General features: G+C 27.1%; 105 protein-coding genes and 1 pseudogene (2 of these 106 cut by a window edge). 56 read left to right on the top strand and 50 right to left on the bottom strand.

Translation table 11 applies throughout. The features are described 5' to 3' along the window. From BT997_RS04895 to BT997_RS04870, 6 genes are all read left to right on the top strand, one after another. Positions 1-155, top strand: part of the annotated coding region (locus BT997_RS04895; RefSeq protein ID WP_072680326.1) for a serine hydroxymethyltransferase (this coding region is incomplete at its 5' end). The annotated region extends 733 nt beyond the left edge of the window; 155 of its 888 annotated nt are in view. 99 nt (positions 156-254) lie between these two features. Further along, the gene (locus tag BT997_RS04890; protein WP_072680325.1) at positions 255-1,103 is read left to right on the top strand and encodes a bifunctional transcriptional activator/DNA repair enzyme AdaA; all 849 of its coding nucleotides are present in this window, start codon (positions 255-257) and stop codon (positions 1,101-1,103) included. 43 nt (positions 1,104-1,146) lie between these two features. After that, positions 1,147-1,782 (top strand): LysE family translocator, encoded by a 636-nt coding sequence (locus tag BT997_RS04885; protein ID WP_072680324.1) that lies wholly within the window; start codon positions 1,147-1,149, stop codon positions 1,780-1,782. Positions 1,783-1,859: 77 nt separating this feature from the next. Next, positions 1,860-3,089: a DUF711 family protein gene (locus BT997_RS04880; protein ID WP_072680323.1), complete on the top strand. Its 1,230-nt coding sequence runs from the start codon at positions 1,860-1,862 to the stop codon at positions 3,087-3,089. 76 nt (positions 3,090-3,165) lie between these two features. Next, a complete protein-coding gene (locus BT997_RS04875) occupies positions 3,166-3,807 on the top strand; it encodes a thioredoxin domain-containing protein (protein ID WP_072680322.1) in 642 nt (213 codons plus the stop codon). 185 nt (positions 3,808-3,992) lie between these two features. Further along, a complete protein-coding gene (locus BT997_RS04870; RefSeq protein ID WP_072680321.1) occupies positions 3,993-4,211 on the top strand; it encodes a VF530 family DNA-binding protein in 219 nt (72 codons plus the stop codon). 8 nt (positions 4,212-4,219) lie between these two features. On the opposite strand, the gene BT997_RS04865 is transcribed toward BT997_RS04870, so the two are convergent. The 3 genes from BT997_RS04865 to BT997_RS04855 are packed head-to-tail and all read right to left on the bottom strand — an operon-like array spanning position 4,220 to position 7,239. After that, positions 4,220-5,839 (bottom strand): UvrD-helicase domain-containing protein, encoded by a 1,620-nt coding sequence (locus tag BT997_RS04865; protein WP_072680320.1) that lies wholly within the window; start codon positions 5,837-5,839, stop codon positions 4,220-4,222. Between the two features lie 46 nt (positions 5,840-5,885). Beyond that, positions 5,886-6,767 carry a DMT family transporter gene (locus BT997_RS04860; protein ID WP_072680319.1) on the bottom strand — a complete coding sequence of 294 codons (882 nt, stop codon included), beginning with the start codon at positions 6,765-6,767 and terminating at the stop codon, positions 5,886-5,888. 25 nt (positions 6,768-6,792) lie between these two features. Beyond that, entirely contained in the window at positions 6,793-7,239 is a 447-nt protein-coding gene (locus tag BT997_RS04855) for a hypothetical protein (protein ID WP_072680318.1), read from the bottom strand. Between the two features lie 92 nt (positions 7,240-7,331). Between BT997_RS04855 and BT997_RS04850 the strand changes: the two genes are divergently transcribed. The 9 genes from BT997_RS04850 to mog all read left to right on the top strand — a co-directional run bounded on the left by BT997_RS04850 (position 7,332) and on the right by mog (position 15,329). After that, positions 7,332-7,658, top strand: a complete 327-nt coding sequence (locus BT997_RS04850; protein WP_072680317.1) for a DUF6172 family protein — start codon at positions 7,332-7,334, stop codon at positions 7,656-7,658. 7 nt (positions 7,659-7,665) lie between these two features. Then, positions 7,666-8,019 (top strand): RidA family protein, encoded by a 354-nt coding sequence (locus BT997_RS04845; protein ID WP_072680316.1) that lies wholly within the window; start codon positions 7,666-7,668, stop codon positions 8,017-8,019. Between the two features lie 80 nt (positions 8,020-8,099). Further along, positions 8,100-8,450: a hypothetical protein gene (locus tag BT997_RS04840; RefSeq protein WP_072680315.1), complete on the top strand. Its 351-nt coding sequence runs from the start codon at positions 8,100-8,102 to the stop codon at positions 8,448-8,450. 215 nt (positions 8,451-8,665) lie between these two features. Then, entirely contained in the window at positions 8,666-9,700 is a 1,035-nt protein-coding gene (gene aroB / locus BT997_RS04835; protein WP_072680314.1) for a 3-dehydroquinate synthase, read from the top strand. A 7-nt stretch (positions 9,701-9,707) separates the two neighbouring features. Beyond that, positions 9,708-11,558 (top strand): mechanosensitive ion channel family protein, encoded by a 1,851-nt coding sequence (locus BT997_RS04830; protein WP_083568470.1) that lies wholly within the window; start codon positions 9,708-9,710, stop codon positions 11,556-11,558. 17 nt (positions 11,559-11,575) lie between these two features. After that, positions 11,576-12,844, top strand: a complete 1,269-nt coding sequence (mtaB, locus tag BT997_RS04825; RefSeq protein ID WP_072680313.1) for a tRNA (N(6)-L-threonylcarbamoyladenosine(37)-C(2))-methylthiotransferase MtaB — start codon at positions 11,576-11,578, stop codon at positions 12,842-12,844. After that, on the top strand, positions 12,825-14,291 hold the full coding sequence (locus tag BT997_RS04820) for an AAA family ATPase (RefSeq protein ID WP_072680337.1): 1,467 nt from the start codon (positions 12,825-12,827) through the stop codon (positions 14,289-14,291). The genes mtaB and BT997_RS04820 overlap by 20 nt, the downstream gene beginning before the upstream one ends. Further along, a complete protein-coding gene (gene bioV, locus BT997_RS04815) occupies positions 14,281-14,793 on the top strand; it encodes a pimelyl-ACP methyl ester esterase BioV (RefSeq protein WP_072680312.1) in 513 nt (170 codons plus the stop codon). The genes BT997_RS04820 and bioV overlap by 11 nt, the downstream gene beginning before the upstream one ends. Further along, a complete protein-coding gene (mog, locus tag BT997_RS04810) occupies positions 14,790-15,329 on the top strand; it encodes a molybdopterin adenylyltransferase (RefSeq protein WP_072680311.1) in 540 nt (179 codons plus the stop codon). The genes bioV and mog overlap by 4 nt, the downstream gene beginning before the upstream one ends. A gap of 45 nt (positions 15,330-15,374) precedes the next feature. On the opposite strand, the gene BT997_RS04805 is transcribed toward mog, so the two are convergent. Together BT997_RS04805 and BT997_RS04800 are read right to left on the bottom strand one after the other, a co-directional pair. Beyond that, positions 15,375-16,631, bottom strand: coding sequence for a methyl-accepting chemotaxis protein (locus tag BT997_RS04805; protein ID WP_072680310.1), 1,257 nt, complete (start codon positions 16,629-16,631; stop codon positions 15,375-15,377). A 9-nt stretch (positions 16,632-16,640) separates the two neighbouring features. After that, positions 16,641-17,024: a PAS domain-containing protein gene (locus tag BT997_RS04800; RefSeq protein WP_072680309.1), complete on the bottom strand. Its 384-nt coding sequence runs from the start codon at positions 17,022-17,024 to the stop codon at positions 16,641-16,643. A 155-nt stretch (positions 17,025-17,179) separates the two neighbouring features. Here BT997_RS04800 and BT997_RS04795 point away from each other — a divergent pair, with 155 nt between their 5' ends. Further along, a complete protein-coding gene (locus BT997_RS04795; RefSeq protein ID WP_072680308.1) occupies positions 17,180-19,381 on the top strand; it encodes an endonuclease MutS2 in 2,202 nt (733 codons plus the stop codon). A 14-nt stretch (positions 19,382-19,395) separates the two neighbouring features. On the opposite strand, the gene BT997_RS04790 is transcribed toward BT997_RS04795, so the two are convergent. The 3 genes from BT997_RS04790 to BT997_RS04780 form a co-directional block, all read right to left on the bottom strand. Next, on the bottom strand, positions 19,396-19,782 hold the full coding sequence (locus tag BT997_RS04790; RefSeq protein ID WP_072680307.1) for a DUF6858 family protein: 387 nt from the start codon (positions 19,780-19,782) through the stop codon (positions 19,396-19,398). Between the two features lies 1 nt (position 19,783). Next, positions 19,784-20,332, bottom strand: a complete 549-nt coding sequence (locus BT997_RS04785; RefSeq protein WP_072680306.1) for a hypothetical protein — start codon at positions 20,330-20,332, stop codon at positions 19,784-19,786. Positions 20,333-20,443: 111 nt separating this feature from the next. Further along, entirely contained in the window at positions 20,444-23,944 is a 3,501-nt protein-coding gene (locus tag BT997_RS04780) for a DUF748 domain-containing protein (RefSeq protein ID WP_072680305.1), read from the bottom strand. Between the two features lie 131 nt (positions 23,945-24,075). Between BT997_RS04780 and dapE the strand changes: the two genes are divergently transcribed. Then, positions 24,076-25,176: a succinyl-diaminopimelate desuccinylase gene (dapE, locus tag BT997_RS04775; protein ID WP_072680304.1), complete on the top strand. Its 1,101-nt coding sequence runs from the start codon at positions 24,076-24,078 to the stop codon at positions 25,174-25,176. A gap of 35 nt (positions 25,177-25,211) precedes the next feature. On the opposite strand, the gene BT997_RS04770 is transcribed toward dapE, so the two are convergent. Next, on the bottom strand, positions 25,212-25,742 hold the full coding sequence (locus BT997_RS04770) for a dienelactone hydrolase family protein (protein WP_072680303.1): 531 nt from the start codon (positions 25,740-25,742) through the stop codon (positions 25,212-25,214). An 87-nt stretch (positions 25,743-25,829) separates the two neighbouring features. Here BT997_RS04770 and BT997_RS04765 point away from each other — a divergent pair, with 87 nt between their 5' ends. The 4 genes from BT997_RS04765 (at position 25,830) to BT997_RS04750 (ending at position 28,451) form a co-directional block, all read left to right on the top strand. Continuing rightward, complete coding sequence (locus tag BT997_RS04765; protein WP_072680302.1) at positions 25,830-26,462, top strand: hypothetical protein; 633 nt, start codon at positions 25,830-25,832, stop codon at positions 26,460-26,462. A gap of 9 nt (positions 26,463-26,471) precedes the next feature. Beyond that, positions 26,472-27,317 (top strand): AraC family transcriptional regulator, encoded by an 846-nt coding sequence (locus tag BT997_RS04760; RefSeq protein ID WP_072680301.1) that lies wholly within the window; start codon positions 26,472-26,474, stop codon positions 27,315-27,317. Positions 27,318-27,388: 71 nt separating this feature from the next. After that, positions 27,389-28,246, top strand: a complete 858-nt coding sequence (locus tag BT997_RS04755) for a YncE family protein (RefSeq protein ID WP_072680300.1) — start codon at positions 27,389-27,391, stop codon at positions 28,244-28,246. A gap of 4 nt (positions 28,247-28,250) precedes the next feature. After that, a complete protein-coding gene (locus tag BT997_RS04750) occupies positions 28,251-28,451 on the top strand; it encodes a tautomerase family protein (protein ID WP_072680299.1) in 201 nt (66 codons plus the stop codon). A gap of 32 nt (positions 28,452-28,483) precedes the next feature. Here BT997_RS04750 and BT997_RS04745 read toward each other — a convergent pair whose 3' ends face one another. Both BT997_RS04745 and BT997_RS04740 read right to left on the bottom strand, forming a co-directional pair. Next, positions 28,484-28,912 carry a DUF3995 domain-containing protein gene (locus BT997_RS04745; RefSeq protein WP_072680298.1) on the bottom strand — a complete coding sequence of 143 codons (429 nt, stop codon included), beginning with the start codon at positions 28,910-28,912 and terminating at the stop codon, positions 28,484-28,486. Continuing rightward, a complete protein-coding gene (locus tag BT997_RS04740; protein ID WP_072680297.1) occupies positions 28,909-29,454 on the bottom strand; it encodes a TetR/AcrR family transcriptional regulator in 546 nt (181 codons plus the stop codon). Before BT997_RS04740 ends, BT997_RS04745 begins: the two co-directional genes overlap by 4 nt. Positions 29,455-29,553: 99 nt before the next feature. On the opposite strand from BT997_RS04740, the gene BT997_RS04735 reads away from it, so the two are divergent. The 3 genes from BT997_RS04735 to BT997_RS04725 all read left to right on the top strand — a co-directional run bounded on the left by BT997_RS04735 (position 29,554) and on the right by BT997_RS04725 (position 31,216). Beyond that, a complete protein-coding gene (locus BT997_RS04735; protein WP_072680296.1) occupies positions 29,554-30,312 on the top strand; it encodes an N-acetyltransferase in 759 nt (252 codons plus the stop codon). Positions 30,313-30,374: 62 nt separating this feature from the next. Next, positions 30,375-30,722, top strand: coding sequence for a zinc ribbon domain-containing protein YjdM (locus BT997_RS04730; RefSeq protein ID WP_072680295.1), 348 nt, complete (start codon positions 30,375-30,377; stop codon positions 30,720-30,722). A 50-nt stretch (positions 30,723-30,772) separates the two neighbouring features. Continuing rightward, a complete protein-coding gene (locus tag BT997_RS04725) occupies positions 30,773-31,216 on the top strand; it encodes a GyrI-like domain-containing protein (protein WP_072680294.1) in 444 nt (147 codons plus the stop codon). A gap of 104 nt (positions 31,217-31,320) precedes the next feature. Here the strand turns inward: BT997_RS04725 and BT997_RS04720 are convergent, their stop codons facing one another. Then, positions 31,321-32,535 (bottom strand): GGDEF domain-containing protein, encoded by a 1,215-nt coding sequence (locus BT997_RS04720; RefSeq protein WP_072680293.1) that lies wholly within the window; start codon positions 32,533-32,535, stop codon positions 31,321-31,323. Between the two features lie 321 nt (positions 32,536-32,856). Between BT997_RS04720 and BT997_RS04715 the strand changes: the two genes are divergently transcribed. Then, positions 32,857-34,113: a response regulator gene (locus BT997_RS04715; protein WP_072680292.1), complete on the top strand. Its 1,257-nt coding sequence runs from the start codon at positions 32,857-32,859 to the stop codon at positions 34,111-34,113. On the opposite strand, the gene BT997_RS04710 is transcribed toward BT997_RS04715, so the two are convergent. The 3 genes from BT997_RS04710 to BT997_RS04700 are packed head-to-tail and all read right to left on the bottom strand — an operon-like array spanning position 34,102 to position 37,890. Continuing rightward, on the bottom strand, positions 34,102-35,223 hold the full coding sequence (locus tag BT997_RS04710) for a sensor histidine kinase (protein WP_072680291.1): 1,122 nt from the start codon (positions 35,221-35,223) through the stop codon (positions 34,102-34,104). The two genes, BT997_RS04715 and BT997_RS04710, sit on opposite strands and share 12 nt — an antisense overlap. Then, positions 35,210-37,093 carry a HAMP domain-containing sensor histidine kinase gene (locus tag BT997_RS04705; protein ID WP_072680290.1) on the bottom strand — a complete coding sequence of 628 codons (1,884 nt, stop codon included), beginning with the start codon at positions 37,091-37,093 and terminating at the stop codon, positions 35,210-35,212. The genes BT997_RS04710 and BT997_RS04705 overlap by 14 nt, the downstream gene beginning before the upstream one ends. Before the next feature lie 8 nt (positions 37,094-37,101). Then, the gene (locus tag BT997_RS04700; protein ID WP_072680289.1) at positions 37,102-37,890 is read right to left on the bottom strand and encodes a phosphate/phosphite/phosphonate ABC transporter substrate-binding protein; all 789 of its coding nucleotides are present in this window, start codon (positions 37,888-37,890) and stop codon (positions 37,102-37,104) included. 129 nt (positions 37,891-38,019) lie between these two features. Between BT997_RS04700 and BT997_RS04695 the strand changes: the two genes are divergently transcribed. Both BT997_RS04695 and BT997_RS04690 read left to right on the top strand, forming a co-directional pair. Beyond that, complete coding sequence (locus BT997_RS04695; RefSeq protein WP_072680288.1) at positions 38,020-38,403, top strand: hypothetical protein; 384 nt, start codon at positions 38,020-38,022, stop codon at positions 38,401-38,403. Further along, the gene (locus BT997_RS04690; RefSeq protein WP_072680287.1) at positions 38,387-38,767 is read left to right on the top strand and encodes a VOC family protein; all 381 of its coding nucleotides are present in this window, start codon (positions 38,387-38,389) and stop codon (positions 38,765-38,767) included. The genes BT997_RS04695 and BT997_RS04690 overlap by 17 nt, the downstream gene beginning before the upstream one ends. A gap of 57 nt (positions 38,768-38,824) precedes the next feature. Here the strand turns inward: BT997_RS04690 and BT997_RS04685 are convergent, their stop codons facing one another. After that, positions 38,825-39,553 (bottom strand): thioredoxin fold domain-containing protein, encoded by a 729-nt coding sequence (locus BT997_RS04685; RefSeq protein WP_072680336.1) that lies wholly within the window; start codon positions 39,551-39,553, stop codon positions 38,825-38,827. 78 nt (positions 39,554-39,631) lie between these two features. Beyond that, on the bottom strand, positions 39,632-40,006 hold the full coding sequence (locus BT997_RS04680; protein WP_072680286.1) for a helix-turn-helix domain-containing protein: 375 nt from the start codon (positions 40,004-40,006) through the stop codon (positions 39,632-39,634). Between the two features lie 125 nt (positions 40,007-40,131). On the opposite strand from BT997_RS04680, the gene BT997_RS04675 reads away from it, so the two are divergent. From BT997_RS04675 to BT997_RS04640, 8 genes are all read left to right on the top strand, one after another. Continuing rightward, a complete protein-coding gene (locus BT997_RS04675; RefSeq protein ID WP_072680285.1) occupies positions 40,132-40,965 on the top strand; it encodes a PhzF family phenazine biosynthesis protein in 834 nt (277 codons plus the stop codon). Positions 40,966-40,973: 8 nt separating this feature from the next. Next, entirely contained in the window at positions 40,974-41,567 is a 594-nt protein-coding gene (locus BT997_RS04670) for an NAD(P)H-dependent oxidoreductase (protein WP_072680284.1), read from the top strand. Positions 41,568-41,595: 28 nt separating this feature from the next. Continuing rightward, positions 41,596-42,225, top strand: a complete 630-nt coding sequence (locus BT997_RS04665) for an NAD(P)H-dependent oxidoreductase (RefSeq protein ID WP_072680283.1) — start codon at positions 41,596-41,598, stop codon at positions 42,223-42,225. A gap of 138 nt (positions 42,226-42,363) precedes the next feature. After that, the gene (locus tag BT997_RS04660; protein ID WP_072680282.1) at positions 42,364-42,789 is read left to right on the top strand and encodes a bacteriohemerythrin; all 426 of its coding nucleotides are present in this window, start codon (positions 42,364-42,366) and stop codon (positions 42,787-42,789) included. Positions 42,790-42,870: 81 nt separating this feature from the next. Next, entirely contained in the window at positions 42,871-44,331 is a 1,461-nt protein-coding gene (thiI, locus tag BT997_RS04655) for a tRNA uracil 4-sulfurtransferase ThiI (protein ID WP_072680281.1), read from the top strand. 72 nt (positions 44,332-44,403) lie between these two features. Continuing rightward, a complete protein-coding gene (locus tag BT997_RS04650; RefSeq protein ID WP_072680280.1) occupies positions 44,404-45,492 on the top strand; it encodes a MotA/TolQ/ExbB proton channel family protein in 1,089 nt (362 codons plus the stop codon). Further along, on the top strand, positions 45,464-46,807 hold the full coding sequence (locus tag BT997_RS04645) for an OmpA family protein (protein WP_072680279.1): 1,344 nt from the start codon (positions 45,464-45,466) through the stop codon (positions 46,805-46,807). The genes BT997_RS04650 and BT997_RS04645 overlap by 29 nt, the downstream gene beginning before the upstream one ends. Before the next feature lie 117 nt (positions 46,808-46,924). Beyond that, on the top strand, positions 46,925-48,514 hold the full coding sequence (locus tag BT997_RS04640) for an ABC-F family ATP-binding cassette domain-containing protein (protein ID WP_072680278.1): 1,590 nt from the start codon (positions 46,925-46,927) through the stop codon (positions 48,512-48,514). Positions 48,515-48,609: 95 nt separating this feature from the next. On the opposite strand, the gene BT997_RS04635 is transcribed toward BT997_RS04640, so the two are convergent. Further along, positions 48,610-49,083 carry an acyl-CoA thioesterase gene (locus tag BT997_RS04635; protein WP_072680277.1) on the bottom strand — a complete coding sequence of 158 codons (474 nt, stop codon included), beginning with the start codon at positions 49,081-49,083 and terminating at the stop codon, positions 48,610-48,612. Between the two features lie 134 nt (positions 49,084-49,217). Beyond that, the gene (gene ligA, locus BT997_RS04630) at positions 49,218-51,164 is read right to left on the bottom strand and encodes an NAD-dependent DNA ligase LigA (protein WP_072680276.1); all 1,947 of its coding nucleotides are present in this window, start codon (positions 51,162-51,164) and stop codon (positions 49,218-49,220) included. Positions 51,165-51,277: 113 nt separating this feature from the next. Here ligA and BT997_RS04625 point away from each other — a divergent pair, with 113 nt between their 5' ends. Both BT997_RS04625 and BT997_RS04620 read left to right on the top strand, forming a co-directional pair. After that, positions 51,278-53,107: a HAMP domain-containing sensor histidine kinase gene (locus BT997_RS04625; RefSeq protein ID WP_072680275.1), complete on the top strand. Its 1,830-nt coding sequence runs from the start codon at positions 51,278-51,280 to the stop codon at positions 53,105-53,107. After that, positions 53,100-54,224: a sensor histidine kinase gene (locus BT997_RS04620; protein WP_072680274.1), complete on the top strand. Its 1,125-nt coding sequence runs from the start codon at positions 53,100-53,102 to the stop codon at positions 54,222-54,224. The genes BT997_RS04625 and BT997_RS04620 overlap by 8 nt, the downstream gene beginning before the upstream one ends. Here the strand turns inward: BT997_RS04620 and BT997_RS04615 are convergent. Together BT997_RS04615 and BT997_RS04610 are read right to left on the bottom strand one after the other, a co-directional pair. Further along, entirely contained in the window at positions 54,210-55,448 is a 1,239-nt protein-coding gene (locus BT997_RS04615; protein ID WP_072680273.1) for a response regulator, read from the bottom strand. The genes BT997_RS04620 and BT997_RS04615 overlap by 15 nt on opposite strands. Positions 55,449-55,496: 48 nt before the next feature. After that, positions 55,497-56,198 (bottom strand): class I SAM-dependent methyltransferase, encoded by a 702-nt coding sequence (locus BT997_RS04610; protein WP_258239424.1) that lies wholly within the window; start codon positions 56,196-56,198, stop codon positions 55,497-55,499. Between the two features lie 91 nt (positions 56,199-56,289). Between BT997_RS04610 and BT997_RS04605 the strand changes: the two genes are divergently transcribed. The 3 genes and pseudogenes from BT997_RS04605 to BT997_RS04595 form a co-directional block, all read left to right on the top strand. Next, positions 56,290-56,640, top strand: a complete 351-nt coding sequence (locus BT997_RS04605; RefSeq protein ID WP_072680271.1) for a hypothetical protein — start codon at positions 56,290-56,292, stop codon at positions 56,638-56,640. Between the two features lie 4 nt (positions 56,641-56,644). Then, entirely contained in the window at positions 56,645-57,463 is an 819-nt protein-coding gene (locus tag BT997_RS04600) for a DUF1853 family protein (protein ID WP_072680270.1), read from the top strand. 74 nt (positions 57,464-57,537) lie between these two features. Next, positions 57,538-59,931, top strand: a pseudogene (locus BT997_RS04595) (methyl-accepting chemotaxis protein); the annotation flags it as partial. Positions 59,932-60,547: 616 nt separating this feature from the next. On the opposite strand, the gene fumC reads toward BT997_RS04595, so the two are convergent. The 8 genes from fumC to BT997_RS04555 all read right to left on the bottom strand — a co-directional run bounded on the left by fumC (position 60,548) and on the right by BT997_RS04555 (position 70,351). Then, the gene (fumC, locus tag BT997_RS04590; RefSeq protein WP_072680268.1) at positions 60,548-61,945 is read right to left on the bottom strand and encodes a class II fumarate hydratase; all 1,398 of its coding nucleotides are present in this window, start codon (positions 61,943-61,945) and stop codon (positions 60,548-60,550) included. 121 nt (positions 61,946-62,066) lie between these two features. After that, on the bottom strand, positions 62,067-63,557 hold the full coding sequence (locus tag BT997_RS04585) for a fumarate hydratase (RefSeq protein WP_072680267.1): 1,491 nt from the start codon (positions 63,555-63,557) through the stop codon (positions 62,067-62,069). 127 nt (positions 63,558-63,684) lie between these two features. Continuing rightward, positions 63,685-65,595, bottom strand: coding sequence for a cache domain-containing protein (locus BT997_RS04580; RefSeq protein WP_072680266.1), 1,911 nt, complete (start codon positions 65,593-65,595; stop codon positions 63,685-63,687). Positions 65,596-65,666: 71 nt separating this feature from the next. Next, positions 65,667-66,290 (bottom strand): ABC-type transport auxiliary lipoprotein family protein, encoded by a 624-nt coding sequence (locus tag BT997_RS04575; RefSeq protein WP_072680265.1) that lies wholly within the window; start codon positions 66,288-66,290, stop codon positions 65,667-65,669. Beyond that, positions 66,283-67,236 (bottom strand): MlaD family protein, encoded by a 954-nt coding sequence (locus BT997_RS04570; protein WP_072680264.1) that lies wholly within the window; start codon positions 67,234-67,236, stop codon positions 66,283-66,285. Before BT997_RS04570 ends, BT997_RS04575 begins: the two co-directional genes overlap by 8 nt. Beyond that, positions 67,226-67,969 (bottom strand): ABC transporter ATP-binding protein, encoded by a 744-nt coding sequence (locus BT997_RS04565; protein WP_072680263.1) that lies wholly within the window; start codon positions 67,967-67,969, stop codon positions 67,226-67,228. The genes BT997_RS04570 and BT997_RS04565 overlap by 11 nt, the downstream gene beginning before the upstream one ends. Position 67,970: 1 nt before the next feature. Beyond that, positions 67,971-69,053, bottom strand: a complete 1,083-nt coding sequence (locus BT997_RS04560; protein ID WP_072680262.1) for an MlaE family lipid ABC transporter permease subunit — start codon at positions 69,051-69,053, stop codon at positions 67,971-67,973. An 8-nt stretch (positions 69,054-69,061) separates the two neighbouring features. After that, the gene (locus BT997_RS04555) at positions 69,062-70,351 is read right to left on the bottom strand and encodes a M20/M25/M40 family metallo-hydrolase (protein WP_072680261.1); all 1,290 of its coding nucleotides are present in this window, start codon (positions 70,349-70,351) and stop codon (positions 69,062-69,064) included. 137 nt (positions 70,352-70,488) lie between these two features. Between BT997_RS04555 and BT997_RS04550 the strand changes: the two genes are divergently transcribed. After that, the gene (locus BT997_RS04550) at positions 70,489-71,052 is read left to right on the top strand and encodes a flavin reductase family protein (RefSeq protein WP_072680260.1); all 564 of its coding nucleotides are present in this window, start codon (positions 70,489-70,491) and stop codon (positions 71,050-71,052) included. 36 nt (positions 71,053-71,088) lie between these two features. Here BT997_RS04550 and BT997_RS04545 read toward each other — a convergent pair whose 3' ends face one another. The 6 genes from BT997_RS04545 to BT997_RS04520 all read right to left on the bottom strand — a co-directional run bounded on the left by BT997_RS04545 (position 71,089) and on the right by BT997_RS04520 (position 80,547). After that, positions 71,089-73,536 (bottom strand): methyl-accepting chemotaxis protein, encoded by a 2,448-nt coding sequence (locus BT997_RS04545; RefSeq protein ID WP_072680259.1) that lies wholly within the window; start codon positions 73,534-73,536, stop codon positions 71,089-71,091. A 136-nt stretch (positions 73,537-73,672) separates the two neighbouring features. Next, positions 73,673-74,521 carry a DUF5718 family protein gene (locus tag BT997_RS04540; protein ID WP_258239423.1) on the bottom strand — a complete coding sequence of 283 codons (849 nt, stop codon included), beginning with the start codon at positions 74,519-74,521 and terminating at the stop codon, positions 73,673-73,675. 270 nt (positions 74,522-74,791) lie between these two features. Next, a complete protein-coding gene (locus BT997_RS04535; protein ID WP_072680258.1) occupies positions 74,792-75,775 on the bottom strand; it encodes a CoA ester lyase in 984 nt (327 codons plus the stop codon). Positions 75,776-75,808: 33 nt separating this feature from the next. Then, positions 75,809-76,867, bottom strand: a complete 1,059-nt coding sequence (locus BT997_RS04530) for a MaoC family dehydratase (protein ID WP_072680257.1) — start codon at positions 76,865-76,867, stop codon at positions 75,809-75,811. Positions 76,868-76,876: 9 nt separating this feature from the next. Beyond that, on the bottom strand, positions 76,877-79,396 hold the full coding sequence (locus BT997_RS04525; protein ID WP_072680256.1) for an aldolase/citrate lyase family protein: 2,520 nt from the start codon (positions 79,394-79,396) through the stop codon (positions 76,877-76,879). Positions 79,397-79,413: 17 nt separating this feature from the next. Next, positions 79,414-80,547, bottom strand: coding sequence for a CoA ester lyase (locus tag BT997_RS04520; RefSeq protein ID WP_072680255.1), 1,134 nt, complete (start codon positions 80,545-80,547; stop codon positions 79,414-79,416). 400 nt (positions 80,548-80,947) lie between these two features. On the opposite strand from BT997_RS04520, the gene BT997_RS04515 reads away from it, so the two are divergent. Continuing rightward, entirely contained in the window at positions 80,948-81,676 is a 729-nt protein-coding gene (locus BT997_RS04515; protein ID WP_072680334.1) for an IclR family transcriptional regulator, read from the top strand. 18 nt (positions 81,677-81,694) lie between these two features. On the opposite strand, the gene lipA is transcribed toward BT997_RS04515, so the two are convergent. Beyond that, positions 81,695-82,585, bottom strand: a complete 891-nt coding sequence (lipA, locus tag BT997_RS04510) for a lipoyl synthase (RefSeq protein WP_258239422.1) — start codon at positions 82,583-82,585, stop codon at positions 81,695-81,697. Then, a complete protein-coding gene (locus tag BT997_RS04505; protein WP_258239421.1) occupies positions 82,566-83,303 on the bottom strand; it encodes a biotin/lipoate A/B protein ligase family protein in 738 nt (245 codons plus the stop codon). Before BT997_RS04505 ends, lipA begins: the two co-directional genes overlap by 20 nt. A gap of 300 nt (positions 83,304-83,603) precedes the next feature. Between BT997_RS04505 and aceE the strand changes: the two genes are divergently transcribed. The 6 genes from aceE (at position 83,604) to BT997_RS04475 (ending at position 93,151) form a co-directional block, all read left to right on the top strand. Beyond that, on the top strand, positions 83,604-86,276 hold the full coding sequence (gene aceE, locus BT997_RS04500) for a pyruvate dehydrogenase (acetyl-transferring), homodimeric type (protein ID WP_072680254.1): 2,673 nt from the start codon (positions 83,604-83,606) through the stop codon (positions 86,274-86,276). A gap of 10 nt (positions 86,277-86,286) precedes the next feature. Then, a complete protein-coding gene (gene aceF, locus BT997_RS04495) occupies positions 86,287-88,014 on the top strand; it encodes a dihydrolipoyllysine-residue acetyltransferase (protein WP_072680253.1) in 1,728 nt (575 codons plus the stop codon). Between the two features lie 10 nt (positions 88,015-88,024). Then, a complete protein-coding gene (gene lpdA, locus BT997_RS04490; RefSeq protein WP_072680252.1) occupies positions 88,025-89,797 on the top strand; it encodes a dihydrolipoyl dehydrogenase in 1,773 nt (590 codons plus the stop codon). 134 nt (positions 89,798-89,931) lie between these two features. Further along, a complete protein-coding gene (locus BT997_RS04485) occupies positions 89,932-90,219 on the top strand; it encodes a helix-turn-helix transcriptional regulator (RefSeq protein WP_072680251.1) in 288 nt (95 codons plus the stop codon). Positions 90,220-90,274: 55 nt separating this feature from the next. Continuing rightward, a complete protein-coding gene (locus tag BT997_RS04480; RefSeq protein WP_072680250.1) occupies positions 90,275-91,240 on the top strand; it encodes an MBL fold metallo-hydrolase in 966 nt (321 codons plus the stop codon). Between the two features lie 81 nt (positions 91,241-91,321). Then, positions 91,322-93,151 (top strand): ABC-F family ATP-binding cassette domain-containing protein, encoded by a 1,830-nt coding sequence (locus tag BT997_RS04475; protein ID WP_072680249.1) that lies wholly within the window; start codon positions 91,322-91,324, stop codon positions 93,149-93,151. A gap of 4 nt (positions 93,152-93,155) precedes the next feature. On the opposite strand, the gene BT997_RS04470 is transcribed toward BT997_RS04475, so the two are convergent. From BT997_RS04470 to BT997_RS04455, 4 genes are all read right to left on the bottom strand, one after another. Continuing rightward, the gene (locus tag BT997_RS04470) at positions 93,156-93,509 is read right to left on the bottom strand and encodes a DUF1566 domain-containing protein (protein WP_072680248.1); all 354 of its coding nucleotides are present in this window, start codon (positions 93,507-93,509) and stop codon (positions 93,156-93,158) included. After that, positions 93,510-93,983, bottom strand: coding sequence for a thioredoxin fold domain-containing protein (locus BT997_RS04465; protein ID WP_072680247.1), 474 nt, complete (start codon positions 93,981-93,983; stop codon positions 93,510-93,512). Beyond that, positions 93,983-94,663 (bottom strand): thioredoxin fold domain-containing protein, encoded by a 681-nt coding sequence (locus tag BT997_RS04460; protein ID WP_072680246.1) that lies wholly within the window; start codon positions 94,661-94,663, stop codon positions 93,983-93,985. The genes BT997_RS04465 and BT997_RS04460 overlap by 1 nt, the downstream gene beginning before the upstream one ends. A gap of 123 nt (positions 94,664-94,786) precedes the next feature. After that, positions 94,787-97,153, bottom strand: coding sequence for a cytochrome C (locus BT997_RS04455; RefSeq protein WP_258239420.1), 2,367 nt, complete (start codon positions 97,151-97,153; stop codon positions 94,787-94,789). 206 nt (positions 97,154-97,359) lie between these two features. Between BT997_RS04455 and BT997_RS04450 the strand changes: the two genes are divergently transcribed. The 4 genes from BT997_RS04450 to BT997_RS04435 are packed head-to-tail and all read left to right on the top strand — an operon-like array spanning position 97,360 to position 100,670. Then, entirely contained in the window at positions 97,360-97,848 is a 489-nt protein-coding gene (locus BT997_RS04450; RefSeq protein ID WP_072680245.1) for a thioredoxin family protein, read from the top strand. After that, positions 97,845-98,213, top strand: a complete 369-nt coding sequence (locus BT997_RS04445) for a cytochrome c (protein ID WP_072680244.1) — start codon at positions 97,845-97,847, stop codon at positions 98,211-98,213. Before BT997_RS04450 ends, BT997_RS04445 begins: the two co-directional genes overlap by 4 nt. A 17-nt stretch (positions 98,214-98,230) precedes the next feature. Beyond that, positions 98,231-98,881, top strand: coding sequence for a response regulator transcription factor (locus BT997_RS04440; RefSeq protein ID WP_072680243.1), 651 nt, complete (start codon positions 98,231-98,233; stop codon positions 98,879-98,881). Further along, positions 98,874-100,670, top strand: a complete 1,797-nt coding sequence (locus BT997_RS04435) for a sensor histidine kinase (protein ID WP_072680242.1) — start codon at positions 98,874-98,876, stop codon at positions 100,668-100,670. Before BT997_RS04440 ends, BT997_RS04435 begins: the two co-directional genes overlap by 8 nt. Here BT997_RS04435 and BT997_RS04430 read toward each other — a convergent pair. The 4 genes from BT997_RS04430 to ccsA form a co-directional block, all read right to left on the bottom strand. Beyond that, positions 100,645-101,637: a GGDEF domain-containing response regulator gene (locus tag BT997_RS04430; RefSeq protein WP_072680241.1), complete on the bottom strand. Its 993-nt coding sequence runs from the start codon at positions 101,635-101,637 to the stop codon at positions 100,645-100,647. The genes BT997_RS04435 and BT997_RS04430 overlap by 26 nt on opposite strands. After that, positions 101,630-104,473 carry a transporter substrate-binding domain-containing protein gene (locus BT997_RS04425; protein WP_072680240.1) on the bottom strand — a complete coding sequence of 948 codons (2,844 nt, stop codon included), beginning with the start codon at positions 104,471-104,473 and terminating at the stop codon, positions 101,630-101,632. Before BT997_RS04425 ends, BT997_RS04430 begins: the two co-directional genes overlap by 8 nt. 71 nt (positions 104,474-104,544) lie before the next feature. Beyond that, a complete protein-coding gene (locus BT997_RS04420) occupies positions 104,545-105,282 on the bottom strand; it encodes a response regulator transcription factor (RefSeq protein ID WP_072680239.1) in 738 nt (245 codons plus the stop codon). Between the two features lie 148 nt (positions 105,283-105,430). After that, positions 105,431-108,181: a cytochrome c biogenesis protein CcsA gene (ccsA, locus tag BT997_RS04415; protein ID WP_072680238.1), complete on the bottom strand. Its 2,751-nt coding sequence runs from the start codon at positions 108,179-108,181 to the stop codon at positions 105,431-105,433. 188 nt (positions 108,182-108,369) lie between these two features. Between ccsA and cmoB the strand changes: the two genes are divergently transcribed. Then, complete coding sequence (cmoB, locus tag BT997_RS04410; RefSeq protein ID WP_072680237.1) at positions 108,370-109,284, top strand: tRNA 5-methoxyuridine(34)/uridine 5-oxyacetic acid(34) synthase CmoB; 915 nt, start codon at positions 108,370-108,372, stop codon at positions 109,282-109,284. Between the two features lies 1 nt (position 109,285). On the opposite strand, the gene BT997_RS04405 is transcribed toward cmoB, so the two are convergent. The 3 genes from BT997_RS04405 to BT997_RS04395 are packed head-to-tail and all read right to left on the bottom strand — an operon-like array spanning position 109,286 to position 111,779. After that, positions 109,286-110,260, bottom strand: coding sequence for a GGDEF domain-containing protein (locus BT997_RS04405; RefSeq protein WP_072680236.1), 975 nt, complete (start codon positions 110,258-110,260; stop codon positions 109,286-109,288). Between the two features lie 8 nt (positions 110,261-110,268). Next, entirely contained in the window at positions 110,269-111,177 is a 909-nt protein-coding gene (locus tag BT997_RS04400; RefSeq protein WP_072680235.1) for a GGDEF domain-containing protein, read from the bottom strand. An 8-nt stretch (positions 111,178-111,185) separates the two neighbouring features. Further along, a complete protein-coding gene (locus BT997_RS04395; RefSeq protein ID WP_072680234.1) occupies positions 111,186-111,779 on the bottom strand; it encodes an MBL fold metallo-hydrolase in 594 nt (197 codons plus the stop codon). 66 nt (positions 111,780-111,845) lie between these two features. Between BT997_RS04395 and BT997_RS04390 the strand changes: the two genes are divergently transcribed. Together BT997_RS04390 and BT997_RS04385 are read left to right on the top strand one after the other, a co-directional pair. After that, entirely contained in the window at positions 111,846-112,664 is an 819-nt protein-coding gene (locus BT997_RS04390) for a ferritin-like domain-containing protein (RefSeq protein ID WP_072680233.1), read from the top strand. Between the two features lie 58 nt (positions 112,665-112,722). Continuing rightward, positions 112,723-113,382 carry a hypothetical protein gene (locus tag BT997_RS04385; protein ID WP_072680232.1) on the top strand — a complete coding sequence of 220 codons (660 nt, stop codon included), beginning with the start codon at positions 112,723-112,725 and terminating at the stop codon, positions 113,380-113,382. Positions 113,383-113,405: 23 nt separating this feature from the next. Here BT997_RS04385 and trpB read toward each other — a convergent pair whose 3' ends face one another. Both trpB and BT997_RS04375 read right to left on the bottom strand, forming a co-directional pair. Then, positions 113,406-114,620: a tryptophan synthase subunit beta gene (gene trpB, locus BT997_RS04380; protein ID WP_072680231.1), complete on the bottom strand. Its 1,215-nt coding sequence runs from the start codon at positions 114,618-114,620 to the stop codon at positions 113,406-113,408. Then, complete coding sequence (locus BT997_RS04375; RefSeq protein ID WP_072680230.1) at positions 114,620-115,069, bottom strand: hypothetical protein; 450 nt, start codon at positions 115,067-115,069, stop codon at positions 114,620-114,622. The genes trpB and BT997_RS04375 overlap by 1 nt, the downstream gene beginning before the upstream one ends. A gap of 170 nt (positions 115,070-115,239) precedes the next feature. Between BT997_RS04375 and BT997_RS04370 the strand changes: the two genes are divergently transcribed. Beyond that, positions 115,240-115,343, top strand: the beginning of a protein-coding gene (locus tag BT997_RS04370; protein WP_072680229.1) for a phenylacetate--CoA ligase family protein. The gene runs 1,192 nt beyond the window's last position; the window shows 104 of its 1,296 coding nt (coding positions 1-104); the start codon lies at positions 115,240-115,242; its stop codon lies beyond the right edge, outside the window.

Raw genomic sequence — 115,343 nt, 5'->3', positions numbered from 1 at the left:
CAAGAGGAATGAAAGAGAAAGAGTTTGAGATTATTGCAAACAAAATGTGTGATGTATTAGATGATATTGAAAATACTCAATTACAATCTTCTATTAAAGAAGAGTTAAAAGCTTTAGCTCGTAATTTTGTTATTTACAATCATTCGACTTATTAGGATGATTTAATAAGTAAATATTAATAAGTTAAAAGTTTAAGTGGTATACAATGCCACTTAGATTTTAAAATGAATTTTACCTTTTCATTAGGATATTTTATGAATGATAACTTACAAATAGAAAATGAAAACTATAAAAAAATAGAAAAAGTCATAAAATATATTGACGAAAATTTTAAAGAACAGCCTACGGTTGATACTATTGCTGAATATATTGGTATGAGTAAGTATCATTTCATAAGAGTATTTAAAGAGTATGTAGGTGTAACACCTATTCAATTTCTCCAATCAATTACATTAAATTATGCAAAAGAGCATTTAAAGGAATCAAAATCTATTTTAGATAGTTCTTTAGATATTGGATTATCTAGTTCAAGTAGACTTCATGATTTATTTGTAAATATTATTGGTGTAACTCCAAAAGAGTATAAAGAACTAGGTAAGAATGTAGAAATAACCTATGGTTATGGTGCTACTCCCTTTGGTATGGCTTTAATAGGTTTTACAAAAAGAGGAGTTAGTTATCTAGGATTTGTAGATAGTACTGATGAAAATAAAGAAGCACTTTTTAATAGATTTAAAGAAATTTGGGCAAAAGCAAATTTAATAGAAGATAATATTAAAGCTCAAGAATATTTAAATAAGATTTTTATTGATAAAGAGAAGTTTGATCTATTTGTAAAAGGAACAAACTTTCAAATAAATATATGGAAAGCTTTATTAAATATTCCTAATGGTTCAATAACTACATATCAAGATATTGCAAATAAAATCAATAAACCAAAAGCTGTGAGGGCAGTTGCCTCTGCAATTGGTTCAAATCATATTGGATACTTAATCCCTTGTCATAGAGTTTTAGCAAAATCAGGAGCTATGAGTGGTTATAGATGGGGCATAGAACGAAAGAAGATTTTAGTTGCTTATGAGGCAATTAAGAATAAAGAATAAGCCAAATTATTTTTTAATAAAATAAATATACAAGGATACTTAGATGAATACAGATATAATATTAGTATATTCTCTAGTTGCATTTTTTTATATTATTAGTCCTGGTCCTGCAATTTTTTTAGCTTTAACTAATGGTATTTTATACGATATGAAAATGGTAATGACCTCTTCTTTTGGAAATATATTGGGACTTTTTATATTATCAGCTATTTCAATTTCAGGGTTAGGTGTTATTTTAGTAACTTCATCAACTTTATTTATGATTGTAAAAGTCGTTGGAGCGGTTTATTTAATATATTTAGGGATAAAACAATTTCGAAGTGCTTCTTCTTTAAAACTTAATAAGAAAGAGAAGAAAAAATATCAAAAAAGTTTAAAAAAAGGATTTTTTGAATCTTTTTTTCTAGCAGTAACAAATCCTAAACCAATAATTTTTTTTATTGCACTTTTTCCACAATTTTTAAGTTTAGAAAATGATTTAATACCTCAGTTTTTTATAATGACCGGTATCTTTATGTTTTTTTCATTTATAAGTTTATGTATTTATGGATTTATTGCAAAATCAACTAAAGAGTGGTTTAAAAAAGAAAATACAATGATCTGGTTCCATAGAGTTACAGGAGGACTTTTTATAGGATTAGGTTTTTCTTTATTTAAATTAAAAAATATCCAAAACTAATAATTTATAGCAATATTTGGCTTGTTAAAACCAAATAGCTCTAGTATAATTCATATAAATTTGTAAAAAGGATTAATATGAATTACACTAATAAAAACCTATGTAAAATAAGAACAATTACAACTTTTTTAACACTTACAAAAGATAAATCAAAATGGAAAGAAGAGATATTAAAAGCTTGTACCTTTTGTAATGAATTAACTCAAAAATTTAATAAAAATGATTATGAAGTACAATCAATAAGAATAGTAACCAATGCTTTTGGAGAGTATTTAAATACTTCTTCTTTAAAAAAAGCAAAAGGTGACTTAAAAATATTAAGTAATCTTCTAAACTCTTTTGCAGGTGATAATTTAAGAATTAGATTTGCAATTGGAGAAGCTAAGACTTTAAATGAAATAGAATTAGTTCCTGAGCTAATAAAAGATTTTGGCGATCTTTGTAATATATGTGTAAATGTTCCTATTGATGAATACAATATCTTAGATAATGAACTTATCACACACTGTTCTAATGTAGTTCGAAAAATATCTCAAATCACACCAAGAGGAGAGGGTAATTTTAATTTTACTGTAAATTTTAATTGTAAACCATATATTCCTTATTTCCCAGCTTCGTACCATGATAGTAATTTAGAGAACTCTTATGTAGTTGGTTTTGAGACACCAGATTTGTTAATTCATGTTCTTAAAGAATTTAATAAAAACAAAAATATTACTAATCATCAGGAATTATTCAATAATTATTATGAAATAATGAGTAAAGCATTACAATATCATGTTGATAATGTAAAAGAGATTCTATGTTCATATAAAAATAATGATTTCAAGTTTATAGGAATAGATAGTTCTGCTGCACCTTCTAAAAACTGTTCTTCTATGGTTAGTGTATATGAACAATTAGGAGTTCCTTATTTTGGAGCAAGTGGTAGTGTTGAGGCTTCTTCTTTATTGACAAAAGTATTTAAAGGTGTAAAAAATATGCCTTTAGTTGGCTTCTCTGGTCTTATGTTAGCAGTTATTGAAGATTTAGGATTGTCTCAAGGAACGGTAGATAAAAACTATGATATAAGGTCTTTATTAACTTATAGTTCTGTTTGTGGAATTGGTTTAGATACTGTTCCTATTGCAGGAGATACATCTATAGATAAAATATCTGCTCTTATGAGAGATACTGGAACAATGGCTTTTAGGTTAAATAAGCCACTTACAGTTAGACTTTTCCCTTATCCTGATAAAAAAGCAGGTGAATTAACTGAATATGAAAGTGATGATTTATGTAACTGTGTAATTCTAGATGTTCCATAGTACAAATACTTCTCTCCATACTAACTACACATTTATTATGATAGAATATTTGCCTTAAAAAACTGGAGTTTATAATATGCAAAATAAAAAAGTTGTTTTGATTTCGATTGTTGTATTAATTGCAATATTTTTAGGTGGAGGGTATGCTTATAAAAATGCTCAATTAGAAAAGTCAATAGCTATGTCAAAAGAGGAAGCTCTCTTGTTCCAAAGACCTCATTCTGTTGTTGTTGGAAATGAAAATGCAAAAGTTCAATTGGTTGAATTTTTTGATCCAGCTTGTGAAACATGTGCTCAATTTCATCCTTATGTAAAAGATTTATTAAAGAAAAATGATGGAAAAGTAAAATTAGTTTTAAGATATGCACCATTTCATCAAGGTTCAAACTATGCTGTAAAGATGTTAGAAGGAGCAAAAGAGCAAGGTAAGTTTATGGAAACTTTAGAATTTATGTTTGCTACTCAAAGATATTGGATTGAACATCATGTAGTAAATCCTAGAACTTTATGGAATATGTTACCTAAAGTAGAGGGTTTAGATATGGAAAAATTAGGTAAGTTTATGAATGACCCTAAAGCAGATGCTATTATAAAACAAGATTTAGAAGATGCCCAAAAACTAGGTGTTACAAAAACTCCAGGTTATATTGTAAATGGAAAACCATTACAAACATTTGGTCTTAAAAATTTAATTGAGCTAGTTAATTCTGAATTATAAAATTTTAATGAAAGTGTGATTTATTTAATATCACACTTTCCAAATCTACATTTTAAAAATCTAATTACAAGATAGATAAAATAAACTACAATTAATACTTCAAATACTTTATATATAATTTCCACTTAATACTCTTTTTTAGATATAATTTTTTCTAAATAATTATACAAGGAAATATTAAATTAATGCATAAAGAACAATCAAATAATCCTCTCCATGGAATGACTTTAGAAAAAATCTTAAATAGTTTAGTTGATAATTATGGTTGGGAAGAATTAGGAAGACGTATAAATATTAGATGCTTTAATTATGACCCTTCAATTAAATCAAGTCTTAAATTTTTAAGAAAAACACCTTGGGCTAGAGCAAAAGTAGAAAAACTTTTTTTAGAAAGATTAGATTAATCTAAATATTAAAATATTGCTTTTTTTATTCTATTCTTTTTCAACCACTCTTCTTGTAAGTTTTTCATTTGTTTATTAGAGCTTTTTTTCTTATATTTATATGATATTGTTTCAGTGTTATTATCTGCTTTATATTTATAATCTAAATGCATAGAAGACATGTCAATAGCTTTTTTAGCTCTAGTTGCTGCCACATAATAGATATTTAATTCTTCAATTATTTGAGTAAAAGACATTTTGTTTTTTTTATTTGTAATCTCTTTTTTTGAAATAAAATCATTTGCCATTATAACTTGGTCATATTCTAAACCTTTTGACTTATGTGTCGTTGTAAATATAATATCTGCTTCATCTTTTTTTGTAGTAAGTTTTTCTTTTATTTTTTTATTTATTTCAAATATATTATCACCGTAAGTATTTATAAATTTAATTACATTTAAAAAGTCTTGATTTTTTGTTTCTTTTGAAAATTGTTCAAGTTCATATATTGATTCAAACTCCTTTATTTCATTCATTGTTATCTTATTGAATTTTTTTTCTTTTAAATAAAAAATAGAGTAAACAGTTTGATTCATAAATGAATAAGAGCCATAACCACCTTCAAAATAGATTTTTTTGTTATCATGTATTAAATGTACAATTTCTTGAATCAATCCAAAAGTTGACCTCGCAATTACACAAAATTGTTTATCCAAATCTATGGAGTTTCTACCAATTTTAGTTTCATTGTCAGTACCTGATATTTTTAAAAGTTTATTTGTATTTATTTTATATAACTCATTTAGACTATCTTGTAAAACTTTTGCATAAGTATTAGCAAATCTAAAACTTTTTGATAGCTTATATTCTGGTAAGTCTATCTTAGATAAAGCATTTGTTGCATATCTAAATGAATAAATCTGTTGAAATGAATCACCAATATAAATACGTCTACAGTTTTGTGACTCAACTATACCAATCATAACATCTGAAATATCTTGGGCTTCATCTACAAGTATTAAATCATAGTTTAAACTTCTACAAGTTTTTTTATTTAGATAAAACATTTTTAAATAAAAATCATGAATTACATCTATTTTTTTGTTTTTCATAGAAGAGAGAATATATTTTAAATGATTTAATACTCTTAATGGATCTTTTTCTAAAAGTTTAATGGTATTTGGTCCTAAATCACATTGCGATTTATATTTTTCTAATAGGATATCATCTAAGGAAATTAGGGAAGAATTACAGTAAAAGTTTACTAAATCTTTTATAAGTGCAATATATTCTGCTATTGGAAAATAGTTTGTTCTTTGATTTTCATTTCTTTCATAATCACATAAACAAGTTTCTATAACTTGTATTTTTAAATCATTACACAAGTTATATTGAAAGGCTTCTGTTTTACTATATGCAAGTGCATGAATTGTACTTATTTTCATATGTGAGAGATTGTATTCTTTCAATTTCTCTTGAATAGATATTTGTAAAGATTTATTATATGCTAGGTATAAAATTTTAAGATGAGTATTGTTTTTTGCATATTCTAAGAGTGTAGTAGTTTTGCCACTACCTGCTACAGCATTTATTTTAAATGATTCTTCTTTTGCATTAATAATATCTATTTGTTCTTTAGTCAAATTCATGGGCGGAATTTTAGCTTAAAATATTTAAACTAAGGAAAAAGAAATATTACTTTTCAAGTTTTTTGATAAATAATCCTAGTAAAACTAAAAACAAGGCTATCCAAGCTGTTTGTTTTGGTAAGTCATCAAAGAATAACCATGCCCAAACAATTGCAAAAATTGGAATTAAATATGCAACTTGTGACATAAACTGTACACCAACTTTTTGAACCATTCTTACTCTAATAAGTGATGCAATAGCAGTTGGAAATACTGCTAGATAAATTATTGGTAAAAAGTAATAGTTTGATATCTGTAAGTTAGATAAAGGTGCTAAAAGTATAAAAGGAAGTAATGAAATACTTGAAACAATTAACATACTTGTAGAGCATACAAGAATTGGTATATGGGAGACTCTTCTAAGTAATAAACCTGAACTTATATAACCCATTGTTGCACAAAGCATAGCAAGTTTACCATAAAGACTGTCATGCTTTTGATTTAAAAAGTCATCACCTAATAATATAAAAACACCAAAAAAACCTAATATAACACCTATAAGTTTCAAAAAAGTGAATTTTTCATCGTGTGTTATAAAATGAGATAGAATTAAAGTTATAAAAGGGCCAACTGCTAACATGATTGATGCAGTACTAGGGCTTATATATTGTTGTCCCCATGAAATTAAATAAAAAGGTATAGAGTTATTTAGAATTCCTACAAAAAATAGTATAGTTAAAGTTCTAATATCTTTTGGAAAAGATAGTTTTTTTAATAAAACAAAAAATAACAAAAATGCACCTGCAAAAGTAACTCTTCCAAATGCTATAGTCAATGGGTCATATTGATTTAAGGCATATACCATGGCAATAAAAGAACTACCCCAAATTGCAGATAGTAGTATAAGTCCAAAAAAATCAATAAATGTGGGTTTTTTTATAGTTTCCAATGTTTTATAAAATGTAACTTTTAGGTTAAAATCTTAAACTATTAAAATCTTCATACTCATCAACTTCATAATGATATGCTTTTTCTATAGCAATAATATGTGATTTAAATTCTTTATTTGTAATATTGTCTTCAATATCACCATTGTCATATAATTTTATTTCATTGTTTTTAAAGTTTATAGATACATAGTCATTTGATTCATCATCTTCATACTTAAAGTGTGCACCATCAATTTTATTACTAACAATATCAACTCTATGTTCACCTACAATGAGTTTATATGGATTAATTATATGACTTTTAATATCATCCAAAGATGTTCTATTTTCAAAATCTGCAACACAATATATACTATCACATAATTCATCTTTATCAATTTTATAAATTATTCCATCGTCATCAACTGCAATTGTATCTGATAGTCTGAATACATCAATATTATCTAATGTTTCTCCAATTTTTTCAAGCATATATATCCTTTTTTTGATAAAAAGAATTATACATAAGAAAAACTTCATGTTTTCTACATTAAATTTGTGTATAATCCAAAAAAAGGAAAATAATGAAGAAAACTTTTAAATTAAATGAAGAAAATAAAAATCCAGATAGATTATTAGAAGCAATAAAATATGAGATTAGAAAATATATAAAAAGAGAAAAAAGAAAGCCTTTACCTGAAGATGTTGATTTTTGGGATTTGAAATGTAAATTTGCGAAAAATGATGAGAAACCAGAAATTATTGATTTTGTTGATATTACAAAATGTATTAATGAAGCATCAAATGAAAAATGTGATAGTTTTTATATGGAAATAATTTCCCAAAAAGGTTATCGAGTTAAAGATGTTATTAAAAAAGATGAACTAGAAATAGATTCTGAAGAAAGGTAGAAGTATTATGATTGTAAGAAAACAAGTAAATGAGAGAATGAGTAGAATTGTTGAACATAATAATACCATTTATCTTGCTGGAATTGTATCTGATGATAAAACTTTAGATATAAAAGGACAAGCTAAAAGAGTATTTGAAATTGCAGAAACTAGACTTGAAGAAGCAGGTTCAAATAAGCATAATATACTAAGAGCAGAGATTTTTGTAAAAGACATCTATAGAGACTTTTCAGATTTTAATGAAATTTGGGATAGCTGGGTTTCAAAAGAAAACCCGCCTGCACGTGCCTGTGTGGAAGCAAATATGGCAAGTGAAGGAACACTTGTTGAGATAATTTTTACAGCTGCTAAAATAGATTAAAAATAAAAAACTAATTTAAAATCTAATTTTCCTTTTTATTTTTATAGATATACTTCATTTATAAAACAAAAAGGAATTAGATGAAGATATTATTGCCAATTTTTTTATTTGTAAGTATTATATTTGCAGATGAAGGATTTGAAATAGACTCTGAGTATATATGTTTTAATACCCATACTATGAAACAAGGTCAAAAGTACACAGTAAAAAAAGAGGATTCTGTAAATAGTCCTTTTGTTTTTGCTCTTAAAGAAAATCAATTAATAACAGAGAACAAAGTTATATTTGATTTTAAAATGCAAAAAGAAGATATGGCTTCTTATTCAAATGATGGATATATGTTATTATTACTTAAAAATAAAGAATTAGGACTTGTACCTAAAAAGGCTAGAGGTCAAGTTCAATATTACTTTCAATGTAAATTAAAATAGTAAGATATAACATCTTACTATTTTTAATACTCTTACATCTTTTATGAATTTATCTATAATTCTAAATGAAAATTCTATATTTTATTTATTTTGAAATAAAATGTAAAAAAATTATAACAAAAAATTAATTTAACCTCTTACTAAAGCCCAGAGTTCAGGTCATTTTTAGGTAATTTTAGATAATATCAAACTAATTTATAAACTATGGATTTTTTATGATTGTAAATATTACCCTTCCAAATAATACATCTTACGATATTACTATTGATACTTTAAACAAAATATATTTTGATAGAAAAGTTGTTGTTGTTACAAACCCTACTATTAGTAGTTTGCATATTGACTATTTAAAAGAAAGAATTTCCGCAAAAGACTTCTCTGTTGTTACTATTCCTGATGGTGAAGAGTATAAAAATATGCAAACAATTGAAAGCATACTTGAACATTGTTTTGAACATAAACTAAATAGAAGCTCTTTGCTTGTTGCTTTTGGTGGTGGAGTTATTGGAGATATGACAGGTTTCGCTGCTTCAGTTTATCAAAGAGGAATCGATTTTGTGCAAATCCCAACAACATTACTTTCTCAAGTAGATGCAAGTGTTGGTGGTAAAACAGGTATAAATAATAGGTTTGGTAAAAACCTAGTTGGTGCCTTTCATCAGCCAATAGCAGTACATATAGATCCTTTCTTTTTAAGTACTTTACCAAAAAGAGAAATCGGGGCAGGAATAGCTGAAATTGTGAAAATGGCAGTAACTTTTAATAGTGATTTCTTCGAATGGTTAGAAGAAAATGATTTAAATGATAGTGAAAATATAAAAATAGCTATTGCTAAATCTGTTGAGACTAAAGCATGGGTTGTATCACAAGATGAAAAAGAAAAAGGTATTAGAGCAGCATTGAATTATGGACATACTTTTGGACATGTAATCGAAAATGAAACAAATTATGATACATTTTTACATGGAGAAGCTGTAGGTATTGGTATGGTTATGGCAAATGCTTTAGCTGTTCGAATTGGAAATATGAGTGAGCAAGAAGCTTTAAGAGTTAAAAGGCTACTTGAAAAGTATGATATTCCTACTGATTATAAAATAAAAGATGTTGAGGATTTTTATCAACATTTCTTTTTAGATAAAAAATCTTTAGATGATAAAATAAAGTTTATTCTGCCAAAAGGTATTGGTGATTGTGAAATTACTGATAAAATTGAAAAAAATGATGTTATAGAAATATTAAAAGGTTTTTAAATTGAATATGTTTTTTAAAAGTATACTTCTTTCAGCACTATTTATAACTTCTACTTTTGCACAAGAAGCAGTATCAAAAGAAAAGACTGCACAAGAGATCAAAGAAGTAGTAGTAAATAAATTAGAAGATATTGAAGCAATAGAAAAAAAGAGAAAAGAATTAGTTAAAAAAGAGAAAGCACGTTTAGCTAAAATTGAAAAAGCAAAAAAAATTAAAGAAGAAAAAGCAAAAGCTGAAATGTTAGCTCTTGAAAAAGAAAAGAAAGAGATTGAAGAAGCTAAACAAAAAATAGAAGAAGAGAAGAGGCTAGAAGAGGAAAAGGAAAAACAAACACTAGCTAAAATTGAAGAACTAAAAAAAAGAATAGAGTCAATTGATATTAAATTAAAAGATAATATATTATTAAAAAGATATAGCAATTATGATGCATATAGAAAAATATCTGCTGAATTAACTGAATTAAAAAAGAATATTAAAAAAGTTAAAAATAAAACAGAAGACCAAGTTTATCACTTAAACAACAAAGTTAGAATTAAAGAAAATGAGTTAGAGTTAATTTCTGAATATAAAGGTTCACCTATTGGGGCTTTAATAAATCCACCTGAAATAGAAAACTATGAAGAGATAACTAATCCTTTTGGAATTATTAATGCTTTATCATATATTAAAAAATTAGAAAACAATAAGAAACAATTCTCTTCTGTTGAAGAGAGGATATCTGAATTAACTAATCTTTTAGATGAAAAACTATTTGTATATCTTGAACTATATAATTTAGATACTAAACCTGAATATAAAGATGAAGTTACATTTTTAGATAAAGAGAAAAAAGACTTTAATATGGTTTTAGAAATTGTTTCTACGACTGAAGAAGTTTATACAAGAAAAATAGAACAAGTTATTTTAGAAACAAAATCTCAAATTTCAAATCAAGTAGAAAAAATATTTAATATTGCTTTGATTATTATTGTTTTATTTGTAATTACATTTTTAATTAAACTAGCACTTAAAAAGTATTTCTCTCAAAACGAAAACTATTATATGACAAATAAAGTAATTAACTTTATAGTTGTATTTTTTATTCTTATGGTAATACTTTTTTCATATATTGATAATGTTTCATATTTAGTAACAATCTTAGGATTTGCATCTGCTGGTATTGCGATTGCTTTAAAAGATTGGTTTATGTCTATTTTTGGATGGATGGTTATTGTAACATCTGGTTCAATCCATGTTGGTGATAGAATTAAAGTAAATAGAGGTGGTGTTGAAGCAGTTGGTGATGTTCTTGATATTTCTTTATTTAAAATTACAATTAGAGAAGATATTACTTATACATCTTATGTTACTAATAGAAGAACAGGTAGAATTTTCTTTATTCCAAATAACTATGTTTTCTCTGAAATGATTGCAAACTATACTCACTCAGGCCTTAGAACTGTATGGGATGGTATTGATATTACTATTACTTTTGATTCAAATCATAAAAAAGCACAACATATAGCTAAAGAGATTTTAAAACATTATTCAAAAGGTTATACAGATATAACTAGAAAACAACTTTCTAAAATGAGAAGTAAGTATCAGTTAAGAGCAACGGGAGTTGAACCTAGAGTTTATACTTTTGTTGAACCTCATGGTATTGTAATTTCAGCTTGGTATTTAACAAATTCATATTCAGCTTTAGTACTTAGAAGTACTATGTCTCCTGAGATATTAGAAGCATTTATGAAAGAAGATGATATTCATATTGCTTACCCAACTCAACAAATCAATATCAATAAAACTGATGAACATTATGGACCATCTCGTAGACCTAAGCCTAAAGACTTAGAAGATGAAATTATTCAAAGATAAGCTGGAGAATTGATTTAATGAATTTTTCGGCAACAAAGCAAAAAGTATACTTTAAAACTTTTGGATGTAGAACAAATGTTTTTGATACTCAAGTTATGATGAGTAATTTAAAAGATTTTGAAGTAACTGTAGATGAGAAAGAAGCAGATATTGTAGTTATAAACTCTTGTACTGTTACAAATAGTGCAGATAGTACAGCAAGAGGCTATATAAACTCATTAAATAAATTTAAGAAACCTCCAAGAGTTGTATTTACTGGGTGTGGAGTTTGGACAAAAGGTGAAAGTCTTTTTAAAGAAGATAAAGTAGATTCACTATTTGGTCATTCTGAAAAAGAGAAAATAAATGAACTCTTACAACAAGAAGAGAGATTTTTTGATGCTGGTGATTTAGAGCATATTGATGATACTATTGTTGAAGAGTTTATTGGAAAAAGTAGGGCATTTATCAAGATCCAAGAAGGTTGTGATTTTAGATGTTCATATTGTATTATTCCTTATGTAAGAGGTGATGCAAGATCTTATTCGGAAGATAAGATTTTAGAACAAGTTACTACTTTAGCTTCAAATGGCTTTGGGGAGTTTATATTAACTGGAACAAATGTAGGTTCATATGGAAAAAAACAGCATACTTCTTTAGCTAAGCTTCTTAAAAAAATGTCTAGGATAAAAGGTGTTAGAAGAATTAGACTAGGTTCAGTTGAACCTATTCAAATCGATGATGAATTTAAAGAGATTATCAACGAACCTTTTATGGCTAAACATCTTCATATCGCGCTACAGCACACTTCAAAAGAGATGTTGAAAATAATGAATAGAAGAAATAAAGTATTATCTGATTTAGAGCTATTTGAGTTTTTAAGAGATAAGGGTTATGCTTTAGGAACAGATTTTATTGTTGGACATCCTGGTGAAACAGATGAATTATGGAAAGAGGCAATAGAAAATTTACATAAATTTCCTTTAACACATGTTCATGCTTTCACTTATTCAAAACGTGATGGTACACCAAGTGCAACTATGAAAGGTGATATTCGTGGTGATATTGCAAAAATAAGATATAATGAATTAACAAAAATTATTGAAGAAAAAAACTATCAGTTTAGAAAAAATAATACAAAACCATTAGAAGTATTGATTGAATCACAGAAAAATGGTAAATATATAGGTTTAGATCAACATTTTAATCAAATCGAGATTGAAAGTAGTGTTGATTTAGTTGGTGATTGGATTTTTATAGAAGATTATAAAGCGGAGCTTGGAAAAAATGTCGCAACATTCAAATAAGAACAGTTTAGATAAAAATGTAAAGTTTATGGGGATTTCTGCCATTATTCTTATAGTGTTATTTGTTTATACACTTTATAAAAGTAGTGATTATATTGAAGCTGGTTCATATTATTTTGGAATAATATTTTTATTAGTTTTATTAGTCTTTGCAATAGTCGTACGATTTAATCAAGAAAAAATTCAAAAGTTTTTAAATAAAAATAAAAATACAAATAGTAATTTCTCTAAAGAACTTTCAAGTGTACAAGATAATAAGCAAGAAGAATTACCTTCAAATATAACTGCTGTAAATTCAAATATTACATTTAAAGATATTGCAGGAATATCTGAAGTAAAAGGTGAACTTGTTGAGATAGTTGACTTTTTAAATAAACCAAGCAAATATTTACAACATGGTGTAAAATTACCTAAAGGTGTTCTTCTAGTTGGCCCTCCAGGTGTTGGAAAAACGCTTATTGCAAGGGCAGTTGCAGGGGAAGCTGATGTTCCATTTTTTTATCAAAGTGGTGCAAGCTTTGTTCAAATATATGTAGGAATGGGTGCAAAAAGAGTTCGTGAATTGTTTATGAAAGCAAAGGCTAGTGCTCCTGCTATTGTATTTATTGATGAAATAGATGCAATTGGTAAAAAAAGAGGTGGTAAGGTAAATGATGAAAGAGAGTCTACTTTAAATGAACTTTTAACACAAATGGATGGATTTGATGGTGATTCAGGTGTTATTGTAGTTGCTGCTACAAATAAAATAGAAGTACTTGATGATGCACTTTTGAGAGCAGGAAGATTTGATAGACGAGTATTTATAAATCTACCAAATATTGAAGATAGAAAAAAAATATTAGAGTTGTACTTAGATTCAAAACATTATGAATTTGATATAGATAAATTATCACAAGAGACCTCAGGATTTAGTTCTGCTGCTCTTGCAACTTTAATAAATGAAGCTTTATTAAGTATGATAAAAAGAGATTCTAAAATATTAGAATTACAAGATATAGAACTCGCAAAGAATAAATTAGAATTTGGTAAAAAAGAGAATCTTTTATTGAATGAAGAACAAAAAGAAATTCTAGCTGTTTACCAAGCAAGTAAGGCATTTATAACAAAAAGTAAAGTAGCTTTATTTGATGAGAGTGTTAAGAAAATAGATTCTGTATATCCATCATATAATGAACTTTTAGAAAATATTAGAAGGTATTTAGCTGGTTCTATAGGTGTTGAAATTATAAAAAAACAAAAATATGCTATTAATAGTAATGATTTGAATAAAGCACATGAATTAGCTCAAGATATAGTATCAAATTATAAAATGGCTAAAAATGCAGATGTTTTAATTGAAGATATTAGTAATAACTTACGCTCTGAGCTTTCTCATAATGCCACAGATATTAATAGATTAAAAAATATTATGATAAAAAATGAGGTGATTACTTCTGATGATATCTAAATATTTTTCTGGTTTTTCTTTAGAAAATGAAGAAGAACTATTTTCAAAATACATAATTGAAAATGATTTTACAATATCTGGTTTTTCATATGGTGCTATTAAAGCTTTTGAGTATGTATTAGAAACTCAAAAAAGAGTAGACACTTTACAGTTATTTTCTCCCGCATTTTTTCAAATTGAGGACGAAAAATTTAAACGAATGCAATTGATGTTTTTTAAAAAAGATACAAAATCATATTGCGATAACTTTTTAAAGAATATCACTTATTCTGAAACTATAAATACAAGTAATTATTTTACACAAGGTACTTTAGAAGAACTTGATGAGCTTTTAAATTATACATGGGATGATGAAAAATTAAATGAAATTATAGATAGAGGAATAAAAATAGAAATCTATTTAGGTGGAAAAGACAAAATTATAAATTCAAATGCTGCAAAAGAATTTTTTAAAAATTATGGAACAGTTTATTTTATTAAAGAAAAAGGACATATTTTATGAGTGATAATATCGCTAAAATTGGAATAATTACAGCTTCTGATAGGGCAAGTAAAGGTATATATGAAGATTTATCAGGTAAAGCAATTATTGATACTATGAATGATTATTTAACATCTCCTTGGCAAGAGGTTTATAGATGCATTGAAGATGACCAAAAAACTATTGAAGAGACTATGAAAGATTTAGTTGACAATGAAGGTTGTTGTTTAGTTGTAACAACAGGTGGAACAGGTCCAGCTGCAAGAGATGTTACTCCTGAAGCTACAGAAGCAGTATGTGATAGAATGATGCCTGGTTTTGGTGAATTAATGCGTGCAGAGTCTTTAAAGTTTGTACCAACAGCTATTCTTTCTCGACAAACAGCAGGTTTAAGAGGAAGTTCTTTAATTGTAAATCTTCCAGGTAAACCAAAATCTATTAGAGAATGTTTAGATGCAGTTTTCCCTGCTATTCCATATTGTATTGATTTAATGGAAGGTCCATTTTTAGAATGTAATGAAGAGGTTATCAAACCTTTTAGACCAAAGAAAAAATAATCAAAAAACTATAATGGCTAAAATATAACTAGCCATTATTTTTTATTAAGTTCCTTGAAGTTTATTTTTTCCTTCAAATTGTGATTTACTTATTTCTTCTACATTTGCGTTAGCAATAGTATTCATTTGCATTGAGATTGTTTTTACATTTTCTGCTACCATCGCATTTTGTTGTGTTAGAGTATCTATTTGAGAAACACTAGTGTTTATTAATGATATTCCATTCTCTTGCTCTTTTGAAGCTTTTACAACTTTTGATATGAGTTCTGTTGTTTCTGATATGTTGTTATTTAAAATTTCATATCCAGATATCATATTATCAGCAATACCTTTTCCTTCATTAGCTTTTAATGTTGCATTTTCAACAATACTTTTAATCTCTTTTGCTGCATCAGCACTTCTTGAGGCTAAGTTTCTTACTTCTTGTGCAACTACTGCAAAACCTTTTCCAGCTTCTCCTGCAGTTGCGGCTTCTACAGCGGCATTAAGAGACAGAATATTTGTTTGAAAAGCAATTTGATCAATCATATCAAGTGCTTGATGTACCTCTTTTGTAGAATCATTAATTTCATTCATTGCTTTTACTGTTTCTGACGCAAGTTGCATACCATTTTTAATAGCAACTTTTACTTCCTCACCATATTTTGACATTTGTGTTGCTGTAACTGTATTATTAGAAATTGTATTTGTAATTTCTTCAATAGCTACAGAAGCTTCTTCTAAAGAAGCTGCTTGAGTTGCTGTAGAATTTGAAAGATTACTTGAATTATCTAAAAGAGTAGTTGATTCTTTTTGCATAGTTAAACTAGTTTCATAAGTTGAAAGTAAATTTTTTGTAATTTCATTTTTTAGATAATTAATTCCAGTAGAAAGTTTTTTTAAATCTCCACCTCGAAACATTTCTGTATCAATAGTATTTAAAAAATTATGTTCAGAATATTCAGATAGAACATTTTGAATATTCGATAAAGATGTTTCTATCTTATCAGACATCACATTAATAGATTTTGCAATATAGTTTAGCTTTTCATTTGATGTTTTCTTAGTAATCCTATCGCTTGTAAATCCATCTGATAGTTTTTCAGTTGAAAGCATAATTTCACCATAAACTGTCATATCTTCTCTTTGTTTTGTTTCCATCAAGTTCGAGATATCTAATATTTTATCCATAATAATTTTATTATCACCAGTACAATTATTAGATTCTATTTGAATTTTATTGATATCATTTTTAATAAATGCTTCAATTTTATTTAATGCATCAATTATTTCATGTGTATTTTTTGTATTGTTAAAAAACATATCAGTCCCTTATTTTAGCGTTTTATATAGCTCTTTAGCATTTTTAATTTCTTCATCTGTTGGTTTTACTCTAACTGAGATATATCTTGTATTTCCTTGACTATCTTTAGATTGAAAAGCAGTAGCATTTACCCAATAAAACCCTCCATTTTGGGTTTTGTTTTTTACAATGCCATTCCATATTTTTCCAGATTGAACAGTATCCCATAAGTCTTTGAATGCAGCTTTTGGCATATCGAAATGTCTTACAATATTATGTGGATTGTTTATTAACTCATCTTTTGTATATCCTGCGATTTTACAAAAATCTGCATTTGCATAAAGGATAATACCATCTTTGTCAGTTTCTGATACAATCATAGTATCTCTATTTAATTTTACTTCTTGACTCATAATAACTCCTTTAATATAATTAATATCTATATTTATTATAACATAAGAGTGACATAATTGTGACAAAAAAATGAAAAAAAAATTTATAGAGAGAAATATGAAGCAAAAAATAGTCCTTTATAGGAGGTTTATCCTCTTTAAGATATAATTCGCGAATGCAAGATATATTTAAAAAATTAGACTTATTAGATTATATAGATTCTTTTTCAAAACTTTTATCAAGAGAAAAATCAATTATTTTAGAAGGTGATATTAATATTCACCATAGATTGATAAAAGAACTATCAAATTATCAGATAAAAGAACCACCAAAGTTAGAAAATCTTGATTCTGCATTGATTCATATCCAGAAACAAGGTATTTTAAAAGTTTATGAGATTTATGAGTTTGTTAAAATCATCAAATATTTTTCTTATTTAAAAAAGTTTAACTTTGATGGAAAACTGCAAGAATGGATTGATAAAATTATAATACCAAATGAAATAATAAATATTTCTTCTTATTTTGATGAGAAATCAAATTTAAGACAGGGTATAAATGAAGACTATGATGCAATAAAAGGTGCAATTTATCAAAATAAGCAAGAAATAAAACAGAGTCTTTATAAGATAATAAACTCAACAAAACTACGAAGCTATTTAGTTGATTCTCAGGTACATTACATAAATGGTGAAGAGTGTATTTTAGTTCGTGGTGGTTTTAATCATATATTAAAAGCTTCGGTAATAAATAGGTCAAATTCAGGTTTCTTCTATGTTCTTCCTCATAGTGTTAGTGCTTTAAAACAAAAACAGAGTGATTTACTAAATAAACAAGAAGAGATACTATTAAAAGTGTGTAAAGAGATTAGTTCTTTATTTGAAAAAAATCTAATGTTTTTAAAATTTATAAACAAAGAGTTTGATAGATTTGATCACTATCAAGCAAGAATCTTTTTTGCAAAAATAGGAGATAAGAATTTTATTCTTCCCTCAAAAAAAGGTTTAAATAAACTAGTTGATTTTAAACATCCAGCGTTACATGAGCCTAAACCAATTACTATTGATTTTTCTAAATCAGTTGTTATGATTACAGGTGTAAATGCAGGGGGTAAAACGATGATGCTTAAATCTATTTTATCAGCAGTGCTACTTTCAAAGTATCTACTTCCATACAACGCACATAAAGATACAGTTATTGGGACATTTAAAGAGATAAATGCAGTATTAGATGACCCTCAAAGTGTTAAAAATGATATTTCTACTTTTGCAGGACGTATGGTAGAGTTTTCAAAGCTTTTTGGAGCTAAAAATGCAATTGTTGGTGTAGATGAAATAGAACTTGGAACAGATTCTGATGAAGCTGCAAGTTTATTTAAAGTTGTTATTGAAGAGTTAATTCAAAAAGATATTAAAATTATAATTACAACTCACCACAAAAGATTAGCTGCACTTATGGCTGCAAATCCTAATGTAGAGTTAATAGCAGCTCTTTATGATGAGGAGAATCGTAAACCAACATATGAGTTTTTACAAGGAACAATTGGAAAATCGTATGCTTTTGAAACAGCTTCAAGATATGGAATTCCACATAATGTAATCAAAAAGGCAAAAGAAGTTTATGGTGAAGATAAAGATAGGTTAAATGAACTTATCGAAAGAAGTAGTGCTTTAGAAATTGAATATAAGCAAAAGATTGCAAAATTAGACGATGAAATTGCAGAACATGAGAGATTAAATAGAAATCTAAAAGAGACAAAAGAGAATTTAGATGATCATATTTATATGGAAAAATCTAAACTTCATAAAGAATATAAAGATGCAAGAGACGAAGCTAAAAAAGCAATAAAAGCAAAAGTTGCAAAAGGTCATCAACATTTAAATATTGCACATGATAAAGCACAGTCAATAAAAACTGAAAAGGTTCAAGAAGTAGTTGCAGATTTAAAAGTAGGGGATAGAGTAAAATATAGAAGTACAAAAGGTGTATTAATTTCAATAAAAGGTAAAAAAGCATTTATTGAAAATGATATGGGAATGAAAGTACAAGTATTACTTGCTGATTTACAAAGAAGTGGAAATCCTCCCAAAGTAAAGGCTAAACCTAAAACAACTGTTACTGTTCAAAAACCTGATTCAGGACATGTGAAACTTGACTTACATGGACAACGTTCTGATGAGGCAATAGAGAACTTAGATAAATTTTTATCTGATGCTCTTATAGCTGGTTTTGATGAAATATTAGTTTACCATGGAATTGGTACTGGAAAATTATCTTATGCGGTAAAAAAGTTTTTAGATTCTCATCCTAAAGTTAAATCTTACACAGATGCACATCCTTCTCAAGGTGGTTTTGGAGCTAAAGTAATAACACTTTAAAAGTAAGGTAACCCTTACTTTTTAAGAGATTTAATCATATCTTCCATAGAGGCATTTGCCATTTCATTTGGAGCTTCTAAGAAGTTTACTACAAAAGAATCTTCAAGTTCTACTACCCCAATACTTCTTGGACGAACAGCTAATACTTCTGGAGTTGGAATCTCTTTTCCAAAACAAAATACTATATTTTTGGCATCTTTTATTGTAGGACTAATTTCACCTTTTATTTTCTTTGTATGTGAAAACTGGTCAAAAGTAGCAATATATGCAATTATTTCATTCTCATCTATTTTATTTTTTAATGTATTTATGATTTCATTGACACTTGAAAATTCAATCTCTGTTTTATCAAACTCTATTTCAAATATATGATATTTATCTTTAAATATTTTTTGTTTCATTTTATTTTCCTTTTAATGTAATAAATGATTTTAGAATACAATCCATTCGATTAGAAATATCACTTGCATCTAGTTTCATATAGTCTGTTTGTATTTTATATATAAGCTTATCTTGTAGTCTAAATTCAAATAATAGATAACCTGCATAAAGCTTTGATTTTTTACCTTTTTTACCACTATCTTCTTTATCATTTTCATATATATAGTATTTTATTTGAAGTTTATTTTTTGATTTTTTTGATTTTTTTATGTAATTTTCTATCTGCTCTTTTAATAAATTATCTGCTTTTTCTTTTGTCATATAATTTACAAGTTCAGATTTCATAAATTTTGAATATTCCATATGTGAGTTGATAAAATAGTTATTTGACTCAAATAAAGTAATAGCAGCATCTTTTAAGTTAGTATTTGGAATCTTTTCAAATGTAATTGTTTCTTTTTGGCAAGAAATTCTTTTTTCTTTTTTAGAAGGTTTATTTGCTTCAGAAATAATTCCATAAGCGAAAAACAAAACGATGGAGATTAGTATTAGGTATATTAGTTTACTCATAGTTATCCTATCAATATTATTTATAATTATAATAAATTTTAGGAATATTACTGAAACTATTATTATAAGTAAATTAAATAGATAAACTATAAGTTTATATTATAATTATATCTATTTTTTTACTGATACATCTAAATTAAATACTACCCATTTTGAATCTTCTGTTTCTTGAATAATAATGTCCTCTTCAACTACTACAGCAGAAGCAGAGATTTTTTTAACTTTTGTTAAATAGTCTATTACATTTTTAGCTCTTTTTTTAGCAAGAAGTTTAAGTTCATTCTCTTCAACTTTTTGTTTTGAGGCTAAAGTTTTTCTTAAATATTCTACATATGCAGTTGTATCGAATTCTTCTTTTTTATCTTTATTTAATTTTGTAAATTGTTTTTCTATATCATCTAAATCTTTAGCTTCTTTTATATCTTCATATAAATCTTCTAAAGCTTCTTTATATTCATCTCCACGTACAATCTTTTTCATTTTCTTTTCTAAAAATTTCTCAAATTTGATATCTTGCATTGCAATTTTATCTTTTTGTTTGTGGTACGCTTGTTTTATTTTGATAGCTAGTTTAGGCTTCTTTGATAATATTTTAGCAATATTATCAAGTGATTCTTTTTCTGAAGCGATTATTTCATCTTTACCAAATTCAAATTCTAAACTTTTGATATCTTCTTCACTTAATCCAAATACCGAAGCTAATAGTCTAAAAGGCGATGTTATAGCTTTAACAATCAAGTTTGTAAATACTTTCCATACTATAGGAGCAATTGAAAACTGTGGATCATCAACATTCCCAGCTACGGGTAAATTTAAATCTATTACACCATCAGTGTCTTCTAACAGCGCTATTGCTAACTCTAATGGTAAATTAACCGCATCAGGACTTTCTACATTTTTACCAAGTTTTATATCACTTATTACAATAGAGTTTTGAGCATTTAAGTTAGATCTTTTAATATTATACTTCAAGTCTAAATTTAGTTTTCCACTTTCTATCTCTCTTCCTACAAATTTTCCAGAGTAAGGAGTGAAGTTCTTAATAGCAATATTTTTAAACAATAAGTTTGTATCTGTTAAGAGTTTTATATCATTTATATCAACTGTACCAGTTATTTTTGTATATCCATATTTATCAACAGCACCTTCTAGTTTTAGCTTAGTTGGTTTTGAACTACTTGAGTTTAATCTTGAAAATTCACCATTTAATTTTGTCATGTCAGTTTTAAATGGAATAGGTAAGTTCTTGTCTTCAAAAGTCATTTTTGCATTTTTAATTTTAAAAGGACCTATGTCAAAAGAAAAAGAAGACTTTTTCTTTTTAGTTTTTTTCTTAACAACTTTTTTTACTTTTTCTTCAGTTTTATTATTTGTTGTAGTTTCTGGTTTTTTATCTTGTTTACCTAGAGTGATAGATATATATGGCTTATTTAAACTTGAACGTAATATCTTAAGTCTATTGTTTTTATGAGATATTTTTTGTACATTTAAGTATAGATTTTTGGCAAGAATATCAGTTTTGTTATTTTTATCTTTAAATGTTAAATTAGGCTCATATAAATTGATTTTTGAAATATTTAACGCATTTTTATAGTTAGTTATATTGTTAATCTTAAGAGTTAACCTATTAGCTACTAGTGAAGTATTATTTTTATTATCTGTAAAATAAATTGTAGGTTTAGTAAGACTTAATATGGCAACTTTTAGTCTTTCTTTTATTAAAGAAGTGTCTGTAGCAATTATATTTACATTTTTAGTAGTGATTTTTAGTTTACTTTTTTTATCATCTACTTTAATAGTATTTGTTTTTAAATTTGTTTTTTTAACTGATAAATCAGAACCTTTTATATTTAAATTTTGAGTATCAAATGCAATGGCATTACTTACTACAGTTAGTTTATTTTTACTATCATTAAAGAAAACTGATGGATTTTTTACATTTACATTTGAAATTAATATATTATCCTCTTCTTTTTTAATATTAGAGATTAAAATATCGCTCTTTTTTGCAAATACACTTAGCTTGTTTTTATTATCTTTATAATTTATTTTTGGTGTACTTAGTGTGATTTTTTCAATACCTAAGTTATCTTTGTTTTGAGATAGAGTTTTAAGTTTTATACTTATATTTTGCGTTAGAATATCTATATTGTTTTTAATATCTTTAAATAGTAGTTCTTTATTTGATAGTGAAACATTATTTACTTCTAAAATAGAATCTTTTAATTTAACTCCACTAATATTTAAAGATGTTTCTTTATTTGTAATATTTAGATTATTCTTTTTATCTTTTATAATAATATCTGGTTTTGATAATGCTAGATTATCAAGATATACATCATTTCCATCTAGTTTAAAATCACTAAGATTTATATTAATATTTTTTGTATCTAGAAATAAGGCATTTTTTATGTCATTAAAACTAATATTTGAATCTTTTATATCTAGTTTTTTTACTAATACTTTCCATTTTTTATCATTGCTATTATTCGTCGTATCTTCTATATCTTTTTTAATTTCATTATGTACTAAAGGTTCTTCTGTTTTTATAACATTTTCTTCTTTATTAGTAAGGTTTTTCTTATCATCTTTATTTATTGGTTCTTCATCAGATTTAATCAATGTAGCAAGATTTATAGTGTTGTCTTTATCATTTATTATTTTAGAGTTTAACTTATCTAAAAAAATAGAATCTACGGTCACTGTGTTTTCAGGATAATTAAGGTTTAAGTTTTCAATATCAAAATGTTTTAATGAAAAAATTGAGTCATCATTTTGTTTAATATCAAGATTTCTGAGATTTATATGTGCATCATTTATTTCTAGTTTTAACTCTTTACTTGCATCAACTTTATATCCAAACTGCATATTTAAATAAGTCTTTTCATCTAAATCAAAATTTAAAATATCTTTTTTATATGTTAAAAAATCATTTGGTTTAAAGTTTTTTAATTCAACATTTCCATGCATCTTAAATGGAGCTAATCTTACTCCACCTTTTATTTCTAGTTCAGAATTTTGATTAATTAAAATTTTTAGTGTATGAGAAGCTAAAGTATTTCTATATGTTCCCATATCATAAAAAGTATAGTTTAGTTTATCAATATTTAGAGTAAAAGGTTCTTCTTTATCTGATAGTTTTGTAAATTTGATTTTTGCATTATCTAATATAGTTCTATATATTTGAAATTTTATATCTGAACTCTCTTTATTTTCTTCTATTTCTGGTTCATCTTTTTTCTCTTTTGCAAGCTTTTGTAGATTTATTGAACCATCTTGATATTCGATTATATTTATATATGGATTTATTAACTCTAAGTCTCTAAAGCTAATATGTCGTTCATCAATAGATTTAAAAATAGAAAAATCTATTAAAAGTTTTTCTACACTTACTGTTGTCTCTTTTTCATTAAATATTTTTAGATTGTGAACTGAGAACTTAAGTAAAAAAGGATTAAACTCTATTTTTTCTAAACTTGATTGTTGAGTTATATTTTCATTTATTGCTTTTTGGATTTGAGGTTTTAATATCTTTGGAAGAGCTATAAAGCCTATAAGTCCATAAATAATGATTAGGGACGAAATTATTATAAGTAACTTATTTTTTTTCATAAGTAATCCTTTTTGTGGTCAAATAATATTATAACAAAATAATATAAACCCTCCCAAAAAACAAAAAGATTATAAATTAATTTTATATTTAATTAGCTATTTGATACAATCCCATATATAAAAGGAATTTGATGACAGTTATAGAATTATTTCAAAAATTATTAAGATTTAAATCAATTACACCAGATGATGCTGGTGCATTTGATTTTATAGAAGAGTATTTAGGGAAAGAATGGACTTGTATAAATATTGATAGAGAAGATACTAAGAATAGATTTTATTATAAAAAATTTAATGATAATCCACAACATTTATGTTTTGCAGGGCATATAGATGTTGTTCCTCCTGGTGAAGGGTGGAGTGTTGACCCTTTTGCTGCTGATATTATAGATGGAGTTATTACTGCACGTGGAACACAAGATATGAAAAGTGGTGATGCAGCTTTTCTTTATTCATGTAAACATGCAAAAGATTTTGATGGAACATTGAGTATTTTGATGACTTCTGATGAAGAGGGCGAGGGAACTTATGGAACTATTAAAGCTTTAGAATATTTAAAAGAGATAGATTTTATACCTCAATATGCAGTTGTAGCAGAACCAACTTGTGAAGATATTTTTGGAGATGCTATTAAAGTAGGTAGACGTGGTAGTATAAATGGATATATAACTATAAAAGGTAAACAAGGACATGCTGCATATCCGGAAAAGTGTATTAACCCTGTACATAATTTTGCAGAAATCTTACCAAAAATAGCTGGACATAATCTAGATAATGGAGATGAATATTTTGCTCCATCTAAAATGGTAATCACTGATATAAGAGGTGGTATGGAAGTTACAAACGTAACACCGGACAACTTAAAACTAATGTTCAATGTGCGAAACTCAACAAATACAACTAGAGAGAGTGTAGAAGAATTTATTCATAAAAACCTTGAAGGTTTAGAATACGACTTTAGAACAACACAAGGTTCTTTTCCTTTTGTAACAAATAAGGAATCAAAAGTTGTAAAAGCTATGGAAGATTCTATTAAAGAAATAACAGGAGTTACTACAAAACACTCAACTGCTGGTGGAACATCAGATGCAAGATATTTTGGAGCATTTGGAATAGAAGCTATCGAGTTTGGTGTAATTAATGACACTATTCATAGTGTTGGAGAAAGAACTACCGTAAAAGAAGTAGAAGATTTGACTGCCGTTTATGAGAATTTGATTAAAAAATTTTAATATGATATCCGTTTTTATAGACGTATATCATATTTTTATTTATAAAAATTGTTTAAAATATTCTTTATAAATTTGAATTTCTCATCTTTATTGTAGTTTATTGATTTTTTGTTCATAAAGCCATGGAGTTCTGTACTATTTTGTAGATTTACATTTTTTTTTGATGTTAATTTTTCTTTTACACGATTTAAATCAAAGTGTAATTCTTTTTTAGGAAAAACTATAGTTGTTTTTACTTTTGGAACTATATCTAAGTGATTTCTTATTTGGGATGGATAAAAGCAAATTATTTTAGAAGAGATTTTAAAATTTGATAATCTCCAAGCAATACTACCTCCTATACTAAACCCAATGACAATATCAGGTTTAAGTTCGATTGTTTTTTTGTAAGCTATTTGAAAATAGTTATCATGTCCAGATTTTTCTATAAAAGCATTATATAGAAGTGTTTCATTAGTAACAGATTTATTTATTTTATATGGTTCTAATATAAATGTATCTTTTGTTATGAGTTCTGTTGGTATTGATTCTATGCCAAATATATCTGCAAGTATTAATATTCTCATTATTTATTTTAACTTGTTTTACCTTTTACAAATAAAAATAATAGTAAATTTCTATTGATATATTATTTTGATGGATAAGAAGAGTGCATGAATATAGAAAAACTAAAAGATTATGAAGCGGAATTTTTAGAACAATATCCTCATGGTTTTGATGATACTAATTTTTTCCCTACAATGAAAAGCTTTAATCCTTTGAAGTTAGAAGAGTTTGCAAAAGAGGCTTTAAAAAAAGAAAATTTTCAAAATCCTAGTTTAGTTGTTGACGGGTTTTTTAAAGTGGTTCAAAAATCAGTATTTGTATCACTATTTGATAAATTAAAATTGAAAGATATGATTAGTTCATTAAATTCCTATGAAAAAGATATGTTAAGTATTGAAATCTATGAACTTTTATACGGAAATAAAAAAAATGGTTTTGAAGGACTTGTAGAGTTTTTAGCTGAATATAAACTTGCAAAATGGACTATAATATCTGTAGTTCCTTATTGTATAAAAAGACATCAAGACTATTTTATAAAACCTACAACTACAAAAAATATTATCAAAGTTTTTGAACTAGAAGATATGATTTATAAACCAAAACCTAGTTTTGATTTTTATGACAAATATACAAAAGCTTTGGATAAAATGAAGTCAAGCATAGATAAGTCTCTTAGTCCTGACAATGTCGGATTTACAGCTTTTTTAAAAGTGGTTATAGAAACTTATGAAGATAAATAAAGGTTTGATATGGATGCATTAGAGTATGTAAAACTAAATCTAAAAGATGATTCTATCATCACAGATGATATTGTACTTGCTAGATTTTGTACCGTACAGAGTAATTATAAACATAGTTCATATGTGTCAAGTAATCTTTTAAATATAGTATACAAGGGTAAAAAAATACTTCATACAAAAGATGGTAATATTGAGATAAAAGCTGGAGAGGCCTTTTTTATTACAAAAGGTGAGTATATCATGAGTGAAGTTATAGGAGATAGTGATTATGAATGCTTGCTTATCTTTTTTGATCATGATAAGGCAAGAAAATTAATTTCTGATTTACCCTTTAAACTAAATAACAATAACTCAAATAAAACTCAAAATGTATTTAAGTTTGAAGTTGATGATTCTCTTCAAAATACAATTGATACTTTAAAAAACTATTTAGAAGATAGACCAAAATTTAGTGATGAACTTATAACTTTAAAATTAAAAGAGTTGATATTCCTTGTTTTAGGTACTAATCTAAAAGAAAACTTTATTAGATTTTGTCAAAATCTTACTTTAGACAAAACAGATTTAAAAAGTTTTATGGAAAATAACTTCGAAAAAAACTTGACTTTAGGAGAGTATGCAAAACTTAGTGGAAGAAGTCTTAGTGGATTTAAAAGTGAGTTTAAAGGTATATTTGAGGAAACTCCAATGCAATGGGTTCTTAAAAAAAGAGTTCAAAAAGCAGATTTTTTGATTAATGAACTTGGTTATGATGTAGGAACTGCTGCTTTAGATGTAGGATTTAAAACCCATGCTCATTTTACAAGAGTTTATAAAAAACATTATAATAAAACTCCTAGCTTAATAGACAACTAATTAAACCTTACAGATAAACAAAAAATATTTTTTACTGATATACTTTTTATAAATCAAAAAAAGGAAATTTTATGAAAAAAATATTTTTAGGCTTATCATTTTTAATGACAATAAGTTTTTGTGAAACTAAAATTATAGAGGGGTTTAGTTCTCCTGAGAGTGTAATAATTAAAGGTGAGAACGTATATGTTTCAAATGTAGGAGAAAAGTTAGAACCATCAACAAAAGATGCTGATGGCTTTATTTCAAAGTTAGATAAAGCAGGGAGAATAAAACAATTACATTTTATAAAAGGATTAAATGCTCCAAAAGGTATGGGGATAGTTAATAACACTTTATATGTGGCAGATGTGGATAGTTTAAAGGGTTTTGATTTATCAAATAAAAAAGAAGTTTTTTCTTTGAGTTTTGAAGAAACAAAGTTTTTAAATGATATTACTGTTAAAGACAATAAAACATTGTTTATAAGTTCAAGTGATAAAGATGTGATTTATGAGGTTAATTTAGAAAAGAGAACTTATAAAAAGTTAGTAGATTTTAATGTTGCAAATGGTTTATTTTATGATAATGGTATCTTATATGCAGCTCAATTAGGAAGTTCTAGTAAAAATATGTTTGATGCAAAAGGAAGATTATATAAAATAGATTTGAAAAACGATAATAAACTTACGTTGTTATCTCAATATGAAGGTGTATTAGATGGTGTTCAAAAAGTAGGAAATAAAATCTATGTAAGTGATTGGGTAAATTTTAAAAATTCAGGGATAGTAAGAGTTATTGATTTAAAAACAAAAGAAGAAAGTGTAGTAGGTGCAACTTCTTTAAATGGCGCAGCTGATTTTATTATTGATGAAAAATCAAATAAGTTATATATTCCACAAATGATTGCAGGGAAACTTTCTATTATAAATTTAAATACTGGAAAATAATACAATGCCTTATATAAAGTTTGAATCAGGAGAATTATCAAAAGAAGTAAAACAAAGGTTAATTAAAGAATTAACAGATGTAAGTGCAAAAATAACTGGTATTTCAAAAGAATTGTTTTTTGTATCAATTGACGAAAAAGATGATACACATATTGCCGTAGGTGGAAAAACTGTAAAACAGTTAAAAGAAGAACTATCTAAATAAAATATATTAAACAGAAGTAGATTTACTTCTGTTTAATTATGAATGTAAAAAAGAATAAGGTAGGAAATACTAAGGCTAAAGCAAAGAGGAGCATAGTATTTTTTATTGTATTCTAAAAATATTTTAGTAGCTTTTTGTGCAATTTTTGGAATAAACATACTAATAGCTCTTAGTAAAAATATAATAGCAAGTATTAAAAAAATATATTTTTCAAAAGGTTTAATCCCCATATCAATATTATAATAAACAATAACAGGGAATAGAGCCATAAGAGCAAAACAAACTATAACAAAGATATATGCAACAGTTCCTGGTACATCATCTCCACGACCTAAAACTTTGTCAATAAAATCTTGCTTATTAATTGCAGGCCAAAGACCTCCTTTAAACCAATAGATATGAATTTTAGTAATTAAACTCATAATTATAAAAATATAAAATGTAAATAATCCTGTAATCATTTTTTTTCTCCATCTTGTAATAAATTTAAAAAAATATTATCTAACCCTTTTTGTTTATCTTTAGTTATTTGTGGCTGAATAAATAAAGAACCAATAAATTGAGAATAAATGTATAAAGCAATGTTTTGATTGTATTCTTTTGAATTGTTTGGAAATATTTTGTTTTGTATGCTTTCAATTACAAGAATTCTTTTATTATCAATTTTTTCTATATATTTTAATACATTTTTATCTCTTAGTCCCCAGGCCCTAAATTCAACTTCTATATCTAGATTTTTTGAATAAATAATTTTATTTAAAAGTTTTATTTGTTTAAAAGGTTCATCTTTGTATTTTGATATTTCTTCGATTATCTCTTTTGTATAAGTTTCATACCAAAACTCTAGTAATTCATTTACAAAAACTTTTTGGCTTTTAAAATGATGATAGAAAGAACCTTTTGTAAGATTGAATTTCTTACACAATACTTCGATTTTTAGGTCATTAATCCCTGATTTTGATATTAATTTTAATGAATTTTCTAACCAATCTTTTTTAGTCATTTTATTCCTTTTGAAAAACTATACCATACCTTATGGTATGTTGTCAAAAGATATAAGTAGATTTATTATATGATTAATAAATATTATAAAAGGATATTCATGTCATATCTCACCCTAAATAAGAATAATATAAAAGATGAACATATTTGTTGTGCTTTTTCTGATAAAAAGTGTAAAGAAAGTTATGAAGCAAAGAAAACATGGATAGAATCAGAACTTGAAAATGGTTTTGTTTTTGAAAAATTAGATCAAAGAGCAAAAGTCTTTCTAGAAACTATTCCTTCTTCTAAAGCTTGGGTTCCAATATTTGCCCCAAATTTTTTGTATCTTGGTTGTTTTTGGGTTAGTGGAAAATATAAAAAACAAGGTCATGGAAAAGCTTTATTAGAAAATGCAATAAATAGATGTAAAAAGTTAAAATTAAAGGGTCTTGTTACTGTAGTAGGTAAAAAAAAGATGCATTTTATGAGTGATACAAAGTGGCTTTTAAAACAAGGATTTGAAATAGTTGATGAAACAGAAGATGGTTTTTTATTAATTGTTTTAAATTTAAGTGATGATACTTCTTTTGCTAAGTTCAATGATTGTGTGAAAAAACAAATTGTAAACAAAAACAAGTGTGTAGTTTATTATTCAAATAGGTGTCCTTTTAGTGAATATCATGTTTTAAGCTCATTAAAAGAATCTTGTGAGAAAAGAGGAATAGATTTAGAAATAAATAAATTAACTACAAAAGAGGAAGCTCAAAATTGTCCAAGCCCGGCAACTATTTTTTCTATGTTTTATAAAGGAAAATTTATAACTACAGATATCAGTTCTTGCATGGATAGTAGATTTGATAAATTTATACAAACTTAATTATCAAAGCATAACATGAGTTTTGATATGATACGAAATTGAAAAAATAAAAAAGGATTTAAATGGAACAATTACCAAATTGTCCTAAATGTGCTGGAGAGTATACTTATGAAGATGGTAGTTTACTTATCTGCCCTGAATGTGCCCACGAGTGGTCAAAAGATGAAGTAAATGAAGAAGATGAAGATGTCTTAGTTGTAAAAGATTCAAATGGAACATTGTTAAGTGATGGTGATGATGTAACTGTTATTAAAGATTTAAAAGTAAAAGGTAGTACATCTGGTATAAAAGTTGGTACTAAAATTAAAGGTATTAGACTTGTTGATGGCAATGATGGTCATAATATTGATTGTAAAGTACCAGGAGTTGGTGCTATAAAATTAAAACAAGAGTTTGTAAAAAAATCATAAGCTAAGATAAGAATTTATTGCAGTATTAAAAAAATTTAAAAAGAGAGAATATGGTAGTACGAGAAATAGATAAATTGATGTTATCAGGTCTAAGTGTAATAACTAATAACGAAAACGAAAAAGATACTGAAACAGCAAAGATTGTTCAGCTGTGGGAAGACTATCAAGATAAAAATATACTTGGTGCGACATTTAATAAAAGTAAAAACTTTGATATGTATGGAGTTTATTCAGATTATGCATCAGATGTAAATGGTGATTATAAAGTAACAGTTGCTGTAGAAGTAACAAAACCAAAAAATGCAATAGTAATAAAAGATCAAAGATATTTAGTCTTTTCAAAAAAAGGTGAATTACCTGATATTGTAATTGATTGTTGGAAAGAGATTTGGGATTACTTTGCAAATGAGAGTGAATATAAAAGAGCTTATACAATTGATTTTGAAAAATATAGTAAAGAAGATGAAATAGAAATTTATATATCTATTCTATAAAAATTGACATATCTTTTTCTTTAGAATCTATTTTATTAAAAGTAGATAAAGTTAAATATATATGTCTTTTTTAAGACATATATATTTATACAAAGATTTTCATTTTATATTACTTTTATAGTTTGATTACGCCCCATTTTTTTAGCTTGATAAAGTGTTTCATCTACTTTTTTTAGAAATTGATCTAAATTAATATTCTTTTTACAAACTCCTACACCAATACTAACAGTTAGATTATACTTTTGAGTTTCTTTTGATTCCATAATTGATAAACGTAGTTTTTCAGCTAATATGAATCCTTTTTCTAAATCACTATTTGGATAAATAACCATAAATTCTTCACCACCCCAGCGACCAACAGTATCTGTTATTCTAGAATTCTTTTTTAGAATATCTGCAAAGAGTTGTAGAACTTGATCTCCTGTTTGATGTCCATATTGATCATTGATATTTTTAAAATGATCAATATCTAAGATTAATAAAGAAAAAGGATTTCCTCCTCTTTGTAAATTATTATATTGTAATTCTAGTTCATAATCTAGCTTGTAACGGTTATAAAGCTTTGTAAGAGGATCTGTAATAGATAGTTTTGATTTGTCTATATAAAGTTTATGTACTTCTTGGTATTCTTTTTGTTTACGTTTTAACATTAAATTATATGTTATGACAATAGGTATAATTGAAATTAAAAATAAAAAAAATGAAAGAATTGTTTTTATTGTATTTTCTTTTAAAACAGTATTTACATACGTAATATCCATATCTACACCTACGACATAAAGTTTTCCTTTTAAAGTTCGAATAGGAAGAACTATAGAACGATATGTTCCCCATCTATCACTAAATATAGGTACATACTGTGCTTTATAGATTTTATTTGGTTTGATAAAATTAATACTTGGGTTTTCAAAACTCTTCTTTAAAACCTCACTTGCATCGGGATAAGGAGTAAAGTATCGAACTTCTTTATTTTTTGCTATTTCAGATGCTAAGGCACTAGAGCTACTAATTCTATATATACCATTAATATCGCGAATTACTGTATAAAGAAATTTTGTTCCTAATTGGTTATTAAGTTTTGAAAGATTTTTGATATTTTGATTGTCTTCACTAATGCTAATTGATGTAGAAGTTGTTGTTCTGTCATGAAAATCATTTACCAATACAAAAGGTACTGCTACTGCTGCTGAATAAAGTTGTTTATCAATTTGTGCAATTAAACGATTTTTTTCATAAAAATAATTTAAAACTGAATAAGCAGTTAAGATAGCTAGTGTAAAACCTACAGCTGCTATCATTTTTATTGTTTCACGTTTCATAATAATATTAAAATATCCCTTACTATAATAATTTAAAAGTTCATTTTACATTAATTATCTTTTTATTAAAGTTAAAATTAAAATACTATTTTTTTATGAAAAATAATTTTAAAATTCTAAATACAATTATCTTTTTCTAGAACTTTTTTACTATTAATAGGCTGGTAGATAACACTATTGTGGAATAAACTAATTTCTTAAAATGTACTTTTAATATAAAAATTAAATTTTTATAACAATTAAATAATATATAGTAATATATAAGTATATAAATCATATAATGTACTAATTACCAATTTACTTATAAAAAAGGATAAAGAAATGTTTAATGAAGAGTTTTTAAGTTCATTAACTATTTTATATGTAGAAGATGAAGATTTAGCTAGAGAAAGATTAGGAAAAACACTAAAAAGATTTTTTAAAAATGTTTTACTTGCTTCAAATGGAGAAGAAGGATATATAACTTTCAAAAAAGAACAGCTAAATGGTAATGTTGATTTAATTTTAAGTGATATAAATATGCCTAAGATGAATGGTATAGAAATGCTTGAGAAAATAAGAGAAGAAGGTCACGCGGTTCCTATTATTTATACTACAGCAAGAACAGAATCTGAATATCTTTTAAGGGCTATAGAATTAAATGTAAACCACTATGTTTTAAAACCAATAAATATTGAGAATATAATTTCTAATATACAAGATGTTTGTGAAAAAAAATATTTTAATGATTTAGTAAGACAAAAAAATGGTGAATTAGAACAATACTCGGCAATTTTAGATAATGTTGCAGTTGTTTTTAAGATGAACAATAATAAAGAAATTATTTTCATGAATTCATTACTTTTAGAGTCTTTTGGTTTAAAATCAGAAGATGTTTTAAATAAACCTATGCAAAATCTATTACATAAAGAGATTGATAGTAACTTTATAGAAGATATTTGGGAAATAGTAAAAAAAGGAAAAAGTTGGAATGGAAATATAAAATTTGCTGATTCTAAAAATGAGGAATTTTATGTAAACTCTACAATTTTTCAAATCATATCAGATAATGGATTTGAATATGTAAATATAGGCTTTTTATCAACACAAGAAGTACAAGAGAAAAGAGAATTTCATAAAAAAGTAATAGAACAAATAAAAAATACAAAACTTGAATCTTCTCAAGTGAAAAATGAAGTTGCAAATCAAAAACAATATATTCATAAGTTAACAACTGCTCTTCAAGAACTTCAAAGTCAGTTAAAAAGTGAAAAAGAAAAAAGACAAGGAAAAGTTAGTCAATTAAACTTTTTTGAAAAAGAGTTATCAAATACAAATGAAAGAATAGAAAATATTTTAGGTGTAAAAAACAAAGAAATAGAGAATTTTAAAATAAATATTGAAAATCTACGTAAAGAAATTACTTCTTTAAATGTTACTTGTAAAGATTTAGAAGAACAGTTAGTTTCAGCCCATGACGAAATTGATAAGTTAGAAAATATAATTAAACTTAAAAAAGAAAAGATTATTACTGTAAGTGATCTTTTAGAACATAGAGAGTCCCAATTAAAACAGATTAACCCTGATTTAATTAGTTGACTTTTCTTTAGGTAATGCAATTACAAACTTTGCTCCTGTTGAAGAGTTCTCTACTTTTAAGTCTCCTTTGAAACTAGTTTTTACAACCAGTTTTACCATATATAAACCTGTTCCTGTTCCATAGTCTTTTGTTGTGAAATAAGGATCAAATATTTTTTCTATATTTTCTTCTTTGATTCCTCCTGCATTGTCTTCTATCACTAAAACTGTATATTTATCCGTAGATACAGAGTTTATTTTGATTTTTCTATCTTTTTTATCTCTATCTATAAATACATCTTTTGCATTTGTTACTAAGTTTAGAATCACTTGTTCTAATTCAGTTCTTACTCCATAAACTGTTTCATTTTTTATATCTAATTCTAAGTTTATATTATTGTTCTCTATTTGCTTATCTAAAAGACTAAAAGTATTATCAATTGCATCTTTTAATTTAAAGACTCTTTTCTCTTTTGTTGGATTAAAAAAGTTTCTAAATCCATCAATTGTTTTTGTCAAGAATTCTATTTGCTCTTTTGTATTTTTAGAAAAATCAGCAACAAATTCATCATCTATTTCACCATATTTATGACCAGTACTTACTTCATCACAATATAAAGATAATATATTTAGAGGTTGTTTAAGTTGATGGGATATAACACCTATCATTTCACCCATAGTAGCCATTTTTGTTTGATGAATTAAGATGCTATCTTTTTGAGCTATTTGTGCTTCATTTTTTCTTTTACTTTCATATAAATCTATATAAACTTTTAATTTAGAAGTTAAAAGAACATCATCAATTGGCTTAGTAATATATTCAATTACGCCTAAGTTATAAGCTTTTTGTTCATATTCATCTTTATCGTATATTCCTGTTATGAAAATTATTGGAATTTCTTTTAGTTTTTTTATTCCTTTTATATATTCAGCAAATTGAAAACCATCAATATCAGGCATTTGAATATCACTTAAAATCAAATCAATTTGATTTTCCATTAAAATAGAAATTGCATCTTTTGCATTTAAAGCTGTGTGAATCTCTATATCAAAACTATCTTCTATTATTAACTTTAATGAGTGTAAGTTCATTTCAACATCATCTAATAATAAAATATTAAACTTTTCCATTGTTATCCTTGCTTGTATTTATATATGATATTAATTTATTTGTATCTAATGGTTTAACAAACTGTTCCATTGATGCTTCAATAATTGATTGTTCTATTTCTACTTTTTCATCATTGATTAAAATTAAGTTACTAGGAATAAAACTAAGAACTTTTTTTAAATCTAATTGATTAATTTTAGTAGTATCAACTATTATTGCAAGATATTTATTTTCTTTTATCTCTTTTATTAATTCTACTAAAGAATCAATTTGATTTACATCATATGAATCTTTTACTTTTATTACAAAATCTATAAATGTTAAAGGATCATTATTCAATATAAGTACTTTTTCTTTTCCTATATTACTTTTTATAGAACTATTTTTTACTTTTGGAGTATCGCTTTTTATTTCAATTGGTTTAACTTTTTCTTCAAGAACGATATTTGAAACCTTATCTTCATTTTTAGGAAGTGTTAGTTTAAATATTGTTCCAACCCCAACTTTACTTTTTACTTTTATTGTCCCTTCTAGTAGAGTAGTTAGTTCTTTACAAATAGCTAGTCCTAAACCTGTCCCTCCGTACTTTCTTGTTGTACTAGAGTCTGCTTGTTTAAATCTATCAAAAATATGCAATAGTTTCTCGTCATCAATTCCAATTCCATCATCTTTAATCAAAATGCTAAAGTTTTTGTCAGAATCTTTTACAATAAGCTCAATAGCCCCTTTTTCTACAAATTTTAATGAATTACTTAAAAGATTTTTTATTATCTGTTTTATTCTTTGTTTATCAGAATATATTATTTGAACATTTTCATCATATTTAAATACAAACTCTAGATTTTTGTTTTTAACTTGTGGTTCAAACATATCTTTTATATTTAAAATTGTTTCATGTAAATTAAAAGTAGTACAATCAAGGTTGATTTCTCCTGCTTCAAGTTTAGATATATCTAGTACGTCATTTATCAAGAAAAGTAAGTCATTTCCACAGTTATTGATAATATTAAGATTTTTTACTTGCTTTTCATTTAATGTGGCATCTTTATTTTTCATCATTACAGAAGATATAACATTGATTGAGTTTAATGGTGTTTTTAATTCATGACTCATATTTGCTAGAAAATCATCTTTTGATTTATTAGCTTGTTCAAGTTCTCTTTTTTGTTTATCTTGAATTATTGTCAACTGTTTTAAGTTTATATATGACTCATGTAATTGTTTATACATATTATCTAAAGAATTAGATAGGAGTCCTATTTCATCTTTTTTATCTAAATAAGGTATGCTTACGTCTTTTTTATTACCAATATCTTGTGCAACTTGAGTAAGCTCTGTTAGCATTAAAGTAAGTCTACTTCCTATTAAATAGGATAAGAAAGTTGATATAATAATTTCTACTAATACTATAAGAATAGTGTTAGTTTTATTTTTTTTAATAAATTTTGTATTACTACTAGTATCAAAAATTATTAATATAGAACCTAAAAAGGTTTCTTCTTCGAACATTTTTTTATAACGTATCTCAAAAGTACTATCATTTACTATAAGCTCTCTATTTTCTTTATTTTGAAGAACTTGTTCAATCTTTTCTTCTTTGAAGTTATATTTCTTTGATAAAATTCTATCTGTAGAATCCAAAACAATGATTGAATTAATATATTTCAAGTCTTCTGTACTTTTTAGTAAATCATCTAATGTACCTGTGTCATAAATACTAACAGGTATTTTTAGTAATTGTTCAAGAAAAGTTATATTTGATTCTATTTTATCTTTTGTTAAAGATTTTGATGAATCACTAATAGCTATAAAGTTTACACTAACAATTAGTAGTATAAAAAATATTTCTAGCAGTACAAAAGATAAAATAAACCTATATTTAAATGACATGTTAAAACTTATTTATTTTTTACTCCAAGCTCTTGAATTACATCAAACTCTTTAGAGTCAGTTACTTTAAAAGCCTTAATACTAAGAACTTTTTTTATTTCATCTGGCATATTAATAAAAGCATTTTGAATTTTAGTAACAACATCTTGACTCACTCTAGGGTGTGATGCAATAGGATGGCTTGGATATGGTGATGTTTTATATACAATATGGAGCTTGTCTTTATCATTTTTATCAATAAAGTTATTATATGTTCTAATTATCCCTCCACCTAAATAACCAATATCTCTAGAAATTCCCTTGTATACTGAATCATGTGAATTTACATATAGTACTCTAGCTTCTTTATCTATATCAAAATCAAATTTTGATTTGAATTCTAATTTAGGTAATAAAGTAGCTGCAAAAGCATTTGGAGCAGGAAATAAAAATGTTTTTCCTTTCATGTTCTCTTTCGTAAAATCAACTTTTGTCTCTTTTGATAGAACAATTCCAACAATGTTCTTATTTGCTCTTGTAAAAGCTTCATAGCCTTGCTTTTTATTTGCAACAATAAAATGATATGGATTCATATACGATATATCATATTTCCCTGCGTACAATTCTTTTTCAAATTTAGGAATAGATTTTTCAGTTTTAAATATAACTTTTATTCCGGTCTCTTTATATAAATAATTAGTTACTTTAATCCATTTTTTTGAAAGTTTTAAAGGACTTTGTTGTGGTACAACACCAATGCTAATCTCCATTGACAACAAATATGTAGCTGCCAATAATAATATAAGTATCTTCTTCATCTTAACCCCTTTTCTAATTAAATAATTAATTTATAATTCATTGTATTATCTAAATTCATAAATTTAACTTAACTATTAATTTATATTAAAATACTAAAATATATCATATAAATGAATTGTGGAGCTATTATGCAGTTTGATAAAGATTTAAATTCAGAACATGCTGAGTTGTTTTTAGAAGTAAGAGGATTAATCAAAAAGTCTATTGGTAAAGAAGTAAAAGAAAAGTATTCAAAAAACATAACTTCCTTTTTTACAAAAGAGGGTGGTTTTTGTTATATTAAAACTTATCAAGACTATATACACATTGGTTGGTTTAGAGGTATATCATTAGATGATAAATATAATTTACTTTTTGGAAATGGAAAGACAATAAGAGGACAAAGAGTTAGAAAACTAGATAGTACAACTAAAAAAGCTATTAAATACTATATAGAACAAACTCTATATTTTTTAATTGAATATAATGAATTAATGAAAATAAAAAGGATAAAAAATGATAAAGGGACTTGATCATTTTGTATTACATACAACTTCTATAGAAAAAACAGCAAAGTTTTATAAAGATATTTTAGGCTTAGAAATAATTGAATTTGCAAAAGGTCGGTATTGTATAAAAATTGGAAATCAAAAAATCAATCTTCATGAAAAAAATACTATTGCTGTTCCTAAAGCAAAAGAGTTTAAAGTAGGTGTTATGGATATATGTTTTATAAGTGATACTCCTCTAGATGTTATAAAAGAAAAACTTGAATCTAACAGTATTAAAATTATTGAATATGATGTACCAAGAACAGGAAGTTTATATCCTCTTAGGTCATTATATTTTTATGATTTTGATGGAAATTTAATTGAAATATCAAATGAAGTAAAATAAAGCATGTAAACTTTTAAATAGAATATTAGAGTTTACATGCTAGTTTCTGTAAAAGGTTTATTGTACTTTTACACCATACTTTTGAAGCATTGCAGCCCAAACAACTTTGTTTCCATCTTTATCATAAACAGATGGAGTTCCTCTAATCCCTAGTTTTTTAGCAACTTCAAGTTGTGAATCTAAATGCTTTTGAAGTTTCTCTTTTTCACCTTTTGCATATTTTTTATTTTTAAATGCAGGCGTATCTTTTGTAGTATTTATCATAGCATTTACTTTATCTTTATAGTTTTTTTGACTCATAACATAAAGTGAAATATCTTTAGCATTTTTGTGGAAATCTAAAGGGAAATAAAATACTCTAATTTTTACTTTATCTTCGATTTTTGGAAAATGTTCTTCAAACTTTTTACAATAAGGACATTCTGGATCAGTAAATAAAACATATTCATCTTTTCCTGTTCCAAAAGTAAATGCTTCTTTCCCTAAAGTGGGTTTTAAATCAGCAGGTACTTCTAACGGTTGACCTGTTTTTGTACTAATTACATCTCCTGCAATTAAATATTTTTTGTCTTTTGTAAGAAAAATTTTATCACTTCTTCCTTGTACAGTTACATTTAAAACATAAACACTTCCTGCGTCAAACCCTTGTTGTACATCTACTTTTGCTTTTTTAAAAAGTTCAAGATTTTGTATTTCTTTAATTTCATTCGATGAAATACTTTGTGCTGCGTTTAAGCTTGAAATCATTGCTATTAAAAGCAATACATTTCTAATAATTTTAGTCATTCTTTTTCCTAATAATAAATTTATTGTCATAATACACTTTTAATGTTTAGAAAACGTGAAGTTTTTCAATTATAAGTTTTATTTATCACAAATTGTTGTCTTACAAAGGTCATCTTCTGTAACTTCTCCAAATGTTTCAACATAATCAATTCCCCATTTATACATTTCTTCTAGTACTGGTGTAAGCTTTTTACCAGAAGGTGTAAGTGAATATACAACTTTTGGAGGAACTTCTGCAAAAACTTCCCTATGAATAATATTTTTTTCTTCTAATTCTTTTAATTTTACAGTCAATGTTTTTTGAGTGATTTCAGATATAACTTCATGCAAATCTTTGAATCTTTTATCGCAATCTATTAAATGCCAAATTATGGCTAATTTCCATCTGTCATTAAATATATCTAACGTAACAGAAACGGAACATCTATATTCTTTATCATTTATATAATACATATTTTTCCTTTTTCTTTGAAAAGTATACCATAATCTATATTTAACTCTATTACTTACATAAAGTAAAGTAAGAGAATATTAAGTTTATAAGGTATATAATTTCTAAAATCTAAGAGGAGTTTTAAATGAATATTCATAAAATATCTGGCTTTTCATATGAAAATATGGGAGGAAACCCTGCTGGTGTAGTTATTACTGATGAGATGTTAAGCGATGAAAAAATGCTTTCAATTGCTAAAGAAGTAAATTATTCAGAAACTGCATTTTTAATAAAAGTAAATAATAAAGAGTTCAGAATAAGATATTTCTCTCCTGAAATGGAAATAGCTTTTTGTGGTCATGCTACTATTGCAAGTGGTCATGTTTTAGCAGAAGATTTTGGTCTTGGAGAATATAAACTTAATCTAAATGATGGAAGTATTACTATTAATATAGTAGAAAAGAATAATGCAACAGTTACTTCTATTAGCTCTGTTTCTACAAAAACTGAAGATTTTACTGATGAGATAATTGATTCTTTTATAGATGTGTTTAATTTTTCAAAAGATGATTTAGATAGTAATTACCCAATTAAAAAATCATATTCTGGTAATTTTCACTTAATAATTTTTGTAAAAGAGAAAAAAACTTTAGAAAATATGAAATACGATTTTGAAAAAGCAAAAGAACTATCAAGAGAACATAATATAACAACAATAAGTGTTCTTTGGAAAGAAAATAATACTTTATATCATTCTAGAAATCCATTTCCTTTTGGTGGTGTGTATGAAGACCCTGCAACGGGTTCTGCTGCTATTGCACTTGGAGAATATTTACGAAGTACAAAAAACAAAATATCAGGTGAAATAGAAATCTTACAAGGTTTTGATATGGATTCTCCTTCTAAGCTCTATGTAGAGTATACAGATATAGAGAATAGTTCAATAAAAGTTTCTGGTCAGAGCAGAGTAATAAAATAGGAAATAAAATGAAAAATGTATTAATAATTAATGGTCATCAAAAATATGATGAAGTTGCAGAAGGAAAATTAACTCAATTATTTGTTGATGAAGCAAAAAGCTTTTTAAAAACTAATAATTTTAATGTCAAATATACTCATATTGAAAAAGGATATGATGTTCAAGAAGAGCTTGATAAATTTGCTTGGGCAGATGTTATCCTTCTTCAATACCCAGTTTATTGGATGTCTGTACCTTGGATTACAAAAAAGTATATTGATGAGATTTTCTCAGGTGGTGGTAATACTGTTACATATAAAAATGATGGAAGAAGTAGGGACGATAGTTCAAAAAAATATGGAAGCGGTGGATTAATGACAGATAAAAAATATATGTTAAGTTTAACATATAATTGTCCTACTAGTGAATTTTCAAATAATGAAGGCTTTTTTGAAGGTTTATCTTTAGATGAAGCTAATTATGCAGTTCATAAAGTATTTCAATTTTGTGGAGCAAGTATGTTAAAAACATATTCAATTCATGATATATTTAAAAGTGATTTAGATATAAATAATGAACTTATAAAGTTTAAAAATACACTAGAAGATAATTTTTTAAAATAATATATAAAACTAAATAAAAAGGAAAACTATGGATAAAACATTTATGGAAGCAATGGATTTTAGACATGCTTGTAAGATATTTGACGATACAAAAAAAATCTCTGAAGAGGATATGACGTTTATTTTGGAAGCAGGAAGAAAGTCTCCTTCTTCGTTTGGAATGGAACCTTGGAAATTTTTAGTTATTACAAATGATGAATTAAAAGAGAAGTTAAAACCTGTGTGTTGGGATCAACCTCAAATTACAACTTGTTCTCACTTAGTGATATATCTTGCAGCAATTGAAAATGTGAAGCCAGAATCAGGAGTTCCAAGAAGAAAGTTTGCTAGACGTGAAATGCCAGAAGAAAAGTATGATTTTTATTTAAAACTTTATTCTGATCATTTAGCTAATACTTTATCAACAGATGAGAATATTTTAGCGTGGACAGCTAGGCAAAATTATATTGCAGCTGGAAATATGATGACAGCAGCTGGTATTAAAGGAATAGATTCTTGTCCAGTTGAAGGTTTTGAAAAAGAAAAAGTAGAAGAAATCTTAGAAATTGATACAACAAAATATCAAGTTGCAGTGGTAATTCCTTTTGGTTATAGAGTAAATGAACAATCTACTCAATTAAGAGAAAAACTAGAGGATGTTGTAGAATATATCAAATAAAAATATATAAAAAGTCAAGAAAGTTTCTCTTGGCTTTTTTTTATATTAATTAATATTTTTTAAAAAATACTATATAATTATATCATGCATGAAGTTATATTAATAATTGTTATACATTAACATTTTTAAAGGATCTTTATGAGCGATGATAAGAACTTTATCCAATGGAAAAATGAATATATTGTAGGAAATATAAAAATTGATTCTGAGCACAAAAAGTTATTTGAAATTGCAAGAAAAGCAAATGATATTTATCTAAGAAATGACAAAAAAGAACAAAAAAAATCTTTGAATGCTGTTGTTGATGAATTATATTCTTATGTCAATAAACATTTTAAGAATGAAGAAAAATATATGGCATCTATAAATTATCCTTTACTTAAAGAACACAAAATACTCCATACTAAATTACTAGAGATGCTAAACTTTATTTCTTTAAATTTACCTATTCTTAGTGTAAGTAAATCTGGTAATGAACTTTATAACTTTGTTCAAAATGTTTTTGTTAGACATATTGTAGAAGAAGATATAAAGCTTGTAAATTATATTAATAATAAACTATAAACTCAATAATTATCCTACTATCTATCCTTTACTACTCTTATGTTATAATTCCGCCTATTAAAAAATAAGGTTCTAATTATAATGGAAATGTCAGAAATAAAGACACAAAAATTTATACTAAAATTTTTCCCTGAGATTATGATAAAGGGTTCATCCGCTAAAAGACAAATGGTAGGACAACTTTATGGGAATATTCAAAAACTAGTAACTCGTATTTCCGAAGATATACAAACAAAAAAATTCTTTGATAAGATAGAAGTTGTATGTCCAATAGATGTTGTTGTTGAAGTAAGACAAAAACTACTTGAAACACCAGGTATAGAGTTAGTACTAGAAGCTTTACAATTTGATAAAGTAACTACATTAGATGAAATAAAAGTAATTGTAAATGAACAAATGTCAAAAGAGATAGAAGGTAAGACTTTTGTTATTAGAGCTAAACGTTCAGGAACACATGATTTTAAATCTATAAATATAGAACAGACAGTTGGTGGATATATGTTAGCTCACAATGAATCAAAAGGTGTAGATTTACATAATCCAGAAGTTACTATAAATATTGAATTATTAAATAATCAATTGAATATCATTACTTTAAAACATAGAGGTTTAGGTGGTTTTCCTTTAGGAACGCAAGGTGATATCTTATCACTTATGTCAGGTGGGTTTGATTCTACTGTTGCTAGTTATTTAACTATGAAAAGAGGAATAAAAACACACTTTATCTTTTTTAACTTAGGTGGTGTTGCACATGAAATTGGAGTAAAACAAGTTGCTTTATACTTGTGGAGTAAGTTTGGTTCATCTCACAAAGTATCTTTTATATCTGTTCCTTTTGATGATGTTGTTACTGAAATATTTAAATCAACTCATGAATCATATATGGGTGTAACACTAAAAAGACTTATGTTAATGGCTTCAGAAAAGATTGCTGATGAAATGGGAATTGATGCACTTCTTACAGGTGAAAGTGTAGCGCAGGTTTCAAGTCAAACATTAAGAAATTTAGCTTTAATAGACCAATCTACTAATAAGTTAGTTATTAGACCATTATCAACTATGAATAAACCAGAAATAATTGATATTGCAAGTAAAATTGGTACAAGGCATTTTGCTGAAGCTATGCCTGAGTATTGTGGTGTTATATCAAAAAACCCAGTAACACATGGTTCTTATAACAGAATGGAAAAAGAAGCTAAGAAATTTGATTATTCAGTTTTAGATAAAGCAGTTGAAGACTCTGTAAGCATTTCTGTTGATGAAATTGTAAATGATGTAAAAGATATAGGACAAATGGAAACAGTTAGTGATATATCAAATGGCAAATATACGATTATAGATATTAGACAAGGAAATGAATGTATTGAAACTTCTTGCGAAACTATAAAGATACCATTTTATAATTTAAAAAAAGAGTTTAAAAAACTTCCTCAAAATAAAGAGTATCTTTTTTACTGTGATAAAGGGATATTAAGTCAATTACATGCACAGTATTTAAGAGATGCTGAAAACTACAAAAATATAAAAGTTTATAGACCTTAATGGTCTATAAATTATACTAACAAATATATCGTTTTATGATACAATATTTGATACTTTTTATTGGAGTGTTAAATGATTCAGTTATCCGAAAGAAAAATAAATACTTTTCCTAGATTTTTTATGATTTTATCCGTTCCTTTTGCTCTTTTTGCAATGATACTTTTAGGGTATTTAAATTTTATTCCTTTAAAAGTAGAATTTCATTCAGTTCTTATAATATTTCTTATTTTACTTATTTTTATTTTTTTTATTTCCCATAATGCTTGGTATTCTTTTGCCTCTTATCGTAATTCTTTAGATACAGTAGTTGAAAAAATTGATCAGTATTTACTTTCAAATGAGCTAATTATTGCAGGGAAGAAAAAATCTTATGGTGATATTGACCTATTTTTTGATAACTATGTTAAAAATATAAGAAATGATAACTTCGCAAGTATTGCAGCTTCTATATTCCCAACCTTGGGTATTTTAGGAACTTTCACTGCCATTGCAATATCTATGCCTAATTTTACAGTAGAATCTAAAGAAGCTTTAGAAAGTGAAATCACAATCTTATTAAGTGGTGTGGGAACGGCTTTTTATGCTTCTATATATGGAATATTCTTATCTATTTGGTGGACTTTTTTTGAAAAAAGAGGTTTGACAAAAATACAAAATAATTTAGAAGATATCAAATTACAATATAAAGATTTAGTATGGAACAAAGAAGAAATTGAACTTTTAACTTTAGCAGATACTAAAAATCAAAATGAACAGCTTTTAGAGAAGTTAGAATCAATTTTAACTCCAGAGTTTATTTTTAAATTAGATGAAATTGCAAAAACAAAATTAAATACAATTAATGATTTAGATGTAGAGCATAAAATTATAGAGGGTAAACTTGCTCAAAGTTATGAGAATTTAACTAAAGTGTTTGATGATGCAAGTAAAAAACAACATTTAGTTCTTGAAAGTTTTGAAAAACTAAACTCTTTAGTTTTAGAAACTAATGCCTCTTTATCAAATTCAGTCGATGCTCAAAACAAACACTCAAAAGCTGTAAAGTCTGAGATATATTCTGTTTTATCTTCTTTTGAATTAGTATCAAGTGATTTGAAAGACTTAGGTAAGAATTTAATTCAAAAAGATTTAAATGAAAGTTCAAAAGATGAACAAAGATAGTAATACAAACTTTTGGATATCTTATGCAGATTTAATGGCAGGATTGCTTTTTGTCTTTATCTTACTTATTGGGGCAATTATTGTTAAGTACTCACTACTTCAATCAGAATCAAATATATTAGAACAAACTTTAAAAAAAGAAAAAATTGCATTAGAAAAAAATAAAAAAGAGTTAATCCAAAAAGAGTTAAAAATAAAAAATACTGTAACTGATTTGGAACAAGCAAGAAAAGACCTAAAAAAAGTGAAATTTGATTTTGAAGATACTAAAAGTGACTTAAAGAAAAGATTATTGGAAAATGAAAAACTAAAACTTGTATTAGAAAAAAAAGAGTCTATACTTAGTAAACAAGAAAAAGAGTTAATAGATAAAAAAAGTAAATTAGCTCTTTTTTCAACAACAAAAGATGACTTAGAAAAGAGATTAAAAAGTTTAGAAGAAGAAAAAAAATCTTTACTTTCAGATATTAATAAATTAGATTCAAATTTAAAAATAAAAGATGAAAAAATAGTTATATTTTTAGATGAAAAAAAGAGTTTTGAAAAAGAAATTTCACAATTAAATACTCAAAAAGAAGATTTAGAAATAAGTCTAAAAAAAGTAGAGTTAAGCTTAGAAGAAAAAGACAAGAGACTAGATAGTTTATTAGAAGATGTATTAGAAAAACAAGCACTTATAAAATCATTTGAAGAAAAAAATGGTTTTCTTGATGATGAAATAAAAGTATTATCTCAAAAATTAAAAGATACAGAAAATAGACATAGTATACTTTCAAAAGATTTACTTTCAACAAAATCAAAAATCAAAAATCTTACTGGAATAAAAATAAAAGTCATAAGTTTATTAAAAAATAAACTAGGTAAAAATATGCAAATTGACCCTAAAAATGGTGCAATAAGACTATCTTCAAATATTTTGTTTGATGAAGGTAAATTTGAATTAAAAGAGAGCTCAAAAAATTCTTTAAAGGATGCTATTTATGATTATTTTTATACAATTTTAGAAAATGAAGAGATAAATAAACATATTGATAAAATCATAATAGAAGGGCATACAAATTCAAAAGGAACTTTTCTTTATAACTTAGAACTTTCTCAAAAAAGAGCATACTCTGTGATGGATTTTCTTTTATCTCTTGATTTTCAGAAAAAAGAGAATTTGAAAAATTTAATAGTTGCAAGTGGACGTTCTTTTCTAGATCCTATTTATGACAAAAAAGGAATAGAAGATAAAGATGAATCAAGAAGAATTGAAATAAAATTTAGTCTTAAAAATGAAGATGCAATTAAAGAGATAGCTAATATTCTAGAATAAATCAATTACTTTTTTATATAAAAAAATAAATAGTTTGTTAAGAATAGTTCATCTAACAAAAAATATAGTAAAAATTAGATATAATCGCGACATAAAATATAACGGAGAATTTAATAAATGGTTCAAACAGTTAACCTTAAAAAAGCATTCGGTGCAAGAGTGCTATTTCAAGATATAAATATAAAACTAGATACAGGTAAAAGATATGGTCTTATTGGTGCAAATGGTGCTGGTAAAACAACTTTTTTAAAAATACTTTCAGGAATTGAAGATGCTACTGAGGGTGAAGTTCAAGTTCAGAATGGTAAAAAAGTTGGAACTTTAGGACAAAATCAATTTGCTTATGAAGAGTATTCAATCTTTGATACAGTACTTTTAGGAAATAAAAGACTTTATGATGCAATTAAAGAAAAAGAAAAACTTTACTTAGAAGAGTACACTGATGAAATTGGTGATAAACTTGGTGAACTGGAAATCGTTTGTTGTGAAGAAGATCCAACTTATGAATATGATATAAAAATTACAAAAATTTTAGAAGATTTAGGTTTCCCTGCATCTCAACAAAATGATTTAATGTCTACAGTTACAGGTGGAGATAAATTTAAAGTTTTACTTGCACAAGTTTTATATCCAAAACCAGATGTTTTATTTTTAGATGAGCCTACAAATAACCTTGATATTGAAACTATTGGTTGGTTAGAAAACCAATTACAACACCATGATGGTACTATGGTAGTAATCTCTCACGATAGACACTTCTTAAATGCTGTTTGTACTAATATCTTAGATGTTGACTTTAAACAAATTAGAGAGTTCTCTGGTAATTATGATGATTGGTATATTGCTTCAACTGTAATAGCTAAGCAACAACAAACTGATATGAATAAAAAATTAAAAGAAAAAGAAGAACTTGAAAAGTTTATTGCTAGATTCTCTGCAAATGCTTCAAAGGCAAAACAAGCGACTTCTAGGCAAAAACAACTTGATAAATTAGATGTTAGTGCAATTCAAGTATCAAGTAGAAGAGATCCATCTATTATTTTTAAACAAAAAAGAGAAGTTGGTAAAGAGTTATTAATTGTTAAAAATATATCAAAATCATTTGATGGTGAAACTGTATTAAAAGATATTTCATTTACAGTTGAAAAAGATGACAAAATTGCATTAATTGGTCCAAATGGTATTGGTAAAACAACTTTATGTGAAATTTTAGTAGAAAAATTAAAAGCAGATGAAGGTACAATTCATTGGGGTGCAACTATTCAAAATGGTTATTTCCCTCAAAATGCAACAGATTTAATTGATGGTGATATAACTTTATATGATTGGTTAAGAAACTTTGATAGAGATGCTGATATCTCAGAAATTAGAAATTGTTTAGGAAGAATGTTATTTAACGGAACTGAACAGGAAAAACAAGTTAAATCTTGTTCTGGTGGAGAAAAACACAGAATGTTTTTATCAAAAATAATGTTAGAACAACCAAACTTTATGGTTCTTGATGAGCCTACAAACCACCTTGACTTAGAGGCAATTATTGCATTGGGAGAAGGATTATTAGCATATCCTGGTTCTGTAATTTGTGTTTCTCACGATAGGGAATTATTAGATGCTTATGCAAATAGAATTATCGAAATTCAAGAAGATGGCTCAATTATTGACTTCAAAGGAACTTATGAAGAGTTTATTGAATCAAAAAACTCATAAGTATTAAAGTCCAATAATATACATACAATTATATTTTTGGACATTAAAAAAGGGATGGAAAAACTTCCATCCCTTTTTTTGTATATTATTTAAAGTTATTTAGAATGTCTAGATGCCATTCTTGATTCTCTTCTTGCAATAGCATCATTGTATCTTCTTTTTTCATCTTCTGTTTCAGGTTCTAGTTTTGGAACAGGTGTTGTTTTACCATCTTCATCCATTGCAATCATTGTAAAGTAACAAACATTTGTATTTTTAAGTGTATGGTCTTTTATATCTTCTGAAATTACTTTTATACCAATTTCCATAGATGTTCTACCGGTATAGTTTATAGAGGCGTGAAAAGTTACGAGAGAACCAATTTTAATTGGGTTTTTAAATAAAACCATATCAACTGATAATGTTACAGCATACATTCCTGTATATCTTGCAGCACATGCATATGCAACGTGATCTAACATTTTTAAAATTTCCCCACCATGAACATTTTTTCCTGAGAAATTTGCTTTATCAGGAGTCATTAACATTGTCATAGTTAGTGATTTTTCTCTTTTGTAATTTTCACTCATTTTATTACCCTTTTTTTTTACTTATGAATTATTATAAAGTAATTAAAGAGAAATTTTAAGCTTATTTATTGATTTTACTTATAATCTATTAAAAGTATATAAAAAGGTAACATTTTTAAGAAAAGTGAAAGAATTTAAAGTAAATCTTTCATTTCTTCTTCTGTTAAAGTATTAACTCCAAGTGAAACTGCTTTATCATATTTACTACCAGCTTCTTCTCCATATATTAAATAATCTGTTTTTTTAGATACTGATGAGCTAACCTTTGCTCCTAAAGCTTCCAAGTCTTTTTTTATAAGACCTCTTGATTGACTCATAGTTCCCGTAAGAACGACAGTTTTGTCTTTAAAAGCATTTTCTTCAACTTCAATTTTAACTTCAATTTCAGGGTTAATTATCTCTATAAGTTTTAAAACTAATGTATGATTAACTCTCATAAATTCTACAAATGATTTAGCCATTTGTTCCCCGATACCATCAAGGGCAATTAGTGAATCTAAATCTATATTTATTACATTTAATCCAAATTCTAAACAGATTTGTTTTGAAGCAACTTCTCCTATATGTTCTATACCTAAAGCATTTATTACCCTATGTAATTGTGTCCCTTTTGTATCTTTGATTGCATTTAAAAGGTTATTTATTTTTTTTTCTTTAAATCCTTCTAGATTGGCTAAATTTTCATATTCTAAAGAGTATAAATCTAATATATCATAAATCTTTTTTTCATTTACAAGTTGCTCTACAATTTTTATACCAAGACCATCAATATTCATACAGTTTTTAGAAGCAAAATATATTATAGAGTTCGTAACAATGCTAGGACAATCTAAGTTCTGACATTTTATAAGTGTACCTTCATCTAAAAGCTCACTTTCACATTTAGGACAATTTGTAGGCCTTTTTACTTCTTCTTGTGTTCCGTCTCTTCTATCATGGAAGACTTTTGTAATTTTAGGGATAATATCACCACTTTTTATAATAATTACTTCGTCATTTATTCTTAAATCTAATCTTTCTATTTCATCATAATTATGTAAAGAAGCTCTTTCAACTGTTGACCCATCGATTAAAGTTGCTTCTACAACTGCAACAGGTGTAATAACGCCAGTTCTTCCTACTTGTTGTATAATATTTTTCACTTTAGTAGTTTTTTCAACAGCTGGGAATTTATATGCACATGACCATCTAGGGAATTTAACTGTATAGCCTAACTCTTCTTGTGTTTCGATATCATTTATCTTTACAACCATACCATCAAGCATCATTTCAATATCATTTCTTGAAGCAATTATTTTATTGTAAGTCTCTTCTATTCCTTCAACTGTAGTTGTAATTGTTTGTAAAGGAGGTGTTGCAAATCCAAGTTTATAAATATATTGCATCATATTTGATGTTCTTGTAAATTCTAGGCTATTTTCTCCTACTCCCCATACATTAAAAAATAGTTTTCTTTTAGCTGTAATATTTGGGTCAAGTTGTCTTAAACTTCCTGCAGCTGCATTTCTAGGGTTTGCAAAGGGTGGTTCTTCATTTTTTATTCTTTGTTCATTAATTTTTTCAAAATCATCTTTTTTGATTACAATTTCACCTCTTATTTCTAAAAGTGATTTTTCAGTTATTTGTAAAGGAATAGAGTGGATTGTTTTTACATTATTTGTAACATCCTCTCCAATACTTCCATCACCTCTAGTTATAGCTTGTTTTAATAATCCATTTTCATAAATAAGATTTAACGAAGCTCCATCAAATTTTGGTTCACACATAAATTCTAAGTTTGTATTTACTTTTTTAGCTCTATTTATCCAGTCTATTAATTCTTCAGTATCAAATACATCTTCTTGAGACCACATTCTTGATAAATGAGATGCTTTTTCAAATCCATCTAAAACAAAGCCACCAACTCTTTTATTTGGAGAGTTTGGATGTGAGTTCTTGGGATATGTTTGCTCATAAGCTAAACATTCACGTGATAATTTATCATATTCTTCGTCAGTTGCTTGAGGGTTGTCTTCAACATAATAGGCATGTGCCCACTTAATTAATTTTTCAATTTTTATACTATATTCGTCTTTGTTCATACTAATACTTACTTTATTTAATTTTTTGTATTGTATCAAAATAATTATTTATTAGAATTTATGTTACAATAATTTATCATATATATAAAATTATTATTTTAAAGAGTATTTAGATGAAGTTACTGCCTAAAATTACAATTATATTTTTACTTACTCTTATGGTTTTCTTATCTACTTTTTCCTATTTAGCAATTAAAAATGAAAAAGCTTCTATTCTATCAATTTTAAAAAAAGAGGGTACTTTAATATTACATACAATTTCATCTGTTAGTTCAAACTACCTTGATGAACAAAACTTTTCTGAATTAAATATTTTTCTTATTACGGTTATTGAAAACTATGATAACTTAGCATATTTAGAAGTATCAAAAGATAATGAATTGATATCAAGAATAAACAAAGACGCGATTTTAAATGACAATTTGCTTATATTTAAAGAAAAAGTTACTGTTCTAAAAAAATATGTAGGTGATATAGAAATTGGTTTATCTCAAAAAGAATATGACAAAATCATAGATAAAAATATAAAAGAATATATAATTTTGGTACTTTCATTATTTGTATTTTTATTTATAGTTTTAATTTATATTGTAAAACATTTCTTTTTGTCATATATAAATAAATTGAAAACCCATATGGAACTTATAGGTAGTGGTGAGTATCATGAAAGCTTAAAGATAAGTACATCAGACGAGTTTGAAGAATTATCAAATAGTATAAATGATATGTCTAAACATATTAATGAATCATATATAAACTTACAACAATTAACAATGATACAAGATAAGCAGAAAAAAGATTTAGAAGAAGCAAATAAATCAAAAGATGATTTTTTAGCAAATATGAGTCATGAGTTAAAAACCCCTTTAAATTCTATAAATATAATTTCTTCTGTAATGACAAAAAATAAAGATAATAAACTAGAAGAAGAGCATGTTAAGAATTTAAAAATCATAAACAGTTGTGGTAATGATTTACTATGTTTAATTAACGATGTTTTAGATGTATCAAAGCTTGAAGCTAAAGAAGTTAGTCTTAATTATGAAACAATAGATTTTTATAAAATGATGTACGAAATTAAAGATATGATTGAACCTCAAGTTTTGCAAAAAAACCTTATTTTTGAATTTGATTGTAACTTAGATATTGATTTTATCTATAGTGATAAAAATAGAATCAAACAAGTATTAAAGAACTTTTTAAGTAACTCATTAAAGTTTGTAGAAGAGGGAAAGATTAAATTAGCTGCCAAAGATGAAGATGAAAATATAAGAATTTATGTAGAAGATAATGGAATAGGAATCCCTGAAGATAGGTTAGAAAAAATATTTGAAAGATTTAAACAAGTAGATGGAAGTACCACAAGAAAGTATGGTGGTACAGGACTAGGCTTAGCTATTTGTAAAGAGATTATTGAATTGCTAAATGGAACTATTGAAGTTACAAGTAAGATAAATGAAGGAAGTACTTTTAGTATCGTTATTCCAAAAAATCTTGAAAAAGTTGATAAAACGGCCGAAGTAAAAGAAGTAGAAGAGAGTTTTGAAACCCTTATTGAAATAGAAAATGAAGAGATAGATGAATATCTAGAAAACACAAATAAAAAGAATATTTTATTTTTACATGATGAACCTATAAATTATTTAAATATAATTGTAGAGTTAAAAATAGAAAATAATGTAACTCAAGTTAGTTCTTTGTTAGACCTTACTACTAAAATAGATACGAATAATAGTTTTGATTTGATAATTATAGATATTAATAAATTAGATCTAGAAAAACTAAAAGAGATTATGAAAAATTCAAATAATAGATTTATAATAATCTATAATACTGATACTAAAATTGATAACGAAATAGAAAATAGTGCAAGTCTTTGCATAGATAAAACTTTATCAAAAGAAGATATAATAAAGGCTATTAAAGGTGTGTATGATGAGTAAATTTACGATATTATTATTAGATGATGTTGAGGCTAATATTTATTCTTTAAAGCTAATGATTGAAGATAATTTTGATGATATTAATATCTTAACATCTTTAAATGCCCAAGATGCAATGGCTTTACTAATGGAAAACAGTGTAGATTTGATTTTGAGTGATATTCAAATGCCAGAAGTAGATGGTTTTCAATTTGCAGAATACATAAAAGGTATTGAGAAAACCAAAGATATTCCAATTATCTTTATTACTGGAATTTATGATAAAAGCGAATATCAAAAAAAAGGTTATGATTTAGGTGCTGTAGAATATATTTCTAAACCAATTGATGATGTATTACTCTCTTCAAAACTAAAGGTTTATATAGATTTATTTGATTCTTTAAAAACTAATGAAAAAGAGTTAAGTAAAAAAAATGAAATGTTAATTCATCAATCAAAAATGGCTACTATAGGGGAAATGATAGGAGTTATTGTACATCAGTTGAAACAACCGCTAAATATTATGTCTTTATATTGTGATGATGTAAAAGACTCTTATAAATATGATGAAATAGATGAAAAGTTTATAGATAAATTTCATCAAAAAACAAAAGAACAAATAGCTTTTATGTCTACAACTATTGATGATTTTAGTGATTTTTTTAACCCTAAAAAGATTAAAAAGACTTTTTTATTAAAAGATTCAATTGAAAAGATACTAAAGATATTAGAAAAGCACTTAGAGTCAAACAATATAAATATTGATATTAATGTATCAAATGAACAAGTATTTGGTGTAGATAGTGAATTAGAGCAAGTGATTTTAAATATAGTTACAAACTCAAAAGATGCATTTAATGATAGAAAAATAGAAGAAAGAAATATAAAAATTAATTCATTAGAAAAAGGTAAATATACTATTTTAATGATAGAAGATAACGCTGGTGGAATAAAAGAAGAAGATATTGAAAGGATCTTTGATCCATATTACACTACGAAAGACTATGGTACGGGAATAGGGTTATATATGGTTAAACTTGTTGTTCAATCTAGTTTTGCAGGTGATTTAAAATTACAGAATACAAAAGAAGGTATCAAGTTTATAATTGCATTATCAAATAAATCATTGATAGATTAGTTTAGGATCAATTTTTCTTAATTGAGATTCTCTTTTTCTTAAATCAGTTTCTAGATTTTTTATCTTTTCATTTCTATTTTCTACAAGCTTTCTATTTAATTCTAATTCTTCTTCTAATTGGGATGCTTTTTTAGCATTTGAATCATACTTGTTTTTCATAGTATTGTATATTGCCATAAAATCTTCATGTCTTGCTTCGGCTTTTTTAAGTATAGATTCATATTTTTCATCGATATTTGTTAATTTTTTTTCGTAATAGTTTATTTGTCTTAAGTTTGCTTTTCCTTTAGCTTTTTCCTCTTCAACTTTTTTTTGCAGTTCCATTGAATAATCAGATAATTGGTCGATTTGATAAGATTGGTTTTGAGATGCTCTATTAAGTTCTGTAATTTTCATATTCTTATCTTTCATATTAAGCATTACATTTTTATGAAAGTCTCTTTTTTTAAGATATTCTTCTGTTTGATTAAACCCAATAGTTACGTATTCGTTCTCATCTCCTTCTATTTTAAAAATTGTAATTTTCAAATAAAAGGCTTCTTTATTTCTATCAATGTATTTAGTATCACCTCTCCAGATTTTTCCAGCTCTAATAAAATTCCAAGTTTTTTCTATAAATTCATCTGGTATATCTTTATGTAGTAAGTCCTCAACAACTAACTCTTTTACTTCATCTTTTGTATATCTAGAAAGAGTAAGAAAATTTTTATTTGCATAAATTATCTTACCTTCTTCATTCATTTTATAGATAGTTGCTACTTGACTAATTGCATTAAAATAGTTTTCTAATTCAAATCGCTGTTTTTTTACAATTTTTTCGTAATATTTTTTTTCACATACTTTTTGTATTCTTAAGAGGATATCTTCCATATCAACAGGTTTTAGAGCATAATGATCAACATTTAACTCTATAGCTTTCATAAGATATTCACTTTCTGATCTTGCTGTTGTAAATATAAAAGGAACTTCATCATCTAGTTCTCTGATTTTTTCAAGCATATCTATGCCATTTAATTTTGGCATATTAATATCGCTTAATACTAAATCAATAACATAACCTCTAGATGTTATTTCTTTAAACTTTATATAACCTTCTTCACCATTAGTAGCAATTACGACAGTTTTAAATAGCCTTTTCAAAAGCTTTGATAATTGTTCTCTTGTAGTTTCATCATCTTCAACATATAAAATAATTAACTTTTTTAAAAAATTATTATTTATCATTATGAACCCTTTTGATAATAATAATTATATCATAATTAGTTCAATTATTTAATATTTTTGTAATATATCAACTCTAAAGGGTTTTAAAAATTCAACATTTTGCCCAGAATTGTAGCTATTGAATTTGTTTTTGACCTTATCTTCGAGTTCTTGGTTACTTTGGTCATTATTATATGTTAGATTCATTTGTTTCTTTTTAAACTCTTCAAAGTCTTTATAAAAGACTTTAGTTTGAAAAAATATTTCTTTAAAAAGTTTAAATTGTCCATTTTCTACAGACTTTTTTATATTATTAAATGCATCAATTCTTACTTTTTCTTCATCATGAAACATAGCTACTAATGCATTTTGATCTCCTGCAAAAAGAGGTTCTGATATGTAAGCTAGAGCATTTGGTTTTAATACACGACATATTTCATTTAAAGCTTGTGGCATTAACTCTTCTGGTATATGATGAAATGATTTAAACATAAAAATAATATCTATAGAGTTGTCATCTAAAGGTATGTTTTCAGCACCACAAAGTATAAATTCAATATTTTCTAGGTCTAGTTTCAAGTTTTGTTTATGTTGTATCTTATCTACTTCACAAGCTATTACCTCTCTGTTATTTCCATTTGCAGCAATTTTCTTTGTCATTGAAGCTGAACCACAACCTAACTCCAAAATTTTCTTATTATCTAAGTTTAGTGTTTCGATTAAGTATATCTCTTCAAAAGTTTCTGTTATATTTGTTTCAATTAATTTCATTATAATCCTTTATTAGATGTAATTATACTTAAATTAAGATATTTAATAATTAAAACAAATATTTGATATAATTATTAAACTTGGAGAATAGATGACTTATGATGAAATTTTTTTATTAGGTTGGAATTTAAACCTAATTATGTTTCTTTTAAATTTTTTCCTTGCTATGAGAGCTATTAGTGCTAAGAGTAAAGAACAATTAGAAGAAGAAAATATATACTTAGCAGATTTGAAAAATGAATTTGATACATATTATCCATATAGAAAATATGAAACTATTGTAACTTATATGATTCCTTTTACAGCATTTTTTAGAATGAGTTATAGACTTATAGAAATGGTCTCTTTTTTTAATAAAAATGATAATACTACTATGGTTGATTTTATGATTTATAAATATCAAAGTGACATTGATTTAGCTAAAAATAGGTTAAATAACTAAATACTTGAATAATAAAAATTTAAAAGAACAGTTTTTAGGTTTTTATAATACACCATCCTTATTTATTGATGATATCTATGGAATAACAAATTTTGAATTTGATGAAATAGATATCTCTTCTTTAGATTTTACAAAACTAGTAATTACAGAAAAAGTTCCTTTAGGGAAGAGAATAGAGCGTTTTTTTGAATTTTATATAATAAATTCCAATAGATATGAATTGATTTTAAAAAATATACAAGTTATAGTAGAAAAAAATACTATAGGTGAGATTGATTTTGTTGTTTTTGATAAAAAAAATAGTGAATTTCTTCATGTTGAATTAGTATATAAGTATTACATATATGATAAAACTTTCTCTAGTGAACTAAATAGATATATTGGTCCAAATAGAAACGATACTTTAATTAAAAAACTAACAAAACTTAAGAATAAGCAATTCCCTTTACTTTTCAAAAATGAGACAAAAAAATATCTAAAAGATATTGATATAAATAATATAAAACAAAGACTATGTTTTAAAGCAAATCTATTTTATTTACAAAAAGATTTTAATAATAAATATGAACTTGTGAATAATTTATGTAAAAAAGGTTTGTATATAACCTATAAGGAATTTATAACAAATGGTATTTATAAAAGTATGAAATATTATATACCACATAGATATGATTGGGTATGCTCCTTTAACACAATTGATTCTTGGGCTAATTTTGAGGAAACAAAAAAAATAGTAAAGATATATAACAAAATGAGAAAATCTCCTTTATTGTGGATAAATAATTTTTCTAAGATAGAATGGTTATTTATTACTTTTAAATAATAATATTATGTAATCCCATTGTAACTGAAAATAAATATACTCCAAAAAATAAATAATTTTCTGGAGAATCCCTGATGAATAATATTTCATTGAAAAATAAAATTTTTTTAATTTTAGCAATACCAATAGTAGTTATTGTCTTATTATCTATTGACTTAATATATACAAAAATAAAAGAACAAAACTCAATCAAAAAAACAAAAACTTATTTAGAGTTTTCTATAGATTCAAATGAACTTTTAAGTAAATTACAATTAGAAAGAGATATTAGTTTAATATACTTAAATAGTTATGGAAAAGAGTATAAAAATGAATTAAATTCACATAGAAATAATACTAAACTTAAAATTAAAGAAATAGATAAATTTTTATCATCTTTTGATGAACAACTTCATTCCCAAAATGTTAAAAAGAAAATTGATTTATTGAAAATAGAATTAAAAAAAATTGATTCAATTAGAATGAAAGTTGATAATATCTCTATTAGTGATGATAAATTGAGTGAATACTATTCTAAATTAATAAAAACAATTCTATCTTTTATGGATAATGTCTTAAATTATACCAATGATGCAGCTTTATCAAAAAAACTTCAGGCTTATATTTCAATTGCCAACATAACAGAATATGCATCTTTAGAAAGAATATTATTAAGACAAATATTTGAAAAGGGTTCCTTTTCAAACAATGAGTATTATAAGTTTAGCTCTCTTGTATCTTCTCAAAATACATTTTCAAATATATTTATTAAGATTGCTAATTTAGAGCAAATAAGTGAATTTAAAAAAATGCAAACTTGTAAAGATTGTAAAGAAGTAGAAGAGTATAGGAATATACTTTTTAATAAAAGTAAGAAGAATCAAATTATTTCACATATTAGAGAACTTGCTGGTTATGGAGGATTGATTCATAATTTTAAAAACTATGTAATAACTGGTGATGATAAGTATTCAAATAAAATTCAAAAATATCATACTAGTATTTTAAGAGATTTAAATAAGTATAGAAGAATTAAGGGAGTGACAAAAGAAGAAAAAAAATTATTGAAAAAAATTAAGAATGTATTTGATAACTATATGGGATCTATGCTAGATGTTACAGATTATAAAAGAGATAATAAATCAATAGAAGAGATTGATTCATTGATTGAGATAGTTGATAATGAAGCTATATCTGCCTTAAGTACTTTAAGTAAAAGCATGTCTAACGCAGATGATAAAACATGGTTTGATATATCATCTAAAAGAATAAACTATTTAAATGCTTTAAATAAAAAAGTATCAAAGAATATAAAAACATATATAGAAAATAAAAACAATGAGATAAATATAGAGTTTATTTTAATATCTATTTTTGTACTTATTATTTTAATTATTGTGTTTGTTATTAGTACATTAATGACTAAAAAAATTGTCAATTCATTATCAACTTTTAAAGATGGATTAGAAGACTTCTTTTTATATGTGATTAGAGAAAAAGAACATCTTCAACCTATGGAAATAAAAGGTAGTGATGAGTTTGCAAAAATGACTCATGATATGAATGAACAAATTAAAAAAATTGAAAGAATTATTGAACAAGATAAAAAAGTTGTAGTTGAAATTAGCGATGTTATGGGAAAAGTATCTAATGGTTTCTTTGAGTATAAAATACATGAAAGAGGGGCTACAAGAGAAGTTGAATCTTTAAGAGAGATTATTAATAAAATGATTTCTTATACAAAACAAAAAGTAAATAATATTAATAAAGTACTTGATAATTATGCAATGGGCAATTATCAGTTTAGATTAAATGAAGAAGAAAAAATTGGTATGTATGGTGATTTTGGTACTTTATCTACTGGTGCTGTACTATTAGGACAATCAACTTCGCAGTTAGTAGCAATGATAACAAATGCAGGACAAGAACTAGAATCGAATACAGAGGTTTTAACACGCTCTTCTCAAATATTATCAAATAGTGCAAATGAACAAGCTTCATCTTTAGAAGAAACTGCAGCATCAATTGAAGAGATTACAAGTAATATGAAGTCAAGTAGTCAAGACGTAGTTAAAATGTCAAATATTGCTGAAGAGTTAAATAGTTCTGCTAAAAATGGAAATGAACTTGCAACTAAAACATCTCTTTCAATGGATGAAATAAATGAAAAAGTAAGCGCAATTAGCGATGCAATATCAGTAATTGATAAAATTGCTTTTCAAACTAATATTTTATCTCTAAATGCAGCAGTAGAAGCAGCAACAGCAGGTGAAGCTGGAAAAGGATTTGCAGTTGTTGCACAAGAAGTAAGAAACCTTGCTGGTCGTTCTGCTGATGCAGCAAAAGAGATTAAAAGTTTAGTTGAAGATGCAAGTCAGAAATCTAATGAAGGTAAAGATATTGCTACAAATATGATAAATGGATATTCAAATCTTTCATCAAAGATTGTTGATACTAGAGATATTATTGATAATGTAACAACTGCTATTAAAGAACAAGAAGGTGGTATGATACAAATAAATGATGCAATATCACTTCTTGATCAAATGACTCAAAAGAATGCAACTACATCATCTAATATTGATAACTTATCAAAAGAAGTTGCAAATTTATCTACTAGATTACTTGGAATTACTGCCCAAGCTGAGATAAATGAAAAGTACTATTCAATGGTTGATGATATAGATTTAATCCAAGAAATATCAAAATATAAAAATGATCATATAAATTTTAAAAAAACTTACTTTAAAGATTTAGATTCTTTTAAAACTTGTAATGTAAAAGATTGTAAATCTTGTGATTTAGGAATTTGGATTAGTCAAGTTGAAAACCAAAATAAAGTATATACTAACTCAATAGAATGGAACACTTTAAAACAAACACATGAGAATGTTCATAAAAAAGTTGAAAACTATATTAATTTAAATGCGAAAAGAGCAGATAACAAAGTCTTGAAGCAAAGTGCTAAAGAGATTGAAGATGCAACAAGTGAAGTATTTAATTCTTTAAATGATATTGCAGTGATAAATACTCAAATTTTGAGAGAAAAAAATAGATAACAGTATAAATAAAGACTTAAAAGTTTTTATTTAAAATTTAGTTATTCTATTTTTTTGGATAAGACATCTCTTTAGGTTTAATGTATTTATCAAAGTCTTCACTAGATAATAAACCAAGATTAATAGCTTCATCTTTTAATGTTGTACCGTTTTTATGAGCAGTTTTTGCAATTTTAGCTGCATTTTCATATCCAATGTATGGATTAAGTGCAGTTACAAGCATAAGAGAATCATTTAAATATTTATCAATATTTTCTATATTGGGTTCAATTCCTAGTGCGCATTTATCATTAAATGCAATTATAGTATCAGATAGCAATCTTATTGATTGAATAATATTAAAGGCAATTACAGGTTTAAATACATTTAATTCAAAATTACCTTGTGAAGCTGCAATTGATACAGTAGTATGATTACCCATAACTTGAACGGCTACCATTGTCATAGCTTCACTTTGAGTTGGGTTTACTTTACCTGGCATAATTGAAGAACCGGGTTCATTTGCTGGTATATTAATTTCTCCTATCCCACATCTTGGTCCAGATGCTAGCCATCTAATATCATTGGCAATTTTCATTAAGTTTGAGGCTAAAGCATTTAATACTCCACTAAGTACAACTTCTCCATCATGTGCTGTTAGTGCATGAAACTTATTTGGATGAGATTTAAATTTATATTTTGTATTTGTTAATTGATTCAATGTTTCAGCAACCATTTGTGAGAAATTAGCTTCTGAATTTAATCCAGTACCTACTGCTGTACCTCCAATTGCAAGCTCAACTATGTATTTTATTGCATCATCTATTTGACATAGAGCTTTGTTTAACATATCAACATATCCTGATAATTCTTGTCCTAATGTAAGTGGTATAGCATCTTGTAAATGTGTTCTACCAATTTTAACTATATCATCAAAATCTTTTGATTTTTGTTCTAAAGTAGTTTTCAAAGTTTTAATTGATGGGATTAATTTTTTTTGAATATCAAGAACAAATGCAATTCTCATAGCACTTGGATAAGTGTCATTTGAACTTTGAGCTTTATTTACATCATCATTTGGATGGATAAGTTTTTCTTTTCTAAAGTCGCTTCCTAGAATCTCTGTAGCTCTATTTGCAATAACTTCATTTATATTCATATTTGATTGTGTTCCAGAACCTGTTTGCCAAACAACAAGAGGAAAATTTTCTTTATGTTTTTTTTCAATTATTTCATCACAAGCTTGAGAAATGGCATCACATTTTGTATCATCTAATATTTCAAGCTTATTATTTACAATTGTACAAGCTTTTTTCAGATATGCAAAAGCTTCTATAATCTCAGCTGGCATTTGTTCAGTACCAATAGGAAAGTTTTCGATACTTCTTTGTGTTTGTGCTCCCCAATACTTGTCGTTTGGAACTTTTACTTCACCCATTGTATCTTTTTCAATTCTGTAATTCATAAATATCCTTTTGAAAAACAAAATAGTATATCAAGTCATAGGTTAGTTTTAATTATAATTGTTAGATATAAGATAGAAAATTAAGGAAATAACAAAGGAAAAATCCTTTGTTATTTTTAAATTAGATAGTTCTCCATTTAGCAGGTCCAGTTGTATGAATAGAAGTACCTTCTGTATCAACTGCAACTGTAACAGGCATGTCTTTTACTTCAAATTCGTAAATAGCTTCCATACCCATATCTTCAAATGCAACAATTTTTGAATCTGTAATAGATTGAGAAATTAAGTATGCAGCTCCACCTGTAGCAATTAAGTACATTGATTTGTATTCTTTAATTAAATCAATAGTTGGTTGCTTTCTTTCAGCTTTACCAATCATACCCATAATACCAATTTCCATCATGTCTTTAGTAAATTTATCCATTCTTGTAGATGTAGTAGGCCCTGCTGGTCCAACTTTTTCATCTCTTACTGGATCAACTGGTCCAACGTAATAAATAAATCTATCTTTTAAATCAACACCATTTGGAAGTGGCTTACCAGCATTTTTGTACTCAACTATTCTTTTATGAGCAGCATCTCTTGCTGTTAAAATTTTTCCAGATAATAATAATGTATCACCTGATTTGTATTGAGATAAGTTTTCTTTTGTTAAATCTTCAATATTTACTTTTTTAACTGTATCCATTGGAATTTCTAAATCTGGCCAGATATCTAAATCAGGCTTATTAAATTTAGCTGCACCATCACCTTTTAATTCAAAGTGAATGTGTCTAGTAGCAGCACAGTTAGGAATCATTGCAACTGGTAAAGAAGCAGCATGACAAGGGTAGTCTAAGATTTTAACATCTAGAAGTGTAGTTAAACCACCAAGACCTTGAGCACCTGTTCCAATTTTGTTAATATCTTCGTATAATCTTAATCTTAACTCTTCAAGGGCATTTTGAGGACCTCTTTCTTTTAGTTCATGAATATCAACATGAGACATTAAAGACTCTTTTGCTAAAAGCATTGATTTTTCTGGGTTTCCACCAATACCAATACCTAAGATACCAGGAGGACACCATCCTGCACCCATTTGTCTTACATTTTCCATAACCCAGTCATAAATTGAATCAGATGGATTAAGTACTGCAAACTTAGATTTGTTTTCAGAACCTCCACCTTTAGCTGCAACAGTAATATCTATTGTATCACCATTATCAACACTCATATGAATAACTGCTGGAGTATTGTTTTTAGTATTTTTTCTTTCACCTGCTGGGTCTGAAACAACTGAAAATCTTAATGTATTATCTGGATCAGTATAACCTTTAGCTACACCATCATTTAAAATGTCTTCTAATTCTCTTGAAATATCTAAATCTGCTTTTAAACCAACTTTTACAAAAATATTGATTGAACCTGTATCTTGACAAAGAGGTCTGTGTCCCATAGCACACATTTTAGAGTTAATTAAAATTTGTCCAATAGCATTTTTTGCTGCTTCTGATTGTTCTTTTTCGTACGCTTCAACCATTCCCTCAACGAAATCTTCTGGATGATAGTATGAAATATATTGACATGCTCCTGCAACGCTATCTATAATATCTTGTTCTGTAATTTTTCCCATTTAATATACCTTTTTACGAAATTGGGTTAATTATAGCAAAAAGCAGTTTATTTAATAAAATGAAATTAGCAAAAATTACATAGCAATTTTGATTTAAAATAATATGTTACCTAGCGATACGTGAAATTTATCTTGGCAAAATTATTTCAATAATTGTTTTTGCTCCTGTATAGACTTTATCGTTATATGAATATGTTGTATTTTCCATACGCATAGAGCCTTCAAAATGTTTTACAATTATTTCTTGAGACATATACAGTCCAATACCAGTACCTTGTGATTGATGTTTTGTAGTAAAGTAGGGCTCAAAGATATGTTCAATTATTTCAGGCTTAATTCCTCCTGCATTGTCTTTTATTTCAAGAACAACTCTATCTTTCTTTTCAAAGCTTTCAATAAAAATATATCTTTCTTGTTCTTCTACATTTAAAAGTTCATCTCTTGAATTATTAAGAATATTTATTAATACTTGTACTAATTCACTTTGGATACCATAAGTAGAATGATTTTGAATCTTATTTATAACTTGGATATTGTTATTAACAAATTGAACGTTTACTAGGTTTATAGCTTCATTAAAAGCTGAATCAATACTAAATTCAACTTTCTCTTTATTTGTTGCAAAGAAATTTCTAAAGTCATCAATAGTCTTTGAAAGATATTGTGTAGAATCATTTATATAATCTAAGTTTGAATTAAATTCTTCATCACTTAAATCATTTATTTCTTTTTTTAATTTCATACCTGTTGCTGCAGTTGAGATAAGAGATAAAGGTTGTCTCCATTGATGTGCAATATTTCCAATCATCGTACCAATAGCAGCCATTTTTGACTGATGAGCTAAAATATTGTGTTGTTTTGTTATCTCTTCTAAATTGATTTTTATTTCATCTTGATATTTCCTAAATCTATTTTCTAATATTTTTGATATATAAATAGACATAACTAATAATAAAACAGTAAGTATAATAGTCATTATTAGTAAATCTTGCATATTATTTTTAAATCTTTTATTTAACAATAATTCTTGGTTTTTGACAATATTTTCTAAATCATCTTTATAAAAACCTTTTCCTATAAGCCATTGCCAGTTATTTATACCTTTAACATAACTTGTTTTTTCTACAGGTAAATCATTTCCTGGCTTTTTATTTTGTATATAGCTAATATATCCTTCACCATTTTTTGCAGTATTAATTGCATCAACAACAGTTTTATGAGTTTGAGTATCTTTTGCCTTTAATGCATTTAAACCTATGATTTCTTTTCTAATATGATTTAAGTAGTTCCCTTCATAATCTAAAACAAAAATGTAACCATTTTGCTCATAACTTGTATTGTGAATATGATTTAATACATCTTTTTTAATATCTCCTTCAAAGTCTTCAAAATATTCACCTGTACCAATGAACCAATCAAATGGCTTAAAGTGTTTATTAAAACCAAGTTTTTTATACTGGTTTTTCATATCATTTGGTTTATGATACCACCAAGTCATAAATCCTTCGTCTTTTTCTTTTACCATTTTTATGATGTCTCTAGTTAAAAAATTACCTTTACCTTCTTTAAAATTATAAAAATCACTTCCTTCTAACTGCTTTGCTACAGGTAATAATATACATTCATAATCAAAAGAATAAATAAAGAAATATCCTCTACCATTGTTAAATCTAATATTTCTTAATGCATCTTTTATCATTTTTTTTACAATATTTTTATCTAAGTGTTTATTTTCTTCATAAATATTTGTAGCAATGGTATGTGCTTCATAAACTCTTTCTTTAAGACTCTTTTTTAATTTTTTTTCAGTTTGTTTCTGTTGTTTGATTATATATTTATATGTAATATTTACTTGGGATTTTATCTCTTTTTTATTCTCTTCAATATACTGTTTTTGGATTAAAGTCTTTTCTTCATTAAAAGTTGCTTGGTTATTAAAATATAAGATTAGAGAAATAATAAAAGATAATGTAAGTATAAAAACTGGAGGCGTATATTTAATAATAAATAATATTATATTTTCATTTTTGTTGAACATTCGTTACCTTTATAAAATTATTATATCAAAATAATTTTATAAGAAGATATAATATTTAAGCTCTTAAAACCCTACATAGCATCCTTTTTCAGAGACTTTTGTAAGAATTGTTGTAAATCAAATAAAAAATTGTTAGAAATATTATTTATTCCATATACTAAACCTTTCGCATTGTTCGTATCTGAGAGTTTATTATAAGTAAAACTTTTAAAATATACTTTTTGAGTATGATTATTAATTAGATAAACTCTTATAGAAAAATCAGCATAAGATTTATTTTTAGTAAATGTTTGTTTAAATTCTACTAGTTCACTCATTATCTTATAATCAGTAGGAACTTTTATATTAGAAACAGTTATATATTTATATTTATTTTGTTTTGTTAGATACTTGGCAACTATTTGTTGTATTATTTTTGATGGTTTATCACTCCATTTACTTAAGGCATATTCTTCTTGTTCAATGCTATTTCGTGAATATAGTATTGCTTTAGTATTCATACTACTTAAAGCTTTTGGTTCATAGATACGAATAGTTTTATCATAAAACTTGTTATTTGTATTTATCTGTTTATCTTCTAAAGTTAAAGAATACGTTTTTTGAGCTGGAAGTTCTTTTGTTAAACTGATACATCCATTAAATAAAAATATTGCTGTTAGTGCAATAAAAAATGATTTATATATTTGCTTATTCATGATCTTCTAATTCTCCTGGCCCATAGTTTACTTTTCTTGTTTTGAATATCATATCTCCACCATTTTGACTAAACTCTTCAACAGTAGAGTCTATTTTTTGTAAGGTAATTTCAAGTTCGTCTAAAACTTTATCTATATCCTGAGAAGAATTTGCTGTTTCTTTTAAATCTTTTATTAAGAGTTTTACATCATTGTTTACAATTACTTGAATATCTTTTGCTAATAAATTTAAATTTTTAGATAATTTATCTACATTTGTCACTGTTTTTGATATATCATTTTTAATAACATTATCCATACTTGTTGTCATCTTATTTACATTATCTAAAGTTTTAATAAGTGAAGTATCTATAAGTTTATTAACTTTTAAAACCATTTCATCAAAATCTCTTGTTGAATTATTTGTATTTGTTAATATTGCATCAATATTGTTAAGGTTTTTTTCATTTAATAAGTTTTCAAAACGTTTTAATACAGTTTCAATTTGTTCACTAATATTTCCTGCACTTGAAGTGATTTTATCTATAAATGATTTTTTTAAAGGAATTACTGCATATGAATCTTTTTTTACTTCTAAAAGTTTAGAATCAGATGTCCCTCCATCTATTTCGATAATTTTATTTCCCGTTACACCTTGTGATTGAATTATTGCAAAGCTATCCGTTTTTATTACTTCTGGTTTAGTGATTTTTAGTATTATTTCTATCTCTTCTAAATTCTTTGGATTAATTTGAATTTTTTCAACTATTCCAATATCCAAACCTTTGTATTCAATTATAGAGTTTTTATTTAGTCCTCCAATTGATGTTTTACTATAAAGTCTATATTCTTTAGCATTTATTTCTTCAATATCATATCTTGCTAGCCATAATATAAATAAAACCATAGCTATAGTAAAAACTAAAACAAAGAGACCAACAACTGTATATCTAGCCTTATTTTCCAAAATCTTCCTTTTGCAGTTTTAAAAACCTATTTATTGTAGCATTATTTGCTTTTAATGCATCCTCGTAAGTCCCCGTCAAAACTAATTTTGCATCAGATAAAATAGAGAACCTATCTAAAACGTTTTTAATAGTATTTAACTCATGTGTTATCATTACAACTGTAAGTCCTAACATGTCTCTTAGTTCTAATATAAGAGTATCAAAAGCTTTAGCACTTGCAGGATCTAAACCTGATGTAGGCTCATCTAAGAATACAATATCTGGATCAAGTGCTAGACTTCTTGCAAGTGCTACTCTTTTTTTCATTCCACCACTTAATTCTTCAGGATATAATTTTCCAACTCTAGCATCAAGTCCAACCATCTTGAGCTTTGTATGAGCTATATCATCAATTAAGTCTTTAGGAAGGTTTGTATTCTCTTTTAGCATTATTCCAATATTTTCAATTACGTTAAGAGAAGAGAATAGGGCACCAAATTGAAATAAAACACCCCAATTTCTCTTTATAAACTCTCTTTTTTTTATATTTAGATGTTTAATATTTTCTCCAAATATTTTTATTTCGCCTTTTTGAATCTCATCTAACATGATAATTTGTCTTAGTAAAACAGTTTTACCGCTACCACTTCCACCTAGTATTCCGTATATTTCACCTTTGTTTATTTTCAAAGATATATTGTCATGAACAATTTTATCATCAAATGAAGTAGATAAATTTTTAACTTCTACCATATTAAAATCCTAATTGAATAGATAAAAGTGAGATTATTGCATTTATAACAATAAGCCAAAAAATAGAATCAACAACTGCTTTTGTTGTATATCTTCCTATATCTGTTCCACTTCTTACTTGAAGACCTCTATAACATCCAATTACAGCAATTAAAATACCAAAAAGTGGAGCTTTGGCAATCCCTAATAATATATGTCTAATTTCAACATATTCATATATTCTGTCAATAAATTGTGTGTAAGAAACTCCTAAATGATATTTAGCAATTACCATTTCTCCTAAAAGTGAAGCCATATCTGCAAAAAACACAAGTAAAGGCATTACAATTATTAAAGCAATAATTCTAGGAATAATTAGAAAAATATCTATATCTAATCCCATAGTACGCATTGCACTTATCTCTTCTGTAATCTTCATTGTCCCTATTTGTGCAGTATATGAAGAAGCACTACGTCCTGCAACTATTACAGCAGCTAAGAAAGGAGCAATTTCTCTAAACATTGACATTGTAGACATTTCTATAACTATAATAGATGCCCCAAATTTATTTAACTGTTCTGCACCTTGATAAGCAGTAACAAAACCTACAAGGAATAGTGCAAGTGCAACAATAGGTAAAATAGGTATAGCCGCAATTTCTATTTGATTTATAATTGCTTTAAAACGAATCTTTGATGGATGTATAAATAGATACATAAAAAGAGTAAATAATCTTCCTGTAAAATAAAGGAAGTTCTTAAAATTATGTGAAGTATCAATAGCCTCTTTTCCAATTTTTTCAAGGAAGATTGGTTCTTCTATCTCTTTCATTTCTTTATGAACATAATTAGAGTTATATAAATCTAACATTTTTTTATGTTTACTTGAAATATTTTCAAGAATAACTTCTATTTCTTTATTTTTAAATAAGCAGATATACTTTATAACTAATATTATTCCTGATGAATCTATCTCTTTTAATTTTGAAAAATCAAAAACTACAGATTTTGTATTTATATTGCTATTAAAAAAAAGATCAAAATTTTTAATTTGATTTTCTAAGTTATGATATTCCCATGTTTCTGATATTTCAAATTTATTCATACTTCTTCTTAAAATGTATCTACAATTTCTTTTACAATTTTTGAAAGTCTTTCAACAGATTTGATTTCAACTCTTTCTCTATTTGAATGAGGATTAAATATGTTTGGACCAATAGAAGCTATTTTCATATTTGGGAATTTCTTTTTAAATATCGCACATTCAAGTCCAGCGTGAATAGCTTCAAGACTTGCATTTTTATCATACTTTTTATATATATCTAAAATATTATTTGTAAATTCGTTGATATCTGGTTTCCATGCAGAATATTTACCATTTGTAGTAACTTCAAATCCAAAATGATGAAGTAGGGCAATGGTCTCTTTTTTAATTAAACTTAAACCTTCGTTTGTCATCGACCTAGCACTTAACTCAATATCAATAGAATCTACTGTTGTATTGATTTTTGCAAGATTTATAGAGTTTAATACTACATTTAAATCTTTATCAAAAGCTCTGACTCCATTTGAAAATGTATAAATGAAATCTATAATATCACTATTCCAAATATTTAAATGTTCACTTTTAGTATCTATTTTAGTTATACATATATTTTCATGGGATATTTTTGATGGATAAGATTTACAGGCTATTATTGCTTCTACATTTACTGGAATTGAATTTATACGTTCTCCTCCATTTATATCTAAAAGTAAAGCATCATTTTCTTTTATTGTTTGTGCAATAAGTTTTATACCATTTGGTACATTTAAGTGAATATCCACTCCACTATGCCCTCCTGGAAGTTTAGATATTTCTACTTTGTAAAGTTCATAGTTTTCTTTGTTTTCTATAATAGTTTTTGAGTTATTTTTTCCAAAAATATCAATTCCACCAGCACATCCAATACAAATTTCACCTTCTTCTTCACTATCAATATTTAGCATATATTCTGATTGTAGTTTTAGTTCTAAATTGTTTGCACCAATAAGTCCAATCTCTTCATCACTTGTAAATAAATATTCTAAATCATAGTTTTGAGATATTAATGAAAGCATGTAAGAACAGCCAATACCATTATCTGCACCTAAAGTTGAATTGTTAGCTTTTAAATAATCACTTTCTTCTATAATTTCAGGTATACAATTATCAACTAAACATACTATATCATAGTGATTTTGTAAACATAAATTAGCTTTTGAATCTTTTTTCTTACATAAAATATTATTATAGTTGTCTATATGGCACTCAAATCCATATTTAGCAGAGAAGTCTTTCACATAGTTCATAAAAGGTTGATACGTTCCACTACATCTAGGAATAGAAGTTATTTCCTTAAAAATATCTAATACATTATCCACAAAATACCTTTTTATAATGATTATAACTAATTATGATTAATTATAATTAAAACTATCTATAATTTAGTTACACATTTTTAAGCTTGATATAAAGAGATTTTAATATCATAAATTAATATAAACACTAAGGGAAATAGATGATTATAGATTATAAAGATGTAAATGATTTAAATAGATATAAAATCATGTCAGATACTGTTGTACCAAGACCTATTGCATGGATAGTTACAGAAGATGATGGTGTTATAAATGCAGCACCTTTCTCATATTTTGTTCCTTTATCTTCAAATCCAGCAGTTGTAATTGTTTCAATTGGACAAAAAGAGAAAGATGTGCCTAAAGATAGCTTACATAATATCTTAAAACATAAGAAAGCAACTATTTGTTTTGTAAATAAAGATAATACAGAAGAAGTAAAACTTTGTGCAAATATGTTAAGTAAAGATGAGAGTGAAATTGATGCTTATGAAATTGATGTTCAAAGACCATTAGAGGACTTTCCTCCAATGATTAGTTCTACTCAAACAGCACTTTTCTGTGAGTTTTATCAAAAGGTTGATATTCCTGGAAAAACTACACCTATAATACTTGAAGTTAAAAAGCAGTTTATAGAAGATGGAAGATTAGATGAACGATCTCATGTTCATGTGGAAAATATAGGTAGAAGTGGTGCTTATTTTAAAGCAATGGTAGATATTTAAAATTAAGAGGCTTTATACCTCTTAATTTTTAGTTTTTTAAAAACTTTCCCACTCATCATTATCATCAGATTTTTGAGCTGTGATGACCTTTGCTTGGGTTTTTATTGGTTTTGGAGTACTTGATATTTTGCTATCTTGTTTGATGTCTTGTTTGATATTTTTTTTAATTGGTTTAGGATGAACTACTGTTTCTTTTGTTTTTTTCTCTAAAACTTTTTTTGTATTCTTACCTTCAAAATTATTTTTATCAACATTCTTCACAATTTCAATTGCGATATTATTTGTTTCTTGTGCAATTTCATTGGTTTTATCTGCAATAGATGCATTTTCTTGGGTAAATTGGTCAAGTTGACCAACTGCATCTGCAATTTGTGACATACCAATTGTTTGTTCCTTAGCAGCGTTTGTAACATCATCAATTAAAGTACTAGTATGAACAATTTTCTCTTCTAACTGATTAAAACCTTCAATCATTTTACTACTAATATTTTTACCACTATTTGCTTTTGCAGTAGCACTTTCAACTAAATCTTTAATCTCTTTTGCTGCTTCTGCTGAACGTGAAGCAAGGTTTCTTACTTCTTGTGCAACAACTGCGAAGCCTTTTCCTGCTTCTCCTGCTGTTGCTGCTTCTACTGCTGCATTTAAAGATAGAATATTAGTTTGGAAAGCAATTTGATCAATAACTGAAATAGCCTCATTTATATTTATTACCGTTTCATTAATCTCTTCCATCGAGTTTACTGTATCATTAGCTAAGTTTTTACCTTCTGTAGCAGAATCTTTTGTCTGATTAGAAATAATTAACATCTCTTGTGCTTTTTGGCTTGTTTGTTCTATGTTGCTTGTTATTTCATCAATTGATGCTGCAGTCTCTTCCAATGAAGCAGCTTGTGATGTTGCATTATTACTTAATGTTTTTACATTAGATGTTAATTCATTAGAACTTTGTTGTAAAGATAATCCATCTTCTTGATTGTCTTTTAGCATATTTGAAATCATAGTATTCATTCGTATAATTTCATTTCCTATTTTACCTGAAGAGTTACTGTTTAGTTTTGGTGTAAAATCTCTTTGTGAATATTTTGATAATACATCACTGATATTATTTAAGTTTTTTCCAACTAATGCTTCAAGGTTATTTAGCATATCATTTAATAGATTTTTTAGCTCATTTAGAGATTCTGATGTTGTTGACTTATTGATTCTTTTATCTAAATGACCTTCTCCTACTGTATTTACAATAGTTTTTACTTCATCAATTAGTTTATTATCTTCATCTATAGACTTACTAATTTTTGAGATATTTTCATTGATACTATGTGCCATAACTCCAAATTCATCTTTAGTATTTATTGTAATTTGATTAGTACTTTTTGATTCTTTATTTAAATATTTAAAAAAGTCTTCTAATCCTAATGAAATTGAAATAAGGTTTTTATTTAATCTTCTAACTGAAAAATAGATTACCAATGCAATAATTATAAGACCTAAAAGTGTTGCTATTATAGAAAAATTTCTAATAAAAATTGCATGAGACATATATTCATTTGTTGGTGCCGTGATTACAAAAGTCCAATTTTTACCTGTTCCTAAAATTTCAAATGATTTTGAGTAATAAAGTGATTCAAGACCATCTTTAAGAGATTCTTTGAAGAACATATAATCTTTGTTTTCTCTTGTATTTTCTAAAATCTTTACATAATCACTGTCTTTTTTTACCACAGACAATAACTCTTTTGCAAGTAATTTTTTATCTGGATGCCCTATAATCATTCCAAAACTATCAAGAATAAAAGGATATCCATTTTCATATATTTTAATAGATGATGCCATCTTCGTGAAAGTATCTAATGTAATATCAACACCAATAGATCCAATAAATTTTTCTTTATGGTACATAGGAACAGCTACAGTAGTCATAAGTACTTTTACACCATCAACTGGGTATAAGTATGGTTTTGTAACATAATCTTTCCCAGCTTTCATTGGCCCTGCTATCCATTCTAATTCTTCACTATATGGAGAACCTGATTGAACTACATAGTTGCCATTTGAACTTACTACATAAGGATTAAATTGACCAGTTTTATCATAACCATTCTTTCCCTTGCTATCAATATTTTCTTTAAAAAATAACTCTTTTGGTTTATTTTTAAACCAAACTCCTATAACACCTTTATTATCTTTTAATATAGATTTAAAATAGTTTATAACTTCTTTTTCATTTAATGGAGCATCATTATTTATAGCTTCCTCAAATTTTGAAGCCATTGCTCTTGATAATACAATTGATTGACTCATGTTATTTTGAATTTGTGCTGCGTATTTCCCAGCCATTTCACTCACGTAGCTTTCTGCATCAGTTTCTGCAGTATCATAAGAATATTTTGTTACGAAAAACATTGTAAGACCAAATATAAATATAGTTACACTTAGGACTTGAAACAATAGTTTATTTCCAAAACTTGATTCTTTTTTCATCATCTTCTCCTCTATAAGTTTCTCTCTATAAAATTATACAGTAAAAAATGAAATTATTAATGAATAGTTACTAAAAAGTTACTTGTTAGTAACTATTCAATTTTGAGGGATTAAATAAAGTTATATAAAAATTATATTATTCTACTATTTGGTGTAATTTAGAACATTTACTTAGAAAAGTATCCATTCCACACATATCATTGTACATATCATCAAATGAATGAAAGTGTGCATCGTATATATATACAAAAATTTCATCACCTTTTTCTAGGAAATGTTTTTTACCAAATTCTGCATAAGCAGTTGCCCCTGCCGCGATTACCAATCCTTTTGCATTTTCAGCATACTTTGTAAATTGTGTTAATTCTTCTAATGGTCCTAAATCTATTTGACTATTTAGTTTCTCTATCATCCAATCTTTTAATTGCTTAAAAAAGTAGCTATATGATTTTACAGCTGATGTTGTACCATAATCATGTACAATACCATCTCTTTTTATAAATGAAGCAATATGGTATCTATTTAAAATACCCTCTTCTGTGAACTGATCAATCTCTATAGCATCCCTTGAGATACCTTTTGTATTTTCTCCCCAGTTTTTCTTAGTACTTAGTTTATTTCCATCTTGTATTCTTATTGAGAAATCGTTAAATGCAGAAAAATATTTTGGTTTTAAATCTATTATTTTTCCATCTTCATATATGAAATCACAGATTAAAGCAACTTCTGCTTCAACTTGTAAATTATCTGCTTCTCTATCATAAGTTTTAATTGTCTCATCACAAATAGGAAATGTTCCTAAGAATGAGTCATGACCTGGTATATAAAAAGGAAACATTCCTTTTGGAGCATCTTTTTCTTTTGTTTCAATTACAGAGAATTCGTCCGCTTCACCTGCTTCACCTAAGTGGTTTGCAAAGTTACCTGCAACACCAAAACCTAAATAATCTCTTAGTTCTTCTAAATTTATATTATGTTTATTCATTTTTTATGCCTTTAATTTTTTAATTAATTGTTTGACAATGCTTTTTTGTTTTGTATGATTATTTATTTAAGTGAGAATTTTTTACTTGAAGTTTATAGGGTAGTTGAGTTTTGTCTAAAAAATCTACCTGGAGTATAAACTCTTCTCACTAAACTTGGCGACCGAGACTAGTTGCTTTTTCATTATTTGTCCTTCTTAAGTTTTTTTAGATAAGAAAGAATACCTTCTTATCTAAAATTTTAATTAAATTTTTTAACTTAATTTATAGTATTAAGAGAAAAATCTTGTATTAACATCATCTAATAATTTAGCTCCAGAAAAGTGTGCTCTTTGAACTAATTCCCAGAAATATCTATAAGTTGCTCTATCGTGTAACTCACCATCATACTGGATTGGTCCCCACTCAGCATCTTGTGCTAATAATAAAATATTTTGTGCTGCTTCTAACTCTGTAAAATCTGGTTTCATAGCATCAACAATTGCTTGTACTTGTGTTGGGTAAATTGACCACATTCTCATAAATCCAAATTCATTTCTTGCTCTTTCAGCATCTTTATAAGTTTGGTATGGGTTTTTAAGGTCTAATGTTACGTTATGACAAGGAATTACGTGATTTTGGATTGCTGCTTGACAAACTTTTGCTTTTGCTGCTCCAATTAATCTATGCTCAAATTGACCTGGGCTTCTCATATTAGATGCTGGAATTGCACCTTGGTAACCTGAAACAAAGTCCATTAATCCAAAGTCTAATACTTGTAACCATGGTAAAGTTGCAGTTTTTTCTACATCTTTTAATGCTCCATGTGTTTCAATTAAAATATGAATTGGAATCTCTCTCGTAATTCCAGATTTTTTAGCTACTTCTTGAATATACTCAATTTGCATTTTTGCATCTTCATAAGAAGTTGATTTTGGTAATGTAATATATGCTAATTTTTCACCAGCACCAGGAACTAAAATATCAACATCTTGTCTCCAATCTGGATGTGCCGCATCATGAATTCTTGTACCAGCCATAGAATATGGATTTGCATCAGAATTTACAACTCTTACTATCATTTGGGCATGTTCAACTTCTTTACCAGTTTCTGCACCATCTTCACAGTCACAAGTAATATCAAATACAGGTCCTAGTTTCTTTTGCATTTCGAAACCTTTTAAAATTAGTTTCTCGCTTCCTGCAAAGTGCTCACAAGTTGGAATAATCGGTAATGATTTTCCAGATTCAAATAGTGCTTCATTAGGGTGTGTCATAATATTTTCCTTTTATTAGTTTTAATTTATTTTTTATTTTGCTGTTTTTCTTTTTGGAATAACAACAGTGTAATCTAAATCAAGTACTACATTCTTTAAGTACTTACCATCTTCGCTTTTTGGATTATCAATCTCTAAAGATTTTTGATTTTTAACTGCAATAGTTCTTAATCTTAATAATCCAATATCATCTCTAGAATGATCAATAGTCTCTAAAACCTCAGTGTATGCATAGATTGTATCTCCTGCATATGTCGGATTTGCATGAGCTCCACTATTAATAGCATACATCCATTGAGCATTTTGTAATCCATTAAAAGAAATAGCTCTTGCCATAGAGATTACAATTCCACCATACATAAGTCTTTCACCCATTGGAGTTGATTTCATCATATGGTCATTGAAATGTACTTTTGCATTATTTTGGTATAACTTTGTCGCTAGTGTATGATCACTGTTATCAATTGTAATACCTTCTGGGTGATTTAATCTTTCACCTTTTTCATAATCTTCGAAGAAATACTTTCCACCAGTAGCATCTGTATCAACAGTTTTTATTTTTGGGATGTTAATTTCTTCTAAAATTGGAGTTGATTCTTCAAAAGTTGGAATTTCTTTAATTCCAGATAAAGTCTCTTTATCTTTTTTATGAACCATAACCCATCTTTTGAAATTTAATACTTCATCACCATTTTGGTTTACACCAATAGAGTGAACATATACAACTCCACTCTTACCATTTGAGTTCTCTTTAAGTCCAATAACTGTTGAAGTCATTGAAACTGTATCCCCAATAAAAACTGGGAAAGGGAATGCAATCTCTGCATAACCTAAATTAGCAATAGCATTTAAAGAAATATCTTGTACAGATTTTCCAAATGTTAGGTGAAACATTAAAGTATCATCAATAGGTCTGTTCTTATATCCCATCTCTTTGGCAACCACGTCAGAAGAGTGTAGGGCGAATCTAGAACCAGTGAAAGCGATGTATAAAGATACATCTCCTTCACTTATTGTTCTAGGAAGTGGATGAACAATTTTTTGACCGATTGAAAAATCTTCGAAAAAGTTTCCCATATTTATTTTAGACATCAATACTCCTTATTTATTAAATAGGTTTTGACCTAATGATTTATATGTTTCATATAGTGTAATCATTTTTTTAGCCCATTTAATTTTAATACCATCAACAAGTTTATCATTATGAAGGATTACTTCTTTTCCATCTTTTTTAGCTTCTTCATAAGAATCAATCATCTTTTCATAATCTTCTATTTCCGCTTGTTTTGGAGTAAAGATATCATTGATATATTCAATTTGAACTGGATGGATAAGACATTTACCATCAAATCCTAAATTAAATGCCACTTTACTTGAAGCTTCACACGCAAATTCATCTCTAACATCAAAGTGAGGTCCATCAATAACAGTTTTGCCATAAGCTTTTGCTGCTAATGTTATTTGCGATAAATATGTAATCATCGCTTGTGCACCTTTTTTAATATCAATTTCAAGTCTATTTGCAAGCTTGTTTGAACCTACTACAACAACTTCTAGTTTTGTTGAAGCTGAACAAATCTCTTGGATATTTAATACAGATAATGGTGTTTCAATCATTATCATAAGAGATAAATTCGGATTTACTTCTTCTATTAATTTAGCTGCTTCTAAAACATCTTCTTTTGTTTCAATTTTAGAGAATAGTAATGCATCAAATTCGATATCAGCTGCAAGTTCTAAATCTTTTTTAATATCTTCACTTCCAAGATTGTTGATTCTTAATACTCTTTCAGAAACACCAAACTGTGAGCCTTTTTCAGAATATACTTCTTTTAAAGTATCTCTTCCAACTTCTCTTTGTTCTTGTAGAATTGCTTCTAAATCAAAAATGATACTATCAGCTAAAGCAGTTTTTGCTTTTTCTACATTGTGTTTATTATATGAAGGTACTAACATCATAGATCTTCTAGCTTTATACTCAACAATCTCTTCACCAGTTTCAATTGAATGATACTGTTCATGTAATTGTTTAACTAATTGTTTTCTTAGAACTTTTCCATTTTTAGTTCTAGGATAATCAGCTAATCCAAAAATTGTTTTTGGAGCTTTGTACTTAGCTAAATTATCTTGTGAGAATTTAAGAATTTCTTCTTTTCTTTCTTCACTTAGTTCTTCATGTCCAATAACTGCAATTGCAACTATTGTTTTATCTTTCTCTAAATCTAATCCAAATGCAACACAATCAGCAACATCATTATGAGTTTTTACAACTCTTTCTATTTCATGTGGAGATACTCTAAATCCAAATGTATTAATGATGTCATCTTTTCTACCAATGAACCAAATATATCCATCTTTATCTCTTTTTGCATAATCACCAGTAAAGAAATAACCATCATGCTTAGCTTTAGCTGTTTCTTCATCTAACTGCCAGTATTCTAAAAATAATCCTGGATCATCCATACCAATACAAATCATACCTTCTTCTTCTAATCCTACTTCTTCTAAAGTATCAGGATCTAAAAGTTTTACAGTGTGACCAGGTTGAACAAATCCAGCAGAACCAGGTCTAATTGGATTATTTTTTGAGTGAGAAATATAGTATGAACATTCAGACATACCGATTGCTTCATAAATATCTTGATTAAACTTCTCTCTCCACAATCCTAACATTTCATCAGATAAATGTTCCCCAGCAGACATACAGTATCTTAGACTTGGACAATCTTCAATTGTGAAGTCTGTTTTCTGGATAATTTGTCTATAAATTGTTGGAACACCAATAAAGATTGTACAGTTATGTTTTTTGATTAAATCAATCCACGTTCCAGCATCATTAGAACCTTCATAAGCAATAACTGTATGACCATTAAACAATGGATCCATTAATGCTGAACCTAATACATAAGTCCAGTTAAATTTACCAGAATGCATGATTCTATCATTCTCTTTAAAATCAAACCAGTATTCAGTTGCAGGAGTTCTACCAACTAAAGATCTATGTGAGTGTAAAACACCCTTTGGATAACCAGTTGTTCCTGAAGTATATACTAAATATGCAGGTTCTCCAGCTTTTGAATTATAATGATTAGGTGTCGCATCTGTATTAGTTAAAATATCATTTAAACAATAAACATTAATATCTTTTGGCTTTTTTAAATTATCAATATTATCTGTTGCAGCAACAATAATTGTTTTTAAGTTATCAATGTTTTCTAAATATGGAACTAAGTTCTCATACATAGAAACTGATAATACAATTGCACTTGCTTGTGAATCTTCAGCTAAATACTTAACTTCAGATCCTGAAAGTAGGGTTGAAGTAGGTACTGCTGTTATTCCTGCTTTTATTGCACCAAAAAAAGATATAGGATAAGCTAGTGAGTTTTTAAGACATACTAGAACTCTATCTCTTGGTTTAATACCAATACTAGTAAGGAAGTTACACATTTGATCTGATTTACTAGCTAGATCTTTATATGTAATTTCATCAGTACCAAGTTTATCATCTTCAATAATCATAGCAGTGTTGTCTTCTTTACCTGTACCAACATGCGCTGATGTACAAGCAACACCGATATTTAAAAATTCAGGTACTTCAATTTTTACTTGTGAATTCATTATCTAAACTCCCTTTATTAGATTTGACCGTAAGGCCAGTTTTCTTTAAATGTATGTAACGGCATTCTATTTAATACTTTTAGTGCAAATTCATAATCATCTTTAGATAAACTATTAAGTGCATATCCTCTTAAAATATTTTGTAAAGACTTACCAAACATTGGTGGGTCTAACATTTCACCTTCATATCTAATTGCACCACTTAATAAAGCATCAGTTTTGATAGCTTCTTTAAGAATACTAATATCTCTTTGTAACTCTTTTGGAGATGGCGTAAATGCAACTTTACAAACATTAATATGATTTGGAGTAATAACTTGCTTACCTGTTAATCCCATTGCTGTTTCTCTTTGTGCATGAGCGTAAACATGTCTTGATGCATCATCACCATGTAAATCTAACCATCTTCTAATATCTTTTTTCTCAACACAAGAATCTGGAAGAGAATTTGGTGTTAATAAAACTTCAACTCCACCAATAACTCCTTTACCTTGGATTCTAGCTTCCATAGTAAGAATGTTAAAGAATGTTTCTAACTCATCAATCCATCCCTCAGGAGTAATTTTATACGCCATCGCTTTAGAAAAATCATGGATACCAAATACAACGTGTTGTACTGTTGAATGACTCATTAGTTGATCTGCAATTTTAAGTGATTTTGGGTGTTCAATAATTGGTTGAATTTGTAAATTACTTCCAATTGATACTAACCATGAAGACAAGTCTCTAATCTCCGCATCACCATAAACTTCACCAGCTTTTGCTAAAACAATTGCATCAACATGCATATGTATTTGTTTTAACATTTTTAAATCTTCTTCATATTCTTCAGTTCTGAATGGATTTATTCTAATCGCAATTTGAAAATCTCTTTCTGGAAACTTTGGTAATTCTTCAATTAAAAGTTTTCTAGACATGTCTTTCATTCTACAACCATCTTCAAGGTCAAATAAAACTGTATGAGCTTTTGTTTTGTAAGCATGTTTTTGTAATCTATACTTAGCTTGCTCCATAGTTTCATAAGTTCCATCAAGTGGATTAAACTTGATTGGTGGGTAGTAAATTTGGATTCCTGGCCATAAACCACCAAGTACTGGTTTTAAATCATCGTTTGCTGTCAATTTTGATAAATCTACGAAAGATGAATTCATGATAATACCTTTTTATTTTATTTATTAATTTATTTAAATTTATCAAGTTTTTTAACTCAATAAAAATAACTATTTATTTTCGACAAGGGAATTAATCCATACATCAAATAAGTTGAAATATAAATTTTAAAACTAATTTTATTTTTAAGATTTATTTTATAAAGCCTAGGCTTCCCTTATTTTTGGGCTTTATAGAAGTGAGTATATGTCAGTTTTACATTGTGAGAAAAAATGTCTGAATATTCTTAGAATCTAAAAGAATTTTTTTAAAAATTCTTTTTAAAATATATACCAATAACTACTTTTGTTACAAAAGTTAACATGATTTTTTTAAATTTCTTTATTAAAAAGATGCTAGAATACGAAAAATACATATTAAAAAGAGTCAAAACAAGTGCAAATGCAGAGTCAAAATAAATCTTTTACTAAAGGTCTTCAAGTTCTAAAAGAAGTTATGGGAACAAATAAACCTATTACTGCAAATATATTATGTCAAAAACTAGGAATAGATAAAAGTACAATGTCAAGATTAGTTACAACTTTAATGAGCGAAGATTTTATTGAATATAAAGATAATACAAAAGAAATAGTATTAAGTGATATTGTAAGAAAAATTGTAAATAAAGATGATAGAGATAAAATTATAGAAAAAACTAGTGCCTTACTTGATGAAGTTTTTTATTTAACAAATGAGTGTGCATATATAGGTATACTAGATAATAGTTCTACTTTATATTTAAATCAGATTGACAAATCAAAAAGAGTATTAAAAACAAGAAATTCTATTGGATTGCATTCTCCTTTGCATTCAAGTGGTTTTGGTAAAGTTTTAATTGCTTTTTCAAATGAAATAGATATAGATAACCTTGAATTAACTAAATTTACTTCAAATACAATAACTAGTGTTGGTAAACTTCAAAAAGAAATTGATTTAATAAAAGAAAGAGGATATGCAATAGGAAGTGAAGAACATGAGTTTGGATTAAAGTCTGTTGCAGTTCCTTATTTTAATAAGAAAAATCAATTTGTTGGTACGGTAGGAATATCTGGATTATCTGTAAGATTAGAAGATGAAGTCTTACATAAGTACGGACAAGAAATCTTTAAATTAGTTAATAGCCATAATTAATTTAAAAGAAAAGAAGTCTTAAAGACTTCCTTCCCCTTTTGCTAAATATTCATGTGCCATATATGAGCTTCTTGCATAAGGTGTAGAGTGTACAAATTCAAAACCTAAATCAAGAGCTATTTGTTTATATCTTTTAAATTGATCTGGATGAACAAATTCTTTTACTTTTTCATAATCACCAGATGGTGCTAAATATTGACCAATACTTAAAAATTTACATCCTACAGCGATTAAATCTTTGAATACTTCTACCATTTCTTCTTCAGTTTCACCAAGTCCTACCATTAAAGCAGATTTTGTTTTAATTTTATCTCCACCAAGTTCTTTTAATCTTTTTAATACTTCAATAGAACGTTCATATGATGCATTTTTTCTAATATTATAAAACCTTGGAACAGTTTCAACATTGTGTCCAATAATAACTGCCCCTGAATCAACAACAGTTTGTAGTGATTCTTCTTTTGCTTTAAAATCAGGAATTAGTATTTCAACTTGTGTTCCTGGCGATTTTTCCAAAATATCTTTTGTTACTCTATAAAATTGACTTGCTCCACCATCTTCTAAATCATCCCTAGCAGGACTTGTAATTACAACAAATTTTAATCCAAGGCTTAATACAGAAGTTGTAACTTTTTGAATTTCATCTAAATCTACTTCAGTTGGCTTACCTGTAAGTACATTACAGTAACTACATCTTCTTGTACAGATATTCCCTAAAATTAAAAAAGTTGCATTTTTATTTGAATAACACTCTGAAATATTTGGACATTTTGCTTCTTGACAGATTGTGTGTAATCCACCAACATCTTTTAATAATCCTTCCATTTCTTTTTGAGCTGTTGGAGTAAGTTTCTTTCTTAACCACTCTGGTTTTTTAAAATCTATTTTTTTACTTGCTGGCATAGTCATATTTATCCTTTAATAATAACACTTTTTTTTCTTCTTCCTCTTTTGTAAGATTTGAATACTCAATTTCTACATTGAATGAGTCTTCAAATGAAGCAATTAATAATTTTATTGCTTCTTCAAAAGTTGTATTTATATTTACATCTTCTAATGAATTTCCAAATTTTTCATCATCTTTTGTTTTAAAAATTGGTATAGAACCGTGTTGAAAAATTGCCTTTTTTGTTCTTCTTTGTGCATTTCCACCAATTTTTTTACCATTTACTAATATATCATAGGCTTCAAATCCTACTTGACAATACTCACTTTTTGATAATTGAATATTTTCATTATCTTTCGCATAACAAACATTTAGACCTAGTTTTCCATAAAATTTAAGTATAAATGAACATATAGTTTCATAAGATTTTTTTATATTATAATCTTTTAAAAATTCTGTTGGAATAACTAAAGAATATGACAAGTCATGACCATGAAAAAGAATACCACCACCTGTTATCCTTTTTGCTCCAATTTCATCTGGTTTTTCAATAAAAGCATAATTAGAAAAGTTCTGAGATACACCAATTGTAAGTGAATCTTTGTTCCAAGTATATAATCTTAAAATTGCTAAATCTTCATTTTTATATGATGATAATAGGGCATCATCTATAGCCATATTTTCTTTAGCACTTTTTTGTTCTGTAATTATAACTCTAAACTTGCTTTTTTTGTCTATCAATAGTATAATTCCTTAATAACATTATTTAAAAAAATTATAATGTGTGAGATTTCAAGTAAAAAAAATAATATTTGAAAGCCCTCTTTTTTTCATTATAATTTCATTTATATGTGATAAAACTTAAGAAAAAAAATTAATAATTTGAAAAAAAAATAATTTAAGTAAAATAAAGTATCATATGCTCACAATTCGACTTTGTGGTACGAATAGCTACATAAATTTTACATAATGAACATATGTTCAGTCATTTTGTGAAAAATAATTAGTGAAAATAATCAAAATCTTTAGAAGGAAGTATAAATGTCAGAAATAAACTTAAACGATATTAATCCAGAAGAAACTCTTGAATGGATTGATGCTCTAGACGCTGTTTTAGAGGAAGAAGGGCCCCAACGAGCTCATTTTCTATTAGAAAAGCTAATTGATAATGCAAGAAGAAATGGAGCACACATCCCACACAGTGCTAACACTGCATATCTTAACACAATCCCAGTTGACCAAGAACCAAAGATGCCAGCTAATCATGATTTAGAAAGAAAAATAAGATCAATTATTAGATGGAATGCACAAACTATGGTTTTAAGAGCATCTAAGAAAGATTTAGAGCTTGGTGGGCATATTGCATCATTCCAATCATCTGCTACTCTATATGATGTAGCATTTAACCACTTTTTCAAAGCGCCAAATGATAAAGATGGTGGAGACTTAGTATTTTATCAAGGACATATTGCTCCAGGTATATACGCAAGATCGTTTGTAGAAGGAAGACTTTCTGAAGATCAAATGGATAACTTTAGACAAGAAGCATTTGCTGATGGTCTATCATCTTATCCTCATCCAAAACTTATGCCAAATTATTGGCAATTTCCAACAGTATCAATGGGTCTTGGACCAATTCAAGCTATTTATCAAGCTAGATTCTTAAAATACTTAACTGACAGAGGTATTAAAGACTGTAGTGGACAAAAAGTATATTGTTATATGGGTGATGGTGAATGTGATGAACCAGAATCTTTAGGTGCAATTGGGCTTGCAGGTAGAGAAGGGTTAGACAATTTAGTATTTGTTATTAACTGTAACTTACAAAGACTTGATGGTCCAGTAAGAGGAAATGGTAAAATCATTCAAGAACTTGAAGGTAACTTTAGAGGAAATGGATGGAAAGTTGTTAAAGTTGTATGGGGTAGACATTGGGATGCTTTACTTAAGAAAGATAAATCTGGTAAATTACAACAATTAATGGAAGAGACTGTTGATGGTGAGTACCAAAACTTCAAACAAAAAGGTGGAGCTTACACAAGAGAACATTTCTTTAACAAATACCCTGAAACTGCAAAACTTGTAGAAAATATGAGTGATGATGAAATCTGGAGATTAAACAGAGGTGGACATGATCCTGTTAAAGTTTATGCTGCATATAAAAAAGCACAAGATACAAAAGGTAAACCAACTGTAATTTTAGCTAAAACTGTTAAAGGTTACGGAATGGGTGAAGCAGCAGAGGGTAAAAATATTGCTCACGGTGTTAAAAAAGTTGATACTACTGTATTAAGACAATTTAGAGATAGATTTGATATTCCAGTTTCTGACGAAGATGTTGATAACTTAAAATACTACAGACCAGCTGATGATTCAGAAGAAATGCAATATATGAAAGCTAGACGTGCAGAACTAGGTGGTTCTGTTCCACAAAGAAGACAAAAATTCTCAACTCCTTTAGAAATTCCTGCATTAGAAAAATTTGATGGTGTATTAAAAGGTTCTGGAGATAGAGAAATTTCTACAACAATGGCATTTGTTAGAGTTTTAAATATTTTAGTAAAAGATAAAAAAATTGGTAAAAATATTGTTCCAATTGTTCCTGATGAAGCAAGAACATTTGGTATGGAAGGTATGTTTAGACAATTAGGTATTTATTCTTCTGAAGGTCAAAAATATATTCCACAAGATAAAGATCAAGTAGCATACTATAAAGAAGATAAAAAAGGTCAAGTACTTCAAGAAGGTATTAATGAACTTGGAGCAATGGGTTCTTGGGTTGCAGCAGCTACTTCATACTCTGTAAATGATTGTCCAATGATTCCATTCTATATTTTCTATTCAATGTTTGGATTCCAAAGAACAGGTGATATCTGTTGGGCAGCAGGTGACCAAATGGCTAGAGGTTTCTTAGTTGGTGGTACATCTGGTAGAACAACGCTTAATGGTGAAGGATTACAACATGAAGATGGACATTCTCATGTTATTGCAAATACAATTCCTAATTGTGTTACTTATGATCCTACATATGGTTATGAAGTTGCAGTTATTGTTCAAGATGGTATTAATAGAATGTATGGTGAAAAACAAGAAGATGTATTCTATTATTTAACTACATTAAATGAAAACTACAAACAACCTGCTATGCCAGAAGGTGCAGTTGATGGAATTTTAAAAGGTATCTATAAATTAAAAGATGTGGAAGCTAAAAATGACTATAAAGTTAAATTATTAGGTTCTGGTTCAATTTTAGAGCAAGTTAGAGTTGCTTCAGAAGTTCTAGCTTCTGAATATGGAATTGCTTCTGAAGTTTATTCTGTTACTTCATATAATGAATTAACAAGAGAAGCTCAAGATGTAGAGAGATATAACTTATTAAATGTAGAAGCAGAAGATAAAGTACCTTATATTGATCAAGTACTTGGTCAAGATGAAGAAAATATTATTGTTTCTACAACTGACTATATTAAGTCTTACTCTGAACAATTATCTCCATTTGTATCTGGTTCATTTAAAGCATTAGGAACTGATGGTTTTGGTAGATCTGATTCAAGAGCAAACTTAAGATCTTTCTTTGAAGTTGATTCTGATTTTGTTGTATTTACAACATTAGCTCAATTAGCTAAAGCTGGAAAAGTTGAAAATTCAGTTGTATTAGAAGCAATGAAGAAATACAATATTGATGCAAATAAAATCAATCCATTAAAAGCATAAGGAGTATAGGATGAGTACAATTCAAGATATATTTATTCCTGATTTAGGTGGAGATACTGACGTTGACTTAATTGAAATTATGGTTAGTGTTGGTGATGAAGTTGAAGTTGAAGATGGATTAATTACATTAGAAACTGAAAAAGCATCAATGGATGTCCCAACAACTCATGCAGGAATTATAAAAGAAATTCTTGTTGAAGTTGGAGCAAAAGTAAACTCTGGTGATTTAATTGCAAGAGTTGAAGTTCAAGATGAAGTAGCTGTTGAAGAAACAAAAGCAGTTGAAGCTCCTGTTGCACAAGAAGTATCTACACCTGTAGAAACTCCTGCTGCAGCTAGTGCTTCAAATGAACCAATGAACTTAAAAGATGCAGAAGCTGAACTTCAAGCTATTTCAGCTTCAGGAGCAGAAATTTCTTGTCAATTTGTAAATGAACAAACTATTTGTTCAGTTGTTGAAGAAGTATATGTTCCTGATTTAGGAAGTGATACTGATGTAGATTTAATTGATATTATGGTTTCTGTTGGTGATGTAGTTGAGTTTGATGATGGACTAATTACTTTAGAAACTGAAAAAGCTTCTATGGATGTTCCTGCTCCTTTTGCTGGTGAGATTTTAGAAATTCTTGTTGAAGTTGGTGGAAAAGTAAACTCTGGTGATTTAATTGCCAAAATGGTTAAAACAGTAGTAATGGAAAATAAAGTTCCAACTCCTTCAGTTACAAAAACAGTTGAACCTAAGAAAGAAGAAAAAGCTCCTGCAACTATTCAAGCAGTAGCAGCAACTTCTGCTCCAGAAGCTACAAGTGTATTAACACAAAAATCTAAAAAAGTATATGCAAGTCCTAGTGTAAGAAAATTAGCTAGAGAATTTGGTGTTGATTTAGGTTTTGTTAAAGGTACTGGTAAGAAAAACAGAATTTTAAAAGATGATGTTAAAGCTTATGTAAAAGAACAGTTAAATAAACCTGCAGTTGCAGCTGCTGGAACAGGAACTGGATTAGGATTTAATTTCCCTGAATTAAAAGAGATTGACTTCTCACAATTTGGTGAAACTGAAACTGTAGAATTAACAAGAATTCAAAAAATTTCTGGACCTTCTTTACATAGAAACTGGGTATCAATGCCTCACGTAACACAATTTGATGAGTGTGATATTACTGAAATGGAAAGCTTTAGAAAAGCTCAAAATGCCATTGCTGATGGGTTTAAATTATCTCCATTAGTATTTGTTGTTAAAGCTGTTGCAAAAGCTCTAGCTTTACATCCTAAATTTAATGCATCATTAACTCCTGATGGTCAAAGTATTGTAATGAAGAAATACTTCCACATTGCAATTGCTGTTGATACTCCTAATGGATTAGTTGTGCCAGTAATTAGAGATGTAGATAAAAAAGGATTTAAAGAGATTGCTATTGAAATGGCTGAAATTTCACAAAAAGCTAGAGATGGTAAATTAAAAGCTCAAGATATGCAAGGTGCCTCATTTACTATTTCATCTTTAGGTGGAATTGGTGGAACTTATTTTACTCCAATTATCAATGCTCCTGAAGTTGCAATTTTAGGATTATCTAAATCTGAAATGAAACCAGTTTGGGATGGTGAAAACTTTGTTCCAAGACTTACGTTACCATTATCATTATCGTACGACCACAAAGTTATTGATGGTGCTGATGGTGCAAGATTTACAACAACATTATCTAAGCTTTTAAGCGACATTAGATTATTAAGCCTATAAGGATTATAAGATGAGTACACTAGTAGATATCGTTATTCCTGACTTAGGTGGAGATAAAGACGTAGATTTAATCGAAGTTATGGTTGAAGTTGGTGATGAAGTTGAAGTTGAAGATGGATTAATTACATTAGAGACTGAAAAAGCTTCTATGGACGTACCTACAACCCAAGCAGGTATTATTAAAGAGATACTTGTAAAAGTTGGGGATAAAGTAAACTCTGGTGATTTAATTGCTAGAGTTGAAGTTCAAGGTGCATCAACTGAAGAGAAAAAAGAAGAAGTAAAAGCAGCACCAGCTGCAAGTATTTCAACTCCTGCATCTCAAAATGTTGAAGTTAATAGTAATGCTAATGAAGTAAAAGGACAAGTTCTTGTAATAGGAGCTGGACCTGGTGGATATTCTGCAGCATTTAGATGTGCAGATTTAGGTTTAGATACTGTTTTAGTTGAAAGACATCCAACTTTAGGTGGAGTTTGTTTAAATGTAGGATGTATCCCTTCAAAAGCTTTACTTCATGTTGCAAAAGTAATTGAAGAAGCTGAACATGTAGAGCATGCAGGTGTAAAGTTTGGTAAGCCAGAAGTTGATTTAGCGGGTGTTGCAGCTTATAAGTCAGGTGTTGTTAAGAAACTTACTGATGGTTTAAGTGCAATGGCTAAGATGAGAAAAGTAAAAGTTATTCAAGGTAATGCAACATTCCTTGATGATAAATCTGTAATTGTTGAACATACTGATAAAGTAGGTCAACAAACAAAAGTTACTTTTGATAATTGTATTATTGCAGCTGGTTCACAGAGTTCAAAAATGTCATTTATTCCCCATGAAGATCCAAGAATTTGGGATTCTACAAATGCTTTAGAAGTAAAAGAAGTTCCAAAAAGATTACTTGTAATGGGTGGTGGAATTATTGGACTTGAAATGGGTACAGTTTATGAGAAACTTGGTTCAAAAGTTGATGTAGTAGTACGTGGCCCTCAACTAATGACAGGAACAGATAAAGATATTGTAAAAGTATATACAAAAGCAAATGAGAAGAGATTTAACTTTATGTTTAAAACTCAAACTCAAGCAATTATCCCTAAAGAAGATGGTATTTATGTAGAGTTTAAAGGTGATAATGCACCTGCTGAACCTCAAATGTATGATGCTGTTCTTGTTGCAATGGGAAGAACTCCAAATGGTTTAAAAATTGGATTAGAAAATGCTGGTGTTGAAGTAGATGAATGGGGATTTATTAGTACTGATAATCAACTAAGAACTAATGTTCCTCATATCTTTGCTATTGGTGATATTATTGGTGGTCCAATGCTAGCACATAAAGCTGTACATGAAGGTCATGTTGCTGCTGAAGTTATTGCTGGACACAAAGTATTCTTTGAACCAAAACAAATTCCAGGAATTGCTTATACTTTCCCAGAAATTTCTACAGCTGGTATGAGTGAGATAGAAGCTAAAGAAGCTGGTATCAATTATGAAGTAGCAAGTTTCCCTTGGTCTGCATCAGGAAGAGCAATTGCCTCTGATGTTGCAGGAGCTGGGCTTACAAAACTTATTTTTGATAAAGACACACACCAATTAATTGGTGGTGCAATTGTTGGAGATAACTCAGGTGAACTTCTTGGTGAAATTTCTTTAGCCCTAGAAATGGATTGTGATGCAGAGGATATTGGATTGACTATCCATGCGCACCCAACTCTGCATGAATCTGTTGGTATGGCTGCTGAAATTTTTGACGGAACAATTACTGATTTACCAAATGCGAAAGCAATAAAAAAGAAATAATAAAGTTTAGTTTGACTAGTTAAAAATAATTATTTCTTTCCTCTTAAACCCATCTTCTTTTGAAGGTGGGTTTTTTCTTGACAAATAAAATAAGTTATATTACAATTCGACAACTATCAAATTAAAAGAGTGAAATGGATTCTAAAGAGTTAGCAAAAATATTTAAAGCATTATCAAATGAGAATAGGTTAGAAATATATAAGGAAATTGCAAAACAAGAAGATATAGATTTTGAGCAAAAATGCGAATGTTCTATTTCTGAAATATTATCTTGTTTAAAAATTGGAGCACCTACTATATCTCATCATTTAAAAGAACTAACTAATGCAAATTTAATTACAACTGAAAAAAATGGTAAATTTTTAATAGCTCATATTAATAAAGAGACTTTAGAGAAAATTAGAGGTTTTATTGATTTATAAAGGCCCTTTTTTTCTATATATAATTTGATAGTTATCAAACTATAAAAGGAATGTATTGAAAAAAAGATATAAAAATCTTGAAAAAGAGTATAAAGTTAGATTTAAAGAAGGTTTATCAATTATCGCTTCAATGATTAAAGAGAAGTCAAAAAATGCTAAACCAAAACATAAATATCAAATACCAGTTAATTTTTTAACAAAAACTGATTTGGAAAATATGGAAGATTATAGTGTAGTAAGATTTGGACACTCAACATTATTATATAAAATAGAAAATGAATTTATCTTAACCGACCCAGTATTTTCCAATAGGGCATCACCTTTTTCTTTTATGGGGCCAAAAAGATTCCATGATAACCCAATAGAAATTGATGAATTACCTTTTATAAAATCAGTAATAATTTCCCATGACCATTATGATCACCTAGACAAAAAGAGTATAAAAAAATTAAAGAATAAAGTTGAAACTTTTTATACAACTCTTGAAGTTGGACAACACCTTATGAAGTTTGGGGTTCTTAGGCGTAATATTGTTGAATTAGATTGGTGGGATAGTAAAAAGAAGGATTCTATAGAGTTTATTTGTACTCCAGCTCAACACTTCTCAGGTAGAACATTATTAGACAGAGACAGAACTTTATGGTCTTCTTGGGTAATCAAAGCACCAAAAGGAAAGTTTTATTTTGGTGCAGATGGTGGATATTTTGAAGGATTTAAAGAAATTGCCTTTAATCATGGTCCTTTTGATATGTCCTTTCTTGAAGTTGGAGCTTATAATAGAAAATGGAGAGATATTCATATGCTGCCAGAAGATAGTATACAAGCCCACAAAGATTTAAATGCAAAGGTATTATTTCCAATTCATAATGGTACATTTGACTTGTCTTTACATGCTTGGGACGAACCTTTTGAAAGGATTAGTGCATTAGCAAAAAAGAATAATATAGATATTAGATTTCCTATTATGGGTGAAGTAATATCTTTATTGGATTATACTCCAACAAAAAATTGGTGGAGATAAAAAAGTAAAATAACCAATTTCTAACACATAATATCATATAATCGCTCTTCAATAAAATTTATTAAATATAAAAAGAGTCTTATGATACAACTTTCAAATATTTCAAAAAGTTTTGCTTCTAAAAAACTATTTTCTAATCTAGACTTTAGATTAAGTTCTGGGGATAGAGTAGGTTTAGTAGGAAGAAATGGAACTGGAAAATCAACGCTATTTAAATTAATACTCGGAGAAGAGTCTAGTGATGATGGTGAGATTATTATTCCAAAAGGGTATAAAATTGGTGCTTTGAAACAGCATCTTGAATTTACAGAAGATAGCTTAAGAGAAGAAACTGCTCTTGCTCTTAATGAAGATGATAAGTTTAGCATATATAAAGTTGAAAAGATGCTTTTTGGATTAGGTTTTACACAAGAAGATTTAGATAAAAGTCCTTTATCTTTTTCAGGTGGTTATCAAATTAGAATAAATCTTGCTAAATTATTAATTTCTGAACCAAATTTACTTTTATTAGATGAGCCTACAAACTACTTAGATATTTTATCTTTACGATGGTTAAAACAGTTTTTAAAGTCTTTTGAAGGGGAAGTTATACTTATTACCCATGATAGGGATTTTATGGATAGTATAACAACTCATACTATAGGAATAATTAGACAAAGTCTATTTATGATAAAAGGAAATACTTATAAGTTCTATGAGCAAATAAGTATGGATGATGAGCATTATGAAAAACAAAAAGCTTCACAAGATAGAAAAAGAAAAGAACTTGAAGAATTTATAGCAAAAAATAAAGCTAGAGCTTCCACTGCTGCACAAGCACAATCAAAAGTTAAACTTTTGGAAAAAATGGATGATATGGAATCAATTGTAAATGAGTCTACTTTAGAGTTCAGTTTTAATTTTAAAGATACTCCGGCAAAAGTTTTGTTAGATATAAAGAATATAAGTTTTGGATACAGTAGCGATAATATACTTTTTAAAGATATCTCTTTTACTCTAAAAAAAGGTGAAACCTTAGGAATTATTGGAAAAAATGGAAAGGGTAAATCTACATTATTAAATACAATAGCCGGTGAACTAAAACAACTTACCGGAAATATAGAACTTCATGGTTCAACATCTTTTGCACATTTCGGGCAAACAAACATTGCACATTTAAATCCAAATAATACAATTATGGATGAAATTTATGTATCTAATTCAAAACTTCCAGAAGCTACTGTAAGAGCTATTTGTGGTTCTATGATGTTTAGTGGAGATGATGCTTCTAAGAAAATTTCATTACTTTCAGGTGGTGAAAAGAGTAGGGTAATGTTAGGACAGATTTTAGCTAAAGATGTAAACTTATTATTTCTTGATGAGCCTACAAACCATTTAGATATGCAATCAATCGATGCTCTAACTAATGCAATAAAGAATTTTGATGGTTCTTGTATTATAGTAACGCATAGTGAAGAACTCTTAAGGCAAGTATGTGATAGGTTAATTGTATTTGCAAAAGATAAAGCTGAGTACTTTGATGGAAAATATGATGAGTTTCTTGAAAAAATTGGTTGGGATGAAGAGATAAATGAAGAAAAAGTAAAAGCACAACCTAAAATAAATAAAAAAGAGAATAAAAAACTAAGAACAGCACTTATTAGTGAGCGAAATAAATTAACTAACCCTTTAAAAAAAGAAGTTGAAAAATTAGAAAATTCAATTATGGAAATTGAAGATTTAATTGAAAAGGAACAAGCAGAATTAATACAAGCTTCAAATATTGGAGATAATAGTAAAGTGATTGAATTATCTCAGATTGTAATAAGACATGAAAAAGAAGTAGAAGAGAAATTTGAAAAACTAGAAGAAACTCAACTCAGTTTAGATGAAATAACAGAAGAATATGAAAAGAAGCTAGTAGAGATTTAATTCTCTACTTAACTTTTTTTATACATCTTACTCCATAGTGATCCGCTTTATAATACCAACTATCTCGACCTTCTCCAAAATAAAAAGGATAAGCAGCATACTTTTCATTTCCTTTTACTTCATCACTTGTCCAATATGATACTGACATTTCAAATCCATCTATATCAGATGCTTTATTGTTTTTATACCAAATTTCTTGAAAAACTTTTTTTGATGGTAAAATTGCATTCATATCTTTACAATATTGCATAGCATCTTTCCAACTCATTCTTGTCTTTGCTTCTTTTAACCATACCACTTCTGCAAAAATAGATGTAGTAATAGTAAAAAGAAGTGCAATTTTTAATAAAGTTTTCATTTATTCAACACCATTATCTTTTAAGAATTTCTTCCATTGATCTGTTTTATACTTACCTTCATGTAACCCTTTTACAAATTTCATAAAAGTAATCATTTGTTCTGGGTGTGCATATCCTGGTAGTTGAAATATTCTATTCCAGTTTTTGTCAAAGATTGTAATTGTAGGGGTATTTTTAGTTGAAAAAGCCATTCTTAATGTAGTAGTAGTCTCTTTTTTCTTTGTTTTCCCTACAATATAGTCTTGTTCTTTTTCTCTATCAATTAAGTAAATATTGAAATTCTTTGCTAATTCGTTCATCTCTTTATTTTCTTTGAAATCTTTTTTTAGAAGATCACAATAAGGGCAGGTTGCACTCTCAAAAACAAAGATTACCCCTTTTCCATCTGCTACAAGTTTGTTTCCAGTTTTAAATAGTTCACTACTAAATAGTGAGCTTATTAAAAATAAAAAAGTTAATAAAATCTTTTTCATTATTCAGCCTTCTTCTTTACGTTTATACCTTTTGCAATATAGAAGTCTCTTAAAGCTTCATATACTTCTCCATTTTTTCTATCTTTACCTTTCCATTTACCTTCTGCCATAAAGTCCATAGTTACTAAAAACTGCTTTGGAGGCATATACCCAGGTACAACAATAACAGCTTTACCATTATCGTCTGTAAAGATAATAGTTGGAGTTGCAGTTACACTATAAACAGCAATCATAGTTTTTGTATCAACATCCATCATTTCACCTTCATGAAATTGTTTATGTCTTAAGTTTTCATGAGCTTTAAAATAATAAGAATTAAAATCTTCTTTTAATCTTTTTTCTAAATCAGGAGTATTTTGTATATCTGCTTTTAATCTATCAGAATAAGGATCAGTATTTGTTCCAAAAACTAATATCATTTGCTTTCCCTCTGGAGCAATTTTTGCAACATCTTTGAATACATCTTGTACAACAGAATCATATTTTGTATATACAGACATAGCTTCTTTTTTAGGTTCTGCCGGTTTTTCATCTTTCATTTTTTCAACTTTTTCAGATTTAATAATTGCAGGGCTTTCTATTTTTTTTGCTTCATCCGTTTTTTCTCCACATCCTGTAAATATTATAGATGCCGTAATTATAGAGCTAAGAGTCATTTTTGAAAATAATTTTGTATTCATTTGTATCCTTTAATTAATTATTTTTAATTATATTATTTAGACTGGATAATAACATAATTAAAAAAAATTAGATATTAAAAAAGGGGCCTAAACCCCTTTTTTCTAAGTTAGATAATTAAACTACTATTTAGCAGCTTTATTAATCAACTCATGCATTTTATTGATATGTTCTGTAACATTCAATTTCTTATCTGTGTTTACTTTTTCCCATAGTTCGTCATTTTTCATATTTTGATGACAACCCATACATAAACCAGTTTTCTCCATGTTTTCTCTCATATCTTGATCAAGAGGTCTTGAATCAGGCCAGTGAGAACCAACAGTTTGAAGTTGTTTTCCATCTCTAGTTACAATTTGTGACCAATCGTAATCCATACCTGGAATTGCTTTCATTTGAACAGTTTTATTTGCTGGAACAAATTTCTTAGTTCTTAAATCTTGAAGATCCATGTATAAATCTTCACCTTGTTTTTGGATAAATTGTCCATCATTAATACCATAACCTAAAGCTTTAGGATTAGAGTGACAAGATTCACAAGATCTAGCTTTTCTTCCAGATGTGTGAGGTTGTACTGGTGCCATATCTGTACCAGCAACTGTTTGACCATTGTCTGAAACTCTAGCTTGTTTGTTAAGAATTAATGTTTTACCATCAGGTCCAATTACCGTAAATGTAACTTGACAACCAGGAATAACAGGAGTAACAAGACCTTCACCATTGATTCCTAAGATTGGGTCTTCCCATCTTAAGTAAGATCTAGTTTCACTTGGTTTACCAAATAATTTCTTACCTTTAGTACCTAATACAGACTCAGATGTTTCACCATTTTTAAAGTTAGTTGATCCAGATGCTATCCAGTCAATTTTAGATTTACCAGGAGTATAATCTACTTTAACGTGACATCCGTAACATTGTGGTGCCCAATCAGAGTGACAAGCATAACACTCTAGGTTATCCATGTGTGCTTGAATTTTACCCATAGCTACATCAGCATTTTTAGATTTCCATGATGAAGTCTCTGCTTTATATTTTAATAAAGGCACTTCTAAATCTTTTCCAGATGCTAAGTGAACAGTAACTTTATTTGAACCTTTATGTTTAACAACGTTACCAAGTGGGTTCCCTCTAGTTGATAGTAAATATCCATCTTGCTTGTCATATACTGTACCTTGAGTCATAAAGTATGGTAACTCATTAGTCATACCTCTTGGACCTTCAGGAGTATCGATACCAAATTTTTCACCATAACCAATTTTTAATTCCCATGGATATTTGTCATTTGTACCGTGACAGTCAGAACACTCAATTTCAACTTGACCTAATGTAGTACCAAATAATGTACCATCACCATGCATATCAACAGATGTGTGACAATCTTGACAAGTCATACCAGCTTCAAAGTGTAAGTCTTCTTTGATATGTTTATATCTCTTACCATGATGTTTAGATTGTGATTTACCACCAGCTTGAAGTGGTGAACCATAAGGTTGTTCCATTAAACCAACGTAAGATACACCGATTCTTTTTCCTCTATTATGACAAGAGTTACAAGTTTCAGGGTGAATACCGCTAAATTCCATACCAGATGGTGTTTTAACTTTTGCTTCTCTAGAACCTTGCATCATGTGAACTAACATATGACCATGTTCTTTTTTATCAATTGTTGGATCTCCACCTTCGTAAATACCTTCGTTTCCATATGGCATATGACATGCAGAACATCCCATACCTCTCCAGTCACCTCTACCTTTTCTACCTCTTACACCAATGTGACATCTTTGACAATCAGATCTTTGGTAAGTAATAGATGCCATAGCACCAATTTCTTCTTCTGATTTACCAACGAAATCTTCTGGTCCACTAGGTGGTAATGGAAGTTGTTTTAACTCAGTAGGGAATTGGTCAGGATATTTATCGATCATTTTTACCATATAATCTTTATATACCTTAGTCCCCCAAGCAGGTGTTTTCCCATCTTCATCTTTTACATCATAGTTAGCATATTGTACTTTTTTAGTATTATATGTTCCCCAAGTATGCATATTACCTTGGATTTTACCAGCTTCTGTCATCATTAACGACTTCATAGTATTTTCTACTGTATCTGCGTGACAGATACCACATGTTTTATCAGCAATCCACATAGAACCTGGATCTCTAACAAATTCAGATAAACCTCCAGCGTGAGCTTTTGGTGCACCTTTGTGTGCTCCTGCAACAGTACCATCTTCTGGGTTACCACCATGACAAACTACACAACCTGCAGTATCGCCAAGACCTTGACCCATAGCAACGATTTGTTGCATCATGTCAGATTTTTCGTCTCTAATAGACTCAATACCTTTATGACACTTGATACATGAATCACCACCTTCAACAGCAGCCATTTCAGTTTTTCCTTTTGAATGCTCAACCGCACCAAAAGCAAAAGTTGAAAGCATTGCTGTAATAAAAGCGATTTTAGCAATTCTAAACATCGAGCTTTTCATCTTCTTCTCCTTTATGTATTGTTGGGACAATACCCAACCATTTATGAATTCTATCAGATGAAAGTGCTTTGAAAGTGCCTAAACTAATTTTTTATATTTATTACTAATATTTAAGAATAAGTTAAGTTTTAAAGATTGATTTTAATCAATTTTAATTAAATTACAATCTGTTAGAATAAAAAAAAGTCGAAATTTAGGAGTCTATAATGAAAAGAATTATATTTAGTTTTTTAGTATTAATTTCATCGCTTTTTGCAGAAGATTTTTCTTGGCAAGAAGGTTTAGATTGGCAGTCTGATTTTGATGAAACAAAGCAATTAGCAAAGTATCATGACAAATTAATATTTATGTTTCTAGAATCTAGAACCTGCTTTTATTGCCCAAAATTAAAGAAAGAAGTATTTAGTAAAAAAGAGTTTAAAGATAAAATTAAAAAGCATTTTATTCCTGTAATTTTAGATAATTCATTAGATGCAGATTCAGATGTAGCCAATACTGGACAATGTCCACCAAGATTAACTGTATCAATGACTCCAGCAATTTATTTTATGGGTGCAGAAGAAGAAAAGCTTGCTAGGCGGGGTAAAAAACACATGATTATTTATGGAATGTGGCAACTAGATCAAATGTTGGAATGGATGGATGATGCAGTTAAAAAACATAATAAATTAAAAGAAAAAGGAATGATAAAATGAAAATAATTAATAAGATAAATTTATATTTAATAATTATGATTTCTTTAAGTTTTAACTTAAATGCTGAAAAAATTAGAGGTGAATACGCTACTAAAAATTTGAAAGGTCAAGACTATTATTTAAAGAATTGTTCTTCATGCCATGGAGAAGGAAGTAGAGGAGGTAATATTGCTTCAATAAGAGAATGGAAAGAGTTCTTTTCAAAAAATGCTAGCGAGTTAATTTATTTCCATGAAGAAGACAATTCAACCAAAAATGTTATTGTATATTTAAAAGGAGATGAATTTAAAAAGCAAAGTAAATTAATGCTAGAATTTTTACAAGAGTTTGCTTATGACTCTGAGCATGTTCCTACATGTAATTAAAAAAATGAAAGTATTATATGAAAATTTTGCTATTAGAAGATGATGATTTTATTTGTGAACAAGTAAAAAATTATTTTGAATTAGATGGACATAAAGTGGATTTTTACAATGATGGACAATCATTATTGGATAATTCAGTCTTATCAATCTATGATATTCTTTTATTAGATATTAACACACCAATAAAAAATGGAATAGAGACTTTAAAAGAGATAAGAAAAAGCTGTGATACTCCTGCAATATATTTAACTGCTATGAATGATTTAGACCATGTAAAAGATGGTTATGCAGCGGGATGTAATGATTATGTTAGAAAACCTTTCTTGTTTGAAGAATTAGAGTTAAGAATCAATCAACTAATACATAAAGATTGTATGGAAAGAATAAAAATCAATGAGAATTATTGTTTCGATTTATGTAGTATGCAACTTTTTTATAAAAAAGAACCTGTTCTTTTAAATAATCAAGAAAAAGAGTTACTATATCTTCTTGTGAAAAATATAGGAATAGCCGTTAGTCCTGATATCATTAAAGATTACGTTTGGGAAGAAAAAGATGTTTGTGATAACACTTTAAGAACAAAAATAAAAAAACTTAGAAATAAACTAGAAGATAATTTTATTACAAATATTAGAAATATCGGTTATAAGATAGAAAAATATGATTGAAGTTGATAAATTATCTAAAGAACATAAAAACTTTGGATTTAAACTTTTTTTATCGTATATAACATTTACACTATTGTTAATTGCCTCAATTACTGTTATTCATATCTATTTATCTGATGATTTAAAACTTCATAAGTTTGAAAGAGAAGTAACTTTACAAAGTAATGAAAAGAAAAAAGAATTTGATAGCTTTTTTAAAAAAAGAGGTGATGCTATTCTTGCAATTTCAAAAAATGAATATTTTTTAAGATTTGTTGATAATGGAGCTTACAACTATTATATTGATTTATTATTTCTTACAATTATGGAGGCAAATAAAGAGTATATGCAAATGAGATATATAGATAAAAATGGTATGGAAAAACTTAGATTTGAAAGAGAAAAAAAATCTCAAGAACCTTATAAAACCTCTAGGTTACAGGATAAATCAAGTAGATACTATTTTAAAAATGCTAGTCAAATAAACCATAACTCTGTATGGTTTTCTCCCATTGATTTAAATATAGAACATGGTAAAGTTGAACAACCAAATAAATCCGTTGTGAGAGTTGCAACACCAATATATATAAATAATGAATTTGAAGGTATTTTAATTATAAATATTTTTATGCGAGAACTTTTTAGTAGTATTACGAAATCAACTTTATATGATATTTATATCTCCGATAGTGCAGGATATTATATAAAACATAAGAACCCAAAGTATGATTGGTCTTTATATCATACTAAACATAGATTAGATCATGATTTTGAAGATGAAATTGTATATGAAATACAAAAAGACAATTTAAAAGGTAGAGTTTTAACTAGTAATCTTTATGTACAACCCTTACTTTTGGGAAATCAAAGGTTTAATATGGTTTTAGTTGAGACAGATAAATCACTAAAAGAAGTTGAAGAAAATAATAATAAAATGATTATTGCAATTTTAATATTTTCTTTTTTTATGTCAATAATATTTAGTATAATATTTTCTAGTCCTTTAAAACATATGTACGAGATTGTAGTTTCTCAAGCTGATAAATTACATGAATTAGCAACAAATTTAGATAAGAAAGTAAGGATTGAAACTTTAAAGAATGCTAAAAAAGATAGACTTCTTCAAAATCAAGGAAAACTAGCAGAGCTTGGGGATATGATTGGAAATATTGCTCATCAATGGAGACATCCTTTAACAAGACTTTCTTTAACTTTACAAAACTTAAAAGCTTTTCAAAATAAAGGAAAACTTGATGATAAAATGTTAAATGATTCTTTAGATACTTCGCTTCATCATATAGAATTTATGTCTAATACTATTGATAACTTTAAGGATTTTTATAAAAAAGATAATGAAAAGAAAGACTTTTTTGTAGTTGATGCTATAGACTCAATATTAAAAATTATTGGACCTATGTTAGAACATAATAATATTGAAATTAATATTGAAGATGAACAAAAAGTAAAATTGCATGGAAATAAAAATGAATTTTCGCAAGTTTTAATGAATTTAATAGTTAATGCAAAAGATGCTTTAGAAGAGAATAGTATTGAGAAACCATTAATTAATTTGCTTATAAAAAAAGATGAAAAAGGTATAAGAATAATTATAAATGATAATGCAGAAGGAATACCTAAAAATATTATAAATAATATTTTTGACCCATATTTTACTACTAAAAAAGATAAAGGTACAGGAATAGGTCTTTATTTATCAAAAGCAATTATAGAAGATAAAATGAAAGGTAAAATTACTGTTGAAAATAAAGAATATGGTGCAGAATTTATAATTTATTTAAATTATCAATAAAACAGACTTTATTCTTACCTTCTTCTTTTGCTTTATATAAACTATAATCAGCTTTTTGGATTAGATTATGTATACAATCTTTTTCTTCATATGAGGCTATTCCAAAGCTTGCTGTTAATTTATCTACTTTAGTAAAAGTACTATTTTCTATACCTTTTCTTAACTTTTCTGCAATACTTTTTGCAGATTCAAGATTTGTTCTATCTGAAATTATAATAAACTCTTCTCCACCCCAACGTCCTAAAATATCGTTAGCTCTTATTAAAGATTTTAATTTTTGAGAGAATTCTACTAAAATCTGATCTCCTATTAAATGTCCATGAAAATCATTTATTAATTTAAAATCATCAATATCAATAAAAATTATTGATAGTTCTTTATTTGAATTACTTTCTAAATCAGAAAATCTTTGATTTAATATATTATCAATAAAACGTCTATTGTAGATAGAGGTCAATTTGTCAGTTATTACTAATTCATTAAGTTTTTCATTATGATCTTTGATATTTTTAACTTCAGTTTCAAGTTTTACATAAGATTTTTCTCTTTTTATTTTTGAAATTATCAAAGATAAACTATTTAATAAATTATTATAATCTACAGGTTTTTGAAGAAATTTATAAATGCCAATATCTATAAGCTCTATCAGTTTTTTAGATTCTGTATGTGCAGAGATTACTAAAATAAGCTGATTAGGGTTATCTTTCATTATTTGCTTACATAAGTCTACACCATCCATTTTTGGCATACTCAAATCTGTAATTACTAAATCGTAAGATCTATCATTTTTGTTTTTAAAATCAATATATCTTTCATATCCATCTAAACCATTTTCTTCCATATCAATATTTGAAAAAAAGTTTTTCAAAAGTTTTTCTAATTGGATTCTTACTTCTTCATTGTCTTCAATAAATAGTACATTTAATGTTTGACCATAATTGATTAATTCTTTTAAATTATTAGGCATTTTTTTTATCCATATTATTAGTTGGTAACTCTATTAAGAAAGTTGCTCCATCATACTCATTTACAACTCTTAAATTTCCTTCACAATGTTCATTTATTATAATTCTACTCATATATAATCCTAGTCCTGTTCCATCTTTAGTATCTTTTGTAGAGAAGTAGGGGTCAAAAATCTTTTCAATAACGCTATTTTCGATTCCTCCTCCATTGTCATGAATTTTAATTAATACTGATGTATCATCTTTTTTATAAGTTGTTATTTCTATTTTTTTGTCATCTGAATCTTTTTCAATCAATATATCTTCTGCATTTTTAAGAATATTTAATATAACTTGTTGAATTTCTGTAGAATATGAAAAAACCTTCAAATTTGAGTTAAATTGTGTTTTTAGAATAATATTATTTGATTCAATAGATGTTTTAATTATACTAATAGATTTTAAAATAAGTAATTCTAAATCAAATTCATTTTTTTCTTTTTCTGTTTTAAAGAAATTTCTAAAATCATCTATTGTAGAAGATAAATGTTGAGAATAATCTGTAATTAATTTTAATTCATTTTCAATAAGCTCTTTATCCACTTTTTTATCAATTAACATTTTGATTAGTAAATTATTAGTAGTAGCAGATATAGCAGCAAGGGGTTGTCTCCATTGATGTGCAATCATTGAAATCATTTCTCCCATTTGAGCAAGTCTTGATTGTTGGATTAGTTGTTTTGTATTTTTTTCATTTTTGATTATCTCTTTTTTGATTTTCTCTTCAAGATTAATATTTAAATCTTCAAGTTTCTGCTCTAAAATTTTTCTATTTGATATATCTCTAATCACAGTATGTATAACTCTATTTCCTTCTATTTCAATAGAAGTAAGTACTATCTCTACCCAAATACTTTGATTATTTGCATCTGCAAAAATCCATTCTGAACTTGAAACACCTTTGTGCAAAGTTTCTCTTATCATATTTTCAGATTTTTCTTTTGATATTTCACCATTTGGTTGTCTATAAGGCGATATTTCATATAAATGCTTATAAAGTATTTCAGATTTTGAATATTTCAAAATATTATGTGTTGACTCATTACAGCTTGTAATTAAATTATTTCGTATTAAAAGAACTCCATCCGATGATTTATCATATAATTTTTCAAATAATATTTTCTGTTTTGCAAGCTCAATAGTTTTTTCTTCAATTTCATCATTTGCTAGTTGTAATGTTTTATTATGCTTATTTAAAACATATTGTCTATAGGAAAAAATTGCAATAATAACTAAAATAACAAATATTGTTTCCCATAAAAATGTATAATCAAAAGTCGTTTCAAATGATACCGCAGTCCATTTATTAAATATTTCTCTGTGTTCATTTTCATTAATTTGGCTTAATGTTTTATCTAAAATACTCAAAAGAATAGGGTTATTACTATTTACAGCCATATTAACAGTATAGGACATATTTGTATATCTAGAAATATAAAGATTTTTTAGTGCGTAATTTGACATATAATAAGAGGCTATAGGAAGTGGTTCTACTGCAAAATATGCTTTTCCTGTACTAACTGCTTCTATCGTTTCTCTATCGTTTTTCGTTTTTAAAATATTTAAATCTGGATTTGTAGATTTTAATAGAGTAATTAATTGAGAATCATATTTTTTTGCCATTGTTTTATCTAAAATATCATCTAAACTTGATACAACAGGTTTATTTTTCTGAGTTATGATTGCTAATTTATAGTTTAGATAAGGTTTTGTAAACTTTGCATAATCGATTAATTCATTACTGTTTGTTACTGTAGGAATAATATCACATCTATTTGTTCTTAAATACTCTTTTGATTGTTCCCAAGATTTTGTTTTAATGGGAATAAATCGAATATTAATCAGCTTTTCGATTTTTTTTAATATATCAATAGTAATACCTTTTAATTTTTCATCTTCTTTAAATGAAATAGGTTTTAAATCATTGATATTACACATTCTTATGATTTTTCTTTTTGAAATATAGTTGGATTCTCTTTTAGTTAAAAAATTACTAAAAAGATCTTCTTTTATTTCTCTAGCTCCAAACCATTTTCTTTTTAAAGAAAGTAATTCTTCATCTGTAACACTTTTTTGAGCTTTTTCTAAAATATCTCTAAGAATAGCTTTCTTTTTTGAAGTACCTATACGTATTAAACTTACCATTCTATTATCATCAACATAATTTGTCGGGCTAACCCCTGAAATATTGTTTAATGTAATTACATAGTCAATTACATTCTTTTTTCCAATAGTTGCATCGGCCTTTCCTAAAGATAGTAGCTTTAGTGCTTCAAGGGAATCTTTTACTAATATTTGATTTATTTTAGGATAGTACTTTGCAATTGCTTTTTGTGCAAAAAAACCTTTTGGCATAACAATAGTCTTGCCTTCTAATTTTTCTAAAGAATCCAGTTGTTCATCACCGTTCTTTACATAAATTGCATTCGCAGCAGTATGAAAAATTGATGTAAAAGCAATTGTTTTAGCTCTTTGTTCATTTTTTGAAATATTAATAATGGCATCTATTTCGTCATTTTGGAGCATCTGCATAAACTCATCCCACGAAGGACCTGTAATAAATTTTATATCAGTATTTATTTTTTTTGCCAATAAATTTAAATAATCAATAGAGAAACCCTTTGGTTTATCATTTTGATAATAGTTATATGGAGGCCAATTTAACTCATTATGAAGTCTTAATGGAGAGTTATTTTTTAAAAACTTTTTTTCTTCTATTGTTAAGTTTATATTATCATTTGCAAAAACTGAAAATGAAAGAATTAAGAGTATTATTAGATTATTTATCAGTTTATTCATTATAAGCTTTTTGATTATATTTTTAAGATTATATCAAAAAATTGTCTCAATAATGTCTCAATATTTATGAATTATAAAAAGTTTTTATATTTTAATTTATATCCATGAGAGTAAATAGATTCAAAGATTTCATAATCTAGTTTTATCTTTAGTCTTGAAACTAAGTTTCTAACTCTTTTATTATTTGAACTAAAATCATTAAAAATATATGATTCTATCTCATCATAGGTTTTTAAAGAACCTTTCGAAGTTATAAATAAAGTAAAAAGTTTTATCTCATTTTTTGTTAGCTTTATGATTTCTTCATTTTTGTATAATAAAGAATCTTTTAAATTCCAAATATAATCATCTTCTAAATGAATTATATGATCATTTGAGTTAGTAAGTTTATTTTTCTCAATTATATTCATCAAAGAATTAGATATTTGTTCAATATTATAGGGTTTTAGTATGTATCCATCAATTCCTGCATTGATCGTTTTTAGAAAGTAATCAGTATTACTATGTGCAGAAAAAATTAAAATTGGGATATCTTTATTTGTATCTCTAATAGAATTTATCATGGAAATTCCATCAATTACAGGCATTTCTATATCTGTAATAATTAAATCAAAAGATGTAGATTCATATTTATTGTTTGAATTAAATAGATTTAATCCTTCTGAACCATTTTTTGCAACTACTATAGACGTAAAAAAGATTTGAAGCATTTTTATAGTCTGTTCTCTTACATCGAAATTGTCTTCTATATATAGAACATGTAAATCTTTTGTAAATGCAATAATATTGTGTAACTTGTCATGATTCATATAAATATAACCTTTATAGATTATTATAATAAAAAATAGTTTGAAAAATTATTAAATTGTTAGAAAATTTTATTTATATTGTTTATTTTAGTTACAAATATGACTAGTTTGTTATAACTAAACCATAATTGGCTTAGTTATAAAAAAGTTATTTTGTATGACAAACATCATCTTTTAGATTTCTATTTTTGTATGCAAGTCCTATTGTTACAAAGATAGCAGCTGTTATATAGTATACCCACATAGGAACTGGAACTGGATCCCCTGTTGCGTACGAGTGCATTCCTGATAGATAAAAGTTTACTCCAAAATATGTCATTAAAATTGAAGAGAATGTCAATAATGATGCTGTTGAGAATACAAATGGATTGTTAAGTGGTTTAACAAATCTTAAGTGTACAACTAATACATATAATACGATTGATACATAAGCCCAAGTCTCTTTTGGATCCCATCCCCAATATCTACCCCAAGATTCATTTGCCCAAACTCCACCAAGGAAGTTTCCAATAGTAATCGCTGATAATCCAATAATTAACGCAATTTCATTAATAGCAGTAATATGTTTAATTGTTTCATCTAAATGAGGTCTACCTTTTCTAAATATATACATTATTAATGACATATAACCTAAAATAGCACCTAATCCAAAGAATCCATATGAAGCTGTTAAAATTGAAACATGAATTGTTAACCAGTATGATTTTAGTACAGGCACTAGGTTTGTAATTTGAGGGTTAATACCTGTTAAGTGTGCTGTAAACATAAAAATACCAGCTACTATTACAGCTGCACTTAATGCAAGAAGTGATTTTCTAAAGAAAATAACCCCAGCAAAAATTGCTGACCATGAAATATATAAAAGAGATTCATATGTATCTGACCAAGGCGCATGTCCTGAAACAACCCATCTAAACCCCATACCAAAAGTATGAAGTGCAAAAAGAATTGCTAGTAAAATAAAAAATACAAATGTAGTTTTTCTTGGTTTAATTTTAGGATTAAAAACAACAATAAATGCAACAATTAACATTACAAAACCTAAAATAATATATGCAAGTGTAATTTTAGGAAAAATATCTAAATTGTTAAAAGCAATCTCTTTATCAATTTGTGACTTAGAAGGAATAACTTGTGCTCCTGCTTTTTCTTGATATTGTGATAACATATCTAAAAATTTATTTGATACTTCCCAGTTTTCATTTATAACAGAGTTTATAAAACCTCTAACCATAGATTCTACAGCTTTTTGGTTCTCTCCTTTAAATGATTTCATAGCATCAAGAGGTGTATACCATTTGTTATTATCATTAACACCTATTTGAGGGAATAAATTAAATAAGTTACCGTTGTAAACCATGTATGCAATATTTAATTTTTCATCAAGTGCTATAATATCTCTTTCAAATGTACCTCGTTCATTTGGTTTAGTCATTGAAGCTTTTTGTGCTTCATCATTAAGCACATATTTTCCGCCTTTGAAAACTTCAGAGAATGCAATATATTTTCTTGATGTTTCTACACCTAAAATCTTTTTTAATTTTGGTGTTTTAATTTTAATCATTTTTACATTTCGCCAAAGTTCTGGTCTTGTAAGCATTCCAAGAATAATTTGATCTGAATTCATTCCAAACATTGAACTTTTAGATGATAGTTTATAAGCAATTTCTCTATTAAGCGTATTTAATGGTTTCATTCTTCCACCACTACTTTGTACAACTAGTTTAGAAAACTTATCAGCAGTAAGTACTGACTTTTCCTTAAAATTATTTAAGTAAGCAGTTGTATCATTTTTTGTTGCATTAAAATCTAATCCCGTTGTATTAGGTTCTGCTGCTTCTAAACTATTTGTTGAAAAGGCTAACATACATGCAGTAATTAGACCGGCTGCATTTTTTGCATTAACATATTTTGTAAGTTTCCAAAATCTTGATTTTTTATCAAATAAATTTAAAACAAGACCTAGTGTTAATAAAAAATATCCCAGATACGTAGGCCACTTCCCTGGGTCATTATTAACTGAAAGTACTGTACCTTTTTCATCTTGATCATATGAACTTTGGAAAAATAAGAAGTTTCCTTGATGAAGTGTTCTATTCATGAAGATTCTATAATCATATTTTGTACCATCTTCATTGTTTACTGTAACTTCTGATGCATATGAAGAAGGAGCCATACTTCCTGGATATCTATCAAGTTGGAAATCTTTTAAGTGTATAGAAAAAGGTAAAGATAATACTTTTGAACCATATTCTAAAGTAACGATAGTATCTCCAAAGTCTTCCATTTTAGAAATCCCTTTCATTCCTCTTTTTCCAGGTAGTTTGACAGTTTTGGTTTGCCCATTAAGTATTGCATCTACACTTAAAATACTCATATTGTTTTGACCTTTTTTTGCATACATAAAGTTATTGAATTTTACAACTAACTCTTTTCCATTAAATTTAATTTTGTATGTAAAGTCATTGCTTCCTAAGGCAGTTAATTCTAAAGGATACTCTTTATAGTAGCTACCATTTTCTTGTTTTATTTTAACTTGCAAATAAGGTTCTAATGAAATCATTCTATTTTCAGTTTTACCTTCTCTAATATGCATAATACCTTCATATCCAACATATCTAGTCATTGCAGCACCGATTAAGATTACTACAAACGATGTATGGAAAATAAATCTAGCTTTATGTTTCCACATTTTATATTTATAAATAATTCCAGCCATATTTAATGTTGTTAAAACTAAAACTGTTTCGTACCAAATATTATTATAAATTAAAACTCTAGCAGAAGATGTACCAAAATCATTTTCAATAAATGTTGCTACACCAGCACCAATAGCTAGAATAGCCAATAAAGTAAGTGTTGTCTTGAAGGAGAATAAGATATCAAGAATCTTTTTCAATTTTTATCCTTTAAAAGTATAATTAATTTTGTGATTATACTATTGCTTATATGAACTTTATGTGGAGTTTATGTGTAATAATATTACAAAGCCCATATTTTTCGTAATTATAACCAAAAAACTTTACTTAACTCTTTGATTGTAATCATCTAAAAGTATTTTTTAATAAATAGTTAATATAATTGCATATGGATTTAGAAGAATTAAAAAAGAAAAAAGAAAATTGTCGATCATGGAAAAATGTAGAACCATGGTATAGTCAGATATTAAAAGTATCAGAAATAGAAAAAAATAATTTACATATTGACTATGGTGACTGGTTTACAATCGGGAAAAGAGAGAATTTAACTCAACAAGAATTTGATTTATTAGAAGAGACTGCAAAAAAATTAATACCTTGGAGAAAAGGTCCTTTTAATTTATTTGGATTAGAAATAGATAGTGAATGGCAAAGCAATATAAAATATAATCTAATAAGACCACATTTTAATTTAAAAAATAAAGTTGTTGCGGATATTGGTTGTAACAATGGTTATTATATGTTTAGAATGTTAGAAGATAAGCCAAAAAAATTAATTGGTTTTGATCCTTCTGCTTTGACTTTACATCAATTTGAATTTATAAATCACTTTGTTAAGTCAGAGATTGAATATGAAATGCTTGGAGTTGAACATCTAGAATACTATAATCATAAATTTGATTTTATATTTATGTTAGGTGTTTTATATCATAGACCTGATCCTGTTGGAACTTTAAAATCACTTGCTCGTGGATTAAATAGTAAAGGTGAAATTTTAATAGATACTTTTATGATTGATGGAGAAGAAGAATTATGTTTAACACCAAATAAAAGATATTCAAAAATACCAAATATATATTTTATTCCAACAATTCCTGCTTTAAAAAATTGGTTAAGTAGGGCAGGGTTTGAGAATATTGAAGTGATTGCAACAACAACCACTACAAACGAAGAACAAAGAAAAACAAAATGGTCTTTTGATCAAAGTTTAGAAGATTTTTTAGATCCAGAAGATAGTTCAAAGACTATAGAAGGTTATCCTGCACCCAAAAGAGTTTATATGAAAGCTAGAAAAATACAGTAGATTAAAATAAATCTATTGTATCTTCTTCATTTAGGTCTCCATAATTAAATAGTTCGCTTCTACCTTTATTCTTTGCTTCATAAAGGGCGATGTCTGCATTTTTAATAGTTTTATCAATTGAATCATCACTATTAAAAGTTTCGTAAACATCAAATCCAATACAGATAGTTTTTTGTAATGTGTGACCTTGATTATCAACATTTACTTTTACTTTACTAAAGTCATTTATAATATTATTAGAAATTGTTGTAATATCATTTACATTATTTGTACTTAACATTGAAATTAGAAATTCATCTCCACTTAGTCTTGCAACCATATCAAACTCTGAGATGTTAGTATGAATAACTTTTGCTAATTCAACTAGTACTTGATCTCCAACATCATGATCAAACTCATCTACTACTGCTTTAAAGTGATCCACTCCAATCATAATAAAATAAATAGATTTATATTCTTTTTTTGATAAAGATATTTGTTTATTTAAATTTTCGATTAAATAGTGTCTATTGTAAACTTTTGTAACAGAATCTAAAGATAATGACTCAATAAAGTTCTTTTTGATAATACCATTTTGAATAATAGGGGATATTTGAAAAAATGCAGCTTCAATTATACTATACTCTTTTGTTAATATTTCATGGTGTGTTTGAGATGTTGCACTAAAAGAAACTATAGCATTTAAGTTTGTGTGAGTATTTATAATAAAAAAGAAAGATAAATTATCATCTAAATAGAACTCTTCTCCTTCAACAAAAATATTTTCTCTATTGTTTCTCTCAATATCAAATAAAGAGAAGGTTACATTATCAATATTAAAATTTGTATGTAACCAAAGATATATATCTTCACCCATTTGTTTTATATTAGAAGAATATTGCAATTGATCATATAACTTATAAATGTTTTCTAATGATTTAAAGTCTTTTTCGTTATTTGCTGATGATTTGATTAATTCTAAAATATTATTTCTCATTTTGCACCTTAAAATAATTCAAGTGTATCCACATCTTTTTGAAATTTAAAAGATTGACTTCTACCCTTGTTTCTAGCTTCATACAAAGCTATGTCAGATGATCTGAAAATCTCGTCAATACGGTCTGCATCATCAGGGTATATTGAGATTCCTGTACAAATAGTTTTCATTAAAGTTTGTTTTGTATTCTCATCAACTACAACTTTAACATTTTTAAAGTTATTAATTATTTTATCTGCAATCATTATAGCATTATTTTCATTAATTATATTGTGAAGTATTATTAAAAATTCATCTGATTCAATTCTTGCTACTATATCAGACTCTCTTACTGTATGTTCTAAACTTTTTGCAAGTTCTTTTAAAACTTTATCCCCTGTAGTATAATCAAATTCATCGATAACTGCTTTAAAATGATCTATTCCTACTTTTAAAAAGCCAATTTTTTTGTTTTCTCTATTAGATAAAGGTAAACTACTTTTTAAATATTCATCTACATATTGTCTATTGTAAAGACCCGTAAGCGAGTCTTTTAAAGTCATTTCGATTAGTTTATACTCTAGGTATTTATTATAAATTGTTTGTGCAATAATACTAAAAGTCATTTTTACTAAACTTATAGAGTTATTTATATCTTGTTCTTCTCTATCTTCGTATAAAATAGTTATTTTTAAATCATCATTTTCGTTAAGTTTTATATCAAATTCTTTAGTATTTAATGACTTGTCATTTCTGCAACTGATATATAGTTGATTACTGTTTATTGTAGCTTTGAATTTATCTATTGAATAATCTTTTTTGAGATATGACGCAATGTAATTAAAAATATCATCTAGTCTATTTAAACCAACAAGATGATCATTTAAGGCTATAATTGCTTGAAAGTTATATGTATTTAATTCATTCTGTTTTTGCATTCACTATCCTATAAGTAATTTTTCCAGTTTTCTAAAGAGTTTCTCTCTTTATTTAATGTAGTAGAAGATCCATGACCTGGATAAATTGTAATATCTCTATCCCACGATAAAACTTTATCTATACTTTTTATCATAAGACTTGGATCTGAATAAGGGAAATCACATCTTCCTATTGATCCATTAAATATAAAATCACCAGAAAATAGATTATTATTAATCTCAATAGCAGAACAACCAGGCGTATGCCCTGGGAAAAAGTGAAATTTAACTTTTATTCCATCAAAATCAATCTCTTCATCATAATCAACTAATACATCAGCTCTTGAAGGAGTCATTCCCATGCCATAAGGATCCTTTTGAAGCATAAAATTATCTTCTTTTGGAGTATATATTTTTAAGTTTAATAACTCACTAAGTTCTTTATTTGACCATACATGATCAAAGTGACCATGTGTATTTAAAATGGCTATTGGATTTTTTACGTTTTGTTTTACCCATGAAGTGGCACCCACTCCTGGATCAATGATAAAGTCTTTATCTTTAACAGTTACGATGTAACAGTTAGTTTGATAATCACCCATAGGTTGGATTTTTATACCCATTATTTTTTAACCCTTACTTTGATAAAATTTATCTTAGTATATATTATTAGAGCTGTAAGGAAGTTTATGAATTATTATTATTTATTAGAATGTATTATATTAGAATCTAATCCAAAAAAGAAAATTAAAAGTTTTAAGAAATTTTATAATGACTTTATCGAAGAAAAGCTAACATTTGAAGATGACTATAGTCCTTATGAAATGATGGAACCTTCATATAATAACGTTTTAAAGGTTGTTTTACCTAAAAATGCAAAACAAAGAAAATATGTTAATACAAGAGAAGGTAAAATAAATCTTTTACATACTATTGCACATATTGAGTATTCAGCTATTGACCTAGCATTGGATGCAGCTTTACGATTTAAAAATATGCCAAGAAAGTATTACGAAGACTGGTTAGAAGTTGCAGAAGATGAAATTAGACATTTTTTAATGATTGAAAAACTTTTAGAAGAATTAGATTCTTTTTATGGAGATTTAGAAGTACATACAAGTCTTTTTGAAGCAATGAAAAAAACTCCAGATTTATTATCTCGTATGGCTGTTGTCCCAAGATATTTAGAAGCAAATGGCTTAGAACAAAATCCGAAAATCATGGATAAATTAAATTCAAATCCAGATGAATTCAATACAAAGATATTAGATGCTTTGAATACTATACTAGAAGAAGAAATCGATCATGTAACAAAAGGAGATAGGTGGTTTAAGTATGAATGTGAGAAGCTAAAACTTGAGCCAGAAGAGACTTATTTAAAAATAATAGAAGAAATATTTCCTGGAAGTACAAAGAAAAAATACGAATTGAATATCGATGCTCGGAAAAAAGCCGGCTTCTCGTGTGATGAATTAAAATTTTTATCAAAAAGAGATGATTGTAATTAATAATAAAAAGTAAAGCTTTTGTAAGAACTATTTTTCTATTATAAATAAAAGGTTTTATATGATTACTTCAAATATCAATGAAATATTATTGTCTTCGCAGCTTAATCAAAATCTTACAAACAATAATAAAGAACTATTTTTAGACTCTTTACTTAATACAAAAGAGAATAAAGAGAAAGTAAGAACTTCAGATTTAACCTTTAATAACATCAAAGGAATAAGTTTAGAAGAAATAGAAACTCTTTTTGATAATCAAGAAGATAAAGATATGGCAAAAAACTTAAGACTTACAACTCTTTTTACCGAAGACAAATATTTAGCAAATGCTTTATTTAATACTGTACTAGGAAAACCTTTTGAACTTGGGTATAGTTATTTGTTTGATATGTATGAAGATAAAAATACTTTCTTTAATTCTAAAAACAATTCTTTATCTGATTTATTACATAAAAGTATGACCAGAAGATTTGAAGAAGATGATAAGAAACCTAGTGATAAAATTTCTCAAAATATGATAGATAAAGTCTTGTTAGCTGTAAATTCTTTTAATTTTATTAGTACTTTATCAAATAGTTATAAAGACCAATATGACAAATATAAAGATGATAATGAATACTCTTTTTTATATAATGACTATTATTTAAAATATCAAGAATTAATATATAAATATGATGAAGCAAAAAGTATTGAAGAAAGTTTAATTAGTCAATTTAGATAAAAAAGGCAAAAGCCTCTTTTATTCTAAAATTTAGCGTTTGGAACAGGATGATTTTCAACTACAAAATCTATATCTTTATCACCTCTACCACTTAAGTTTACTAAAATTGTTTTGTCTTTTGATAAGGTTTTTGCTAACTTCATCGCATATCCCACTGCATGTGCTGATTCTAAAGCTGGAATAATACCTTCTAGTTGTGATAATTTATAAAATGCATCAACAGCTTCTTCGTCATTACAAAGACCAACTTTTGTTCTTCCTGTTTCTTTTAAATGGGCTTGTTCTGGACCAACTGATGGATAGTCAATCCCTGAACCTATAGAATAAACAGGTGCAGGCTCACCATTTTCATCTTTTAACATGATTGAATTAAAACCATGCATTACACCTTCTTCTCCATATGTTAATGTTGCAGAGTGTTCTCCTATTGTATCACCTTTACCCATAGGCTCAACTCCATAAAGATTTACTTCCTTATCATCAATAAATCCTGCAAAAATACCCATTGCATTTGAACCTCCACCAACACAAGCAACTACATTATCAGGTAAATTATCTTCATGTTCAAAAAATTGTTCTTTTGATTCAAAGCCAATAATACTCTGAAAATCTCTTACCATCATTGGAAAAGGATGTGGGCCTACAATTGAACCGATACAATAAATAGCAGTATCAGCTTGAGGAACATAAGATTCAAAGGCAGAATCAACTGCTTCTTTTAAAGTTTTAAGCCCATGTGTTGCTGGTATAATTTTTGCACCTAAGATTTTCATTCTAACTACATTTGGATGTTCTTTTGCAATATCTACTTCACCCATATGAATTTCACATTCTAATCCAAAATAAGCAGCTGCAGTTGCTAAAGCAACCCCATGTTGACCTGCACCAGTCTCTGCAATAACTTTTGTTTTTCCTAAATGCTTAGCTAAGATAACTTCTGCCATACAATGATTTAATTTGTGTGCACCAGTATGATTTAAATCTTCTCTTTTTAAGTAGATTTTTGCTCCACCACAGTGCTCTGTTAAGTTTTTAGCAAAAGAGATGGGAGTAGGTCTTCCTTGATAATGCTTTCTAACATATTTTAATTCTTCAATAAATTTTGGGTCGTTTTTTAACTCTTTATATGCTTTTCTTATATCTGCAAAAGGTTGTTCAAGCATTGGTGGTATAAAAGAACCTCCAAATTTACCAAAATATCCTTCTTCATTTGGTGTTGATTCTAAATATTTAGACATTATTTATTTCCTTCTTGTAAAAATTCTTTGAAAAAAGTTGCTCTATTTTTATCTCCTACTTGTCTTACTTTATAAATTTTCTTATAAAGCAAGTATTTTTCAACGATATTAAGTTCTTTTATTTTATCGTAGATACCAAGTACAAGCTTATGTTCTGTTGTCAATAATTTATAATTAGCTTTTATAAAATGCTCTTGAAATTCATTTACTTCATCGATTGTAATTAACTCATAATCACTAGTAATCAAGAAATCAATTTCATTTAAAAGAAAGTTTTTATTTATAGTTTTTGAAAAATATTCCAATAATACATTTATCTCGTTATTAATTTTTGAATTATAGTCTGCATTTTGTAAATAACTGTAAAGTTTTGGTTTAGTTTTACGCCAGTTATATAAAGTATTTACTTGCACTTCAAATAATGAACTTATTTCTTTTGGAGTTAGCATTTTATTTTCCTAATTATTCTAATTGAAGAATAATTATAATTGAATTATTTTTAAAAAACCTTTACAAATGATAATTTTTTCCTAATATTAATAAATTAATTTATTAATTTAAGCTATAAGGTAATTTTTGTTACAATATTTAGAATAATAATAAAATAATTGAGGCCAATATGATATATTGTAAAGCAGAATCATATACAAGAAAAAGGATGCAAAGAGTACAGTTAGAAAATATACAAGAGACTGTTAAACGTGTATATTCTTTAGTTCCTTT

The organism is Arcobacter sp. LA11, from assembly GCF_001895145.1.
Lineage (GTDB): Bacteria > Campylobacterota > Campylobacteria > Campylobacterales > Arcobacteraceae > Halarcobacter.
The sequence above is the reverse complement of the archived record's forward strand: the minus strand, read 5'-3'. Positions and strand labels throughout refer to the sequence as shown.

Bases quoted from the DNA above. Each gene is read 5' to 3' on its own strand.
- BT997_RS04705 (WP_072680290.1), bottom strand. From the start codon at position 37,093: ATGTCATTTAAATATAGGTTTATTTTATCTTTTGTACTGCTAGAAATA.
- BT997_RS04665 (WP_072680283.1), top strand. From the start codon at position 41,596: ATGGATAAAACATTTATGGAAGCAATGGATTTTAGACATGCTTGTAAG.
- BT997_RS04885 (WP_072680324.1), top strand. From the start codon at position 1,147: ATGAATACAGATATAATATTAGTATATTCTCTAGTTGCATTTTTTTAT.
- dapE (WP_072680304.1), top strand. From the start codon at position 24,076: ATGACAGTTATAGAATTATTTCAAAAATTATTAAGATTTAAATCAATT.
- BT997_RS04615 (WP_072680273.1), bottom strand. From the start codon at position 55,448: ATGATAAATAATAATTTTTTAAAAAAGTTAATTATTTTATATGTTGAA.
- BT997_RS04395 (WP_072680234.1), bottom strand. From the start codon at position 111,779: ATGGGTATAAAAATCCAACCTATGGGTGATTATCAAACTAACTGTTAC.
- BT997_RS04575 (WP_072680265.1), bottom strand. From the start codon at position 66,290: ATGAATAAGCAAATATATAAATCATTTTTTATTGCACTAACAGCAATA.
- BT997_RS04515 (WP_072680334.1), top strand. From the start codon at position 80,948: ATGCAGAGTCAAAATAAATCTTTTACTAAAGGTCTTCAAGTTCTAAAA.
- BT997_RS04715 (WP_072680292.1), top strand. From the start codon at position 32,857: ATGTTTAATGAAGAGTTTTTAAGTTCATTAACTATTTTATATGTAGAA.
- BT997_RS04770 (WP_072680303.1), bottom strand. From the start codon at position 25,742: ATGAGAATATTAATACTTGCAGATATATTTGGCATAGAATCAATACCA.
- BT997_RS04640 (WP_072680278.1), top strand. From the start codon at position 46,925: ATGGTTCAAACAGTTAACCTTAAAAAAGCATTCGGTGCAAGAGTGCTA.
- BT997_RS04735 (WP_072680296.1), top strand. From the start codon at position 29,554: ATGTCATATCTCACCCTAAATAAGAATAATATAAAAGATGAACATATT.
- aceE (WP_072680254.1), top strand. From the start codon at position 83,604: ATGTCAGAAATAAACTTAAACGATATTAATCCAGAAGAAACTCTTGAA.
- BT997_RS04400 (WP_072680235.1), bottom strand. From the start codon at position 111,177: ATGCAAAAACAGAATGAATTAAATACATATAACTTTCAAGCAATTATA.
- BT997_RS04805 (WP_072680310.1), bottom strand. From the start codon at position 16,631: ATGTTTTTTAACAATACAAAAAATACACATGAAATAATTGATGCATTA.
- BT997_RS04660 (WP_072680282.1), top strand. From the start codon at position 42,364: ATGAGCGATGATAAGAACTTTATCCAATGGAAAAATGAATATATTGTA.
- BT997_RS04485 (WP_072680251.1), top strand. From the start codon at position 89,932: ATGGATTCTAAAGAGTTAGCAAAAATATTTAAAGCATTATCAAATGAG.
- BT997_RS04520 (WP_072680255.1), bottom strand. From the start codon at position 80,547: ATGAATTCATCTTTCGTAGATTTATCAAAATTGACAGCAAACGATGAT.
- BT997_RS04740 (WP_072680297.1), bottom strand. From the start codon at position 29,454: ATGACTAAAAAAGATTGGTTAGAAAATTCATTAAAATTAATATCAAAA.
- BT997_RS04530 (WP_072680257.1), bottom strand. From the start codon at position 76,867: ATGTCTAAAATAAATATGGGAAACTTTTTCGAAGATTTTTCAATCGGT.
- BT997_RS04850 (WP_072680317.1), top strand. From the start codon at position 7,332: ATGAAGAAAACTTTTAAATTAAATGAAGAAAATAAAAATCCAGATAGA.
- BT997_RS04800 (WP_072680309.1), bottom strand. From the start codon at position 17,024: ATGAGTCAAGAAGTAAAATTAAATAGAGATACTATGATTGTATCAGAA.
- mog (WP_072680311.1), top strand. From the start codon at position 14,790: ATGAGTGATAATATCGCTAAAATTGGAATAATTACAGCTTCTGATAGG.
- BT997_RS04390 (WP_072680233.1), top strand. From the start codon at position 111,846: ATGAATTATTATTATTTATTAGAATGTATTATATTAGAATCTAATCCA.
- BT997_RS04855 (WP_072680318.1), bottom strand. From the start codon at position 7,239: ATGCTTGAAAAAATTGGAGAAACATTAGATAATATTGATGTATTCAGA.
- BT997_RS04820 (WP_072680337.1), top strand. From the start codon at position 12,825: ATGTCGCAACATTCAAATAAGAACAGTTTAGATAAAAATGTAAAGTTT.
- BT997_RS04710 (WP_072680291.1), bottom strand. From the start codon at position 35,223: ATGGAAAAGTTTAATATTTTATTATTAGATGATGTTGAAATGAACTTA.
- BT997_RS04745 (WP_072680298.1), bottom strand. From the start codon at position 28,912: ATGATTACAGGATTATTTACATTTTATATTTTTATAATTATGAGTTTA.
- BT997_RS04610 (WP_258239424.1), bottom strand. From the start codon at position 56,198: ATGAAATTAATTGAAACAAATATAACAGAAACTTTTGAAGAGATATAC.
- BT997_RS04670 (WP_072680284.1), top strand. From the start codon at position 40,974: ATGAAAAATGTATTAATAATTAATGGTCATCAAAAATATGATGAAGTT.
- BT997_RS04645 (WP_072680279.1), top strand. From the start codon at position 45,464: ATGAAAGTTCAAAAGATGAACAAAGATAGTAATACAAACTTTTGGATA.
- BT997_RS04865 (WP_072680320.1), bottom strand. From the start codon at position 5,839: ATGAATTTGACTAAAGAACAAATAGATATTATTAATGCAAAAGAAGAA.
- BT997_RS04535 (WP_072680258.1), bottom strand. From the start codon at position 75,775: ATGACACACCCTAATGAAGCACTATTTGAATCTGGAAAATCATTACCG.
- BT997_RS04780 (WP_072680305.1), bottom strand. From the start codon at position 23,944: ATGAAAAAAAATAAGTTACTTATAATAATTTCGTCCCTAATCATTATT.
- bioV (WP_072680312.1), top strand. From the start codon at position 14,281: ATGATATCTAAATATTTTTCTGGTTTTTCTTTAGAAAATGAAGAAGAA.
- fumC (WP_072680268.1), bottom strand. From the start codon at position 61,945: ATGAATTACAGAATTGAAAAAGATACAATGGGTGAAGTAAAAGTTCCA.
- BT997_RS04730 (WP_072680295.1), top strand. From the start codon at position 30,375: ATGGAACAATTACCAAATTGTCCTAAATGTGCTGGAGAGTATACTTAT.
- BT997_RS04700 (WP_072680289.1), bottom strand. From the start codon at position 37,890: ATGAAGAAGATACTTATATTATTATTGGCAGCTACATATTTGTTGTCA.
- BT997_RS04845 (WP_072680316.1), top strand. From the start codon at position 7,666: ATGATTGTAAGAAAACAAGTAAATGAGAGAATGAGTAGAATTGTTGAA.
- BT997_RS04625 (WP_072680275.1), top strand. From the start codon at position 51,278: ATGAAGTTACTGCCTAAAATTACAATTATATTTTTACTTACTCTTATG.
- thiI (WP_072680281.1), top strand. From the start codon at position 42,871: ATGGAAATGTCAGAAATAAAGACACAAAAATTTATACTAAAATTTTTC.
- BT997_RS04560 (WP_072680262.1), bottom strand. From the start codon at position 69,053: ATGAATAAATTTGAAATATCAGAAACATGGGAATATCATAACTTAGAA.
- BT997_RS04725 (WP_072680294.1), top strand. From the start codon at position 30,773: ATGGTAGTACGAGAAATAGATAAATTGATGTTATCAGGTCTAAGTGTA.
- BT997_RS04420 (WP_072680239.1), bottom strand. From the start codon at position 105,282: ATGAATCATGACAAGTTACACAATATTATTGCATTTACAAAAGATTTA.
- BT997_RS04695 (WP_072680288.1), top strand. From the start codon at position 38,020: ATGCAGTTTGATAAAGATTTAAATTCAGAACATGCTGAGTTGTTTTTA.
- aceF (WP_072680253.1), top strand. From the start codon at position 86,287: ATGAGTACAATTCAAGATATATTTATTCCTGATTTAGGTGGAGATACT.
- BT997_RS04470 (WP_072680248.1), bottom strand. From the start codon at position 93,509: ATGAAAACTTTATTAAAAATTGCACTTCTTTTTACTATTACTACATCT.
- BT997_RS04525 (WP_072680256.1), bottom strand. From the start codon at position 79,396: ATGAATTCACAAGTAAAAATTGAAGTACCTGAATTTTTAAATATCGGT.
- BT997_RS04465 (WP_072680247.1), bottom strand. From the start codon at position 93,983: ATGAAAAAGATTTTATTAACTTTTTTATTTTTAATAAGCTCACTATTT.
- BT997_RS04680 (WP_072680286.1), bottom strand. From the start codon at position 40,006: ATGTATTATATAAATGATAAAGAATATAGATGTTCCGTTTCTGTTACG.
- BT997_RS04875 (WP_072680322.1), top strand. From the start codon at position 3,166: ATGCAAAATAAAAAAGTTGTTTTGATTTCGATTGTTGTATTAATTGCA.
- BT997_RS04720 (WP_072680293.1), bottom strand. From the start codon at position 32,535: ATGAAACGTGAAACAATAAAAATGATAGCAGCTGTAGGTTTTACACTA.
- cmoB (WP_072680237.1), top strand. From the start codon at position 108,370: ATGGATTTAGAAGAATTAAAAAAGAAAAAAGAAAATTGTCGATCATGG.
- BT997_RS04795 (WP_072680308.1), top strand. From the start codon at position 17,180: ATGCAAGATATATTTAAAAAATTAGACTTATTAGATTATATAGATTCT.
- BT997_RS04550 (WP_072680260.1), top strand. From the start codon at position 70,489: ATGATTATAGATTATAAAGATGTAAATGATTTAAATAGATATAAAATC.
- BT997_RS04635 (WP_072680277.1), bottom strand. From the start codon at position 49,083: ATGAGTGAAAATTACAAAAGAGAAAAATCACTAACTATGACAATGTTA.
- BT997_RS04675 (WP_072680285.1), top strand. From the start codon at position 40,132: ATGAATATTCATAAAATATCTGGCTTTTCATATGAAAATATGGGAGGA.
- BT997_RS04760 (WP_072680301.1), top strand. From the start codon at position 26,472: ATGGATGCATTAGAGTATGTAAAACTAAATCTAAAAGATGATTCTATC.
- BT997_RS04430 (WP_072680241.1), bottom strand. From the start codon at position 101,637: ATGCCTAATAATTTAAAAGAATTAATCAATTATGGTCAAACATTAAAT.
- BT997_RS04755 (WP_072680300.1), top strand. From the start codon at position 27,389: ATGAAAAAAATATTTTTAGGCTTATCATTTTTAATGACAATAAGTTTT.
- BT997_RS04830 (WP_083568470.1), top strand. From the start codon at position 9,708: ATGTTTTTTAAAAGTATACTTCTTTCAGCACTATTTATAACTTCTACT.
- BT997_RS04785 (WP_072680306.1), bottom strand. From the start codon at position 20,332: ATGAGTAAACTAATATACCTAATACTAATCTCCATCGTTTTGTTTTTC.
- BT997_RS04880 (WP_072680323.1), top strand. From the start codon at position 1,860: ATGAATTACACTAATAAAAACCTATGTAAAATAAGAACAATTACAACT.
- lipA (WP_258239422.1), bottom strand. From the start codon at position 82,585: ATGACTATGCCAGCAAGTAAAAAAATAGATTTTAAAAAACCAGAGTGG.
- ligA (WP_072680276.1), bottom strand. From the start codon at position 51,164: ATGAACAAAGACGAATATAGTATAAAAATTGAAAAATTAATTAAGTGG.
- aroB (WP_072680314.1), top strand. From the start codon at position 8,666: ATGATTGTAAATATTACCCTTCCAAATAATACATCTTACGATATTACT.
- BT997_RS04605 (WP_072680271.1), top strand. From the start codon at position 56,290: ATGACTTATGATGAAATTTTTTTATTAGGTTGGAATTTAAACCTAATT.
- BT997_RS04540 (WP_258239423.1), bottom strand. From the start codon at position 74,521: ATGAATAAACATAATATAAATTTAGAAGAACTAAGAGATTATTTAGGT.
- BT997_RS04385 (WP_072680232.1), top strand. From the start codon at position 112,723: ATGATTACTTCAAATATCAATGAAATATTATTGTCTTCGCAGCTTAAT.
- BT997_RS04445 (WP_072680244.1), top strand. From the start codon at position 97,845: ATGAAAATAATTAATAAGATAAATTTATATTTAATAATTATGATTTCT.
- BT997_RS04685 (WP_072680336.1), bottom strand. From the start codon at position 39,553: ATGACTAAAATTATTAGAAATGTATTGCTTTTAATAGCAATGATTTCA.
- BT997_RS04890 (WP_072680325.1), top strand. From the start codon at position 255: ATGAATGATAACTTACAAATAGAAAATGAAAACTATAAAAAAATAGAA.
- lpdA (WP_072680252.1), top strand. From the start codon at position 88,025: ATGAGTACACTAGTAGATATCGTTATTCCTGACTTAGGTGGAGATAAA.
- BT997_RS04765 (WP_072680302.1), top strand. From the start codon at position 25,830: ATGAATATAGAAAAACTAAAAGATTATGAAGCGGAATTTTTAGAACAA.
- BT997_RS04750 (WP_072680299.1), top strand. From the start codon at position 28,251: ATGCCTTATATAAAGTTTGAATCAGGAGAATTATCAAAAGAAGTAAAA.
- BT997_RS04375 (WP_072680230.1), bottom strand. From the start codon at position 115,069: ATGCTAACTCCAAAAGAAATAAGTTCATTATTTGAAGTGCAAGTAAAT.
- BT997_RS04690 (WP_072680287.1), top strand. From the start codon at position 38,387: ATGATAAAGGGACTTGATCATTTTGTATTACATACAACTTCTATAGAA.
- BT997_RS04565 (WP_072680263.1), bottom strand. From the start codon at position 67,969: ATGGTAGAAGTTAAAAATTTATCTACTTCATTTGATGATAAAATTGTT.
- BT997_RS04460 (WP_072680246.1), bottom strand. From the start codon at position 94,663: ATGAATACAAAATTATTTTCAAAAATGACTCTTAGCTCTATAATTACG.
- mtaB (WP_072680313.1), top strand. From the start codon at position 11,576: ATGAATTTTTCGGCAACAAAGCAAAAAGTATACTTTAAAACTTTTGGA.
- BT997_RS04435 (WP_072680242.1), top strand. From the start codon at position 98,874: ATGATTGAAGTTGATAAATTATCTAAAGAACATAAAAACTTTGGATTT.
- BT997_RS04455 (WP_258239420.1), bottom strand. From the start codon at position 97,153: ATGAAAAGCTCGATGTTTAGAATTGCTAAAATCGCTTTTATTACAGCA.
- BT997_RS04425 (WP_072680240.1), bottom strand. From the start codon at position 104,473: ATGAATAAACTGATAAATAATCTAATAATACTCTTAATTCTTTCATTT.
- BT997_RS04620 (WP_072680274.1), top strand. From the start codon at position 53,100: ATGAGTAAATTTACGATATTATTATTAGATGATGTTGAGGCTAATATT.
- BT997_RS04870 (WP_072680321.1), top strand. From the start codon at position 3,993: ATGCATAAAGAACAATCAAATAATCCTCTCCATGGAATGACTTTAGAA.
- BT997_RS04650 (WP_072680280.1), top strand. From the start codon at position 44,404: ATGATTCAGTTATCCGAAAGAAAAATAAATACTTTTCCTAGATTTTTT.
- BT997_RS04450 (WP_072680245.1), top strand. From the start codon at position 97,360: ATGAAAAGAATTATATTTAGTTTTTTAGTATTAATTTCATCGCTTTTT.
- BT997_RS04580 (WP_072680266.1), bottom strand. From the start codon at position 65,595: ATGTTCAACAAAAATGAAAATATAATATTATTTATTATTAAATATACG.
- BT997_RS04790 (WP_072680307.1), bottom strand. From the start codon at position 19,782: ATGAAACAAAAAATATTTAAAGATAAATATCATATATTTGAAATAGAG.
- BT997_RS04840 (WP_072680315.1), top strand. From the start codon at position 8,100: ATGAAGATATTATTGCCAATTTTTTTATTTGTAAGTATTATATTTGCA.
- BT997_RS04545 (WP_072680259.1), bottom strand. From the start codon at position 73,536: ATGAAAAAAGAATCAAGTTTTGGAAATAAACTATTGTTTCAAGTCCTA.
- BT997_RS04475 (WP_072680249.1), top strand. From the start codon at position 91,322: ATGATACAACTTTCAAATATTTCAAAAAGTTTTGCTTCTAAAAAACTA.
- BT997_RS04585 (WP_072680267.1), bottom strand. From the start codon at position 63,557: ATGGGAAAAATTACAGAACAAGATATTATAGATAGCGTTGCAGGAGCA.
- BT997_RS04405 (WP_072680236.1), bottom strand. From the start codon at position 110,260: ATGAGAAATAATATTTTAGAATTAATCAAATCATCAGCAAATAACGAA.
- trpB (WP_072680231.1), bottom strand. From the start codon at position 114,620: ATGTCTAAATATTTAGAATCAACACCAAATGAAGAAGGATATTTTGGT.
- BT997_RS04440 (WP_072680243.1), top strand. From the start codon at position 98,231: ATGAAAATTTTGCTATTAGAAGATGATGATTTTATTTGTGAACAAGTA.